The sequence below is a fragment of the Paenibacillus sp. OAE614 genome (assembly GCF_040546645.1).
In the GTDB taxonomy this organism is placed as follows: domain Bacteria; phylum Bacillota; class Bacilli; order Paenibacillales; family Paenibacillaceae; genus Paenibacillus_AQ; species Paenibacillus_AQ favisporus.
The window spans coordinates 6,381,984-6,497,326 of record NZ_JBEPOD010000001.1 but is presented as its reverse complement, the minus strand read 5'-3'; the positions used below and the strand labels follow the sequence as shown (position 1 = coordinate 6,497,326).

At 55.6% G+C, this 115,343-nt stretch carries 97 protein-coding genes, 1 pseudogene and 2 riboswitches (1 of these 100 only partly in view); of the genes and pseudogenes, 63 read left to right on the top strand and 35 right to left on the bottom strand.

What is annotated here, in order from left to right; all coding sequences use genetic code 11:
• On the top strand, positions 1-2,356 hold the 3' portion of the coding sequence (locus ABIE48_RS29825) for a GAP1-N2 domain-containing protein (protein WP_192716076.1). The gene continues 908 nt to the left of window position 1, outside the view; 2,356 of the gene's 3,264 nt are visible here — the last part of the coding sequence; its start codon lies beyond the left edge, outside the window; it ends in the stop codon at positions 2,354-2,356.
• A 104-nt stretch (positions 2,357-2,460) separates the two neighbouring features.
• Here the strand turns inward: ABIE48_RS29825 and ABIE48_RS29820 are convergent, their stop codons facing one another.
• On the bottom strand, positions 2,461-2,868 hold the full coding sequence (locus ABIE48_RS29820) for a VOC family protein (RefSeq protein WP_192716075.1): 408 nt from the start codon (positions 2,866-2,868) through the stop codon (positions 2,461-2,463).
• Between the two features lie 253 nt (positions 2,869-3,121).
• Positions 3,122-3,221: riboswitch (purine riboswitch) on the top strand.
• Between the two features lie 55 nt (positions 3,222-3,276).
• Here ABIE48_RS29820 and ABIE48_RS29815 point away from each other — a divergent pair.
• The 20 genes from ABIE48_RS29815 to nagA all read left to right on the top strand — a co-directional run bounded on the left by ABIE48_RS29815 (position 3,277) and on the right by nagA (position 31,319).
• Complete coding sequence (locus ABIE48_RS29815; protein ID WP_192716074.1) at positions 3,277-4,713, top strand: NAD(P)/FAD-dependent oxidoreductase; 1,437 nt, start codon at positions 3,277-3,279, stop codon at positions 4,711-4,713.
• Positions 4,714-4,917: 204 nt separating this feature from the next.
• Positions 4,918-6,441 carry a stalk domain-containing protein gene (locus tag ABIE48_RS29810; RefSeq protein ID WP_192716073.1) on the top strand — a complete coding sequence of 508 codons (1,524 nt, stop codon included), beginning with the start codon at positions 4,918-4,920 and terminating at the stop codon, positions 6,439-6,441.
• A gap of 207 nt (positions 6,442-6,648) precedes the next feature.
• Positions 6,649-8,826, top strand: coding sequence for a FecR domain-containing protein (locus tag ABIE48_RS29805; protein ID WP_192716072.1), 2,178 nt, complete (start codon positions 6,649-6,651; stop codon positions 8,824-8,826).
• A gap of 258 nt (positions 8,827-9,084) precedes the next feature.
• Positions 9,085-10,770: a response regulator gene (locus ABIE48_RS29800; protein WP_354520739.1), complete on the top strand. Its 1,686-nt coding sequence runs from the start codon at positions 9,085-9,087 to the stop codon at positions 10,768-10,770.
• A complete protein-coding gene (locus tag ABIE48_RS29795) occupies positions 10,767-12,563 on the top strand; it encodes a sensor histidine kinase (RefSeq protein WP_192716070.1) in 1,797 nt (598 codons plus the stop codon). The genes ABIE48_RS29800 and ABIE48_RS29795 overlap by 4 nt, the downstream gene beginning before the upstream one ends.
• Before the next feature lie 95 nt (positions 12,564-12,658).
• Positions 12,659-14,074, top strand: a complete 1,416-nt coding sequence (locus ABIE48_RS29790) for an ABC transporter substrate-binding protein (RefSeq protein WP_192716069.1) — start codon at positions 12,659-12,661, stop codon at positions 14,072-14,074.
• A gap of 16 nt (positions 14,075-14,090) precedes the next feature.
• Positions 14,091-15,038, top strand: coding sequence for a carbohydrate ABC transporter permease (locus ABIE48_RS29785; RefSeq protein WP_373309604.1), 948 nt, complete (start codon positions 14,091-14,093; stop codon positions 15,036-15,038).
• The gene (locus ABIE48_RS29780) at positions 15,035-15,865 is read left to right on the top strand and encodes a carbohydrate ABC transporter permease (RefSeq protein WP_192716068.1); all 831 of its coding nucleotides are present in this window, start codon (positions 15,035-15,037) and stop codon (positions 15,863-15,865) included. Before ABIE48_RS29785 ends, ABIE48_RS29780 begins: the two co-directional genes overlap by 4 nt.
• 37 nt (positions 15,866-15,902) lie before the next feature.
• Positions 15,903-17,735 carry a glycoside hydrolase family 127 protein gene (locus ABIE48_RS29775; RefSeq protein WP_192716067.1) on the top strand — a complete coding sequence of 611 codons (1,833 nt, stop codon included), beginning with the start codon at positions 15,903-15,905 and terminating at the stop codon, positions 17,733-17,735.
• Between the two features lie 356 nt (positions 17,736-18,091).
• The gene (locus ABIE48_RS29770; protein WP_192716066.1) at positions 18,092-18,715 is read left to right on the top strand and encodes a flavin reductase family protein; all 624 of its coding nucleotides are present in this window, start codon (positions 18,092-18,094) and stop codon (positions 18,713-18,715) included.
• Between the two features lie 439 nt (positions 18,716-19,154).
• Entirely contained in the window at positions 19,155-20,513 is a 1,359-nt protein-coding gene (locus ABIE48_RS29765) for an FAD-dependent oxidoreductase (protein WP_234489547.1), read from the top strand.
• 45 nt (positions 20,514-20,558) lie between these two features.
• On the top strand, positions 20,559-21,872 hold the full coding sequence (locus tag ABIE48_RS29760; protein ID WP_258875354.1) for a citrate transporter: 1,314 nt from the start codon (positions 20,559-20,561) through the stop codon (positions 21,870-21,872).
• A 90-nt stretch (positions 21,873-21,962) separates the two neighbouring features.
• Positions 21,963-24,110: a hydantoinase/oxoprolinase family protein gene (locus tag ABIE48_RS29755; protein WP_192716065.1), complete on the top strand. Its 2,148-nt coding sequence runs from the start codon at positions 21,963-21,965 to the stop codon at positions 24,108-24,110.
• 59 nt (positions 24,111-24,169) lie between these two features.
• Complete coding sequence (locus ABIE48_RS29750; protein WP_192716064.1) at positions 24,170-24,961, top strand: hypothetical protein; 792 nt, start codon at positions 24,170-24,172, stop codon at positions 24,959-24,961.
• A gap of 101 nt (positions 24,962-25,062) precedes the next feature.
• Positions 25,063-25,923, top strand: coding sequence for a MurR/RpiR family transcriptional regulator (locus ABIE48_RS29745; protein WP_076172985.1), 861 nt, complete (start codon positions 25,063-25,065; stop codon positions 25,921-25,923).
• Between the two features lie 222 nt (positions 25,924-26,145).
• Positions 26,146-27,171 (top strand): Gfo/Idh/MocA family protein, encoded by a 1,026-nt coding sequence (locus ABIE48_RS29740; protein ID WP_192716063.1) that lies wholly within the window; start codon positions 26,146-26,148, stop codon positions 27,169-27,171.
• A 19-nt stretch (positions 27,172-27,190) separates the two neighbouring features.
• Positions 27,191-28,129 (top strand): Gfo/Idh/MocA family protein, encoded by a 939-nt coding sequence (locus ABIE48_RS29735; RefSeq protein ID WP_192716062.1) that lies wholly within the window; start codon positions 27,191-27,193, stop codon positions 28,127-28,129.
• Positions 28,130-28,340: 211 nt separating this feature from the next.
• A complete protein-coding gene (locus tag ABIE48_RS29730) occupies positions 28,341-29,231 on the top strand; it encodes a sugar phosphate isomerase/epimerase family protein (protein ID WP_192716061.1) in 891 nt (296 codons plus the stop codon).
• Positions 29,232-29,269: 38 nt separating this feature from the next.
• Entirely contained in the window at positions 29,270-30,043 is a 774-nt protein-coding gene (locus tag ABIE48_RS29725; protein ID WP_192716060.1) for a glucosamine-6-phosphate deaminase, read from the top strand.
• 10 nt (positions 30,044-30,053) lie between these two features.
• Positions 30,054-31,319 (top strand): N-acetylglucosamine-6-phosphate deacetylase, encoded by a 1,266-nt coding sequence (gene nagA / locus ABIE48_RS29720; RefSeq protein ID WP_192716059.1) that lies wholly within the window; start codon positions 30,054-30,056, stop codon positions 31,317-31,319.
• A gap of 1,362 nt (positions 31,320-32,681) precedes the next feature.
• Here the strand turns inward: nagA and ABIE48_RS29715 are convergent.
• A complete protein-coding gene (locus ABIE48_RS29715) occupies positions 32,682-34,955 on the bottom strand; it encodes a helix-turn-helix domain-containing protein (RefSeq protein ID WP_192716058.1) in 2,274 nt (757 codons plus the stop codon).
• Positions 34,956-35,258: 303 nt separating this feature from the next.
• On the opposite strand from ABIE48_RS29715, the gene ABIE48_RS29710 reads away from it, so the two are divergent.
• From ABIE48_RS29710 to ABIE48_RS29655, 12 genes are all read left to right on the top strand, one after another.
• On the top strand, positions 35,259-36,173 hold the full coding sequence (locus ABIE48_RS29710) for an ABC transporter permease (RefSeq protein WP_192716197.1): 915 nt from the start codon (positions 35,259-35,261) through the stop codon (positions 36,171-36,173).
• Positions 36,167-37,057: a carbohydrate ABC transporter permease gene (locus ABIE48_RS29705; RefSeq protein ID WP_076172615.1), complete on the top strand. Its 891-nt coding sequence runs from the start codon at positions 36,167-36,169 to the stop codon at positions 37,055-37,057. Before ABIE48_RS29710 ends, ABIE48_RS29705 begins: the two co-directional genes overlap by 7 nt.
• Before the next feature lie 37 nt (positions 37,058-37,094).
• Positions 37,095-38,645 (top strand): extracellular solute-binding protein, encoded by a 1,551-nt coding sequence (locus ABIE48_RS29700; RefSeq protein ID WP_192716057.1) that lies wholly within the window; start codon positions 37,095-37,097, stop codon positions 38,643-38,645.
• A 233-nt stretch (positions 38,646-38,878) separates the two neighbouring features.
• Complete coding sequence (locus tag ABIE48_RS29695; protein WP_186326085.1) at positions 38,879-39,223, top strand: GIY-YIG nuclease family protein; 345 nt, start codon at positions 38,879-38,881, stop codon at positions 39,221-39,223.
• Positions 39,224-39,225: 2 nt separating this feature from the next.
• Entirely contained in the window at positions 39,226-39,705 is a 480-nt protein-coding gene (locus ABIE48_RS29690) for a DUF6530 family protein (RefSeq protein ID WP_145027090.1), read from the top strand.
• Positions 39,706-39,859: 154 nt separating this feature from the next.
• A complete protein-coding gene (locus ABIE48_RS29685) occupies positions 39,860-41,188 on the top strand; it encodes an MATE family efflux transporter (RefSeq protein ID WP_354520736.1) in 1,329 nt (442 codons plus the stop codon).
• A gap of 52 nt (positions 41,189-41,240) precedes the next feature.
• The gene (locus ABIE48_RS29680) at positions 41,241-41,624 is read left to right on the top strand and encodes a hypothetical protein (protein WP_192716055.1); all 384 of its coding nucleotides are present in this window, start codon (positions 41,241-41,243) and stop codon (positions 41,622-41,624) included.
• A 186-nt stretch (positions 41,625-41,810) separates the two neighbouring features.
• Positions 41,811-42,206: a VOC family protein gene (locus tag ABIE48_RS29675; protein WP_192716054.1), complete on the top strand. Its 396-nt coding sequence runs from the start codon at positions 41,811-41,813 to the stop codon at positions 42,204-42,206.
• Positions 42,207-42,552: 346 nt separating this feature from the next.
• Positions 42,553-43,929, top strand: coding sequence for an FAD-dependent oxidoreductase (locus ABIE48_RS29670; protein ID WP_192716196.1), 1,377 nt, complete (start codon positions 42,553-42,555; stop codon positions 43,927-43,929).
• 91 nt (positions 43,930-44,020) lie between these two features.
• Positions 44,021-45,058, top strand: a complete 1,038-nt coding sequence (locus tag ABIE48_RS29665; protein WP_145027079.1) for a zinc-binding alcohol dehydrogenase family protein — start codon at positions 44,021-44,023, stop codon at positions 45,056-45,058.
• A gap of 105 nt (positions 45,059-45,163) precedes the next feature.
• A complete protein-coding gene (locus tag ABIE48_RS29660) occupies positions 45,164-45,607 on the top strand; it encodes a winged helix-turn-helix transcriptional regulator (RefSeq protein ID WP_076172945.1) in 444 nt (147 codons plus the stop codon).
• Between the two features lie 81 nt (positions 45,608-45,688).
• Entirely contained in the window at positions 45,689-46,135 is a 447-nt protein-coding gene (locus ABIE48_RS29655) for a Dps family protein (protein ID WP_145027077.1), read from the top strand.
• An 18-nt stretch (positions 46,136-46,153) separates the two neighbouring features.
• Here the strand turns inward: ABIE48_RS29655 and ABIE48_RS29650 are convergent, their stop codons facing one another.
• Positions 46,154-48,223 (bottom strand): HelD family protein, encoded by a 2,070-nt coding sequence (locus tag ABIE48_RS29650; RefSeq protein ID WP_192716053.1) that lies wholly within the window; start codon positions 48,221-48,223, stop codon positions 46,154-46,156.
• A gap of 202 nt (positions 48,224-48,425) precedes the next feature.
• The gene (locus tag ABIE48_RS29645) at positions 48,426-49,400 is read right to left on the bottom strand and encodes a helix-turn-helix transcriptional regulator (protein WP_192716052.1); all 975 of its coding nucleotides are present in this window, start codon (positions 49,398-49,400) and stop codon (positions 48,426-48,428) included.
• A gap of 131 nt (positions 49,401-49,531) precedes the next feature.
• Here ABIE48_RS29645 and ABIE48_RS29640 point away from each other — a divergent pair, with 131 nt between their 5' ends.
• Positions 49,532-49,939 (top strand): nuclear transport factor 2 family protein, encoded by a 408-nt coding sequence (locus ABIE48_RS29640; protein WP_354520222.1) that lies wholly within the window; start codon positions 49,532-49,534, stop codon positions 49,937-49,939.
• An 82-nt stretch (positions 49,940-50,021) separates the two neighbouring features.
• Here the strand turns inward: ABIE48_RS29640 and ABIE48_RS29635 are convergent, their stop codons facing one another.
• Positions 50,022-50,621 carry a TetR/AcrR family transcriptional regulator gene (locus ABIE48_RS29635; protein WP_192716051.1) on the bottom strand — a complete coding sequence of 200 codons (600 nt, stop codon included), beginning with the start codon at positions 50,619-50,621 and terminating at the stop codon, positions 50,022-50,024.
• Positions 50,622-50,784: 163 nt separating this feature from the next.
• Here ABIE48_RS29635 and ABIE48_RS29630 point away from each other — a divergent pair, with 163 nt between their 5' ends.
• Complete coding sequence (locus ABIE48_RS29630) at positions 50,785-52,449, top strand: MFS transporter (protein ID WP_192716050.1); 1,665 nt, start codon at positions 50,785-50,787, stop codon at positions 52,447-52,449.
• A gap of 194 nt (positions 52,450-52,643) precedes the next feature.
• On the opposite strand, the gene ABIE48_RS29625 is transcribed toward ABIE48_RS29630, so the two are convergent.
• Positions 52,644-53,897 carry a peptidase gene (locus tag ABIE48_RS29625; RefSeq protein ID WP_192716049.1) on the bottom strand — a complete coding sequence of 418 codons (1,254 nt, stop codon included), beginning with the start codon at positions 53,895-53,897 and terminating at the stop codon, positions 52,644-52,646.
• Between the two features lie 226 nt (positions 53,898-54,123).
• Between ABIE48_RS29625 and ABIE48_RS29620 the strand changes: the two genes are divergently transcribed.
• On the top strand, positions 54,124-54,585 hold the full coding sequence (locus ABIE48_RS29620; RefSeq protein WP_483312672.1) for a GlcG/HbpS family heme-binding protein: 462 nt from the start codon (positions 54,124-54,126) through the stop codon (positions 54,583-54,585).
• Positions 54,586-54,686: 101 nt separating this feature from the next.
• Here the strand turns inward: ABIE48_RS29620 and ABIE48_RS29615 are convergent, their stop codons facing one another.
• Positions 54,687-55,916, bottom strand: a complete 1,230-nt coding sequence (locus ABIE48_RS29615) for an aminopeptidase (protein WP_192716048.1) — start codon at positions 55,914-55,916, stop codon at positions 54,687-54,689.
• Positions 55,917-56,122: 206 nt separating this feature from the next.
• Here ABIE48_RS29615 and ABIE48_RS29610 point away from each other — a divergent pair, with 206 nt between their 5' ends.
• From ABIE48_RS29610 to ABIE48_RS29590, 5 genes are all read left to right on the top strand, one after another.
• Positions 56,123-57,043, top strand: coding sequence for a DoxX-like family protein (locus ABIE48_RS29610; protein ID WP_192716047.1), 921 nt, complete (start codon positions 56,123-56,125; stop codon positions 57,041-57,043).
• A complete protein-coding gene (locus tag ABIE48_RS29605) occupies positions 57,040-57,684 on the top strand; it encodes a DUF4166 domain-containing protein (protein ID WP_192716046.1) in 645 nt (214 codons plus the stop codon). The genes ABIE48_RS29610 and ABIE48_RS29605 overlap by 4 nt, the downstream gene beginning before the upstream one ends.
• Positions 57,674-59,302, top strand: coding sequence for a YndJ family protein (locus ABIE48_RS29600; protein ID WP_192716045.1), 1,629 nt, complete (start codon positions 57,674-57,676; stop codon positions 59,300-59,302). Before ABIE48_RS29605 ends, ABIE48_RS29600 begins: the two co-directional genes overlap by 11 nt.
• Positions 59,303-59,398: 96 nt before the next feature.
• Positions 59,399-60,523: a GntR family transcriptional regulator gene (locus tag ABIE48_RS29595; protein WP_145027060.1), complete on the top strand. Its 1,125-nt coding sequence runs from the start codon at positions 59,399-59,401 to the stop codon at positions 60,521-60,523.
• A gap of 215 nt (positions 60,524-60,738) precedes the next feature.
• Positions 60,739-63,963, top strand: a complete 3,225-nt coding sequence (locus ABIE48_RS29590) for an alpha-mannosidase (protein WP_145027058.1) — start codon at positions 60,739-60,741, stop codon at positions 63,961-63,963.
• Between the two features lie 109 nt (positions 63,964-64,072).
• Here the strand turns inward: ABIE48_RS29590 and ABIE48_RS29585 are convergent, their stop codons facing one another.
• From ABIE48_RS29585 to ABIE48_RS29570, 4 genes are all read right to left on the bottom strand, one after another.
• Entirely contained in the window at positions 64,073-64,723 is a 651-nt protein-coding gene (locus ABIE48_RS29585) for an amino acid ABC transporter permease (RefSeq protein WP_076172665.1), read from the bottom strand.
• A 36-nt stretch (positions 64,724-64,759) separates the two neighbouring features.
• Complete coding sequence (locus tag ABIE48_RS29580; RefSeq protein WP_145027054.1) at positions 64,760-65,425, bottom strand: amino acid ABC transporter permease; 666 nt, start codon at positions 65,423-65,425, stop codon at positions 64,760-64,762.
• Between the two features lie 71 nt (positions 65,426-65,496).
• Positions 65,497-66,378 (bottom strand): ABC transporter substrate-binding protein, encoded by an 882-nt coding sequence (locus ABIE48_RS29575; protein WP_076172670.1) that lies wholly within the window; start codon positions 66,376-66,378, stop codon positions 65,497-65,499.
• 37 nt (positions 66,379-66,415) lie between these two features.
• Positions 66,416-67,144: an amino acid ABC transporter ATP-binding protein gene (locus ABIE48_RS29570; RefSeq protein WP_076172673.1), complete on the bottom strand. Its 729-nt coding sequence runs from the start codon at positions 67,142-67,144 to the stop codon at positions 66,416-66,418.
• A 515-nt stretch (positions 67,145-67,659) separates the two neighbouring features.
• Between ABIE48_RS29570 and ABIE48_RS29565 the strand changes: the two genes are divergently transcribed.
• Positions 67,660-67,860: a cold-shock protein gene (locus ABIE48_RS29565; protein WP_076172675.1), complete on the top strand. Its 201-nt coding sequence runs from the start codon at positions 67,660-67,662 to the stop codon at positions 67,858-67,860.
• A 156-nt stretch (positions 67,861-68,016) separates the two neighbouring features.
• On the top strand, positions 68,017-68,250 hold the full coding sequence (locus ABIE48_RS29560; RefSeq protein ID WP_076172678.1) for a cold-shock protein: 234 nt from the start codon (positions 68,017-68,019) through the stop codon (positions 68,248-68,250).
• 191 nt (positions 68,251-68,441) lie between these two features.
• Here ABIE48_RS29560 and ABIE48_RS29555 read toward each other — a convergent pair whose 3' ends face one another.
• The 3 genes from ABIE48_RS29555 to ABIE48_RS29545 all read right to left on the bottom strand — a co-directional run bounded on the left by ABIE48_RS29555 (position 68,442) and on the right by ABIE48_RS29545 (position 71,648).
• The gene (locus tag ABIE48_RS29555; protein WP_076172681.1) at positions 68,442-69,485 is read right to left on the bottom strand and encodes an NAD(P)/FAD-dependent oxidoreductase; all 1,044 of its coding nucleotides are present in this window, start codon (positions 69,483-69,485) and stop codon (positions 68,442-68,444) included.
• A 76-nt stretch (positions 69,486-69,561) separates the two neighbouring features.
• Positions 69,562-70,599 (bottom strand): FecCD family ABC transporter permease, encoded by a 1,038-nt coding sequence (locus ABIE48_RS29550; RefSeq protein ID WP_192716044.1) that lies wholly within the window; start codon positions 70,597-70,599, stop codon positions 69,562-69,564.
• Positions 70,599-71,648 (bottom strand): FecCD family ABC transporter permease, encoded by a 1,050-nt coding sequence (locus ABIE48_RS29545; protein WP_076172685.1) that lies wholly within the window; start codon positions 71,646-71,648, stop codon positions 70,599-70,601. The genes ABIE48_RS29550 and ABIE48_RS29545 overlap by 1 nt, the downstream gene beginning before the upstream one ends.
• 329 nt (positions 71,649-71,977) lie before the next feature.
• Here ABIE48_RS29545 and ABIE48_RS29540 point away from each other — a divergent pair, with 329 nt between their 5' ends.
• Positions 71,978-72,994 (top strand): ABC transporter substrate-binding protein, encoded by a 1,017-nt coding sequence (locus tag ABIE48_RS29540; RefSeq protein WP_192716043.1) that lies wholly within the window; start codon positions 71,978-71,980, stop codon positions 72,992-72,994.
• Between the two features lie 164 nt (positions 72,995-73,158).
• Here ABIE48_RS29540 and ABIE48_RS29535 read toward each other — a convergent pair whose 3' ends face one another.
• Complete coding sequence (locus tag ABIE48_RS29535) at positions 73,159-73,860, bottom strand: YcnI family copper-binding membrane protein (protein WP_192716042.1); 702 nt, start codon at positions 73,858-73,860, stop codon at positions 73,159-73,161.
• Between the two features lie 60 nt (positions 73,861-73,920).
• A complete protein-coding gene (locus tag ABIE48_RS29530; RefSeq protein WP_192716041.1) occupies positions 73,921-75,588 on the bottom strand; it encodes a copper resistance CopC/CopD family protein in 1,668 nt (555 codons plus the stop codon).
• A gap of 415 nt (positions 75,589-76,003) precedes the next feature.
• On the opposite strand from ABIE48_RS29530, the gene ABIE48_RS29525 reads away from it, so the two are divergent.
• The gene (locus ABIE48_RS29525) at positions 76,004-76,174 is read left to right on the top strand and encodes a hypothetical protein (protein ID WP_163880247.1); all 171 of its coding nucleotides are present in this window, start codon (positions 76,004-76,006) and stop codon (positions 76,172-76,174) included.
• 153 nt (positions 76,175-76,327) lie between these two features.
• Here ABIE48_RS29525 and ABIE48_RS29520 read toward each other — a convergent pair whose 3' ends face one another.
• On the bottom strand, positions 76,328-78,211 hold the full coding sequence (locus tag ABIE48_RS29520) for a bifunctional diguanylate cyclase/phosphohydrolase (RefSeq protein ID WP_192716040.1): 1,884 nt from the start codon (positions 78,209-78,211) through the stop codon (positions 76,328-76,330).
• A gap of 218 nt (positions 78,212-78,429) precedes the next feature.
• Here ABIE48_RS29520 and ABIE48_RS29515 point away from each other — a divergent pair, with 218 nt between their 5' ends.
• From ABIE48_RS29515 to ABIE48_RS29505, 3 genes are all read left to right on the top strand, one after another.
• The gene (locus ABIE48_RS29515) at positions 78,430-78,771 is read left to right on the top strand and encodes a metal-sensitive transcriptional regulator (RefSeq protein ID WP_192716193.1); all 342 of its coding nucleotides are present in this window, start codon (positions 78,430-78,432) and stop codon (positions 78,769-78,771) included.
• A 47-nt stretch (positions 78,772-78,818) separates the two neighbouring features.
• On the top strand, positions 78,819-79,019 hold the full coding sequence (locus tag ABIE48_RS29510; RefSeq protein WP_076172696.1) for a copper ion binding protein: 201 nt from the start codon (positions 78,819-78,821) through the stop codon (positions 79,017-79,019).
• Between the two features lie 186 nt (positions 79,020-79,205).
• A complete protein-coding gene (locus ABIE48_RS29505; RefSeq protein WP_192716039.1) occupies positions 79,206-81,644 on the top strand; it encodes a heavy metal translocating P-type ATPase in 2,439 nt (812 codons plus the stop codon).
• Positions 81,645-81,834: 190 nt separating this feature from the next.
• Here the strand turns inward: ABIE48_RS29505 and ABIE48_RS29500 are convergent, their stop codons facing one another.
• The gene (locus tag ABIE48_RS29500) at positions 81,835-82,218 is read right to left on the bottom strand and encodes a MerR family transcriptional regulator (RefSeq protein ID WP_145027036.1); all 384 of its coding nucleotides are present in this window, start codon (positions 82,216-82,218) and stop codon (positions 81,835-81,837) included.
• 325 nt (positions 82,219-82,543) lie between these two features.
• On the opposite strand from ABIE48_RS29500, the gene ABIE48_RS29495 reads away from it, so the two are divergent.
• Complete coding sequence (locus tag ABIE48_RS29495; RefSeq protein WP_192716038.1) at positions 82,544-83,584, top strand: NAD(P)-dependent alcohol dehydrogenase; 1,041 nt, start codon at positions 82,544-82,546, stop codon at positions 83,582-83,584.
• 127 nt (positions 83,585-83,711) lie between these two features.
• Here the strand turns inward: ABIE48_RS29495 and ABIE48_RS29490 are convergent, their stop codons facing one another.
• Entirely contained in the window at positions 83,712-84,374 is a 663-nt protein-coding gene (locus tag ABIE48_RS29490) for a histidine phosphatase family protein (protein ID WP_354520214.1), read from the bottom strand.
• 249 nt (positions 84,375-84,623) lie between these two features.
• On the opposite strand from ABIE48_RS29490, the gene nfsA reads away from it, so the two are divergent.
• Entirely contained in the window at positions 84,624-85,367 is a 744-nt protein-coding gene (gene nfsA, locus ABIE48_RS29485; RefSeq protein ID WP_192716037.1) for an oxygen-insensitive NADPH nitroreductase, read from the top strand.
• 258 nt (positions 85,368-85,625) lie between these two features.
• Positions 85,626-86,441: a hypothetical protein gene (locus ABIE48_RS29480; RefSeq protein ID WP_192716036.1), complete on the top strand. Its 816-nt coding sequence runs from the start codon at positions 85,626-85,628 to the stop codon at positions 86,439-86,441.
• Between the two features lie 103 nt (positions 86,442-86,544).
• Here the strand turns inward: ABIE48_RS29480 and ABIE48_RS29475 are convergent, their stop codons facing one another.
• Entirely contained in the window at positions 86,545-86,994 is a 450-nt protein-coding gene (locus tag ABIE48_RS29475) for a nuclear transport factor 2 family protein (RefSeq protein ID WP_192716035.1), read from the bottom strand.
• A gap of 55 nt (positions 86,995-87,049) precedes the next feature.
• The gene (locus ABIE48_RS29470; protein ID WP_354520211.1) at positions 87,050-87,754 is read right to left on the bottom strand and encodes a VOC family protein; all 705 of its coding nucleotides are present in this window, start codon (positions 87,752-87,754) and stop codon (positions 87,050-87,052) included.
• A gap of 94 nt (positions 87,755-87,848) precedes the next feature.
• On the opposite strand from ABIE48_RS29470, the gene ABIE48_RS29465 reads away from it, so the two are divergent.
• Positions 87,849-88,304, top strand: coding sequence for an SRPBCC domain-containing protein (locus ABIE48_RS29465; protein WP_354520209.1), 456 nt, complete (start codon positions 87,849-87,851; stop codon positions 88,302-88,304).
• Between the two features lie 78 nt (positions 88,305-88,382).
• On the opposite strand, the gene ABIE48_RS29460 is transcribed toward ABIE48_RS29465, so the two are convergent.
• The 9 genes from ABIE48_RS29460 to ABIE48_RS29420 all read right to left on the bottom strand — a co-directional run bounded on the left by ABIE48_RS29460 (position 88,383) and on the right by ABIE48_RS29420 (position 96,418).
• Positions 88,383-89,237 (bottom strand): TatD family hydrolase, encoded by an 855-nt coding sequence (locus tag ABIE48_RS29460; protein WP_192716190.1) that lies wholly within the window; start codon positions 89,235-89,237, stop codon positions 88,383-88,385.
• 41 nt (positions 89,238-89,278) lie between these two features.
• Entirely contained in the window at positions 89,279-90,091 is an 813-nt protein-coding gene (locus ABIE48_RS29455) for an ABC transporter ATP-binding protein (protein ID WP_192716033.1), read from the bottom strand.
• A 30-nt stretch (positions 90,092-90,121) separates the two neighbouring features.
• Positions 90,122-90,880 (bottom strand): ABC transporter permease, encoded by a 759-nt coding sequence (locus ABIE48_RS29450; RefSeq protein ID WP_145027022.1) that lies wholly within the window; start codon positions 90,878-90,880, stop codon positions 90,122-90,124.
• On the bottom strand, positions 90,877-91,170 hold the full coding sequence (locus tag ABIE48_RS29445; protein ID WP_076172706.1) for a thiamine-binding protein: 294 nt from the start codon (positions 91,168-91,170) through the stop codon (positions 90,877-90,879). The genes ABIE48_RS29450 and ABIE48_RS29445 overlap by 4 nt, the downstream gene beginning before the upstream one ends.
• Positions 91,171-91,224: 54 nt before the next feature.
• Positions 91,225-92,277 (bottom strand): ABC transporter substrate-binding protein, encoded by a 1,053-nt coding sequence (locus tag ABIE48_RS29440; RefSeq protein WP_192716032.1) that lies wholly within the window; start codon positions 92,275-92,277, stop codon positions 91,225-91,227.
• Positions 92,278-92,494: 217 nt separating this feature from the next.
• A riboswitch (TPP riboswitch) is annotated at positions 92,495-92,607 on the bottom strand.
• 74 nt (positions 92,608-92,681) lie between these two features.
• Complete coding sequence (locus ABIE48_RS29435) at positions 92,682-93,068, bottom strand: VOC family protein (protein ID WP_089549216.1); 387 nt, start codon at positions 93,066-93,068, stop codon at positions 92,682-92,684.
• Positions 93,069-93,603: 535 nt separating this feature from the next.
• Complete coding sequence (locus ABIE48_RS29430; RefSeq protein WP_192716031.1) at positions 93,604-94,206, bottom strand: CGNR zinc finger domain-containing protein; 603 nt, start codon at positions 94,204-94,206, stop codon at positions 93,604-93,606.
• A gap of 13 nt (positions 94,207-94,219) precedes the next feature.
• Positions 94,220-94,960, bottom strand: coding sequence for an MBL fold metallo-hydrolase (locus ABIE48_RS29425; RefSeq protein ID WP_192716030.1), 741 nt, complete (start codon positions 94,958-94,960; stop codon positions 94,220-94,222).
• A gap of 150 nt (positions 94,961-95,110) precedes the next feature.
• Positions 95,111-96,418: an MFS transporter gene (locus ABIE48_RS29420; RefSeq protein ID WP_354520733.1), complete on the bottom strand. Its 1,308-nt coding sequence runs from the start codon at positions 96,416-96,418 to the stop codon at positions 95,111-95,113.
• Positions 96,419-96,558: 140 nt separating this feature from the next.
• On the opposite strand from ABIE48_RS29420, the gene ABIE48_RS29415 reads away from it, so the two are divergent.
• Together ABIE48_RS29415 and ABIE48_RS29410 are read left to right on the top strand one after the other, a co-directional pair.
• A complete protein-coding gene (locus tag ABIE48_RS29415; RefSeq protein WP_076172713.1) occupies positions 96,559-96,978 on the top strand; it encodes a pyridoxamine 5'-phosphate oxidase family protein in 420 nt (139 codons plus the stop codon).
• 241 nt (positions 96,979-97,219) lie between these two features.
• Positions 97,220-99,484, top strand: a complete 2,265-nt coding sequence (locus ABIE48_RS29410; RefSeq protein WP_192716028.1) for a bifunctional 2',3'-cyclic-nucleotide 2'-phosphodiesterase/3'-nucleotidase — start codon at positions 97,220-97,222, stop codon at positions 99,482-99,484.
• A 177-nt stretch (positions 99,485-99,661) separates the two neighbouring features.
• On the opposite strand, the gene ABIE48_RS29405 is transcribed toward ABIE48_RS29410, so the two are convergent.
• The 5 genes from ABIE48_RS29405 to ABIE48_RS29385 all read right to left on the bottom strand — a co-directional run bounded on the left by ABIE48_RS29405 (position 99,662) and on the right by ABIE48_RS29385 (position 106,427).
• Positions 99,662-101,053 carry an MFS transporter gene (locus ABIE48_RS29405; protein WP_192716027.1) on the bottom strand — a complete coding sequence of 464 codons (1,392 nt, stop codon included), beginning with the start codon at positions 101,051-101,053 and terminating at the stop codon, positions 99,662-99,664.
• Between the two features lie 252 nt (positions 101,054-101,305).
• Entirely contained in the window at positions 101,306-101,896 is a 591-nt protein-coding gene (locus tag ABIE48_RS29400) for a TetR/AcrR family transcriptional regulator (RefSeq protein ID WP_076172716.1), read from the bottom strand.
• Between the two features lie 254 nt (positions 101,897-102,150).
• A complete protein-coding gene (locus ABIE48_RS29395; protein WP_192716026.1) occupies positions 102,151-104,484 on the bottom strand; it encodes a glycoside hydrolase family 65 protein in 2,334 nt (777 codons plus the stop codon).
• 141 nt (positions 104,485-104,625) lie between these two features.
• Complete coding sequence (pgmB, locus tag ABIE48_RS29390; RefSeq protein ID WP_145027003.1) at positions 104,626-105,297, bottom strand: beta-phosphoglucomutase; 672 nt, start codon at positions 105,295-105,297, stop codon at positions 104,626-104,628.
• 92 nt (positions 105,298-105,389) lie between these two features.
• Positions 105,390-106,427 (bottom strand): LacI family DNA-binding transcriptional regulator, encoded by a 1,038-nt coding sequence (locus ABIE48_RS29385; RefSeq protein WP_354520202.1) that lies wholly within the window; start codon positions 106,425-106,427, stop codon positions 105,390-105,392.
• A 459-nt stretch (positions 106,428-106,886) separates the two neighbouring features.
• Between ABIE48_RS29385 and ABIE48_RS29380 the strand changes: the two genes are divergently transcribed.
• The 9 genes and pseudogenes from ABIE48_RS29380 (at position 106,887) to ABIE48_RS29340 (ending at position 115,292) form a co-directional block, all read left to right on the top strand.
• Positions 106,887-108,644: an alpha-amylase family glycosyl hydrolase gene (locus tag ABIE48_RS29380; RefSeq protein WP_354520200.1), complete on the top strand. Its 1,758-nt coding sequence runs from the start codon at positions 106,887-106,889 to the stop codon at positions 108,642-108,644.
• Positions 108,645-109,165: 521 nt separating this feature from the next.
• Positions 109,166-110,479: a sugar ABC transporter substrate-binding protein gene (locus tag ABIE48_RS29375; RefSeq protein WP_483312700.1), complete on the top strand. Its 1,314-nt coding sequence runs from the start codon at positions 109,166-109,168 to the stop codon at positions 110,477-110,479.
• Positions 110,480-110,707: 228 nt separating this feature from the next.
• Positions 110,708-112,010 (top strand): annotated as a pseudogene (locus tag ABIE48_RS29370) (carbohydrate ABC transporter permease).
• Positions 112,007-112,852, top strand: coding sequence for a sugar ABC transporter permease (locus ABIE48_RS29365; protein ID WP_076172723.1), 846 nt, complete (start codon positions 112,007-112,009; stop codon positions 112,850-112,852). The pseudogene ABIE48_RS29370 and the gene ABIE48_RS29365 overlap by 4 nt, the downstream one beginning before the upstream one ends.
• A 279-nt stretch (positions 112,853-113,131) precedes the next feature.
• Positions 113,132-113,338 carry a hypothetical protein gene (locus ABIE48_RS29360; RefSeq protein ID WP_145026996.1) on the top strand — a complete coding sequence of 69 codons (207 nt, stop codon included), beginning with the start codon at positions 113,132-113,134 and terminating at the stop codon, positions 113,336-113,338.
• A gap of 271 nt (positions 113,339-113,609) precedes the next feature.
• Entirely contained in the window at positions 113,610-114,239 is a 630-nt protein-coding gene (locus ABIE48_RS29355; protein WP_145026995.1) for a hypothetical protein, read from the top strand.
• Positions 114,229-114,777, top strand: coding sequence for an accessory gene regulator ArgB-like protein (locus ABIE48_RS29350; protein WP_354520197.1), 549 nt, complete (start codon positions 114,229-114,231; stop codon positions 114,775-114,777). The genes ABIE48_RS29355 and ABIE48_RS29350 overlap by 11 nt, the downstream gene beginning before the upstream one ends.
• Positions 114,755-114,895, top strand: a complete 141-nt coding sequence (locus ABIE48_RS29345; protein WP_089549203.1) for an AgrD family cyclic lactone autoinducer peptide — start codon at positions 114,755-114,757, stop codon at positions 114,893-114,895. The genes ABIE48_RS29350 and ABIE48_RS29345 overlap by 23 nt, the downstream gene beginning before the upstream one ends.
• 19 nt (positions 114,896-114,914) lie before the next feature.
• Positions 114,915-115,292, top strand: coding sequence for a LytTR family transcriptional regulator (locus ABIE48_RS29340; protein WP_163880297.1), 378 nt, complete (start codon positions 114,915-114,917; stop codon positions 115,290-115,292).
• The last annotated feature ends 51 nt before the right edge of the window (positions 115,293-115,343 follow it).

Sequence of the window (115,343 nt, the reverse complement as noted above, 5' to 3'; positions counted from 1 at the left end):
TGCCGACCAAATGATGGAGGGCATGGAGCCGATCCGGCGGATCTCGGTTGCGGGCTACCATGAGCTCTGCGTGCTGTACCAAATCGATCAGGGGCGGGAAGAGCTGTATACGGCGCAACCCGGCACGGTGCTGCGCTGCATCCTTGATTATCTGTCCACACCTGGGGCAATTCATGCCAAAGCCCGGCTGAATCAGCTATTCTTGACGCGTTTTGACAAGGAGTTGGATCGGGTGAAACTGGGCGAGGTGCCAGGTACGGACATCATCGAAAGCATCAAGGATTACTATGCCGTCGACGGCAAAAATTTTGGCCTGCGCATCGTGGAGTATTTCATCCGTACGATCAACAATGCGCTGTCGCAGCAGCGTGAGGATATTGCGCAAGCCGCGTACGGCATGCTGGAGAGCACACCGGCCTTGAGCCGCACTTTCTTCGCCCGTGTGCTGAGCAGCCCGGGGCTGCCCGCCCTTCTGTTCGAGCCTTACATAGAAAACAGGCTGAAACAGGCAGCGACAGCCAGCGATCTGGTCGAGCTCGCCGGCGCCTGGGTGCAGAATCACCCGATCGTGCTGGAGAACGCCGTGTTCACCAAGCTTGCGGAAACGCAGCTGATGGACAAGCTGGGCCGGGAGTCCGATCCGGTCCGCGCCGTGAATGCGGTGATGGACCAGTTGGACGATCTCGAGCGGGATCCGGGCCGCGGCCTGGGCCAAATCGAAGGCGGGTCACGGTTTGTCGACCGGCTGGTGTATGCGGCCAATCTCTTTTTGCTGAAGGATCTGGATTTGGAACGTCTTTCGAGAGAGCAGCTGCTGGATATTGGATTTCTGCGGGAGCCGAAGGAATTAAGATCGTGGGTATCCCGATTCGATGCCCGCATCCGCTCCAAAGCGAATGTTATGCTTGCGCTCTATCAATGGTTCGGTACCGACCATCCGAAAAGGGAGGACGTGCTGGACGGATTGTCCTTTGCGGAGAGGGATCAGGTGCAGTATATCGGCCGTGGCTGGCTGCAGCGGGAAGTGAAGCCGGAGGTGTTCGAGTGGATTACTCTGGCCTTCTGTCAGGACGTGGAGACCGGCGCGGTGGATTACGGATCCCTGCTGGATTTCGTGTATAAATACGGAGACAGCCCGGAGACGGTGTATGAGTACATCCAGTGGTCGGCGGACCAGCCGCTGTTTGTGCGTCCGCGAGGCCTGGTGCCCGCGTATGCCGCGGCGATCGTGTCGTTTATGAAAAGAAATGACCCGGGCGCGTTCCGGAACAAAGACAAGGTGAAAAGATACTTTGACTCCGCTCCGCAGGCGCTTCAGCCGGCTTACGCCCGGGCGCGGTCGGAACTTGCGCCATCGTGGATGAAATTTTTCAGAAACAACCGCAAGCCGATCATGCTCAGCTCGGTGCTGCTGGTCATTGTCATCGCAGCAGGCGTCACGATGCTGACGCTGCAGGCGAACGGCGCCTTTGATCGGAAGGCGGACCCGGTAGACGTTACGAAACCGCCGGTCGCTTCCCAGCCTCCGGCGACGGAGACGGCAACGGAAATTCCGCTGCTTACGGCGGAGCAGGTCAAGGATGGGGAGCAAGGGGAATTGACGGAGCTCACCTTCCACTTCAAGCAGCCGGAAGCCTGCCGGGACTTCAAAGCCGGTGAAGTGACCGTCCTGGACAAGGACGGTAACATCCTGTTTGAGGCGATTGATCCGCAGACGGTCAGTCAGTGCGCAGCGGATCCGGCCGGGGGAACGGATTCCACGTCCGGAGATACGACAGGTGGCAAGGCAACCGACGGGCAGACCTCCGATTCGGCAGGAACGTCGGGCACGGATGCGGCGGGAGGCGGCCAGACCGGCGAAACGCCTGGCGGGACCGATACGGATACGACGAAGGACGGACAGGCGGATACCGGCGGGTCTTCCGGAAAGACGAACGTTACGGATGGAACGGCGGGAACGGACTCGAACGGTGGGGGAGCGGACGCCGGTCAGTCGTCCGACAAGGCTGCCGATCAATCGGATGCATCGACCGGCACTGCCGGCGGTAAAGACGGTACAGCTTCAGGCAGCGGAGACACCAGTAACGGTGGCACCGGGGGAGCGGCGGACAGTTCAGGAACTACGGGAACTACAGGTGCACCCGGTTCCGGTAATACGTTGACGGACGAATACACGAGCACCGTAACCGTGAAGCTGCGCAAAAAGCTGGACATTAGCCAGATTGATAAAGTCAACGCGGCCGGCGGATCGTTTGTCTTGACCGTAAATTCTGGGCAAGGAAACACGGATCAGGAAACTGGCGATACGACCGACGAAAAGGCATCCGGCGATCAGCCGTCGACGGATGGGAAATAAGGATGAATTTCAGAGGCAGGATAGATTGGCCCCATTAATAGAAATTCATAAATGGATAAAAGGAAACCCCTTAATCGCACCATTCATGCGATTAAGGGGTTTTTTTAAGCCTTCATTTGCGGGGAATCCGGGTTAAGCTGCATAAATTCAATGCGGTTTCCGTCCGGATCCTTCACCCAGCACTGCCAATTGGTGTCTTTTCCCTGTTGGGGCTCCACGTCCAACGGAACACCATGCCGTTTCAGATGGGCGGCGATTTCTTCGATGCTGTCCACTTCCAGGCACAAATGCGAGAATCCGATGGGGCGTTTCACCGCTTCGGGTTTATTTTCAGCCCCATAAAACAGCTCGATAAACTGGCCTTCACGCACCTTGATATACTCGATCCAGGGGTTGCCATGATCATCCTCAATCGAAAAGGCTTTTTTAAATCCGAGAATGCCGCAGTAAAAATCGATCGATTTGTTCATATCGGCTACATCAAAGGCCAAATGCCCAATCCCTCTAATCATTCGGTCTACCTCCCGTAGATTGATTTAGAATTCCGATTCGGTATGATTCGTCGTCCGAAGGTAACGCTTTCATCTTATCTAACCAAAGCGCTATTGGCAATTTGTATTTTCGAGTATCCATAATGTTCGTCTTTTATGGTATTGTGTTATGTAAAATGCATTTGATTTAATTATTTTTCGATAAAATACGAACGATTGTCATATTCATTGTTGACACATTCGTGTTTATCCATTACACTAACTCCTGTAAACGATAAATAACAGATACATTGTTCGTATAACCTCAATGATATGGTTTGAGGGTTTCTACTAGGGGCCGTAAATCCCTGGCTACGAATAGGCTGCTTCGCATACCTATTCTATGCCGGGGATTTTTTTGTTGACCTAACCCATTTCAGGAGGAACATGATGAGTAAATATGATGTTATTGTCGTTGGAGCCGGTCCGGCCGGTGTTTTTGCCTGTTATGAATTTGCGTTAAAGGCGCCTCATCTGAAGGTGCTTCTGGTGGATAAAGGGCATGATATTTACCGCCGCAGCTGTCCGATTCTGGAGGACAAAATCAAGTTATGTCCGCCTGCCGGCGGCCGTAAGGAGTTTGCGGGCTGCGTGCCCGCCTGCTCCATCACAGCGGGCTTTGGCGGGGCCGGAGCTTACAGCGACGGAAAATTTAACATTACGACCGAATTTGGTGGCTGGATGACGGACTATCTGCCACCATCCAAAGTGCTTGAGCTCATCCGTTACGTTGACGAGCTGAACCTGCATCATGGCGCTACGACGAATATTACCGATCCGACGACGGATGTCATCCGGGGCATTGAGCAGCGCGGTTATGCGGCGGGTCTGAAGCTGCTGCGGGCACAGGTACGGCATCTCGGCACGGAGCAGAACCTGGAAATTTTAAAATCGATCTACGAGTTTCTGAACACGCGCATCGACATGATGTTCAAGGCCGAGGTGGAAGACATCCTCACCGTCAAGGAAGACGGCGTCCACACGGTGCAGGGCATCGTCCTGAAGAACGGGGACAGTTACGAGGCGGACCGCGTCATCATTGCTCCCGGCCGGGACGGATCAGCCTGGCTGACAAGCATTCTGAAAAAGCGCCGGCTCAAAATGTACAACAACCAGGTCGACGTCGGCGTTCGCGTCGAAACCTCCGATGTGGTGATGTCGGAAATCAATCAGCATCTGTACGAGGGGAAATTCGTCTTTAACACCTCCGTAGGCACTCGGGTCCGCACGTTCTGCAGCAACCCTTCCGGCCATGTCGTGGTCGAGAATCACAGCGGAGCCATGGCGGCCAACGGCCATTCTTTCAAGGATCCGGCGCTGGGCTCGTCCAATACGAACTTTGCGCTGCTCGTCTCACATAAATTTACGGAACCGTTTGATAAGCCGAACGAGTATGCGCGTGAAATATGCAAACGGGCCAACGATTTGTCCAATGGCGGGATCATTGTCCAGAAGTACGGCGATATTTTGCGCGGACGGCGCTCGACCGAAGGGCGGATCCGGGAAGGATTTCTGGAGCCTACCCTGAAGGAGGCTGTACCGGGGGACCTGGGTCTCGTTCTGCCCTACAACACGATGAAAAGCCTGATCGAAATGGTCGAGGCGCTGAACCATGTCACGCCGGGTATCGCTTCGGAGCATACGCTTTTCTATGGCGTCGAAGCCAAGTTCTACTCCGCCCGTCCCAAGTTGTCGGAGACGCTGGAGACGGAAATCCGCGGGCTGTACTGCGGCGGCGACGGAGCGGGGATCACGCGCGGTCTGGCCCAAGCCGGGGCGGCCGGCGTTTGGATTGCCCGCGGGATTGTGGAGTCGCTGTCCCGGTAAACAATAGCATATAGAAATTGGTGAGATTCCTGCCTGAATGTTAGGCGGGAATCTTTTTTTCACTCAAAAGGAAGATACCCTGCCTGTCCGCCCTAAAATAGAAAAATTTTACTAGTCGGATGTCTTTAATCAGGATAAGATCGATGCAGAACAATTCAGCGTTGTGGCTTGCATCCATTCATAAATACGTAGGAGGAATGAAATTTGCAAGGGTACGGTAAAAGGTGGGTTACCGCCGCGTTGACGCTGTGCATGGCACTTGGTGTGCCTTCACTGGCTTTGGGCGCAGGGGTCAGAGAGGACTCGGCATGGCTCAGCGTCAGCACTTGGCAGCCGGATGCTACCGCCAGCACGAAGGGGGATTTGCTCACCGCGGGATGGGTTGGAAACGGCAGGGTGCTGGCCGCAAAGGACGGCAGCGTGCTGGTGTCCGACACGGTGAACCACGTAATATGGAAGGTCAGCGGCACGCAGCGGACCGTTTTTGCGGGAATGCGGTTTGCGGGCTATAACAAGAGCAGCGAGCCGCTGGGCGGATTGCTGGACGGGGCTGCGAATACCGCGCTGTTTAATCAGCCGATGGGCATGGATACGGATGCCGCCGGCAATTTGTACGTCGCCGACTCGGGGAACCATGCGATCCGCAAAGTTACCCCTATAGGGCAGGTCAGTACGCTGGCAGGAAACGGAGTGCAGGGGTTCAAGGATGGCACCGGTTCGGCAGCCGCGTTGAATACGCCAGAGGATGTGGCGGTGGCGAAGGACGGATCCGTGTACGTTGCCGACACGCTGAATCATGTGATTCGGAAAATCACCGCAGACGGTACGGTCAGCACGCTAACCGGCTCTTCCGACCGTGTAGTAGAGGTCTACTCGGGAGTGGCGGCATTCGCTGGCGACTACAAGGACGGGGCGCTGAAGGATGCACGGTTTAACGAGCCGTCGGGGCTGGTGCTGGACGATGAGGGGAACCTCTACGTCAGTGACTCCGGCAACCAGGTCATTCGCTATATTAATCTGAAAACCGGCATGGTCACGACGGTCGCCGGATCGGTAGCGGGAGATGGCCAAGGGGCGACATCCACGAAACTCTACCGGGACGGGGGTTACCAAGACGGCGCGGCAGCTTCGGCGAAATTTAATCATCCCGTTGATGTGGCTTGGTCCTCCTCTCAGCATGAGCTGGTCATTGCCGATTCGCTCAATCAGGTCGTGCGAACGTTGAAAGACGGCCAGGTCCATACGCTTGTGGGCTCTTTGCAGGGAGAAGAAGGGAAGGCAGAAGGTATCGAGAGCACCTCTTTGCTTTCTTATCCGCAGGGCGTTGCTGTAAGCCAGGATGGGAGTGTCGGCTGGATTGCCGGAAACGGCTTGCGCCAGTGGAGCTTGTATCGGCAGCCGGATCATAAACCGATGAAACCGGCTGGTACCGTTTACGTGGCCTACAACGCCAAATGGCTGCAGATCGATACGCGGGTGACCAAGGACGGCCAGACGCTCATCCCGCTGCGATCTATCGCTTCCGAGCTTGGACTGAAGCTGGTATCGGCCTCGGCCAAGTCTGCTCTGGTTCAATCGGGAGACCGCATGATTCAGCTGGAGGCCGGCAGCACGGCCCAGTCCATCGACGGAAAATTGTATGTGCCGATCCGGACGCTGACGGACCTGCTGGACAAGGACGTGAAATGGCTGGCTTCGGAGAAAACCGTGGTTATCCGTGATAAATAAAGGAAAGGAGTTGAAAACAACGTGAGACGAGGAAAATTATCTTGGAAAATGGTCAGCTCGACGCTGATTCTGCTTCTTGCAGGCTCGGCGGCTTGGACGACGCAGGCTTCCGCCGACAGCACACGCAGCATGACCATCAGCCGCATTGACGGACCGGCTTATATCCAGCAGAGCGGGGGAGCGCTGCGCATTCAGGCGTATCCGGGAATGCTTTTGCATGAGGGTGACACACTTGTTACCGAATCCGGCGGTGCGGTGCTGTCCATTCAGGACGAAGGGGACGAAATCACGCTGGCTCCGAACAGCGAAATTCGGATCAAGGTGCTGACGGGTGGAGCAGTACAGTCGACGACCAAGCTGGAGCTGATGTCAGGCCAGGCGTATACGAGCGTCCATGATCTGCGTGAGTCCCGGGACGTGTTCGAGATGGATGTCCCCGGGCAGAAGCTGGAGGTCAAAGGAACGCAGTTTTTTGTCATTATCAATCCATTGACAGGTATCCCTGATGTTGCCGCGGGAGCAGGTGTGGTCAAGGTTTCGGGTACGAACCCTCAAAGCTTTGCCGGGAAGGCCGGGTCACCCGTCACTTTATATCCAGCCCAGCAAATCAGCTTAACGCCCGGCGTGGATCCATCCCTTCAAACGCCGACCGGCGTCGATATTTCGGATCTTGTTCATCAGGCTTCACCGGACATCATTAAAGCCATCATCCAAAACAAGGCGCAGATTGACCGGGAGAACCAGGAGTTGATTGAGCAGCAGAAGAAGCAATTGGAACAAGGTCAGTCCAAACCTTCCGGTTCTTCGGCATCAAACGGGTCAAACGACCCCTTTTTGGTAAGCCAACTGGAAGACCTTCAAAAAATCCAGCAAAATTTGAATGTCTTGGTCGGCAATGTAGCCAAGGAGGCGAGTAGTCAGGGTAAGATCGAAAAAAGTAAATTGGATCAGTTGATAGAACAGGTGAACCGCGGGATTGACGACCCGAACGGAAAAATTGACCTTGGAAATGTGCGTCCGTTTGATCCGACCGTAGGATTGGACCCGCAGTTGGAGGCTAAACGCAAAGAGCTGGAGAAAGCTCAGCAGGAGCAGCTGAAGAAGCTTCAGGAACAGGTTAAGGAGCAGCAGCTGCAGGAAGAGTTGCTGCAACAACAAATGCAACAGCAAATGCAGCAGCAAATGCAACAGCAGATGCAGCAGCAAATACAGGCTATACTTGATAAGATCCTGAAAATGATCACTGAAATGCAGCAGGCCAACCAGAGGGTAAAGGAAGAAATCACGAAGAAGGCCGAGGGGCAGTACACGCAGCAGCTGAGCGCTGAAGAAAAGAAGCGTTTTGCTGAAGAAGCGAAACGGCGCGAACAGGAGCGGATCCAAATGGGAGGCCAGCAGCCTGCCGCTCCTACACAGCCGACTGCCCCTACGCAGCCAAATTCGCCGGGTGGGTCGATGACACCTCCGGTGAAACCGCCAGTGGATCCTCCGGTCGATCCTCCGGTCGATCCGGAACCGGAACCTTCGGATATCAAGGCGGTATTTGATCCGAGTATTCCGGAACAGGTACTTATGAACGCCCCTCATCAATTCTCGTTTGGCTTCCGTGGCAGTGAGTCAGAGAAGGATATGAAGGTGAAGGTGAGGCTGACGTATAGTTCCAAGTCAGGTGCCAGCTTGGATAACATCGAATACAAATATCAGTTTGATCATAGTGATATCATTCCTGGTCAGCTCGAGAATGGGGGCGTAACCCTAGCAAAGCCAAACGGGGATGCTTTTACCATTGAAGAGCTGGACGGAGCACCAATTTCCTTCGAAACAAGCTGGCCTCATGTTGGCGACTATCACTTGAAGATTGAGCTCTTAAAGGATGAAGGAGGTGCGGATGATCCGCTCGTAACGGTCGATAAGGATTTCCATGTCCATTTTATAACAACCGATCCTTCTCCTATTGAGGACAGTCCTTTGGAGTATAATCTCTTTGTACAGGGTGATTGGATTAAGCCTGACACTAAATTGGCGCTTCGGATTAATCTGAATATAGCGGATGGAAAGCCAGTATCAGGAGCAATGTTTAAACTGTTACATGGGGAAGATGTTATAGCTGAAGGTACAACGGAATACGGTTACGCTAATCTTTTGCTAGACCAAGAAAAAACCGCACTTACGTTAGGTCTCGTCGACGAAAACGGACGTTCTGCGGAAGGGGCAAATTTAACCCTTCAGTGGATAGATGTAGAAGGCCATGTGCCGGATAACGGACAGTATACAGCAGAGCTCCAATGGATGGGGCAATCAGGTGAGAGCGAAGAGCCCTTTTCATTAGGAAAACCGTTCCCCATCCCTTTCACGGTCGATTTCCCACAGGAAGATACGCTTTAAGCGAATAACTTAGACGCATTCATAAACAACCCGGACAGGATCCCTCCTGCCGGGTTGTTTTTTTAAGAGATCAGAAAGTATAAGATTCGGAGCCTCCGCTTCCGGATCTCGCAAGAAAAACTTCCTTTAAACGCGGTCTGTCTTCTTTGAAGGTACGTCGATAGACGTTTTTTTTATATACCTACCTCTTCTCCCATCTGATACGATGTTGTTGAATTTAATGCTATGAATATTCTGGGGGTGAACCGCTTGAAATTCATGATTGTAGACGATGAGCCGCGGCACCGCCGGGGCATGGCCGGGATGCTGTTGGCGAGCCGGCCCGGCTGCGAAGTGTTTACGGCCGGGGACGGAGCCAAGGCGCTTGAAATGGCCGGCATCGACCGGCCCGAGGTCATATTTACGGATATCCGGATGCCGCAAATGGACGGGCTTACGTTTCTGCGGCGGGCGAACGAAGCCTTGCCTTACAAGCCGCGGATCGTGATGCTGTCCGCGTACAACCTTTTCGAATATGCCCAGGAGGCATTGCGGCAGGGGGCTTTTGATTATTTGTTAAAGCCGGTTGATGTCGACAAGCTGGAGGAGGTGCTGGAGCGGCTGGAACACATCTACCGTGAAGAAAGTGAGGCACGGGCTCGAACCATAGCACTGGAGCAGCAAATGACTGCAGCTTCCTTGGCGCATCAAGGGCGTTTGATGCAGCAGTGGCTGTCCGGCAGCCTGAGCTTGGAGGAGGAACAGAGCTGGCTTTCGGCCGGAGTCGTGGATGGTCCTGGAGCGGTCATCGTTTCTGAGCTGGAGCCGGCCAGCGGGGATGGGAGCGGCTCTGCCACGGAACATTCGGATCGCGGGATGTCATCTGGGTTCCACGCCCCATCACCTGACACTTACACCGAACCCCGCTCCACCTCTCTGACGGCCGATAGGCTGCACCAAGCGCTGAAGCGCGCCTGCTCTGCCTTCGGTAAGGCCTTGACGATCGCCTGGGATGCGGCGGATTGGACTCGGCCGAGGTGGGTCACGATCCTCCAAACGGGTACAAGCTTTGGTGAAAAGCGGGAAGACATTCGCAGGGGGCTTATGAGCCTACAGGCAGAACTCACCGCTGTGGGGTATTCCGGCAGATGGGTACATGCGATCGGAGAAGAATGCGTTGAACTAGCGGAGGGGGGCCCTCAGTCTTACCGGACGGCTCTGGCTGCGCTGCCGTATCTGTTTTACGACCAGCAGGGGGCCGTGTTGTTTCATGGCGAGCTTCTGCCGGTACAACCGGTTTTAATGTGCTCTGCCGCAGAACTGCTGGATCTCCTGAATGCCGGCGATACGGAAGGTGCAAAGGAATTGTGCCGTACAGCCGTGACCGCCATGTCGGCTGACGGCATGGCCGAGCCGCAGTCCGTCAAGGACCAAACCTGCCTGCTCCTGCTGAAGCTGGCGGACAGCAAATCAGGGTGGGGGATGAACCCGCTGACGGAAGAAGCCGTACGGCAGATCCGCACCAGCCGGCGGTTTGCGGAGCTGCTGGAGATTTTGGATTCGGTGCTCGAGCAAATGGGCGTCACCCTGAAGGAGCAGAAAAAAAGCAAACGCGAGCTCGTGATCGACAGCTGCCTGGAGCTGATGCGCGAGCGGTACATGGAGGATTTATCGCTGGAATCGGTGGCGGAATCGTTCCGCTTCAACCCGTCTTATTTCAGCACCTTGTTCAAAGAGGCGACAGGCCGTTCTTTCTCGGATGTTCTCATTGAGATCCGGATGCGTAAAGCCGAAGAGCTGCTGCGGGACGGGAGCGGATTAAAGGTGTACGAGATCGCCGAAAGGTGCGGTTTCCGCGATACGAAATACTTTTCCCGGAGCTTCAAAAAGCATGTCGGTGTTACGCCGGAGGCGTACCGTCATTGGGCCGGGCAGCAAAAATCAGGGGAGGGAAGGTCCAGATGAAATTCCGCTCCAGGCTTCTGGCCAGCTATGTCGTCCTCATTGCGCTGCCCCTGCTGCTCCTGAGCTTCATCTACTACCGGAACAGCTTGAGCTCGATGCGGGATCAGGCGCAAAACAACGTGCTCGAAATCGTCAAGAAGAGCAATGAAGTCATGGATACGAAGCTGAGGAAGGTAGACCAGGGCAGCTTGGCCTTGTTCGTGGACCGGGACCTTTTTCGGATCTTCAACCAGCTGGATCCTTCCGTCCCGTCGGAGCTGCTGAATGCGGACAGGCAGGTGTCGGCCATCCTGAGCAAGTATTTTACGCAAAATGAGGATGTGTATACGTACCAGCTGTGGACCTCCTACTACAGTTTCGGCTCACAGCGCAATCTTCCGCAGGGGGATCCGACTCGCACGGCGCTGTATCAGGAGGCGGAGAGGGCACATGGCAAAATGGTCTGGTACCCGACCTACGATTTCGTCCAAATGTTCGATCAGCCCTGGCTGCAAAACAGCGATATCGAATACCGGTACATGTTCTCCGCCACCCGCCTGATGGAGTTTTCCTATGTCGACAATTCCACACTGGCAAGGCTGGAGCCGAACGTGGAGCGGCCGGTGCTGACGATCGGCTTCAAGGCTGACTTTTTCAACTCCCAATTCGAGCAGAGCATTCCGACAGGATCGAGCTACTTGGTGATTGATCCGGATAACAAGGTCGTGGCCAGCTCGAACGCCTCCCAGGTAACCAAAGTGTTCAATGAACAATGGGTGAACGCCATTCGAAAGGCTGGAAGCGGAACGCAGCGATTGGTCCTGGGCGGCCAAAAGACGATCTTGTGCTTCGACCGCTCCGCCGTAACTGGGTGGCTGTCGGTGGTCATGATTCCGGAATCCACGCTCGTCCGCGGCTTTATTCCGACCATCCGCACGTCGACGATCCTGCTGGCTGCTCTCCTGGCATTGATTGCATACTTGTTTGCTTATTTTATCGTCCGCAAAATGACAGGCCCGATCCGGCAGCTCTTCACCGCCATGCGCTCGGTCGGCGAAGGGGACTTTCAGACCCGGGTAGAGGTCAAAACCCATGACGAGTTCGGGGTGCTGCTGCAGCGGTTCAACCGGATGAATTCGCGCATCGAAACGCTGGTGAAGGAAAATTACGAAATCCGGATCAAAGAGAAAGAGGCGGAAATCATGGCGCTCAATATGCAGATGAACCCGCATTTTCTCTACAATACACTGAACATCATGAACTGGATGGCCATCGAATCGGGACAGAGGGAGCTGAACCGGATGCTCGTCCGCCTGTCCAATATGCTGCATTACACCTCGCGCAAGGACTGGGGAGCCGTAACGGTTGCCGAGGAGCTCGAGTGGATGAAGGACTATTTTTACATTATGGAGGCCCGCTTTGAATCGAAGTTCACGGTTCATTTTGGCATCGCTCCCGAGCTGCTGGACACCCCGGTGCCGAGGCTGCTGTTCCAGCCGTTCGTCGAAAATGCCATTCTCCACGGATTCGAGCAAATGGAGGAAGGGGGACGCATCGAAGTTACCGGAGAGATCAAGGGCGGGACTCGTGTGCTGGTTGTTTCGGATAACGGGCGCGGCATGAGCCGGGAAACGGTTCAGCGGATTTTGTATGCAGAGTCCGCTTCGATCGGCATCAAAAACACGATTTCCCGCATTCGTCTTGCGTATGGGGACGAGTACGGCATCGATATCGAATCCGCAGTAGGCCAGGGAACACGCGTGATCATCACACTGCCCCACTTTTCTAATCAAAGTCCACCATTCCAAAAATAATCCGGTTTTGAAAGCGCTGCCTAAAATCTATAATCAAAGGCAACATAAGCTGCAGCTATGAAATCATTCGTAAAGCAGGAGAGGGGTTAAAGTTCATGATGAAAATACACCGAAAGCCGCTGACGGCAGCGATTGCATTTCTGCTCACGGCAGGATTGCTGCTGAGCGCCTGCACCCGGTCGGAGGAAAGCGGCGGGCCTGCAGCCGGAAGCGCGGACAAGGGGGGAACCCAGGCGGCGGCCGGCGAACAGATCAAGCTCCGGCTCACCTTATGGGGAGCGCCTAATGAAATTGCCGTAAACAAAAAGGTCATCGCCCGGTTCGAAGCAGAGCATCCCAACGTGAAGGTCGAATTGCAGCAGATTCCTACCGATTACGACACCAAGCTGACGACCATGGTTGCCGGCAACGATGAACCGGACGTGGCGATGATGGAATCGGCGACGATCGCCTTTCCGCTTGCGGAACAGGGGAAATTCCTGAATCTTCAGGAATTCCTGGACAAGGACCCCGAAATTAAGGCCGATTCTCTGGTTCCGAATATCACCTATTCCTCGGAGCCCGGCAATATTATCGGTATAGCCCCCGGCCCGGAATCGTTTACGCTTTTTTATAATGAGGATGCCTTCAAGGAGGCTGGGTTGACGCCGCCGCCTTCCAAGGTATCGGAAGCGTGGACCTGGGAACAGTTCGTGGATACCGCCAAGAAGCTGACTTTGGATAATAAAGGGCGGAATGCGGATGATCCGAATTTTGATCCGAAAAACATTAAGCAATACGGAGTGAACCCCGGCAACTGGTGGGGAGCGTACAGCAGCTTTATTTTTTCAAACGGCGGCGACTTTGTCTCCCCGGATGGCAAGACGTTTGCTTTAAACCAGCCGGAAGCCGTCGAGGCGCTGCAGAATATCGCCGATCTGATCAATAAGTACCACGTTGCTCCGTCGCCGCTGCAGGCCAAGAACATTCCGGCAACCAATGTGGCTCTGCAGACGAGAAAAGTGGCGATGGTGATTGACGGACAATGGAATACCAGCACGCTTGCGGAATCGAAGGTTCACTTTAACGTCGGGGTGCTTCCTGTCATGAAAAAGCCGGCGACCACGGTAGTCTGCGCGATGTTTTCCATCTTTAAATCGACCAAGCATCCCCAAGAGTCCTGGGAGCTGCTCAAGGCGCTTATTGACCCAGATGCGTCAATCGAGATGCTGACTTATGGCACCTGGATGCCTTCGCTGAAGGACTGGTATACGGATGATGCCCTGCTGTCGAAATGGGCGGTGAATCAGCCTTCCCGGCCATCAGGCTACAAAGATGCGGTTATTGACGTAGTGCTCAATCATAGCCATGCTACGCCTACCGGTTACGTTAAGAACTTCAACAAGATCATGGATATCGTCAATCCTGCCATGGATAACGTATGGCTGGGCAAAACAACGGCCAAGGAGGCGATGGACAGCATTGCGGCTAAGGCTCAGGCACAGGTACAGGGACGGCGAGACGTAAAATAGGGGGCTTAAAGTACACATGCAGACAAACATTCCGATGAACGCTCCGGTTCCTGTGCGCCGCAAGGCGGGCGTACGGGAACGCAAAGCTCTGTTCTACGGGCTGCTGTTTACGGCTCCGGCGGTACTCGGGTTTATTCTGTTTACCGCCGGTCCCATGATCGCGAGCTTTGTGCTGAGCTTGACCGATTACAACGTATTCAAGGAGTCGGTGTCCTTTATCGGCTTCGGCAATTATGCCCGGCTCTTCTCCGGCCAGGACGAGAGCTTCTACCGCTCGCTTGGCGTCACGTTTTATTTCGTCGTGCTGCGGGTGCCGGCCTGCATCATCATTTCCTTCATTATCGCCCTGCTGTTGAATATGAACATTAAGGCGCGCGCTTTGTTCCGGACGATTATCTATCTGCCGAGCATTGTGCCGGCGGTGGCCTCGGCGATGATTTGGATGTGGCTGCTCAACCCGGACCTGGGGCTGATCAACATGATGCTGAAATGGCTTCATCTGCCGACGAGCGACTGGATTTTTTCCGAAAAGAGCGTTATCCCCTCCATCGTGCTGACGACGCTGTGGGGCATCGGGGGGACCGTCATCATTTTTCTGGCGGGCTTGTCCGGCATTCCCAAGCAGTACTACGAGGCGGTTGATGTGGACGGGGGCGGGTGGTACCACAAGCTGCGTCATATTACGATTCCGATGGTGACGCCGACGATCTTTTTCAATGCGGTGATGACCATCATCAGCTCCTTCCAGGTGTTTAATGAGGCGTATATTTTGACCCAGGGTGGACCGAACGACAAAAGTTTGTTCTTCGTGTTCTACCTGTGGCGGACCGCGTTCCGGGATACGGAAATGGGTTATGCCTCGGCGCTGGCCTGGGTGCTGTTCGTCATCATTCTGGCGTTTACGTTCCTCGTGTTCCGATCGTCGAAATCCTGGGTTCATTACGAAGGAGGCGGTCCGTCATGAGGGAGTCCAGACTGAAGCTGGGCGCGGGCTATGTGGCGCTTGGATTGATCTCACTGCTATTTATCATCCCGTTTATTTGGCTGATCCGAAGCTCGCTGATGGATTTATCGCAAATCTTCGTGATGCCGCCGGAATGGATTCCGCATCCCTTCCACTGGGAAAATTATAAAAGGGCGCTTACGTCCCTCCCGTTTGGCACGTATTTCGTCAATACGCTGGTCATTGTGGCGAGCGTGCTGATCGGAACGGTGCTGACGAGTACGATCTCGGCGTTCGGGTTTTCACGGATCCGCTGGAAAGGGCGGGATGCCGTGTTCGCCGTCCTTCTGTCGAGTATGATGCTGCCGGGAGCGGTGACGCTTATCCCGAGCTTTCTCGGCTGGAAGGAGCTCGGATTCTACGATACGTATTATCCGCTCATCGTGCCTTCCTTTTTTGGAGGCGGGATCTTCAACATCTTTTTGCTGCGGCAGTTCTATATGTCAATTCCGAAAGACTTTGACGAAGCGGCATTTGTCGACGGGGCGGGTTACTTTCAAATCTATTGGCGCATCATCCTGCCGCTCAGCCGTTCCGCAGTGATCGTCGTCGCTTTGTTCACCTTCCTGGGCACCTGGAACGACTTTATGGGACCGCTCATTTATTTGAAGAGCGACAGCCGCTTCACGCTGGCGCTTGGCCTGCAGATGTTCCAGGGCAGCTACTCGGCCCAGTGGGATTTGCTCATGGCCGCCTCTGCGGTCGTCATCCTCCCGTGCGTGGTCATTTTTTTGCTGGGACAGCGTTACTTTCTGGAAGGAATTACCCTGACAGGGTTGAAAGGATAAGCATCGCAAGATATTGCATGAAGGGAGAGGGTGCAGGATGACAACGACTCATTCGCAGCAGGGCTGGCATGGCGTGCCTTTTACTCAAGTGAAGATCCAAGATGAACTGTGGAAGCAGAGGCTGGAGGTATGCAAGCAGGTGACGCTCCGGACCTGCCTGGACAAATGCGAATCGACCGGGCGGATCAGCAATTTCGCCAAAGCGGCCGGCCTTATGGAAGGGGAATTCGAGGGGATTTATTTTAACGATTCCGATGTGTACAAGGTGCTTGAAGGCGCGGCATATCTGCTGATGGCGGACCGGGACCCCGAGCTGGAAGCGGAGATCGACCGGATCATCGGCTTGATTGCAGCGGCGCAGGAGCCGGACGGATACCTGACGACGTATTACACGCTCGAAGCCCCGGACCAGAAGTGGACGGATATGGAAAAGCACGAAATGTATAACGGCGGCCACCTGATCGAAGCGGCGGTTGCGTACCACGCGGCTACCGGCAAGCGCACGCTGCTGGACGTAGCCTGCAAGCTGGCTGACCATTACGACAGCCTGTTTGGGCCGGGCAAGCGGCACTGGGTGGAAGGCCATGAGGAGATCGAGCTGGCGCTGATCAAGCTGTATCACGCGACCGGTGAGGAGCGTTATTGGAAGCTCGCCCTGTGGCTGCTCGAGGAGCGGGGGCACGGGCATGGTCGTGGTGCAATATGGGACCGCGAGGAGTGGGGACCAGCGTACTGCCAGGACGACGTGCCTGTCCGCGACATCGAGAAGGTGACCGGGCACGCCGTCCGTGCGATGTATTTGTACACCGCCATGGCGGATGTGGTGCTGGCCTCCGGAGACCGGACCTACGAGGAAGCCCTGCGCAAAGTGTGGGCGCACACGGTCGAGCGGAACATGTACATTACCGGAGGCATCGGGCCGTCCCGGCATAACGAAGGGTTCACGCACGACTATGACCTCCCGAACGAGAGCGCTTACTGCGAAACCTGCGCCTCGATCGCGATGGTGTTCTGGAACCATCGGATGAGCCTGCTGTTTGGCGAGGCGAAGTACGCCGACGTCGTGGAACGCGCCATGTACAACGGGGCTTTGGCGGGGATTTCGCTGTCCGGCGACCGCTTTTTCTACGTCAATCCGTTGGCGTCGCAGGGCGATCATCACCGGACCGAATGGTTCGACACGTCCTGCTGCCCGACGAATTTGGTGCGGTTTCTGCCTTCGATCGGCGGATACAATTACGCCGTGAACGAGGAAGGCCCCGTCATGCTGCAGTTCGTCGCCGGTACGGCCGACCTGACGCTGAAGGACGGCAGCCGGGTCGTGATGAAGACCGTAACCCGCTATCCTTGGGACGGGCATGTGCATATCGAGGTGGAGCCGGCCCGGGAGGCCAAATTCGCGGTGCGGCTGCGCCTGCCGGGATGGTGCCGCGGGGCGAAGCTGTCCGTTAACGGGGAGAACGTGGCTCCTACGGATTGGACCATAGACCGGGGATTCCTCGTGCTCAGCCGCCGCTGGCAGCCAGGCGACACGATGGACTACGTGATGGAGATGCCGGTTCAGCAGGTGCACGCTCGGCCGGAGGTCGAGGCCGACCGGGGACGTGTCGCGGTTCAGCGCGGACCGCTGGTGTACTGCCTGGAGCAGGCGGATAACCCGGAACTCGTTTATGACGAGTTTGCGGTCCGGCCGGGCATTTCCTTTGGCCTGGAGCCGCGGGACGAGCTGGGCGGCATGGTGGCCCTCACCGGGATTGACGGGCAGCGGCAGTACCGCTTTGTCCCGTACCATTTGTGGGACAACCGGGAGCCGGGATTCATGCAGGTCTGGCTGAAGGAAGAGGAAGGCGGGCGGCTGTATTCGGTATAGGGTAAACCGTGTGTATAAGGGCAGTCAGGTGAGCGCAGGTTCACTGTGGCGGCGCGTGTCAAAGGTTCGCCACCATATGCCGGGAGCCAGATAGGATCCGCTTTGCTGTAGCTTTATATGATAGATTGAGGCACCGGGAGAGATCCCGGTGCTTTTTGGCTTGTGTCTTCAGATAGACCCTGAGCACCTGTGCCTGTTTGTGCGGTTTTGTTATCTTGCGCTTATACTTGGGAAGCCTTCCAAGCCCTCGCCGGCGGCAGTATACTTAAGCCGAGATATTTCTTGAGGTGGCTGCAGCCCTGCAGGATATCCCTTGGTCAACGATTTTTTACAATTGGATAGGGGGAAGTAAGAGGATGCTTACAACGATTGAACCTAATATTCTCTACTTTGGTACGCCTGTAGTTCTGATCAGCACTTTGAATGAGGACGGTTCGGCCAATTTAGCCCCGATGTCTTCGGCCTGGTGGCTGAATCAGTCCTGCATGCTCGGCATGAGCGGCAAATCGAAGACTGTCCAGAACATCAAGCGTGAGCGCGAATGCGTGCTGAATCTGCCGTCGGCCGATCTGGTCAGTCAGGTGGATCGTCTGGCGCTGACGACAGGGGCGAGCCCCGTCCCTGATTACAAGGCGGAGATGGGTTACCGGTACGAACCCGATAAATTCGGTCTTTCCGGGTTTACACAAATCCCTTCGGACCTGGTAAAAGCGCCGCGGGCCGGGGAGTGCCCAGTTCAATTGGAGGCGGAGCTGGTGCAGATCCACTCCTTCGAAGAGCCAAGCTCCATCGCGGCGATGGAGATGAAGATCAAGCGGATCCACATCGACGAGGAGCTGCTGATGGGGGAGAAAAACTACATCAACCCCGATCGGTGGAACCCGCTGATCATGAGCTTTTGCGAGTTTTTCGGCCTCGGCCGCAAGCTGCACCCGTCGAGACTGGCGGAGCCGTTTATGGCGAAAAACTATGAGAAGTAACCTAATAAAACAAACAGTGTTAGCAGGTCTATTGAAGGAAGCATCGGATGGATTCCGGTGCTTTTTTGTTTCGGGTGCGCCTTTGAAGGGCGGCAATTCGTGGGCAGGTGAGACTGACTTCCCCAAGCTACCTACTTTCTTCCCCACTACTATCCACTGCCACTGTGTCTGTAATCTTCCCTATTACTCTATCCCCTATCACTTTCCCCTGACCACTTTCCCGTTCCGACAATGTCCGCAAACTCCTCCACTCATTCCCACTCCAAACTCATTGTTATATGCCGTGCAACCGCACAATAGAACTGTCGGAAAATAATTTACTAAAAATCCGGATATATAGAAAAATATTTTCCTAAAAGCGTTTACATAAACTGAAGGTTTTGATAGTCTATGAATCAAGAAGCAATCATACATCATTTACCGGAGGAGTGAGGACGAATTGGAGAACAAGCTGAAGTATGATGTGGTGGTTATGGGCGGCGGTATTTCCGGCTCGATGGCTGCGGTGGCGGCCGCAAGCTCGGGGGCCAAGACGCTGATCGTGGAGTCGCACGGGTTTCTCGGCGGTACGCTGACGGCGAACGGCGTCGGACCGATGATGACCTTCCATGCGGGGGATAAGCTGGCGATCCGGGGCTTTACCGACCAGCTGATCGAACGGCTGAAGCGGCAGGGGAAGTCGCCGGGGCATATTTTTGACACGGTCGGCTTTACGTATTCGGTAACCCCGTTCGACGCCGAGGCGATGAAGCATGAACTGGAGCTGATGGTGACCGAGAGCGGCGGGGAGATTTTGTACCACACGATGCTCGCCGGCGTGAAGGCGGAAGACGGACGCATCGTCAGCATCAAGGTGTGCAACAAGTCGGGCCTGACCGACATCGAGGCGTCGGTGTTTATTGACGGAACCGGGGACGGGGACCTTTCCGTAGGTGCCGGAGCGGAGTTTACGAAGGGCCGGGAGTCCGACGGGGCAATGCAGCCAATGACGCTGAAAATGAAAATGTACAACGTGAACATCCCCAAAGTGAAGGAGTACATCCATGCGCATCCGGAGGACTTTCCGCTATACAACGGCGACACCTCCATCATCGAGAAGGCGCCGCGCCTGTCGGTCGGCGGCTTTGACAGCTTGTTCCGGAAGGCGAAGGAGCGCGGCGAAATTTCGATCCAGCGCGAGAACGTGCTGTTCTTCGAAACGAACAATCCGGGCGAGGTCATTCTGAATACGACCCGGATTCTGGGCCACGATCCGACCGATGCATTCAGCCTCAGCCTGGCCGAGATGGAAGGACGGAAGCAGTGCCGCGAGCTGGAGCTGTTTGTCCGCAAATACATTCCGGGCTTCGAGAACGCAGTCGTGGAGTCCACCGGTCCGAACATCGGGGTCCGCAGCTCCCGCCAGATCAAAGGGGTGTACACGCTGACCGCCGAGGACCTGCTGGAACAGAAGCTTTTTGACGATACCATTGCCCATTCCGGCTATCCGATCGACATTCACAGCCCGGACGGAGAAGGGACGAAGCATCAGAAGCTGGAGTGGGGCGGCATGTACAGCATTCCGTACTCCTGTATGATCACGAATTCCGTGAAAAACCTCATCGTCATCGGCCGCTGCATCTCGGCGACGTTTGAAGCGCAGGCGGCCATGCGAACGACCCCGACGACAGGGGCGATCGGCCATGCGGGGGGCGTGGCTGCGGCGTACGCGGCCAAACATGGTGTTAACGTGCAGGATGTGGACATCAAAGCGGTGCAGGCTCAGCTCAAAGCGCAAGGGGCACATTTGGAAATATAGCCCATGAATTATTAAGCATATGAAGGAACCACGTGAAGGAATCTCATGACGAGAGGGGTAACCAAAGTGACTGGTGTAATGTGGGTGCAAGCTATCGGTATTTTGATTGTGTTTTTGGTGTTCGTCGGGCTGATGATGACGCGCAAAATCCCGGCAATTCTGGCGCTTCCGCTGATGGCGATCCTGTTTGCGATCATCGCCGGGGTACCATGGAACTCGAATAATCCCGATACGACAAGCATTGCCAAAACGATCCTGGCGTCCGGCTCGATGCGGCTGTCCGGGGCGATTGCCGGCCTCGTGTTCGGCGCCTGGTTCGGACAAATCCTGAACAAGGTCGGTATTACCAAATCGATTATCCGCAAAGCCGCTGAGCTGGCCGGGGATAAGCCGATGCTGATCGCGATTTTGTTTTTCGTGACCGCGTCCATTATTTTCTCCGCCGCAGGCGGGCTGGGCATGGTGATCCTGGTCGGTACGATCGTCATTCCGATCATGCTGACCGCCGGCATTTCGCAGTTCGTTGCGTCGATCGTTGTGCTGTCCGCGGTCGGGGTGGGCGCACTTTTCAACGTATCCAACTGGGCCGTGTATGTTGATGTGCTCGGGCTCTCGGTCGACCAAATCGCCGACTACACGATGGTGGCCGCGCTGCCGCTGATCGTGCTTTCCCTGGCCATGATCGTGTTCTATATCCGCAAGGACGGCAAGGGCCGCAGAGCGTGGGCGATGCCCGCAGCTACCGGCGGTGACGGCAAGAAAGTGCCGACCTATGCGCTGATCAGCCCGCTGGTGCCGGTTATTCTGGTGTTCGCTTTTAAAATCGATATCGTTCCCGCCGTTATCATCGGCGCGCTCGTCACGATCCTGCTGGCCTGGCCGAAGCGCCCGATCCACGTGCTCTCCAGCGCGCTGATCGAGGGCATTCAGGACGTCGCCGGCGCCATGGCGCTCATGATCGGCATCGGCATCCTGCTCAATTCGGTTATGGCACCGCAGGTTTCGGCGCTGATTTCCCCGCTCATTGAGGCAGTGCTTCCGGGCAATCCGATCATGTACATTCTCTTCTTCACCATCCTGTCGCCGCTGGCGATTTACCGCGGTCCGCTCAACGTGTGGGGTCTTGGCAGCGGCATCGCCGCCCTGTTCGTGACGGCAGGCATGACGCCGGTCGCCGCCATGCTGGCGCTGCGGGTAGTCAGCAACGTTCAGGCCGTATCCGACCCGACGAACTCGCATAACGTATGGGTTTCGGATTTTACGAAGACCGATATCAACGAAATCTTGAAGAAGACGCTGCCTTGGATGATGGTCGCCGTCCTGATCTCGATGGTCATCGGCGCATTCATGGTATTTTGATAAAGACGGCTTTTACGGATGATTCCGGACGGGGAACGGACTGCGCGGCTTGATGCGGGCCTTCCCCTGTCCTGACTTCAGGAGGGTAACATGGAGAGAAAAAAAGTAAGGGTAGGCATCGACGTCGGCGGAACGTTTACGGACGCGGCCGTCATCGACAACGAAACGTTTGAAGTCATTGGCAAAATGAAAATCCCGACGACGCACCATGATGAGGACGGTGTGGCAAAGGGGATTGTGCAGATTTTGAACCGGATTCTGGAGAGCCAGGGCATTCTCCCGGAGGATGTCACGTTTATCGCCCATGGGACAACCCAGGCGACCAACGCCCTGCTCGAAGGGGATGTGGCCAGAGTCGGCATCATCGGTATGGGCACGGGACTCGACGGCATGAGCGCAAGGTCCGAGTCCAATCCGGGGGATATCGAGCTGGCGCCCGGCAAGTTTTTGAAAACATATCATACGTTTCTCGATTCCAAAAATCTCACCGACACGGACATTGAGACCGCCATCGACGCCCTGGTGCAGCAGGGGGCCGAAGTCATCGTCGCCTCCGAGGCGTACAGCGTCGACGATCCGACCAATGAGCTGCGGGTCATCGAACTGGCGAACCGTAAGGGCATCTATGCCACCGGCGGCCACGAAATTTCCCAGCTGTACGGGCTGAAGACGCGGACGCGGACGGCGGTCGTGAACGCATCCCTTATTCCGAAAATGATGGAAACGGCCAACATGACCGAGAAGTCCGTCAAAAACGCCAATATCCAGTCCCAGCTGATGATCATGCGCTGCGACGGCGGCGTGATGAACATCGACGAGGTGCGGAAGCGTCCGATCCTGACGATGCTGTCGGGCCTAGCGGCCGGGGTGGCGGGCGCTTTGATGTATGAGAAAATTTCGGACGGCATTTTCTTCGAGGTCGGCGGAACGAGCGTGGACATTTCCGTCATTAAAAACGGCAAGGTCATGATCCAGAACGCCCAGGTCGGCGGCCACCGCACGTACCTGCAGTCGCTGGACGTCCGCACGCTCGGCATTGCCGGTGGCAGTATGATCAAGGTTTCCGGCGGCAAAATTACCGACGTCGGCCCGCGGAGCGCGCACATCGCCGGCAAGGAGTACGAGGCGTTTGCACCGGCGGACGAAATCGTCAGTCCGAAGGTGAAATTCGTCAGCCCCCGGGAAGGCGATCCGGCCGAATACGCCATCTGCGAGTGCGGAAATGGACGGGAGTTCTCGTATACGCTGGCGGGTGCAGCCAACATCCTCGGCTACGTGCCGGAGGGCGACTATGCACATGGTAATAAGGAAGCGGCGGTAAAAGCGTGGGAAGCCCTTGCCACACATGTTGGTCTGAGCGTGGAGGAAGCCGCGCGCAAGGTGATGGACATTGCGATCGATAAAACGATGAAAACCGTAAATGAAATGATTCAGGATTATGAGCTGGACCGGGCCTTTGTTACGCTCGTTGGCGGCGGTGGCAGCGGGGCGGTGCTGGTGCCGGCGATGGCCGAACGGGAAGGCTTCAAGAGTCAGATCGCCAGCAACGCGCCTTATGTCTCCACGATCGGGGTGGCGCTGGCCATGGTCAAGGAGCAGCTGGAGCGGACCGTCGTCAATCCGACGGAAGAGGATATCAAGCGGATCCGGGCCGACATCGTGGAGCGGATCGTCCAGTCGGGAGCCAGCGAGGAGACGGTGGAGGTCACGATTGAAATCGACAGCCAGAAGAACATTCTGCGGGCCATCGCAACCGGCTCGACCGAGCTGCGCTCCAAAGACCTCGGCCAGCAGGCGATGCCGCTGGAAGAAATGACGGCGGTCGCGGCCAGCTCGGTCGACCAATCGCCGGAGAACACCCGGCTGGCGGCGCAGAGCGGACGCTGGAGCCTGTTCGAAGCGGAGCAGACGAAAAAATCCCTGTTCGGCCTGATGAAGAAGAAGGTCAACTACGTCGCCGTACTGGACCGCGAAGGGGTTGTCCGCTTCAAGAAGAGCGGCGTCCAATTTACGAAAGTGACGAAAGCTGCGGCTGATGACCGACTTAACGAATTTCTGGACGACAATACGATTTACTCCGACGCCAACGCGACAATCCCGAAGGTGTTTGCCTTTTATAAGGAGAAAATGCTGGATCTGACCGGCATGCAGACGAAGGAGCAGCTGCTGTCGATTCTCACGCTTGAAACGGAGATGCTGAAGTCCGAGGACGAAATGATCGTCATTGCGTACCAATAGAACAGCTAAAGAGATGAAGAGATAGATCAAGGTTAGAACATGAAGAGGGGGTGACAGGCATGCCGGAGTTCCAGGAATTCGGTTGGAATGTTCAACATCTTGGACTGACCGATGAAGTGCTCGCCCATGCGGAGCTCACCAAGGACCCGCTGTACCGCAAAATTCCCAAGGACCGCTTAGCCTATTATGTGGACAGGTCGCTTCATAGGGGTAGGGAAGCGGCACAGGCCTGCCGGGGCATGTCCATCCGCGATCTGTACCGCAGGGAAGGCCTCCGCTACGAAATCACCGACCGCTCCGGTACGTTTCATCAGCTCTCTCTGCGGGCGCAGATCGATTTCAACCAAACGCCGCCGGAGGTAGTCATTTACGCCGCATCCCTCCGCGGTATGGCTGATGCATACCGGGCGGTCATGAGCCCGGGAGAACAGGCAAATCATTCAGCGGACGCGAAATCAGGCCCAGGCGATGCGCTGCAGCCGTCAGGGCGCACGCCAGATCCACATTCGGAGCGCCCACCCGCCTCTCAGGACGATGAGCTGGAGCGGCTGGTCGATATCCACCTGGCGCATGAATTTTTTCACTATGTGGAGTACCGGGCCGGGCAGTTTACCAACGACCTGCTGGAGCCGGTCGAGGTGTTCCGGCTGGGCAGGCGGCTGGTGAAGCGCTCGAGCGTCGTTCAGTGCAGCGAAATCGCTGCCCACGCCTTTTGTAAGGAGATGATGGGTCTGCCTTTCCTGCCGAATGTACTGGATTACGTCTTCCTGATCCAAACCGGTTCTTTTAGCGAAGAGGACTTTTACCGGGAAGTCGAGGCTTGGAAGAGCGGCCATGCGGCGGCGTTGTGACATCGTTTTCTAAATACCTTCCCTTGTATGATATAATGGGGTGTGCTAGCGGGGGTTACCGGATTAGCTATTTTCCCACAGGTAGGTCAGGAGGAGGTCACATGTCTTCACAGGTTCCGGCCGTCATCGCCAAAATCGTATCGCAAACCCAAAAGTTAACCTACGGCGAAAATCAAATCGCCAACTTTGTCATTCATAATCCGGAGTTTATTACCCGCAATACCATCACGGCGATTGCGAATGAGATCGGCGTGTCCGAGACGAGCATTAACCGCTTCTGCAAAAAGGTCGGCTACAAAGGCTTCAACGACTTCAAGATTGCCTTTGCCCAGGACGCGTTCTACCGGGATATGCAAGCGAAGAAGAAAGAAAGACGCGAGATCAATCCCATTGATGCGCTCGCTTTGGATTATAACGAGCTGATCGTGAACACATCCGCGCTCGTGACGGAGGAGCAGCTGAACCAGGTCGTGGATCTGCTGAAGAATGCCCGCCGGATCGTGGTCATCGGATTGTTCGATTCGTTTTTGGCGGCAATGGCGCTTCGCAACCGGCTGGCGATTATCGGCATGATGGCGGAAGCCATCAACGACAGCAGGGAAATGAAGATCGCCGCCTCCCAGTGCGGTCCGGACGATGTGGTCATTGCTTTCTCCCGTTCGGGTTCAACGAGGGAAATTATCGATGCGGTGTCCATCGCGCGGGTCAATCAGGCGAAGGTGATTGCCATCACCTGCTACGACGCTTCGCCGATTACGGAGAACGCGGCCGTCGATATTATTGTCCCGGATAAAATATCCGTCAATAACAGCGCCTTTATGTCCAATCATATTACGTTCCTGTTCGTGGTCGATCTGATCATGAGCGTGTTCATTTCCTCGGATAAAAAGTATTTGAAAAAGAAGCTGGACAGCGAGGGCCTTCTGGCCAGCGACCAGTCGATCACGAATTATTTTTTGTAAGAAGAGCGTTTCCTGCCGGAGGGCAGGGGGCGCTTTTTTTGTTGGCTTACGGTCAAGTCCCGGAGAGCGCTGTCATATACATCTTTACGGATTCATCTTCGATCCTGCGGATGACGCCAAAGTTGTGCGCAAAGCCGCAGAATGGGCGATTGGCCGTGGAGACGGGTCCCACTAGAATGGGGTTGTAAACTTACAGGTGGTTCCCACCGGGAGGAGATTGGTATGAGCAAAAAAATGCGTTTTGCCATTATTGGAGCCGGCGTGATCGCCCCTCTGCACGCGAGAGCCATCGTGAGCCATCCGGAAGCGGAGCTGGCGGCGGTCGTAGACGCCGTTCCGGAAAAAGCGGCAAAAATAGCAGAGGAATTCGGAGCGGCCCACGTATATACGGATACCCGGCAAATGCTTCAGGAGTGTGACGTGGACGCCGTCTGCATCTGCGTTCCCAGCGGAGGCCACCGGGATGCAACCGTCGCGGCGGCGGAGGCGGGCAAGCATGTGCTGTGCGAAAAGCCCCTCGGCATTACCAAGGCGGACATGGACGAGATGATCGAAGCCTGCCGGAGCCATGGCGTCAAGCTGGCCACCGTATTCCAGAAACGCACCACACCGCATGCACTGCTGACCAAAAAGGCCATTAACGAAGGCAAGCTGGGCAAGTTAGTGCTGGGAGACGCCTACTTGAAGTACTACCGTAGCCCGGAATATTACAAAAGCGCCGGATGGCGCGGAACATGGGCCATTGATGGAGGCGGCGCCCTCATGAATCAGGGGGTGCACGGCATCGACATCATCCGCTGGATGATGGGGGAAGTAGACAGCGTCTTTGCCTATACTGCTCCGTTAATTCATGACATTGAGGTGGAGGATACGGCGGTTGCGGTTTTGAAATATAAGAATGGGGCGTTTGGGGTCATCCAGGGAACGACGTCGGTCAATCCCGGCCAGGAGCCGCGTTTTGAAATTCACGGCGAGCACGGGACGATCATTTACGGAGACAGCGGTTTTAAAGTATGGAAAACGGTTGACAGTGATGCAGCCCCGCTCGTGTCGGAAGGCTCCGCCGAAGGTGCGGATGACCCGAATGCCATTTCTTCCGACGGGCACTACATTCTGATCGACGACCTGATTCAGGCGGTGCGGGAGGATCGTGAGCCGCTCATTTCGGGAGAGGAAGCGAGGAAATCGGTAGACCTGATCCTGGCCATTTACGAGTCCTCGCGTACGGGCAAGGAAATCAAACTGTAGGAAGAGGCGATGAACGGAAATGAGTACAGAAGAGCTGAAGATCGCAATCATTGGGCTGGACACGTCGCATGCGCCGCTCTTTGCCGAGCTGCTGAACAACCCGGATCACCCGCACCACGTGCGCGGCGGGAAAGTGACGGCCGCCTATCCGGGCGGATCGCCGGATTTTGAACTGAGTATCGGGCGGGTGGACAAATTCACCGCTGAAGTCAGGGACAACAGCGGCGTCCCCATCGTCCAGAGTATCCAGGAGGCAGCCGAAAACGCCGATGCCATCCTGCTGCTCTCAGTCGACGGGCGGGTGCACCTGGAGCAGTTCCGGCAGATCGTTCCTTATGGAAAGCCGGTTTTTATCGACAAGCCGTTTGCCGTCACGACCCGTGACGCCAAGGCGATTTACCGGCTGGCACAGGAGCACGGAATTCCGCTCATGAGCTGCTCCTCCGTCCGCTGGTCGGAAGGCCTGGGCCGGGCGCTGGACTCAGCCGATCAGGGGAACATCATCGGGGTGGATACCTACGGCCCCATGGAGCTGCAGTCTACGCAGCCGGGCTTTTACTGGTACGGCATTCATGCCGCCGATATGCTGTACCGCAGCATGGGCAAAGGGTGTAAAGAGGTCACGGTCACCACGAATACCGACCATGATTTGGCCGTAGGTGTATGGGAGGACGGCCGGGTCGGAACGCTGCGCGGCAACCGGAAGGGCAACCGCCGTTTCGGAGCGTTGATTCATCGCGAGCAGGGGACTGAACATGTCGACGTGTATGCGGACAGCAAGCCGTATTATGCCAGCATGTTGGAGGAAGTGATCCGCATGTTCCAAACGGGCGCCGCTCCGATCGACATGACGGAGACGCTGGAAGTCATCGCGTTTCTGGAGGCCGCCAACGAAAGCCGGGAGACCGGCAGAACCGTGAAGCTGGATACGGGCATCAGCCCGGTTGCCAGCTCCTGATTTTGCCGCTTGCTTTGTGCGGTGCGGTGAAAGCCATCCAGGTTCGCTCCCGGCTCGGTGTCTTAGATGCTGCCGCATCCCAACTATGACGGTTGGACGAAGCGCACCCTGGGAGTCTATAACGGGTTATCTGAAACATGCAAGAAGATGTGCAATGATCTGATTTTGCATAGACGATGAATGATGGTGATGAAAGGAGGGGAAGGGCGACATGAATGCGGCTTTTCAACTGGGCGTCATTACCGACGAAATCTCCCAGGACATCGCCGATGCGATCCGCATTGCCCGCAGGTACGGGCTGGCCGCGCTGGAGCTGCGCTCCGTGGACGGAGAGCAGCTGTATCGGCTGAGCGATTCGCGCATAGAGGAGATCGGTGCGGCGATCCGGGCGGCTGGCCTGAAGGTCAGCGGCTTATCTGCCCCGGTGTTTAAATGCAACCTCCGGAATGCGGAAGAAGTAGCCGAACACCGGGGAATTTTGACCCGTTATGCGGAGTTGGCGCAGCGGCTTGGCACCCGGTATGTCCGCGGCTTCAGCTTCTGGGCCGAAGGCCCGCTGGAGGAGGCGTATGGCGACATCGTCCGGGAATTAAAGAGCGTGGTGCCGATCCTGGAGCAGCATGGCGTCATTTACGCGCTGGAAGCGGATCCGGCGGTCTACGCCTCCAATGCGGCCAAAGCCGCAGCCCTGATCCGGGCGGTGGATTCTCCCTATGTTCAAGGGTTGTATGACCCGGGTAACGACCTGTGGGACCCGGACCAGGAGGTCCCTTACCCTGACGGCTACGATGCTTTGCGGGGGCGGATCTGTCACATCCACCTGAAGGATGCGGTGAAGCAGGGAGATCATACCGAAGCGGTGGCGATCGGAAAAGGTCAGGTGGATTACGCCGGCCTGCTGCGTCGCTTGGTGCAAGAGGAGTATGACGGCTATTTGGTGGTCGAAACCCACTACAGGCTTCAATCGAGCCTGACGGAAGAGCAGCTCAAGCGCCCGGCCGGATATGCTTTTTCCGAGGGAGGGGTAGAGGCAACGATCGACTGCCTGAATTCCTTGTTTGAGCTGCTGGAGCGGAGCTCCATTTCAATAAGCAAGCAATAAGTAAGAGCGATTCGTAATTCAATGGAGGAGGAATGATCATGCCTAGTCCCCGTTTGGCGGAGAAAAAGTGGTGGAAGGACCGTCTTCAGGTCCGGCAGTACGCGTCGAGAGACGAGATGGGAAGAGCGGCGGCAGCCGATGTCTCCCAAGCAATGAAGGCGATCCTGGCGGACCGGGGCAGCCTGCGGATCGTGTTTGCCGCGGCTCCGTCGCAGAACGAGCTGCTGGACTACCTCGCAGCGGATAAAGATATCGAGTGGAGCCGGGTGACCGCGTTTCACATGGATGAATATATCGGACTGGACGAAGATGCTCCCCAGCGGTTCAGCACTTTTCTGGATAACCGGCTGTTCTCCCGAGTCCGCCCGGGAACCGTCCACCTGATCGACGGCTCCGCCAATCCCGCCGCGGAGTGCGAACGGTATGCGGCACTGCTGCAGGAGGCCCCGATCGATATCATCTGCCTCGGCATCGGGGAGAACGGCCATTTAGCTTTTAACGATCCGCCGGTGGCCGATTTCAACGACCCGAAGACGGTAAAAATCGTCGAGCTCGACGATATATGCCGGGAACAGCAGGTTCGGGACGGCTGCTTTGACCGGTTCCGGGAGGTGCCCGAAACCGCGATGACGCTGACGATCCCTACGCTGTTCTCCGGCGGCCGCCTGTTCTGCATCGTGCCGGGCCCGACGAAGCGGAGCGCGGTGACGCAGACGCTGGAGGGACCGATCACGACCGCCTGCCCGGCCTCCATTTTGCGGGAGCACCCGAACTGTACGTTATACCTGGACCGGGATTCGTATGGAGGCTGACCGCCGCGGCATGGAACCTACGGCAGCAGGCTGCCATGACGCCCTGACCCGGCTGGAGGGCATTCATGCCCTGACCGGGGAGCATATCCGGCTCACCCTGGCAGGCGGGGTGATTGCCGGGTATGAGGTGCTCGGGACACCGGAGGAGGTGGAGATCCGGCAGGTTGCCGGGGCACAGGCGGGCGGGCAGGAGCTGCCCCTCATCGGACCAGGACTGGTGGATCTGCAGATTAACGGGTACGCAGGGCTGGACCTCAACACCCATCCGCTGCAGGCGGACACCGTCCGGCAGTTAAATGAGAGGCTGTGGGCGGAGGGCGTCACCTCGTATTTGCCCACGCTGATTACGAACAGCGATGAAGCGCTGCGCAGCGGACTCGGCACGATTGCCGAAGTGTGCGAAACGGACTCCAATCACAATATGGCGGGAATTCACCTGGAGGGGCCGTTTATCTCCCCGGAGGACGGACCGAGAGGCGCCCATGACGCCCAGTATGTCAGGGCGCCGGACTGGGAACTGTTCCAGTCCTGGCAGGAGGCTGCCGGAGGGCGGATTCGGATCGTCACGGTATCGCCGGAGTGGCCGGAGGCCGTGGATTTTATCGAGCGGTGCACGGGCAGCGGCGTGCTGGTCTCGATCGGCCACACCTCGGCCAACTCGGCCCAGATCCAGGCGGCCGTTCAAGCCGGGGCGCGCATGTCCACGCATCTGGGCAACGGCGCCCACCCGGTGCTGCCCCGCCACCCGAATTACATATGGGATCAGCTGGCGGAGGAGCCCTTGTGGGCGAGCGTGATTGCGGACGGCTTTCACCTGCCGGACGCTTTTCTCCGCGTCGCCGCCAAGGTGAAGGGCGAGCGGCTGATCCTGGTCAGCGATGCCGTCAGCTTCGGCGGGATGCCGCCCGGCACGTACGACACGCATATCGGCGGCCGCGTCACACTCACGCCGGCAGGGCGGCTGCACCTGGCCGGGCAGCCCGCGCTGCTTGCGGGCTCGGCGCTGCCCATGACCGCCGGCATCGCGCACCTCGCGGGGCGGGGCATCGCCAGCCTTGGCGAGGCATGGGCGATGGCCTCGGTGCGGCCCGCGGGCCTGCTCGGCCTGCCCGCGGCCCAGGGCCTTGCGCCCGGCGCGCCCGCGGACTTGGCGCTCTTCACCAAGGAAGCGGCGGGCATCCGCATCCTTCGCACCTACAAGCGCGGGCAGCTGAAGTACGACGCCTGCAACGTGAGCGCTGACCGCGATCCGCACGATACCGGCTTTACCCGGTAACACCTGCACGGTGCAAGCTCTTCATCGCCACACGATAACACCAGCACCACGCGCCGTAGCCTCTACACGATAACGCCCGCGCGATACGCGATGCACTGCTACACGATGCTGCCCGCAGGATGCGCGCTGCACTACTCCACAAGATGATGCCTACACCACACACCGTGGCCCCTCCACCCGATGACGTTCGCACCATGAGCCATGGCCATCTCCACATGATGATGTACTCACCTCGCACCATACCCCTAGTCACGCACTAAGCACGCATCGCAGGCCAATACTCAGCCCAAAGCTTAGCGCGGGCTGACCAAAACAAAACCCCCACCCGGATACGCAGACCGGGTGGGGGTTTTTACTTACCCACATGTGATGGCGGCAGGCCCTGCTGAGGTTCGACGGCCTTTCATGCCATTAATTTATAAGCACCGTAACTCCAACCTCGACCCAGCGGAGTGGACCGAATCGATCTGGAGAAGCGAAGCGGCCGCCTTTGTCTTATCCAGCCCCAAGCTTGGCGCGGGCTGACCAAAACATAACCCCCACCCGGATACGCAGTCCGGGTGGGGGTTTTTACTTTACCCACATGTGATGGCAGCAGGACCGGCTTAGGTTCGCCGGCCGTTCATGCCATTAATCATTATGCACTCAACCTCGACACAGCGGAGTGGGCGGAATCGATCTGGAGAAGCGAAGCGGCCGCCTTTGTCTTCTCCAGCCCCAAGCTTGGCGCGGGCTGACCAAAACATAACCCCCACCCGGATACGCAGACCGGGTGGGGGTTTTTACTTTACCCACATGTGATGGCGGCAGGCCCTGCTGGGGTTCGACGACTGTTAATGCCATTAATCATTATGCAACGTAACTCCAACCTCGACCCAGCGGAGTGGGCGGAATCGATCTGGAGAAGCGAAGCGGCCGCCTTTGTCTTCTCCGGCCCCAAGCTTAGCGCGGGCTGCCCAAAACATTAACCCCCACCCGGATACGCAGACCGGGTGGGGGTTTTTACTTTACCCACATGTGATGGCGGCAGGCCACTGCTGAGGTTCGACGGCTGTTCATGCCATTAATCATTATGCAACGTAACTCCAACCTCGACCCAGCGGAGTGGGCGGAATCGATCTGGAGAAGCGAAGCGGTCGCCTTTGTCTTTGGATTTCACCCTTGGTATGTTTCCGGTCAAGAAATCTAAAGACAACAGCGATCGGAAGAACGATCCGTACACGGAGCGTCCACTCGAGCGTCGAAGTATCATGAAGCATCAGCTAGTATCAATGCCAACGGAGCGTCCACTCGAGCGCCCAAGTACCGCGACGCCTGCCTGCACCACGCTGCTCACGCCCAGCCTGCCCGCCATCACTCCCCCTACGACGCATATTTGCGCCGATACTCCCCGGGCGTAATGCCCGCATGCCGCTTGAACATGCGGATGAACGAGTTTACGTTGCGGTAGCCGACCCGGGCCGCCACGTCCTGAATACGCAGATCCAGGTTCTGCAGCAGCTCCTTGGCGGTGCGGATGCGGAGGTCGTTCAGATAATCGCTGAAATTGACGCCCGTCTTCTCCTTGAAGTACGTCGACAGATAGCCAGACGTAATGTTCAGCTTGTCGGCCATCATGTCGAGGTTGATGTCCTCGTCCAGATGCGTGCACATATACTCCGTCACGAACGACGTGATCGGATCATGCTCCTCCGTCTTGCGCCGGATTCTCTGCAGCACGGGGTGCAGCAGGTCCGCGAACCAGCGCTCGTACTGCGCCCGGCAGTAGAAGCGCCGGGTCTCCTCGAGCGGCGGGCGGCCGCCGACATCGGCCGATGCGGCTGCGGGAAGCTGGCGCAGCGCTTTATCCAGCTCGCCCGCCACATCTTTGGCGAACTGCCGGTAGTCGCTGGCCACCGCCTGCTTCTTCTCGAGCTGGTCCAGGCTGCGCCGGACCCACTCCTGCATGCCTTCCTCACTGCCGCTCATCAGGCGGGTCTGGAACTCCTGCTCCCACATCGCTTTGAGGTAGCGCTCGCCTCGCGCTCCGCCGTCAGGGGCGTCCGGTCGAATCCACTGCGTTTCATCCACCAGGCGGCGCAGCTTCAGCCGCTCCTGGACCTGCTCATACGCAGCCGTAAAGTCCGCCCCCGCCGGCTGAACGGCTCCATGGGCCATCGTGACGAGATAGCTGTCGCGGTCCACGGAGAACACCTGCAGCAGCCGCTGCATGTACGGGGTGAGATCCGCTTCCGGATCGGGCAGGAACAGCAGCGTCAGGATCTGGTGGGGCTCGGTCTGGATCGTGACGGCATCGGGAAAAGCCTGACGCCATACATTGTCGACGTACACGCGGAGGTAATAAGAGCCTTTACCCGTTTTCTGCTGATAATGCTCGAAGGCATCCTTAAACAGCACCTGGTAGACCACCACCACATAAGGCAGGCTCGTATCGGTCAGCTCCTGGATCTCCTTCAGGTTCATATGGATGTTCTTCAGCTTGTTGGTGTAGGCGTAATGCCGGAGCATGGAGTTTTTGCGTGCCAGATCGCGCGAAATGCTTTGGTGGGAGATGCGCATGTGGTGCATTTTTCGCGTGATCAGCTCGATTTCGCGAACGGGTTCGTTATCCGTGCCGCTGCCTGCGTCGGTCTCGTAGCCCTTCAGTTCGTCGACAATGAGCCGAATCGGCTGGTGCATGCGCCGGCTGAACAGGAAGGTGAGCACGATCAGGACGCCGACGATGGCGAGCAGCGACAGCAGGATCAGGTTCAGATTGAGGAGCTGGCCGGAAATGCTCTGGACCGGAACCCGGCTGACATAGGTGAAGCCCGTACCGGCCCCCTTTTTATAAAAATAATAGTAATCCTTCGTTTGTATATAGGAGCGGCCCGGGTCAAACGAAGTGACCAGACCCGAATTGATGTCGGCCGACGTCTGGTAGAGCGGCTGCCCGTCAGCATTCAAAATATAAAACTGGTCGCTGATTGACACGTGCAGGTCCTGCGTCAGCTTTTGGGCATCGATCATGACGATGAAGTACATGTCGCGGTAAGGCATCATTTTAATGATCATGGGCATCAGCACGCCTTTGGACACCGTATGGCCCGCCGTGTTCTCGGTAAAGGCGGCAGCCGGGAACACGCGGTAGGCGTACGATTCGTTAAATTGGCGGTCCCAAAACTCCGGCGGGTAGGAAGGGCTAATGTAATACGTGCCAAACATCGCTTTTGCGCTGCTTGTCCCGTCCTTCTCGATGACGTAGGCGTCGCTGCGGAAGTCAATGATGAGGTTGTCAATATAAAGGAAGGGATTCGTGTACAGCTGCTTCATCTCGGCAATGACGTCGTTGACGTAGCCGTAAGCCTTGTTGACTCTGGCATGCCGGAGCAAATTGATGTGGGTCGCCCAGAGGCTGTTCTGGTTCAGACCGAGCACCATTTCGCGGGTCAGCCGAAAATGATCCTCATAGCCCTCCACCGCGTGATTAATGCTCAGCTCGTTGTACTTGACGATCTCCTGGTGGATCTGGCGTTTTAAATAGAAGAAGGAAACCAGGTTGAAGGCGGCAAGAAGCAAGATGACAGCCAGAAATCCAAGCAGCAATTTCGTGAAAAGCGTCGTATACCCCAGTTTTTTCGTCAGGATGAGTGACATCTCTTGAACACCTCCGGCAATGTGCGCTCTGTTACCTATATCATAAGATTTATTTTCGCGTTCAAACAATATTCACCTTTTCGGGTATCTCTACAATCTTCCGGCTGACCCCGGAAAAAGGGGATATCCTCACAAACGTGCAGATTTATTTATGGAGAAGCGTTCAAGTATGATTCGGGTACAGGGTTTCACGGCCCATGACCAAAGAGGGAGGTGCGCATGTGGGTGAAACAAGCACAATCGGAAGTGTCGGGAATCGTTGAAGCAGGCCTGCCGGGCCTGAACGTTAAGCGCCGCAGCAGCATGACCATGCAGAGCAGGCTGAAGCGGGCCTGGAGACGAAGCAAATACTTATGGCTGCTGTTTCTCCCGTGCCTGCTGTATTACGCGATTTTCAAGTATGCACCGATGTTCGGCCTCGTGATTACATTCAAAAACTACAACGTGTTCAAGGGCATTTGGGCGAGCGAGTGGGTGGGCTTCAAGTATTACCGGATGTTTTTCGAGAACCCGGATTTCTGGGTGCTGATGAAAAACACGGTGCTGCTCGGCGTTTACAAGCTGGTCTTCGGCTTCCCGGCGCCCATCATTCTGGCCCTGCTGCTGAACGAAGTCCGGAATGCCGTGTTCAAAAAATGGGTGCAGACCGTCAGCTACCTGCCGCATTTCATTTCCAACGTCATCGTGGCCAGCATGGTGATCATGTTCCTGTCCCCGAATGGCGGAATCATCAATGAGCTGATTACCGGGCTCGGCGGCAAGCCGGTCAACTTCATGATGGAGCCGGGATGGTTCCGGCCGGTCTATGTCCTGTCGGAAATCTGGCAGCACATCGGATGGGAGACGATCATCTTCCTGGCGGCGCTGACCGCGGTCGATCCGCAGCTATATGAAGCGGCCAGCATCGACGGGGCAAACCGGTGGCGGAAGCTGTGGCATGTGACGCTGCCCGGCATTGCCCCGACCATCATGATCATCCTGATCCTCGATATCGGGAAGGTGCTCGAGATCGGCTTCGAGAAAGTATTTCTGATGTATAACCCGGCCATTTACGATACGGCGGACATCATCAGCACCTATGTGTACCGGGTCGGGATGGAGCAGGGGAACTTCAGCTATGCCTCTTCCATCGATCTGTTCATGGGGGTCATCAGCTTCATCTTTATTTTTTCGGCCAACTTTATTAGCCGCAGACTGGGGGGGACCAGCCTATGGTAAGTGCAGGGGAGGTGCGCGGCCGCCGCAGGATCAGCCTGTTTACCATTGTCAATACGCTGATTCTGCTCGGTGTCGCCGCCGTGACACTGTATCCGTTCGTTTACATGCTTGCGGTTTCGCTCAGCGGGGACGTGTACGTCATGAAGGGAGAAGTCACGCTGTGGCCAAAAGGTTTTAATCTCCGGATGTACGATCTGGTGCTGGGAGACCCGAAAATTTGGTCGGCCTACCGGAACACGATCATCTACACCGTGCTGGGCACGGCGATTGCGATGATCATTACGTCCATGGGCGCTTATGCGCTGTCCCGGAGCGACATGACGTTTCATAAAGGCTTTACGCTATTGATCGTGTTTACGATGTTTTTCAGCGGGGGCATGATCCCGACGTTTCTGGTGGTCCGCTCGCTCGGGCTGGTTGATACGATCTGGGGCATGGTGCTGCCGGGAGCGGTCAGCACGTGGAATCTCATTCTGATGCGGACGTTCTTCAGCGGCATTCCGAAGGAGCTGGAGGAATCAGGACGGATCGACGGGCTGAACGACATCGGCATCTTCTTCCGCATCATCGTTCCGCTATCCAAGCCGGTGTTCGCTACGATCTCATTGTTCTATGCGGTAGGCATCTGGAACAACTTCATGAATCCGCTGCTGTATTTACGCAATCCCGACCTGTTCCCGCTTCAGGTCATCCTCCGCAATCTGGTGCTTGCCGGAAGCGTCAGCTCCGGGCAGGTGACGCAGATCGGCGGAGACAACATGGTGGTCGAGGATTCGCTGAAGTTTGCAACGATCATGGTATCCACCATTCCGATCCTGATCATATATCCGTTCGTCCAGAAATATTTTGTGAAAGGATCGATGATCGGCGCGGTGAAGGGATAACTGTGATGTTCCAATTTTGATCAAAGGGGCGAAACGAATGAAGAAAAGAAAGATCGCTTCAGCGCTGCTGGCCGCACTGCTGATCGTCATTGCCGCAGCCGGATGCACCAGCGGGAAGAAGGAAGAGACGAATTCGGCACCAAATGCCGGAACCGGGGGACAGAAGGAGACGGTCACCTTAACGGCTCTCCTCGACAACAATGCGACCTTCCCGTACAGCAAGGATTGGCCGATCTGGAAGTGGATTCAGGAGAAAACCGGGGTCACGCTGAACGTACAGACGCCTTCGGGCAAGCTGAGCGACACGTTGAACCTCGTCATGGCCTCGGCCAATCTCCCGGACCTCATGTATATGTCGAGCCGCAGGGACTCCAACAAATACGGGGACCAGGGCGCGCTGGAAAATATTTTGGACCATGTAGACCAAATGCCGAACCTGAAAAAGTGGATGGAGCAGTATCCGGAGGAGGCCAAGGCCGCGCTGTCCGCGGACGGCAAAATGTATATGTTCCCGAACCAGGGCTTTGGGGAGACGAACCGGATGATCTGGCTGTACCGTGAGGATGTGTTCAAGAAAAACGGACTGCAGCCGCCTAAGACTTATGAGGAGCTGCACCAGGTGCTGAAAAAGCTGAAGCAGCTGTACCCGGACAGCTATCCGCTGTCGATGCGCTTCGGGCAAATTCCGGATGAGATGTACGCCAACCTGACGACCAACTTCGATACGGGCACGGACGTGTATTACGATTTTGACGACAACAAGTGGAAGTTCGGACCGACCGAGGACAACTACAAGAAAATGGTGGAGATGTGGCATACCTTCTACGAGGAAGGGTTGATTCCGCCGGATTTCCTGTCGATCCAGACGAAGCAGTGGCAGGACGTCATGTCCACGGGCCAATCCTTTGTGACGATCGATTACATCAGCCGCGTCGACTTCTTCAACAACGCGATGCGCAAGGATAATCCGGAGTACAGCCTGCAGTTCATGGCGCCGCCGGCAGGACTGCCGGGCATGAAACAGCTGAACCCGTATTTCCACTATCTTGAGGGCGGTCTGACCGTAGCCTCGAGCTCCAAGCATAAAGACGAAATTATGAAGTACATGGACTTTTTCTACAGTGAAGATGGGCGAAACTTAAGCAGCTGGGGCAAGGAAGGCGAGACTTATACGGTGGAAAATGGGGAGAAGAAATTTAAACCGGAGTATACCGACGTGACAGAAATGCGGAAGCAGACCGGCCTGCAGACGAGCGGCACGTACACGTGGATCGACTTTAACGCGCACCTGTCGCTGTTCTCGGACGATTTGAAGAAGGCCTACGAGGAAGCGGCCAAATACGATCCGCCGGCGATGCAGCCGAAGCCGGCCTTTACCGACGCGGAGAACGAGGTGCTGTCGGTGACCGGGCAGGCTGTGAAAAAATACCGCGAAGAAAACTTCTCCAAGTTCGTCCTGGGCACGCGGAAATTAAGCGAGTGGGATAAATATGTGGAGGAAATCAATGGCCTCGGCGTCCAAAAGCTGATCGACACCTATACGGCGGCGCAGCAGCGGGTGGAGCAGGCGAAGCTGGAAAATAAATAGGAAGGCGCGAGGCTGCGCCGATTTCCTGAGGCACCTGGCTAACGGCCGGGTGCTTTTTTTTCTTTTGAATACAGTTTCCTCATTACAAAAGGGCTGATACCGATATTCCATCCCAAAGGTTTTCCAAATTCCTTGACAGGATACAATATCTGTAATATAAATGATCTAGTTATTTAGTAAATTACTGATTTAGTAAATTACTAAATATCAATCGGGAAAGTGAGATGAATCGGATGGATAAAAGCCGCAGGGCGGAGCTGATCGCCCAGTACAAAGAAATGAAACCCCAAATGGGCGTATATATGCTCAAGTGTGTCCCTTCCGGACGCATCTATCTGGGTTTTACGCAGGATATGAAGAGCATGCTGAACCGGCACCAGTTTACGTTAAGATCCGGGTTGCACAAATGCAAGGAGCTGCAGCGGGAATGGAACGAATACGGGGAGAGCCAGTTTGAAGTGAAGGTTGTGGACACGCTCGCCTACGACAAGGATGAGTCCAAAACCGACTATACGGAGGACCTGGAGCTCCTGCGCGACATCTGGAAAGATAAATTAGAAAATGTGGAGATGATCTAACCATGAGGATCCCAACAACGTTAAAACATAAACCGGTCATCGTTTCCGAGAATTACGAAAACATCGACGGCAGAAAGGCGTACAGCACGGATGCCAAGGGATTGTCCCTGGGCCTTGCCCAGTGGAACGAGCGCGGGAAGGTGGACATTTCCGCCAAGGTATGGCGTTATACCGGCGAGAAATGGTCGCGCCAATCCGAAGAGCTTCCGATGCACCGGGTGCTGGATCTGGCGATTCTGATCCTGCGCAGCAGCGCTTACTTCAGTGAGGCGTACCGCTATCCCAAGCTGTATGACCCGGACGAGGCGACCATCGACCGTGTAGGGGTGCAGGGGGACGCTATGGAAGTGGCGGTATGCACGGACAATCCGATGATCGACGAGGATATCAAGCTGTTTGCCCAAGCGCTGAACGAAGACGGCGAGCTGCTGGGCGAGCGGTTCCGCATTTTGTCCCGTCTGCTTAAGGACATGGGATATTGATGAGCATGCGGAAACCTTTCAAATGGATGATCATTAAAGGAGATGGTTTTACATGAGTTCTACCGAGCAAGGTTTAAAAGGCGCCTCCGGTGCCGTGCCATCCGAGAGGCCGGGGCCGGGTGCTCCCGACAAGAAGGATACGGTACTGCGGGCCATGATCGCTTTCCTCATCCCCCTTATTCTAAGCAACGCCCTGCAGTCCGTCGGCCAGCTGGTCGGCAGCATCGTCGTGGGGCGCTGGATCGGAGTTGAGGCGCTGGCGGCGATATCCGCGTTTTTTCCGTTATTTTTTCTGGTCATATCCTTCGTGATCGGGATTGGCTCCGGCAGTGCCATTCTGATCGGTCAGGCCTACGGGGCCCGCAACGAGGAGAAGCTCAAGGCGGTCGTCGGTACGACGCTGACCTTTACGCTCATTCTGGGCATCGTCCTGGCGGTACTGGGAGGCATCTTTACCCAGGATATTTTGCTTCTGATCGGTACCCCGTCCAACATCATTGACATTTCCGTACAGTATGCCCGCATTATGTTCTGGAGCCTTCCGTTTTTGTTCCTGTATGCGGTCTATACGACATTTATGCGCGGAACGGGCGATTCCAAAACGCCGTTTTATTTTCTGATCGTCAGTACGGCGCTGAACCTGATTCTGTTGCCCGTGCTGATCTTCGGCTGGATCGGGCTGCCCAAGCTCGGCCTGTACGGTGCGGCTTACGCGAATCTCGTCTCCACGATCGCGACCTTTATCGCGATGCTCTGGTATCTCCGCTGGAAGAAGCACCCGCTGCAGTTCGACGCTTCGGTGCGCAGGCACCTGGGGATGGACCGGGAAATGCTGAAGCTGCTGCTTCGTCTCGGCATTCCGTCCAGCATCAGCATGATCCTGGTGTCGCTGTCCGAGATTGCGGTCATCATATTCGTCAACCGGTTCGGGTCCGACGCCACCGCGGCCTATGGCGCGGGAAACCAGGTGGCGAGCTACGTCCAGATGCCGGCGATCAGCCTGGGCATGACCGTATCGGTGCTGGGAGCGCAGTCGATCGGGGCAGGTCAGCTGGACCGGCTAAAACAGGTCATCCGCGTGGGCATTATGCTCAACTATATCATTGGGGCCATCATCATTATCCCGGTGTACCTGTTCTCGGAGCATATTTTGTCCTGGTTCATTACGAGCGGAGATACGCTGGACATCGCCCACCGGCTGCTCATGATCACGCTGTGGAGCTACCTCATCTTCGGCCATACGCAAATTTACGGGGCGACGATGCGGTCCAGCGGCACGGTGCTGTGGCCGACGGTGTTCAACATCGTGTCGATCTGGTGCGTAGAGGTCCCTGTGGCCTATGTGCTCTCGTACCACACAAGCCTTGGCATCGAAGGCATTTGGATCGGGTATCCGGCAGCGTTCATTGCCAGCTTCATTCTGGTGTACAGCTACTACCGCTTCTCATGGAAAAAGAAGCAGATTACGCGGCTCGTTCACTAACAGGGAGTACTTCAGAACTGCGGAACCTGGAATAACCAAGGGGGGGACCGGCATGAAGGGGAAAAGGCTAGCGTTATCGCTGATCATCGCTTTCGTGGCTGCGTACATCGGATTTGGGGCTTGGATCGCCCATGATACGAAACGGATATTGGTGGCAGCCATGGGCGGGGACCCGGGCTATACGGAATACATGGATGAGGCTGTCTATCATGACATCCATCCGGTTCAGCGAGGCATGACGAACAATGACTATGCATATGATCCCGCCGTTCACGACATCGGCTTCGTATTTCCGCTGCATTTCTTCGGCGTATCTCTGGCTTATGTGACCCAGCAGTACTCCGGTGAGCATTTCGGGTTCAGGGAGCCGGTCCGGCTGACACTCCAACTCAAATCCGGCAAATGGGTTGCGACCGGTGCATCCATTCAACCTTAAAAACAAATCAGATTGATAACTATAATTGAAGGGCTGCTCGAACGGGGGGAAAATGACCGTGGAAGCAGCTCTTTTTTGTATTAAAAAACTTTTTAAAAATTTTTTTGCTTCCGTGTCGATTTCGCCGACATGCATTCGTCGTATTGATATAAAGACAAAAAACAGGTGAAAGGTTGTTGAACTATTATGGGAGCACAAATGAACGCTTATCTGATGTCGGTGGATGCAAGAAGCCAGGCGAATTACTATATCGAGGCCCTCGGCGGGGAAATCCAGTTTGTCAGTACATACGGAGACGCGCCCGGAGCGCCTGAGGCGATGAAGGATAAAGTGATGCACTTGGCAGTAACGGTGGCGGGAGCGAATCCGCTGATGCTGTCCGACGCGTTTGAACCGGTTTCGTATAACCGCAGCGTCAGCCTTTCTTTAACATATATCGATGAGGAGGAAGCCAGAGCGGCCTATGCCAGGCTGAGTGAGGGCGGAGAAAGCAAGTATCCTTTTGCCCTTCAGCCATGGGGCGCTTATTATGGTGAGGTCATTGACCGGTTCGGTGTGACGTGGATGATCACGAAAATGTAATTGCGGGAACGAAACCTGGCAAATGTAACGATGGGAAGCAGCAGATAAAGCAGCTCAAGGAAGGCAGCCGCCATGAGGATCGGCTGTCTTTTTTTGCTGCAGTGAACATCGGGGAACCGTTGATCAACCGGCGTCAAACTTACCTTTTTCCCCTTCGTTAAGGGAACAAATGGGTTCCAAAAAGCCAAAAAGAAAGTTTTTTTAAATTAGTAGGTTGTAAAAACTAACTAAGTATTGTATTATGACTTACATAGAAACGAGCACAACAGGTGAGCGCTCAGCAAAGCAGATCATGACGAGAAAAAAATCAAGTAAGAGCTTCATTCGAGAAGGGATGGATCATCCGATGATCAAGGAAACGTTCGATGCGTTAATTATCGGCTTTGGCAAAGGCGGAAAAACGTTGGCCCCCTTTCTGGCCGAGCAGGGATTGAAAGTCGCCGTCGTGGAAAAGTCACCTCAGATGTATGGCGGAACCTGCATCAATATCGGCTGCATTCCCACAAAGGCGCTGGCCTATCAGTCGCATATCGTTTCGCAGGAGGAAGGGAACGGTCCGGAGTCCCGGCAGGCAAAGTATGCGCACGCCCTTCAAGAGAAAGATGAACTGGTTACCCTGCTGCGCGGCAAGAACTTCAATAACCTGAACAGCCATCGGGGGATCACGGTATTGACCGGGACGGCTTCGTTCCAATCCCCGCACGAGGTTCGGGTGGAAACGGAAGCTGGGGCCATCCTCGCCGAGGCCGAGCGGATTTTCATCAATACGGGGGCGAAGCCGATCCTTCCTGACATTCCCGGGATTGACGGAGCTCACGTCTATACGAGCACGGAAATGCTGGACTTGGCGAAGCTGCCTTCCCGGTTGGCCATCATCGGCGGCGGCTATATCGGCCTGGAATTCGCCTCCATCTATGCAGGGTTCGGCTCAGAGGTGACCATTCTTGAGAATGGCGGCGTATTTATGCCGAGAGAGGACCGGGAGATTGCCGAAGAGGTCAAAAAGGTGCTGGAGGCCAAGGGCATCCGCTTCCGGCTGCAGACCAAGGTGTCCCGGATTACGGAACAAGGGGAATCCGTTCAGCTGCTGCTGTCCACACCTGACGGTGAGGACACACTCCAAGCGGATGCCGTACTGGTCGCCACCGGAAGACAGGCCAATACGGACGGGCTGAATCTTGAAGCCGCAGGCGTTGAAGTGACGGAGCGAGGTTTCGTCCGGGTCGACGAGACGCTTCAGACCAATGTGCCGCATATCTGGGCGATCGGCGACGTGAACGGCGGCCCGCAGTTTACGTACATTTCGCTGGACGACTACCGGGTTCTCAAGAATCAATTGTTCGGCGACCGGACGCGTACGACCGGCGACCGGCGATTCGTTCCTTACTCCGTGTTTATCGATCCTCCGCTGGCCCAAGTCGGGTATACGGAACAGGAGGCGCAGAAGCGGGGGTACACCGTAAAAACGGCGAAATTACCCGTTACCGCATCGACGAGGGCACGCCAGCTGAAACAGACGGAAGGTCTGCTGAAGGCGGTCGTCGACGCCGAAACTGACCGTCTGCTCGGGTTCACCATGTTCGGTGCGGAGTCCAGCGAGGTTGTGAACATCGTGTCCGTGTTCATGCAGTCCGGGCAGCCGTACTCCGTACTCCGCGATACCATTTTTACGCATCCGTCGATGGCGGAGACGATCAACGACTTGCTCGGCGCGGTCAAGTGAGCTCTTCTACGAGCTCATCGCTTACATATTGACGGACACAATGCCATTCAGCTTAACACGATAAATCACATTTATAAGGGAGAGAAAAACCATGACGAAAGTAAAAGAGACGATGAAAGCCGTAGGCCTGTATAAGTATCTACCGATTGATCATCCGGAAAGCCTGATTGATGTTGAGCTGGATAAACCGGTGCCAACAGGCAAGGATTTATTGGTGAAAGTCCATGCCATCTCAGTGAATCCTGTCGATTATAAAGTCCGTTCGCCTAAAGACCGCGTGGAGAGCGTGCCAAAAGTGCTGGGATGGGACGTCGCGGGTGTGGTCGAGCAGGTAGGTCCGGATGTGACGTTGTTTAAGCCGGGCGATGAAGTGTACTATGCCGGCAGCATTACGCGTCCTGGCGGCAATAGCGAATTTCATCTCGTGGACGAACGGATCGTGGGTAAGAAGCCATCCACGCTGGATTTTGCACAGGCGGCGGCGCTGCCGTTAACGACCATTACAGCTTGGGAAAGCTTGTACGACCGGCTTGGTGTTTCCAAGAGCAAGGCGGACAACACCGGCAAAACCATCCTGATTATCGGAGCAGCCGGCGGGGTCGGATCTATTGCGATACAGCTATCCAAATATTCCGGCCTTACGGTCATCGGCACGGCTTCCCGGCCGGAATCGGCCGATTGGGTGAAAGGGCTGGGGGCGGACTACGTCATCAACCATTTTGAAGCGTTCCTGCCGCAGCTTAAGGCGGTCGGCATCGAGCAGGTCGATTACGTCCTCTGCTTGAACAGCACGGAGAAGCACTGGGCGAACATGGCGGAAGCGATCGCGCCGCAAGGCAAGATTTGCTCGATCGTGGAGACGGATGAACTGCTCAACCTGACCCTGCTCAAGAATAAAAGCGTCACGTTCGTATGGGAGCTCATGTTTACCCGTTCTACGTACCAAACGCCGGATATGATCGAGCAGCACAAGCTGCTGGACGAAGTCGCGCGCCTCGTGGACGAGGGCGTCATCCGGACCACCACAAGCGAGACGCTGACACCGATCAATGCAGCCAATCTTCGCAAGGCCCATGCTCTGCTGGAGACCGGCCGTACGGTGGGCAAGGTCGTATTGGAAGGATTCTGACGGGAGCCGCGCGGGGGCTGATTTGCGTGAAGCGGTCATTTGTGGCACTGTAGGATTAGAAGGCAGAACCACATTTGAGGCAAAGATACACGGGGGGTCATGGATATGCCGAAGAATATTTACAACCTGGATTGCAACATTGCGCAGACATTGAACATCGTTGGCGATCGATGGTCTTTGATGATCATACATGAAATTTTGGTCGGTAAAAAAACGTTCAACGAGATCAAGCAGGGGCTGGCGACGATCTCTGCGAATGTGTTATCCGAGCGGCTCAGACAGCTGGAGGAGGACGGGCTGATCGTATCCAACCTGTACTCCGCGCATCCTCCGCGGTATGAGTATGAATTGACGGAAAGCGGACGGGATATGGAAATGATCTTTCATGCTTTTATCCTATGGGGAGAGAAGCACCTGGATAAATGCTATAAAAGCCTGAAGCATACCGCCTGCGGCCACGAAGTCGAACTCCGCCATTATTGCCCGCACTGCGAATCGAACGTGGATGACATTACCGTTGTCCCCGTAGAAGATGCCAAGCAGCCGTAACGAACGGCCGCCGCAAAAGCTTCTTAGTCAGCCGGATCGCCTAGGGCGGTCCATTACACATAAAGAAGGGATGGATGACAAATGGCAAACACGACAATCACGCTGGAACAGGTATTGAATCAGCAGGTGGCGAACTTCAGCATTCTTTACGTTAAAATCCATAACTACCATTGGTACGTAAAAGGGGAACAGTTCTTCACGCTCCATGCGAAGTTCGAAGAGCTGTACAACGACATTACGCAAAAAGCGGACGACATCGCCGAACGCCTCCTGACGATTAAGGGAAGACCGGCCGCGACGATCAAAGAATATCTTAAAATCGGCACGGTAGCGGAAGCCACGGGAAAAGAGGACGCGCGCGGTATGGTGCAGTCGCTTATCCATGACTTCTCTGTAGTCAGCAAGGAGCTGCAGGACGGGATCCGTTTGGCGGAAGACGCCGGCGACCATCCGACGGCAGATATGCTGATCGGGATGCAGGCGGACCTCGACAAGCACGTCTGGATGCTGGAATCTTATCTTGGATAAAAAGGAAGAGCCCGGGGGCTAAAGCTCCCCGGGCTCTTTTAATAACGTCGTCCGTTCCCCGCTGTGCGTCAGCGTCAGCTTATGCATCGCCCTGGTGCAGGCGATATAGAGCAGCGATCGGTCCATCTCGTTCCGGTAGACTTCGCTATTCACGAAAGGAACGATCACCTCATCGAACTCCAGGCCTTTCGCCAAATGGGCGGATGTGACGATGATGCCCTCGCGGAACTCCTCGCTGTCGAAATCCAGCAGATACAGGTTGTCAAACGCGTCCCTCAAGCTTTGATAGACCTCGTCTGCCTGGGCCTTTGTTTTGCAGACGATCCCCATGGAACGCGACCCGGAATGCACAAATTCCCGGAGGACAGACCGGATCCGCTCGATTTCCTCCTCCTTGTCTTCGCAGGCAACCATCCGCGGCAGCTCGCCGTGCCGCTCAATGGGTACGACGCTGCTGTTGTCTTTGAGCTGCTGGGCAAAGGTCGTAATTTCATAGGTGGACCGGTAGCTCTTCAGCAGCTCGACCGTATCCGCGTTCGGGAACACTTTTTTGATCTCGGCAAGCGAAGAGGAGGAGTAGGGATTGACGGATTGGCCGGCATCGCCGAGGATCGTCTTGCGGCAGTTGAACAGCCTGGAAAGGACAGCGTACTGGATGGGCGTGTAATCCTGCATTTCGTCGACGATCAGATGCTTGACGAAATCAAACGGCGCCGTTCCTTCCCAGTACATTTTCAGGTAGATGAGGGGAAAAACATCCGAATATTCCAGCTTCTTCGGCCCTGCCATGCGAAGCAGTTCTGGTCTGCCCAGCCAGTCGTAAAAATCCTTGTACAGCGCCAGCAGGGTGGATGCACGAAACATTTTTTTAACGGCCGCCTTGATTTTGCGAATCCGGGGTGCGGACAGCCTCTGTCCATCCTCGTCCCTGAGGTTTGCCGCCGCCTGGTTTGCGGTCCGCTCGAGCCTGGACAGTACGGGCATCCGGCGGGTGCCGTCATAGATGGCTCGCAGCTCCGCGGCAGAAATCCGCAGTCCGTCGACCTGCACATCCTCCGGCGCAAAATAATGCTGCTCTGCATAAGCGACAAACTCTACCAGCTTCCGGATGAAGTCGGCAGTCGCCTTAAACCGGATGCGTTCGACCATGCCCGGGTCTTCTTGGTCCATCAATACGGTGACCTGCTCGTAGAACGTCTGGAAGCCGGCAATCCCCTTGAGCTCCGCTACCGCCAGCTCCTCGAGGCGCATTTCCATCATATTTTCTTCACCAAGCTCAGGCAGAACGCTCGAAATATAATCGGAGAACACGGTGTTCGGCGAGATGATCAGCACGTTTCTTGACGTCAGTGTCTCCTTGTAGCGGTACAGCAGGAAGGCGATACGGTGCAGGGCGACCGACGTTTTTCCGGAACCGGCCACGCCCTGAATGATGAGCTCATCGGAGGTTTCATTGCGGATGATGACGTTCTGCTCCTTTTGAATCGTGGCGACGATGTTTTTCATCTTTTCGTCCGAGGTGCTGCTGAGCTCCTTCTGAAGGACGTGGTCGTCGATGTTGATCGAGCTTTCGATCATATATTCCATGCGGCCGTCCCTAATTTTGTACTGCCGTTTCACCGTCAGCTCGCCCTCGATCCGCCCCAGCGGAGCTATGAAATAGGCGGGCCCGACGCCGAAATCGTAAAACATGCTGGCGACCGGCGAGCGCCAGTCGTAAATCAGATTCGTATGCCCGTCCGTCCCGGCAAAGGAATGAATCCCGATATAATAGGCATCGGCTTCTTTTAGGCCATTTTCCCGAAAGTCTACCCTGCCGAAATAAGGAGACTGGTACAGCTTATGCAGCTTCCGCTCCTTGTCGATCGCTTTCTCACCCGAGTCGATCTGAAGCGAGATGTCGACCTTGTTCGCGGCTCGCTCCGCGGGATCCAGCTGGGAAATGTTTTCCCACATATATTTTTTCGCCTCGATGACGTCGCGGTAGGAAGCGGATATTTTCCCGCGGATGTCTTCCAGCGCCCGTCCCAGCTTGTCTGTCATCGCTTCGGCATAACGCCTTTCATCGGCTTCGCTTTGGTTCAACATCTTAGACCCTCCCTGTGAAAGAATAAGTCTAAGTATAGAAAAAATCCGCCAAAAATATAGACTTATACTTCCGGCTGTAGTATTATAACTTGCACGTGGGTCCAGAAACACTTATACGGCACCACTTTACAGCATCAAAGTAATTAATGGGATAAACTACAGCCAGGTCCTTAAGGGGCCTGGCTTTTTGGTATGTACGTAACTACCTGGATTCAGATTCCGGAATGCGCTCCGCGTACTGCCGCTGCATGGCGGCCAGCCGGCCGTTAACCCATTCCCGGGCTTCGGGAGGCTCCATAATTACCGCCTCGGGCCCCAACATCCAGACCATATCGGCAAAGAACGCCACGTCCTTCCGGGGAATGGATATATCGATCCTGCCGCTGCCATCGGGCTCGCCCTCGATATAAGGCTGGAGCCTGCCGTTCCCTTCCAGCATTCGGACGCCTTCTGGAGTCAATCGAACGATGAAGTCGGTCTTTGGCGCCATCTTCAGCTCCTCCTCATTCCAGTTAAACACCGTTTTCTCATCAACCTCGTCAAGGCAGCGGACATCTTCATTCAGCACGGCCGAGCGGATGCGGTCGGCCCGGAACAGGCGATAAGCTTTACGGGTAAAGCAGTAGGCAGGGCAGTACCAGTATCCTTGGTCCGAGTAGAGGCCGATCGGCTGAATGACTCTTTCGTCCGCGGATGTGCCGGATTGATAGACAATGGTTGCGGCGCTGCGAATCATAACCGCCTGCAGCAGCACCTCCAGACACTCGGCCGGCATGCTGCGCCGGGGGCTCCAAATCGCCATTTTACCGGTTAAGCGGCTGATTCTCTCTTTCAGGTCCGGCGGGAGATAGTGATAGAACTTGTCGAGGGCGGAAGCGGCCGCTTTGCCGAACGGGACGGAGCCAAAGTAAGCCAGCGATTGGGAGGCGAAGAACAAGGCGGTCGCTTCGCTTTCGGTAAAAGCGATCGCGGGCAGCAGCCGCTCGTTTAACAGGCGGAAACCGCCGCCCCGTCCTTGGACGGAGTACACAGGGATGCCCAGCTCGCCAAGCTCGATGAGGTCCCTGGATATGGTCCGCTGGGACACGCCCAGCTCATCCGCAAGCTCGCGGAGGGTAAAGTTTTTCTTGGCATTGACGAGCATGATAAGCCGGATCAACCGCTGGGATTTATACATCGGCGTCCCGTCCTTTCATTTTTTTCTCAAGTGTATCACAAAAACAAGACAGCACCTGTCGTGTTTAAACGATATGATGAGTTCATAAGATTTGGAAAGGCATAATCAACCCCAATAGAGGAGGATGCTGTATGGAACCAATGGAAAAGGGAAACGAGCGTAGTCTGCAAGCATTTCATGCATTTCGCCGAGCGATTGAGGAAGGGGACACGGGGGCGTTTGAAGCGCTGGTGACCTCTGATTTTGGTTTTATCGTCCCGATCCCTTTTGAGGAATGGCAGGGAGAGCAGAGGGGAACCGGGAGGTTCCGGGAATTGGTCGAGCTTGAACGGGCAAGCATGAGTGCCAAACTAACGCCGGTCATCTGCGTAGAGCAGGAGGATACCGGGATCGTTATCTTTCAAGCGGAGGGGATCTTTAACGAAATGCCGTACAAGAATGAACTGGTAATCGTGTTCCGTTTCGAGCAGGAACGGATCCGCTCCTTCCGGGAGTATGTAGGCGTCACTTCCCACCTGCTTGCGATAGCGAAGTCGTAAGGCATGAAAACGGGCAAGGCCGGGAATAAGCACGAAGGGTGCCCTCGGTCTTGCCCGCATGTTTGCTGCCCGCTGCGCCATGTTATTCGGTTGTCCGGCGGGACGGAGTAGGCTCATCAAACTGCCGGTCGATCAGCACTTGGCAGGCGTTCAGAAAATATTCGGCATGGTAGTACCCCTTATCCATGTAGGCACTCATCATGGCGCCATCCTTCAGCAGCTGAAGCTGGTAAGTGAGCTGAACCGGGTCGCGGGCGCCGGCCTGGCGGGCAATATCCTCAATATTTTTCCAAAGGGTGGAGCGGTATGTTATGGCTGCCTGGTGTCCGGGATGGTCCTCATCCGGAAATTCGACGATGGCGTTCATAAAAGGACAGCCGCGGAATCGGGAGCTCTTCATCCGTTCAACCAATTCATCCAGGAGGGCATAGAGTTGCTCTTTGGGCGAATCGGGGAACTGCCGCCTCACTTCTTCAACGGCTTCCATTCTAGTCTTGGAGCGCAGTTCCAAATAGGCCACGACCAGATGGTCCTTGGTCGGAAAGTTGCGGTAAAAGCTCGCCTTGGCGACCCCCGACTCTTCAATGATCCGGTCGATCCCTACAGCGCGCACGCCTTCGCTATAAAATAAATCGGACGCCACCTTCAGTATCCGTTCTTTGGCGGATTCCTTCTTAGTCATTCTAATCACCTGTTCCTGAATAAGGTAAATTCGCTGTTGACATGAGACAGATCTGTCTGTATCATACGATTATCAAACGAGACAGATCTGTCTCATTTATTTTAATGGCTGATTCCGGCTGCTGTCAAATATCCGGATTCGCCAGAGGAGGATGAAGCAAGCGATGAACCAACCGGTCAATTCCATTCCCGCGCCTCTTGCGCAGGCGGCGGCTGAGCCGCGCCAGAGGCCGCGTTTAATGCTGGCGGTGATGCTGCTGTCCGTATTTATGGCCGTAGCGAACATTTTTATCATCAATGTGGCGACCCCTTCGATTCAGCGGGGGCTTCACGCCGATTTCTACGGCGTACAGTTCGTCGTTTCGGCCTACACCTTGTCCTATGCCGTGGCCTTGATTATCGGCGGGCGGCTGGGCGACCGGTACGGACGGCGGAAGATGCTCCTGATCGGCGTGGCCGGCTTTACATTAACATCCTTGTTATGCGGCATTTCGGGCAGTGTCGGTGTGCTTACGGCCATCCGCGTGCTTCAAGGCTTTAGTGCGGCGCTGATATCGCCGCAGGTGCTGTCCCTCATTCAGGCGCAGTACCCGCCGGAGAAGAGGGGAATGATCTTCGGGCTGTATGGCGCAGCCCAGGGATTGGCCGCTTCGACCGGCCAGCTGATCGGCGGTTTGCTGCTCGGCTGGAATCCGTGGGATCTCGACTGGCGGCTGGTCTTTTTCTTCAGCGTCCCGATCGGATTGATCATCCTGGCGATGGCTCCGTTCGTTCCGGAATCGAGGGATTCGGACCGCTCGCGGATGGACTGGTTCGGTGCGGCCGTGGCGGCGGCAGGACTGCTCCTCCTCGTGTATCCGCTGGTCCAGGGGCAGAAGGAGGGGTGGCCGGCGCTGCTCGTCATCAGCCTGATTCTGTCCGGCCCTGTCCTCGCCGTATTCGTATGGACGCAGCGTAGGCTGCTTGCCAAAGGACGCCGGCCGTTTATGAACGTAAGGCTGTTCGGTCAGAAAGCATTCAGCTTGGGCCTGGCCGTGATCTTTCTCATGATGACCGCTCAAGCCGCCTTCTTTCTGATCACTGCCTATTTGCTGCAGATGGGGCATGGATTCAGTGCCCTGAAATCCGGATTGATCATCCTGCCCATGGGCATCGGGTATTTTCTGGCCTCGCTGTTGTCCCCGAAGCTGGCGGGCAAAATTGGAGCCCATGTCCTTACAGTCGGTTCGGTGCTGACCTCCGTCGGCTATTTCGCGGTCGCGCTGACGATCTGGGCCACCGGGTGGTCGCCGAACGTATGGTTCTGGCTGCCGGCTCTGGTCCTGCTGGGCATAGGCCAAGGCTTTATCGCCGCGCCGCTGACCAATGTGGTGCTGTCCAAGGTAGAAAAGCAGGATATCGGGTCGGGCTCCGGCATTTTGACGACCGGGATGCAGCTCGCCTCTGCCATCGGTATCGGCCTCATCGGAATTGTCTGGATGAGCTCATTAAGCCATTATGCCAATCAGGCGGAGGCGCGGACCGAGCTTGAACTGCGGCAGCATCTGACATCCTACGCCTTGTCGGAGGAGCAGGGGCAGACGGCGCTGGCCAGGCTGCGCGATTGCTTCCCGGCAGCGGCCGGTCAGGCACAGGCGGCTCCCGGCGCATGCAAGGTTACCGCTTCCGCTGCCGGGGGTGCCGACAGGCTGGTGGCGGACGGCGTATCGCAGTCGAATGCGCGCAGCTACACGAGCGCCTTTATCCTCAGCATGACGGTGCTTGGATTCTACACGATGCTGATCATTCCGATGACGGTCGCTCTCGCCAGGAGAAAACGGAAGAGCTGATGGAACGCTGGACAAACCGGCAAGGGATTTAAGATCGTCCGAGGCTTCCCAATTATCGGATCGGATGATCGTGTCCCGCTCGTTAATCCGGCAGCCCTAAGCTATACGTTCTTATCTTCAAAAAAACCCTGCCGATTCTTCAGGAGAATCGGCAGGGTTTTGGCGCTTTTAAGCAAGTTGCGTATACGTTGATATTACTTAGGCTGTACCGTATCGGCGTCCGACGTCACAATGATCGCTTCGGCACTCGTGATGCCGGGAATCGATTTGGTCATGATTGGAGAATGATAGGCGATAATTTTGGTGCCAGGGCGAAGCTTGGTATCGCCGCCCATCGTAGGGATGACCGGCGTATCTTTCGAGATGTTCAGAATGACGTCGTTGTCGGTGGAATCATCGGACCCTACGTTTACATAGACCTGATCGGCTGAAGCGCGGTCCGATGCTTTAACGGTACCTTCGATTTTAACCGTTTCCGCTTTCTTCACCACGATTTTTCCGGCATGCGTCTGGGCCGGATAAATCATCGTCATGATATCGCTGTAGTATGCGTCCACGCGGGTATCCGCCTTCAGGGCATCCTTGGTCAGCGCCTTGCCGTCTTCGTCGACGATTTGGGTTTTGTCATCGACGGAGAGGATGACGTAGTTGACGCCGCCCTTGTCATGCGCCTTGCCGACGACCGTCACTTTGCCGTCCGCCGTATTGGTGACGATGCCATCTGTGCCGGCTTTGAGTTCCTGATCTGTATTTCCGGTTTCACCACTTCCGGTGTCTTCCGTGTTCACGATCACATAATTGGTTCCGGCTTGAGGCGGCAGGCTCATGGCCACTTCAGGACCATAGAAAGCTCGGATGCTCGTGCCCTCTTTAATATCGCCGCTGGTCAGCGCCTTGCCGTCCTGGCTGAGGATGGTGGCTTTATCGGCCAGGTGCAGAAGAATCGTGTCCTCATTAGAGGTGTAAATATCGGTTCCTTTGACCAGGATGCCGTTCTCTCTCACTTCGGATACAGTACCGTCAATGGCGGTAAAGCTCTTATCCTGAACGACAAGCGTTAGCGCCGTGCCGCGGGCCGGAAGGCTTTTCGTAATATTCGGTCCATAGAACGCCTTCACGACTTTTTTCTCATCGATCACGGTTTTCAGGGGAACGCTTTTCCCGCGGGCATCGATGATCTTGGTCTCCGGCGTGATGGCCAGGACGATTTGGCTTTGATCGCTTGGAGCCAGCCCCCGTCCCGTAACCGTAACGGATTTGCCGGTCTTGTCGTTCACGAAGTTCGTGATTTGTCCCCAGGTGGCAGGAACCACTTTGGCCTCATTTTGAACCTGGCCTTGTCCGCTTTGAGCGGCTGCGGGCGGCACCTCCTGGGCGCTGGCTGCAACCGGAACGGCTGCCAGAGCGAAAATTGATGCGGTTGCCAATACTTTGTAAATTTTGTTCATCTGTCATTTTCCTCCTCTATATGGCGTTCTTGCGAGTGCGGATCGGAATGTTTCACCGTGCATGCAATTGGTAAATGATGCTTGCTCTTCATAGTTCCTGACGAGGCGGTCATGCCAAATGTTGCACATTGCAGGCAAATTCACAGCGTTCTCCGTCCAATAACACGCATATGGGCTGGCGGCCATACAATGGGGAAAGAACATTGAAGCTGGAGGTAGCCTGATCATGAGAATGACGCTGGATCTTGCCAAAATGCTGCTCGAAGCAGCCGAGAAAAAAGCCAAGGAAATGGGGCTGGCGGAGGACATCGCCATCGTGGACGACGGTGCGAACCTGGTCGCCTTTCACCGGATGGATCACGCCCGGATCGGGAGCATCGATATCGCCCAGAACAAAGCCTGGACCAGTGTGGCCCTGCAGATGCCGACCTCGAATCTGACCAGAACGGCTCAGCCCGGGCAGCCATCCTTCGGGATCAATACGACGAATCAGGGCAGGGTGGTCATCCTGGGGGGAGGAATCCCGTTAAAAGCAGGCGATGTCATCATTGGGGGCATCGGGGTCAGCGGAGGGACGAGCGAGCAGGATATTCAGGTGGCGGAGGCTGCCGTGCAGGCTTTTGAGCGCTGGATGCAGCGGTCGGACCTTCGGAGCATCTCGTTTCGGATTGGATCGAATCAGTCGTAAAGGTTGCTCTCGCGGTACGGCTGGAACCGGTGACGAGAAAAAACCTCCATCCGGCCTGCATGTGAGGCGGGTGGAGGGCTTTGCTTAACTAGTATGGTGGATCAGAACGCCCAGTTGCCCTTACGGAATACAGGTTCCCTTTGGCCGTCCGCCGTGATGCCGTCGATGTCCATGTCCGCAGAGCCGATCATGAAATCCACGTGGATCATGCTGTGATTCAGCCCGGCACGGTCGAGCTCTTCCCGGGTGAGCGAGGTTCCGTTCTCGATGCAGGTCGGGAAGGCTTCGCCCAGGGCCAGATGGTTCGAAGCATTTTCGTCAAATAGCGTATTGAAGAAAATGAGCCCGGTCTCCGAGATCGGCGAGTGATGCGGCACAAGCGCGGCTTCGCCCAAATAGCGGGCCGACGCGTCCATGTCGAGCATGCCCTTTAAAAATTCGTATCCTTTCTCTGCCGTAAAATCGACGACCTTTCCGTCCTCAAACGTCAGGCTGAAGTTCTCGATCAAGTTTCCCTGGTAGCTGAGCGGCTTGGTGCTGCGGACGGTTCCCCGGGTCCCTTCCCTGCGGGGCGAAGTAAACACTTCTTCCGTCGGAACGTTCGGGTTGAACTCATTGCCCGCTTCGTTTCGGGCGGTACCGCCGTTCCAGACATGATGCTCCGGAAGCTCGATCAGCAGGTCGGTGCCCGGAGCTTTATAATGAAGCTGCTTGTACTGCTTGCGGTTCAAATATTCGCGTTTGCTGCGCAAATTCGCATTATGCTCGTTCCAAGCCTGGATGGGATCGCCGCTGCTCACACGGGCAGTTTGGAAGATCGCCTCCCACAGCGCCTCGACCGCGGCTTCCGGTGCCAGGTCCGGGAAAACCAGCTTCGCCCAGGCTTCGGACGGAACGCCTATAATGGACCAGGTCATTTTGCTTGCGGACATATACTCCCGCCACTTGGAGAGTGCGACGCTGGCCGCTTTGGAGTGGGCTGAGATCCGCTTGGGGTCCACGCCCTTCAGCAGCTCGGGATTGGCCGATTCAATAAAAAGAAATGCCCCGTCATTCTCGGCGAATTCCTGAACCCACTTTGCTCTCCATACCGGATACTCCTGAAAAGCCTCGTCAGGAGCGAGATGGTATTTCAGCTGTGTGCTGATTTCGTCCTGCCACTCAATATGAACCAGCTTCGCCCCGGCTTGATACGCTTGCTTGGCGATCATGCGCACGAATTCCGGCACATGGATCGGAGCGCTGATCCACAAGGACTGCCCCGGCTGAATATGAACCGCAACATGGACGGCGAGCTCGGCGTATTTTTCCAAACGGTCTAAAAAACTCATAGACTTTTTCCTCCCCAACATCGGCAGATTATAACAATCTATTAAGGATTCGCCCTTTCTTCGCCAGTTCCTTCCAGCTTTCGCGCCGCCGGAGGCCTCCAAACAAATGCCATCGGTGTATGATCTTGTCTAAACAGGAAGGAATTTAGAAGGACATCGGGCTTTTTCCGCGAATTAGGAAGGGAGCAAAGCAAGGGGGAGACGCCATGAAAAAGCAACGGCCCATCTATGTGCAAATCGATATCGACACAACGATGGATAAGCTATGGGAATATACCCAGAACCCGGATTTGCATACCGCATGGGATGCTCGGTTTACGGAGATTTCGTATTTGCCGCGGGCACAGGATGAGCCTCAATGTTTTCGGTACCGAACCCGGATCGGCATGGGCATCGATATTGCAGGCGAAGGAGAATCGGCGGGACAAGTGGAGAAGGAATCCGGGGACCGGGTCTCCTCGCTGAAGTTTTGGACGCATGACCGGCTGTCGCTCATCCGAAAGGGCAGCGGGTATTGGAAGTATACGAAGAAAGACGGCGGTATCGGCTTCGAGACGCTGTACCAATATGAACCGGCTTTCGGCGCGGCGGGGCGTCTTGCCGATGCCTACCTGTTCAGGCCGCTGCTCGGATGGGCGACGGCCTGGAGCTTTGACGCGTTAAAAATGTGGCTGGAGCAGGGATTTCATCCGAAGCTGCTGCTCCAGCGCTTTCTCACGTACTGGACCGTGTGCGGGGTGATCGCCTTTGTATGGCTGTACCACGGCCTCGTTCCCAAGCTAATCATGGCCCATCCGGACGAAATTCGCATGATGGAAGCCGTAACCGGGAGCATGGGCAGCGGTGTGGCGATGATCCGGATGGTCGGCATTCTGGAAATGCTCTTTGGACTCGTGTGGCTGCTGCCGCTGTATAAGCTGAAGCGCCCGCTGTTTATACTCCAGATCGTCGCCATCTGCGGTCTGACCGTCTCTGCGGGGATCGGGGACATCGGCAGTTTTGTTGCCCCGTTTAATCCCGTGACGCTAAACGGTATGCTGATCGTCCTGTCGCTGATCGGCTACGGGAACAGCCGACATCTGCCCAGCGCCGCCCGCTGCCGCCGAAAGAAGGCGGGTGACCTATGAAATCGATCTATGAACAGGCGCTCGGCGATACCTATCAGCTGCTTCATCCCAAGCTGCAGGAGCGTTACCGGCTGACGGGAAATGCCGTGTTTACCGGGGCCGGCCGGATGGAGGAAATCAGCGGCGGTTCGTTTGCCGTACGGGCCATGATGGTGCTGGGCATTCGGGCCCGTCTGTTCTTTCCCGAGCGGGGCCGGAACATCCCTTTTGTTATCCACAACAAAGTATCCCGGGATGCAAAGGGCCAGGAGACGGTACATTGGGATCGGACGTTTGATTTCCGGGGCAAAAAGCGCCATTTCGATGCCATGATGAAATGGGACAGTGAGGAGGAGCAGATCCTGGACTTGTTCGGCAAGCCGGCGCTGCTCGGCTCCTCCCTGTCCCTCCACGTGGACGACAAAGGAGCCATTCACATCTCCTCCAGAAGCCAGTGGCTGCCCCTGTTCGGCATGCGGATCCCGCTTCCCCGGGTTTTTCACGGGGCGGCCCAGATCGTGGAGTCCTACGACGAGGAGCGGCAGTGCTTCCGGATTCGGGTGCATGTGCGCAATCCGCTGTTCGGCACCCTTTTCGCCTATAAGGGGAGCTTTACGGGAACAAGGAAAGACGGGAGCGGAGGAAGCCGGGATGAAGCGTAACGCGTGGTTCGGATTGCTGCTGTATGTGATGTTTCTCGGCGTCAGCGGTCGGCAGCTTCAAGTGCTTGAAGCGGTGCTGATGCTGGCGGTGCTGGTGCTGGTACCGGGTTTTCTGATGCTCGTGGATGCCCGCCTGCGAAACGGGAAGACGATGGCTTTGTACAAAATCATGACGATCCTTTACCCCCCGGCTGCCGTCTGTGCGGCACTCTCCTTCATGGGAGATATCCCGCTGTTATGCCTTCCCTGGGTGGCCTTTACGGTGATTACGGCGCTGTATGGGCTGAGACGGCTGCTGGAGAGGGGGCTGCATCCACTTGCTGAAACCGCGGTGGATTTCGGACTGATGTACTTGGCCGGGGGCGGTTTCTGGTTCCTGGCTGCGTCGCTGCATTGGCGTATAATGGATTTTTCGGACGTGCTCATCATGCTGACAGCCGTTCATTTTCATTACTCTTCGTTTATGATCCCGATCCTGGCCGGGCTGCTGGGGCGAAAAATAACGGTTGGACGGAAATTGTACTTAACCTCGACCGTCATCATCATGCTGGCCCCGGCCGGCATTGCGCTGGGCATTGCTTTTTCCACCGCCCTTGAGTTCATTCTGGTGGCGGCGTACCTGGCTGCCCTGTACAGCTACGGACTGCTTGTTTTCAAAGCTTCCTTTACCCGGCGGGAGGCCAAATACCTCATATCTTTTTCGGCGCTCGTATTGATGGTGACGATTCTGTTCTCCCTGATTTACGCAGCCGGAAGGGCGATGGGGTTCGGGAGTCTCTCGATCAACCGGATGATCTGGATTCATGGCTTGATGAACGCGGTAGGCGTAGCTCTTCCGTCGCTTGCGGGCTGGCTGCTGGAGGGAAACTTCCCGAAGGAGAGCTATTATGGCAAACCGGTAAGCTCCATCACCGGCGGAAGGCATATCGGGCGCCACTTCTTAAGCAGGGAAGGACTCCTTGACGAAACGGCATCCTACTCAGGGCTGGTCGACCGGATCGACGGGTTTGACTCTGCCTCGTTCCGCGCCCGGAGGCTGTCGCCCGTCATTCGGGATTTCTACGAGCATACCGATCAGTACGCGATGCGGGCCGAGATCCGCTGGGCCGGGTGGTTTAGGCCGCTGGCTGTGGTCTATCAAGTCATCAGCCGCCGGATCGGGCAGATCCATCTTGGCACATTCAAAGGGTGGCAGGGGATGTACGGCCGGGTTCTTCCGGTGGCGTCGGGAAGGGACGGCAGGCAGCGGGTTCGCGCCTGGCAGCGTTTGAACGGGAAGGGGGAGGCGATTTTCATTGCGCTCTATTCCCTGCATTGGTTCGGAGACGAGCCCTACATGAATATCGCCCTGCCGCTGCCGGGCACCAATATGACCGGGATGCTGCGCCTGTATAATGAAGGCTCCGGGCTCGTCTTGACCAGCGCCCACAGCCCGGCTCACCGGGGCGATGAGGGCATTTACCTGCATGCCTCATGGTTCACGATGCGCCTGCCCCTGAAGGAAACCTTCTGGATCCGGGAGGGGGAGTCCGGACAGCGGCTGACGGCCCGCCACCGGATGTGGATTTTCGGACTCCGTTTCCTGGATATCCGGTACGATATTCAGCGGTCCGGATGAGACCGCGGCTGGGCAGCGGCGTTGACATGTATGTCCCATGGGATATAATGCTAAAAGGAAGATGACCGAAAGATCAGGTATTGGAGGATTATTGTCATGAGCCAGGACAGGGAGCCGCTGTACATTCAAATACAAAACCATTTCAAGCAGTTGATTGCTTCCAGGCAGCTGAAGGAAGACGACCGGATTCCGACCGAGAAGGAGCTGATCGACCAGTTTCAGGTGAGCCGGATCACCGTGGCCAATGCGCTGGCCGAGCTGGCGGGCGAAGGCTGGATCTACCGGATTCCGGGCCGGGGAAGTTACGTCAAGGGCGTGCCTGAGAAGTACATATCGGGTAATCCGGTCTCCCTCGTCTCTGAGGCCAAATCGTCGTCGGCTCCCAAGATCGGGCTCGTGTTTCCTTCCATTGAAGATTATTTTGCCATCCAAATGGTACGGGGGATCCGTAGCGCGCTGTCGGGGAGTAAATACTCGCTGGTCGTCATGTTCACTTACAATTCCAAGGAACTGGAGAAGGAAGCGATCCGCGAGCTCCGCAGCACGACGGACGGGTTGATTATTTTTCCGGTGGATGCCGAGGTGTACAGTGAAGAAATTATCGCGCTGAAGATGCAGAATTACCCGTTCGTGCTCCTGGATCGGCATCTGCCCGGCGTAGAGACGAACGTGGTCCTGTCCGATCCGGCTCTGGGTTCCATTCTGGCGGTGGATCATCTGTGGGATCTGGGACACCGGAACATTGCGATATGCTCGGATTCTCCAATACCGACGGTAACGGTCGATGAACGGATTCAAGGATATAACGAAGCGCTGAAGAACAAGGGCGCGATGATCAATCCTGCTTTGATTCTTACCGACTTCAGCATCCCAACGGGGCGTTCCCGTACGGATCACCCGCTGTACCGCTTCCTCAAGAGCCGGATGGCGACGGCGTTTATCGCGCTGAACTGCAAGCTTGGGGTCAACCTGTGGTCCATGGCCAAGGAATTGGGGCTGGATGTCCCGGGTGACCTGTCCATCGTTACCTTCGATAACCCGAGTCCCATGCTCGAGGAGCTCAGCGTATTTACGTATATCGATCAAAGCGAGGAAGAAATGGGGCGCGAGGCGGCTAGCCTGCTGCTGGATATTTTGGAAGGGAACATTAAGGACGTCAAGTACACGAAGCGGATTTTTAAACCCCGTCTCGTCATTCACCATACGACAGGCCCGGTATAACCAGGGGAATCGGAAACGGCATTTCTTGATCAAACAAGAGATGCTGTTTTTTTTGTTTTATATTAAACATAAATGCTATATTATATATATTAATACGAGCAAAACTTATTGCCGATGTGCTGTAAGCGACGAAGCAGCAATTTATTACTCCGGAAATTCCGGGAGCATGCATGGCCGGAGACGGAAGGATGCAGAAGGGGAAAAGGTGATCATCCATGAGATTTATGATTGAAAAGCTGGAGCGGCGTATTCAGGAGCTGGCCGGGCTGAGATACCGGGACCGCAAGCCGCTGGAGAACATGCATATCGTACCGGATGTGGACGGTTTGGCGGAAGCGAAGGCCGCCGCAGGCAGCCAGCCGGTCGTGAAGGTAGGGGACCGCTGGGGAGGAAGGGACCGCTACGCCTGGTTCATCGCCGACGTGACGTTTCCCGCATCGTGGCGGGCGCAGGACGTCGTAGGACTGATCAAGCTTGGGGAAACCGGCGGGGGCAACTGCAGCGGTTATGAAGGCCAGGTGTATCTGAACGGGGAGCCGGCGCAGGCCGTGGACCGCAACCATGCCGAGCTGTTCTTCCCGGCGCAGGCTGTGGACGAAGGCCGCGTTGAGCTGGCCATCCGCGCATGGAGCGGGCTGACGCCCCCGAACGGCAGCCATATGCCGTTTGATCATCGGGTTGATGTGCTGGAACTTGCAGTGCTGGATGCGGCGACCGACGATCTGTACTACACGGCGCTGCACATGCTGCAGACGGTGAAGCTGCTGGACGAACGCGCCTTGGAGAAGCAGGCGATGACGTCTGCGCTGGAGGAGGCGTTCCGGCTGCTGGACTGGAGCGCGCCGGGAGCGGACCGCTTCTACGCCTCCACCGAGCAGGCGCTGTACGTGCTGAAGGAGCGGCTTGAGGCGATTCCGCGCGGCCCGCGGCCGCAGATCACCGCGGTCGGCCACTGCCATATCGACGTCGCCTGGCTGTGGCGGCTGAAGCATACCCGTGAGAAGTCCGGGCGCTCGTTCTCAACGGTGCTGACGCTTATGGACCGCTTTCCGGAGTATGTCTTCCTTCAGTCCCAGCCGCAGTTGTACGCATATTTGAAGAAGGATTTTCCGACGCTGTACGAGAAAATCAAGGCTCGCGTGAAGGAAGGCAACTGGGAAGCGACCGGGGCGATGTGGCTGGAGTCGGACTGCAACATTCCTTCCGGGGAGTCGCTGGTCCGGCAGCTGCTGACGGGCAAGCGCTTCTTCAAGAGGGAGTTCGGCGTCGACAACCGCGTGTTATGGCTGCCGGACGTGTTCGGATACAGCTGGGCGCTGCCGCAAATTTTGAAGAAGAGCGGCATCGACTACTTCATGACGACCAAAATCAGCTGGAGCCAGTACAACCGCTTCCCGTACGACACGTTCATGTGGCGGGGCATCGACGGAACCGAAATGCTGACGCATTACATCACGACCCCGGACAACGACGGCAGCTGGTTTTATACGTACAACGGCAACATCACCGGCTCCTCGATTCAGGGACTGTGGGATAACTACCGGCAGAAGGACATCAACGAGAACCTGCTGCTCGCCTACGGCTGGGGCGACGGCGGCGGCGGTCCGACCCGGGATATGCTTGAAGCGGCCCGCCGTTACGAAGACATGCCGGCAGCGCCGCAGGTGAAGCAGGGCGGAGCGGAAGCGTTCTTCGAACAGCTGGAGGAGCGGGTAAAGGATGATCCGCAGCTTCACTTGTGGGACGGGGAGCTGTATCTGGAATACCATCGCGGCACCTATACGTCCCAGGCTTATAACAAGCGGATGAACCGCCGGATGGAGCAGCTGCTTCACAACGCGGAATTCGTGAACGCGCTGGCGCTGATGCTGAATCCGGGCTATGCCTATCCGGCTGCAGGCCTCGCGGACAGCTGGGAGATCGTGCTGCGCAACCAGTTCCACGACATCATCCCGGGCTCGTCCATCCACGAAGTGTATGAGGACAGCCGGATCGAGTACGCTGAGGCCGAGCAGCTGGCCGTGCAGGTGCTGGAACAGGGGCTGTCGCAGTTTACCGCCGAGGGCCGTGGAGAAGCGGGCGGACAGCCGAACTCCGCCAAGGAGGAAGGAAAGGGCCTCGCTGTCCGGATTTTCAATCCGCTCGGCTGGGAACGCTCTTTCGTCAGCGAAGTTTCCGTGGAAGGGGCCGTGGAAATGACGTGGTATTCCGCAGCCGGAGAAGAGCTGCCGACCCAGGTCATTCCTGCGCAGGAGGATGGATCATCCCGCGTGCTGGTTACCGTGAAGGATGTGCCGGCCTACGGCTACACGACTATTTACGGCCGCAGCGGGGGATCGGGCACCAAAGGTTCGGCTTCCGCTGCAGCGGGTGAGACGGATTGGCAGATCACGGGAGACGTCGTGGAAACGCCGTTCTACAGCATCCGCCTGAATGAAGCCGGTCAGCTTGTATCGCTGTACGACAAGCAGGCGGACCGCGAAGTGCTGAAGCCGGGCGAGCCGGCGAACGTGCTGCAGGTGTTCGAGGATAAGCCGATGGCGCACGACGCCTGGGACATCGATATTTTCTACCAGGAAAAAATGCGGACGGTCGAGGACCTGAAGGAACTGACAGTCCTGGAGGAAGGACCGCTGCGCGGCGTGATCAAGCTGGTGTATGCGTATCACAACTCCACCATCGAACAGAGGTTCACGGTGTACCGGGACGACCCGCGGATCGATTTTGTGACCAAGGTAGACTGGCACGAGCACCAGCAGCTGCTCAAGACAGCATTTCCGGTCGACATCCGCTCCACCAAGGCCACTTACGAAATCCAGTTCGGCAACGTGGAGCGTCCGACCCACTGGAACACGAGTTGGGATTACGCCCGGTTCGAATCCGTGGCGCAGCGCTGGGTGGACCTCTCCGAGGGCGGATACGGCGTCAGCCTGCTGAACGACTGCAAATACGGGCATGACATCCGCAACCACGTCATCCGCCTCAGCCTGATCAAATCAGCCGTCTACCCGGACGGATCCGCCGATCAGGGTGAGCATGAATTTACGTATTCGCTGTATCCGCACCGCGGCGGCTGGTATGAAGGCGGAACCCACCAGGCGGCCTGCGGCCTGAACACGCCGCTGCTGGCCGTGCCGGTACAGGAAGGCATTCTGCCGGAGGCGCTTGGCCTGGTGAAGGTGAATCAGCCGAATATTATGATCGACACGGTCAAAAAGGCTGAGGACAGCGACGATATCGTCATCCGCATGTACGAATACGGCGGCATCCGCACCCGCGCCCGGGTCGAGCTGGACCCGCAGGCCGGTGCGGTCAGCGCGACGGCCGAGACGAATTTAATGGAAGAAGGCGGCGAGCCGTTGAGCGTATCGGGCAACGGTACGGAGCTGCGCTTCAAGCCGTACGAAATCAAAACGCTGGTGGTATCGCTGGCGCGCTAACAGCCCGCACCATATTTGATGCGATACGCACCAAGCACAAGCAAGCCCAGCCTCACCCATGAAGGGGGAGAGCTGGGCTTGTTTTCTTTGTCCGGGCCGAGCAGCCGTGTCAGAGCGTCTTGGCCTCCAGCCGCCGGGCGATAATCGAGAGAATGTAGTTCACGATGAAGTACAGGGCGGCGGCGAAGATGAGGGCCGGGATGACGTAGTTCGGGCTGTGTCCCTGCAGGATCTGCACGTTGTGCATGAGCTCGGGAAGCGAAATGATAACCGCGAGCGACGTATCCTTGAGCAGCGAGATGAACTGGCTAACCAAGGGCGGAACCATGCGGCGAAGCGCCTGCGGCAGAATGATATGCCGGAGCGTCTGCATATAGCTCAGCCCCGAAGAGCGGGCCGCCTCGATTTGTCCCCGGTCAACGGAATTGAGTCCGCCGCGGACGATCTCCGAAATCATGGCCCCCTCAAACAAGGTCAGGCCGACGACCGTCGCCCAGAAGGGGGACATTTTGATGCCGAGCTGAGGGAGCACGATGTACATGAAGAAGATGATCAGCAGCAGCGGCAGGTTCCGGATAATATCGACGATGGCTGCGACAATCCGGGACAACACGGGGATTTTGGCGTAACGCAGCGTCCCGAGAACGGTTCCAAGCACGAAGCTGAACACAATGGACAACACCGCGACCTCGATCGTAACGAGAAACCCCTCAAGCAGAAACTTGACGTTGGGTAGGGAATAGGCACCTATAAAATCCATGGCGGCATCTTCTCCTCTTGCCAGAATAAAGCCCCTTTATCGGTCAGCCGAGCGGAACCGGCGTTCCATGTAATGGACCGCAAAGCTGAGCGGAAGCGTAAGCACCAGGTAAAAGACGGCGACGATCGTATACACCGTCAGGGGCAGGAAGGTGTCGGAGTTGATCAGGTCGGCGTAATACATCAGGTCCATCCCGGTCACGACGGCCAGAATGGACGAATTTTTAACGAGATTAATAAACTGGTTGCCGATAGCCGGCAGCACAATCTTGATCGCCTGGGGCAGCACGATATGAAGCATCGTCTGGATGTACGACAGTCCCGTCGCGCGGGCGGCCTCGGTCTGGCCGGCCGGTACGGACTGGATGCCGGCACGGATGGCTTCCGCGATGAAAGAGGCGGTGTAGACCATCAGCCCGAGCGTCCCCGAGGTAAAGCCGTCCAGCGGCAGTCCGAGCGACGGGATTCCCAGGAAAAAGAAAAACACGACGAGCAGGAGCGGGATGTTGCGGATAAACTCAACATACACCGTTCCGATCACATTCAGGACCCGGATCGGGGAGATCCGCATCACGGCGATGATAACGCCGAGCACGAAGCTCCCGATCAAGGCGAGGACGCTGGCTTCAATCGTGTGGATAAAGCCTTCGGCAAAGCGGTCCCAGTGGTTAAACAAGACGTGAATGTCAAATTTGCCCGGCATGGCCTTCGTCCTTTCTTAAAGGTTTTCAGGGCTCCCCGCAGCGTGCCGGGAAAGGCATCGAAGCCAAGGCCCTACTCGGGTTTGACACCCATCCACTGCTCATACAGCTTGTCGTATTCGCCGCTGTCCTTCATTTCCTTGAGCAGATCGTTGACGGTTTTCACAAACTCGGCGTCGCCTTTTTTGATGGCGATTCCGTAAGGTTCGTCGGTGAAGGTGCCGCCGACCAGCACGTAGTTCGGATCCTGCTTTTGCATGCCGAGCAGGATGGCGTTGTCGGTCGTCAGGGCTTCCCCTTGGCCGGCTTTCAGCGCGGTAAATGCGTCCTGATAGTTTTCAAACTCCAGCACGGTGGCGTCCGGCGCCTTTTCGCGGATGTTTTTAGCCGAGGTGGAGCCTTTGACGGTCAGCACCTTCACGCCTTTCTTCAAGTCCTCCAGGCCTTGAATGGCGCTGCCTTTCTTCACGAGCAGGGATTGACCCGCTTTAAAATAGACGTCGCTGAAATCGACCTGCTGCTTGCGCTCCTCGGTGATGGTCATCGTGGCGACGATGAGGTCGATGTCCCCGTTCTGCAGCAGCGGAATGCGGGTTTTGGACGTTACTTCCTTCAGCTCGATTTTGGTTTCATCGCCGAGTATTTTTTTGGCCAGCGCCTTGGCGATGTCGATGTCAAAGCCTTCCACCTTGCCGGAAGTCGGGTCCTTCAGCCCGAACAGCTTGGTGTCGTATTTCACGCCGGCGATAAGCTTGCCGCGGGCCTTGATCGCTTCCAGCGTACCGCCCTTGGCGGCCGTGTCCCCGCCGTCGTCCTTGTTCCCGCTTGCGGTCGTGTCGGTCGACCCGCCGCCGGTTGCGGCCGTGGGCTCGCTCTTCGAGCCTCCGCAGGCCGTGAACACCAGGCACATCGCCAACAGGACAAACGCAACACTCCACCTCAAAGGTTTTTTCATGAATTCAATAACCCCTTTCCATATGCTTTCACTGAATTTAATGATGAATCAGCCGGCTGAGAAACGTCCGCGCGCGCTCTTCCCGCGGATGGTCAAAGAAGCTTGCCGCCGGGCCTTCCTCGATGATCTGACCGTTGTCCATAAAAACGACACGGTCGGCAACCTCGCGGGCGAATCCCATCTCATGCGTAACGATGACCATCGTCATCCCGTCGTAGGCGAGAGAGCGCATTACGTCCAGCACTTCGCCGATCATTTCGGGATCGAGAGCTGATGTGGGCTCGTCGAACAGCATGATCTTCGGATGCATGGCCAGGCCCCGGGCGATCGCGACCCGCTGCTGCTGTCCCCCCGAGAGCTGGGAAGGGTAGCTGGATGCCTTATCCGCAATGCCGACGCGGGACAGATAAGAGGTCGCACGCTCGGCCGCTTCTTCTTTGGAGAGGCCAAGCACCTTGACCGGTGCAAGCACAATGTTGTCGATCACCGTTTTATGGGGATACAGATTAAAATGCTGAAAGACGATGCCGATCTCGCGGCGGAACCGGTTAATGTCGATCTTTTTGTCATGCAGCGCCGTTCCGTTTACGTAGAGCTCGCCCGACGAGATTTTTTCCAGCCGATTGATACAGCGGAGCAGAGTGCTCTTGCCGGAACCGGACGGTCCGATGATCACGACCACTTCGCCCTCTTCGATCCGAAGGTCGATATTCTGGAGGACATGGAAGCTGCCGTAAAATTTACTGACGTTCTTGAATTCGATCAGAAATATACCTCCCTTCCTATGTAACCTTTAAGTGCGTGTTCAAAAAGTTCGGTTTTCAGCACCGAGAAGATTGAATAAAGCAAGGGACTGAGGAGCAGAGCGTACGTAGTGGGTACGTGAGCACCGGAAGGCCCGGCTGAATTCAAGATTCGATGCCGAATCAGCTTCCCGATTTACTTCGTGATCAAAAGCGGACTTTTTGAACAACCTCTTTAAGGAGCATGTCGGCCCGACGTGCTCGTAACACTATATTGCTGTAAGCCGGATAAAATGATTAACCTGCCCAAATGCCGTCAGCTCGAAGTCATATCTTGGCATGGCATATCAACATTTCCCAAATCCTTGCATTTTGGTGATTTCCGTGGTACACTGTATTCAGTTCTAAAATTTGAAACCAATTCACATATTGAAAAGGGTATCATGTTTACGATGGAACTTTTTTCAATGTGTGAATTTTTTTTAGCTTTATTTAAAAGAAGGATCATATTAAATTTCAATTTTGGAGGTACAGCCCCATGCAAACAGGTACAGTTAAATGGTTTAACGCCGATAAAGGCTTCGGATTCATCGAAGTTGAAGGCGGAAACGATGTTTTCGTACACTACAGTGCAATCACTGGTGATGGTTTCAAAACGTTGGACGAAGGACAACGCGTCCAATTCAACGTGGTTGAAGGCAACCGTGGACCACAAGCTGAGAACGTAGTGAAACTGTAACATCAACAAGCGGCTGCCCTTAACAGATTCGTTAAGGGCAGTTTTTTCATATAGACCAAGCAGGCTTGTCCAAGATCCGTTCTTGGCGGAGGTTGACTGCTGCAGGGCGTCCGTTTATACAGTTTGGTTTTATACTTCATAAAAGGGGGACTGAGCATGAACTACCGCAAAAAGTCGATGGAGGAAATACCTGAGGAAAATACAGCGATCTGGTCCTGTACGAAGGAAGGGTGCAAAGGGTGGATGCGCGATAATTTCGCCTTTGAGCATGAGCCGACCTGCAGGTTGTGTAATTCCCCGATGGTGCGGGATACGAAAATGCTTCCTGTTCTGAACAATTCGAGTGCCGATCAGAAATCGGCCAAGAAGGGCGTCAAGATCGACTCCTAAGCAATGAACCCGTGTGAAATCATAGAATAATCCGATATAAACGGCAAAAAGGTCTGCACGATCATGCAGGCCTTTTTTCTATGGGATGCGGATCGAAGTTATCCCCATTGAAGGTTCTGGTTCGGTTAATTTATCCTGTTAATGGTTCATGGCCTGAATCCTAGACGGTCGTTCCTGGCCGGTACCCGGTGTTAATGATCTTCATCGATGACGCCAAGGGCCCGGTTTTTCTCCTTGAACCGTTCATTGTGCGAAGAAACATAAGCAACCTTGGGCGCTTCGGGATCCATGTAGAGCTTGGCGCTGTTCGTGGCAAGCACAGCATCGGTGAATGTGCCTGCGATCAGTCTCACTTTGCTGCTGTAGTCCACAAAGTCTCCTGCGGCAAAAATTCCCGGCACATTCGTTTCCAGCTTGTCGCTGACGTTCGCCGTCCATTCGCCCATATCGATACCCCAGTCGCGGATCGCCCCAAAGTTATACCGCATGCCGTGGTTGACGATGACCGCATCAACGTCCACGCGAAGGGTATCGCCGCTCTCTTCATGGCAGATCGAAACCTGGTTGATCGCGCACCCGTCGCTGCTGTGCAGCTGGCGGACGGTATAGGGAACATGGATCTGAACGGAGGACTGCTTCATGCGAACCACGTTGCGCTCGTGGCCGCCAAACTGCTCGCGCCGATGTACTACACAGACGCTGGCTGCGATCGGCTCGAGCTCATTGGCCCAGTCCACGGCGGAATCGCCGCCGCCGGATATGAGCACGCGCTTGCCGCGGAAGGGCTCGAGCTCCTGCACCGTATAGTGAAGGTTGCTCACTTCGAACCTGTCGGCACCTTCGATGTCGAGCTTCGCCATCTCCAGGATGCCGTAACCGATCGCCATGATGACCGTGCGGGTCCAGTGCTTTTCTCCGGTTGAGGAAGTAAGCAGAATAGTGCCGTCTTCCAGGCGCTCCTGGCCGACGATCTGCTGACCCAGTACGACGGTCGGATCAAAAGTCAGCGCCTGCTGCTTCAACTGCTCGATCAGGTTGCGGCATAGGATCGGTCCCGTACCGCCGACGTCCCAGATCATCTTCTCCGGATAAATCAGCATCCGTCCGCCCAGTTCGTCCTTCGCTTCGATCAGCTTGGTCTTCAGGTCGCGCATCCCGCTGTAAAAAGCCGCATACATGCCGGCAGGGCCACCCCCGATGATGGTTACGTCGTACAGCTCCAATGATTCACTCATGGTTTTCCCTCCAAGTCCATTCAGGTATGATCCGATTCAAAAGTCGGAAAATATGATCTATATCAAGCACTGGCATTTAACTTTTCGCTTTGGCGAGCAGATACAGAAAATAAGGTGCGCCGATGACGGCGACTACAATTCCTGTCGGTACGCCGGAAGGCTGCAGAATCCAGCGGCCGATCGTGTCGGCCGCGATAACGAGCAGCGCCCCGATGAGCGCCGAGACCGGCAGCAGCATCTGATGCTTCGGACCGACGAGGCGTCTGGCCAAATGCGGACCGACGAGCCCGACGAAGGCGATCCCGCCGCTGACGGCTACGCTTGCCGCAGCAAGGGCGACGGCAGCGGCGAGTAGGCGGAACTGCTCTTTGCGTACATTTTCGCCAAGGCTGGTCGCCATCTGCTCTCCCATCTGCAGCACGTTCATCACACGTGCCCGATAAATAATGTACGGCACCAGGACGACGATCCAGGGGAGGAGGGAGAGGACAAACTTCCAGTTCGTTCCCCAGATGCTCCCCGCGAGCCATGTCGCAACGAATTGATACTGCTCGGGCTTCAGCCGGAGCGTCAGCACGATCATGGCCGCCTGAATGCCGGCGGCGACGGCGATGCCTGTCAGCATCAGCCGGATCGGGCGGATTCCCTTGTTCCGCGTGTAGGACAGGGAGTAAATCAGTGCAGCCGTCAATCCCGCGCCCACAAAGGCTAAGAGAGGGAGCAGGAATACCGGCATTGCCTGCGTCGTCGGATAGAACGAGACGAGCAGCATGACCATCAGCCCCGCCCCCGAGTTGATGCCGAGGATGCCGGGGTCGGCCAGCGGATTGCGGAAAATCCCCTGCATGACCGCTCCGGACACCGCCAGTCCCGCGCCGATCAGCACCGAAATGACGATCCGCGGGAGCCGGAATTCGAAGAGAATCAGGTTCTCCTGATCCGATCCCTGCCCGAACAGCGTCCGAATCAGGTCGAGCGGGCTTAACCGTATGTAGCCGGTGTTCATGCTGATAATAAAGACTGCAATAATGAGCAGCGCGAGAATTAGCATGACGGTCATGCCGCGAAGCTTTCTCCGCTGTTCGTAAGTAGAAACCGCTTGTCGTTCGGACATTACAGATCCCCTACCTCTCTTCGTGCAAGATAGAGGAAGAACGGAACGCCGATCAGCGAGATGATCGCTCCGATCGGGGTTTCATGCGGCGGATTGATCATTCTTGCCGCCAAGTCGGCGAGGACCGCCAGCAGGCTGCCCAGTACCGCCGAGCAAGGGACGATCCAGCGGTAATCAACACCGACGAGATAGCGGGTGACATGCGGGATAATGAGCCCGATGAAGCCCACCGATCCAACCACCGCTACCGAGGAACCCGCCAGGACGAGCACGATGAGCACGGCGGCCAGCTTGATTAGGGCGGTGCGCTGCCCGAGCCCCTTGGCGACTTCATCGCCGAGACTCAGCATCGTGATCGACCGCGAAATGAGCAGCGAGCCGATCAGGGCGCCGGCGATCCATGGGAACATGATCTTGAGCTGCACCCACTTCGTGCCGGCTACGCCGCCGGCATACCAGAAGGCCAGGTCCTGGCCGATGTGAAAGTACAGCGCCACGCCTTCGCTGAGCGCGGTCAGCAGCAAGCTGAGCGCCGCACCTGCCAGAACGAGGCGTACCGGGGTAAGCCCTCCCGGGGCGAGCGATCCGACGCCGTAGACGAGTCCGGCACCGACCCCCGCGCCGAGAAAGGCGTACAGGATCAGGTACATAAAGGACAGACCGGGGAAGAAGGCAAAGCATAGCGCAAGGGCGAAGCCTGCACCCGCATTAATGCCAAGGAGTCCCGAGTCAGCGAGCGGATTGCGGGTCATCCCCTGCATCAATGCGCCGGCTACCGCAAAGCTTGCACCAATCATCGCGCTGGCAAGGACCCGCGGCAGGCGCAAATCCCGAATAATTTGATGATTGACCACATCCGCATGGAAATTGAATACGGCCGACCATACTTCAGACAGCCGGATATTGGCCGCTCCGAAGGAGATCGATAATCCCATGCTCAGAACGAGCGCGGCAAGGCCGCCGATAAGGATCAGGCTGGCGGTCTTCGGACGGGAACGGAGGCGTTCCTTGGAGTCCGGGGTCATATTCGCTGCTGCCTGCTGATTCATATATTGTCACCTATTTCCATGAAATTGATTCTCATTCTCACTTCATTATCAATTACTCATTTTATATGAACAGCAGGCCTCTTGGCAATGAGAAATATGAAATCGGCATAAATCTGGCACAATTGAGCGTTGGTTCTGCAATGCACTGGAAGAAGGCCATTCTCAATTAGGAAGTGCCTGGGTGAAACCTTACAGATATCGGGTAAATCTGCGGGCGGTCCTAATTCCCGGCAAGAAAATAAAGATTGACAAGGGACCGGCGAGCTGATAAGTTTTCAATTGATAATGATTATCATTACTGACGTATTACATACCTATGGGGGGTTATTATGTTTACAAGGTCCAAATCATCGTTTACGGTCATGATCCTGGTGGTCATGCTCTCCATGCTGGTGACGGCCTGCGGCGGCAATAACGGCGGCAGCGGGTCAGCGGCATCCGGCGGGACGGCAGCCGAAACTTCAGGCAAGGAGACAGCCGCATCGGATTCGAAGAAAACGGCGTCGGACGGAGGAACGCGTACGTACAAGACAGAAAAAGGCGACGTGGAGATTCCCGTAAAGCCGCAGCGCATCGTAACCGATTATTATGGCGGCGAGCTGCTGTCCGTTGGCGCCCCTGTGGTGGGCGCGGAACCGAGCATTTTCCAAAACCCGTTCCTGAAGGATAAGCTGAACGGAGTAGAGGATGTAGGCTATCCAATCAATACCGAGAAGGCGCTCTCGCTCAAGCCCGACCTGATCGTCGTCATGTATGACGACAATTATGAGGCGTTGTCCAAAATCGCACCGACCATCTACATTCCTTACGGCACAGCAACTAACGTTGACGATACGGTGCGCCTGTTCGGCGACATTGCCGGCGAAAAGGAAAAGGCGGAGGAATTCATCAAAGCGTTCGACGAAAAAGCAGCAGCTGCCCGTGAGAAGCTCAAAGGCGTTGTGGACGAGAACGCCACCTTCGGCATCTACGAGTTGACGGACAAGGGCGAGCTGTGGACGTTCGGCGACAATGCCGGCCGCGGCGGCCAGGTGCTGTACAATGCACTTCAGCTGAAACGTCCTGCGAAGAACAGCAAGGAAAACCAGACGCTGCAGCTGTCCATGGAACTCCTGCCCGAGTATGCGGCGGATTACATGTTCCTGACGACCTACGATCCGGAGAAGAAAGGCGACAAGCTGAAGGAACTAAAGGCTTCCCCGGTATGGAACAGCCTGGCGGCCGCGAAGAACAACCGCATCTTCTATAACGACTTTGACACGTTCTACCGCTATGATCCGATTGCTATTATGGGCCAAATCGATTTGTTCGTGGATATGATCCTCGAACACAGTGGTAAGAAATAGGAATTAGCATATAGGGTGCCCAGGCGGCAACGCTTGATACCCGCCTGCCGGTAACGAAAAAGAAGCTGCTCCGCTTTGATGCGGGGCAGCTTCTTTTTGTTTTTAACATCACTTTGTCGAGCTGTCATGGACAGCTCCTCTGATCAACCGTTTTTACTGGTCATTTATTGCCGTCTTTTTGTAAACGAAGTGATCAAGGACACGATGGACAGCAGCAGGGCGGCAATCGAAGCGACCAGTGTCGCGGTCTGAACGCCGTTGCTTCCGGAATCCGCTGCGGTCGGGGCAGAAGTCGATGCGGCAGCCTGGTCCTGAGCGGACGTGTCGGTCTCGGCTCCGTTATCCGTGGAGGCTGTGTCGTCATGGCCGTGATCGGCAGGCTCCGTGGATTCCGTGGCAGTGATTTTGGTGATGGAGTGCGGTGAATCCGCGCCTTCGTCACCCGTCCATTCCACGATGCTGCCGTCTTTGTAATATTGGTAGGCGTCCCAGGCGACATCGGCATCCTGGTCCGGGTTCTGCGCAACGAAGTTAAACTGCTGGAATTCTCCGGCATTAATGCCGGCCCCGGTAGCGCTCCACGTAATGGTTTTGATTTTACCCGAGGCATCCTTTTCGGTCGTGACTTTCCACTCCGGCACCGGCTGGTACTGTTTAAGGTCCACGTTCTCCGGCACTTTTAACGTTACCTTGGTAGTGGCGACTTCTTTCTCAGACGGAATCTTGATCGTGTACGTTTCCCAGGCTCCCGGAGCCGATGTGGCCGGCTTGACCGTCACATGGGCGCTGGCGATGCCGGAAAACAGAAGCAGGCCGGCGGCTGCCGTGATCAAGAACGGGATGCGTTTGCCCAACAATTTTTTCATGCTCAATACCCCTTTATATTGTATTTGGTGATGAGGCCGATATCATTTGCCCCGCATGCTTCAACTGCTTCCTACGGTAATCTGGAAGTCGGTATCCCAAGCGTCGAGGGACTTGGTCAAAATATGGACATGGACGTTCCAGCGGCCTGCCATGCTGATCAGGTCCTGGGCTTTATACGTCTTGTCGGCGCCGGGAATTTCGATTTCGTATTTGCCCATATCCATGTCCAGCGAGGTCAGCGTCAGCTTGATCTGCTGAATGCCCTGCACTGGCTTGCCGCTGGCATCCTTCACGCCTACCTCGAAGGTATTCTCGCCCGCGATATTCGGGCTGATCTGCAGCGTGACGACGGTGCGGTTATCCAGCGTCTGCTGCACATTCACCGGCCCCGGATTGGAGGATGCCGGGGGCAGGTTCGAGAGGGCGGCGGCGAGCACCAAGGCCGCAATGCCGGCCGCGAACTCGATCCATACGCCGGCGCCAAGCGGTTTGCTGCGGCGCTGCCCGCGGATGAGGTGCACGGCGGCGAAGCCGAGCATCACCAGCAGCAGCACGCATTTCAGCAGCAGGATGCGTCCGTAGGCGGTGTGAAGGAGCGAATACCAGGTCGGTACATACGTCAGCGAGGCGTACACGCCGCTGATCAGCACAGCCGCCACCAAGGTGGTGCCCCATAGAGAGAAGCGCTCGATGACCGCGAAGTAACTCTTTTTACGAAGATCCGGTTCTTCCGGCAGCGATGCCTCCCTAGGCAGAATCAAGCCGAGTGCGAGCAGGCAGCCGAGCCAGATGGAAACTGACACGAGATGAAGGAAATCCATAAATACCGGCATCCATATCGATTCGGCCGAAGCGGCGTGCCCAATGAATGCCTTGGACAGCAGCAGCCCCACGCCGGTGAGCAGCGTGCCCGCATACAACGCACGGAGCCCTTTTTGCTCGGTGCTCTGGGTTGCGGCGTAGAGCAGCGCGCCCAGGAGCAGTACAAGGATCACCTGCACCAGCCAAATGTGGCCGAAGCTCGTAATGCGCAGCATTTTGCCGAGGAGCTCCGCGTTCCACACCTCGCCCCAGCCGACTCCGGCTTCGATCGCCGTTTGCATCGGCAGGCTCAGGAGCACACCGAGGATCAGAGCGGCATAGGATATGCCCAGAAGCTTACGGCTCCGAGGAGATAACACCGGATGCCGGGATCCTCCGCCCGCAGGCAGCAAATATAGATAAAAGCATAAAACGCCAAGCAGAAAAGCCAAGCTTACATAAAAGACCCAGCGGATCAGGATTAGATCGGGGCCCGGCGTATAACCAGCGTACACAATGTGGCTGGCCGTACCCTGGCTGCTTGTGCCGATTTGGAACGGAAACGTTCCGTTCACCGGATGGCCGTCGCCGGACACGGCTTTCCACTGAACTGTATAAATACCGTCCGGAAGACCGGTCTTCAGGTCGACTTCCAGGACAGCCGGCTGTCCGGCCGGAACTCTGCTGTTGCCCTGGTTAACCTCTGCTCCGGACGAATTCATCACGATGATGGAGTGAAAGGCCGGCTGCAGCGCCTCGTTGAACTGAAGCGTCACTTTGGCTGGCGCCTGCGTCATCACTTCATTATCGGACGGGCTGGACTTGGTCAGATAGGCATGGGCCGAACTGGAGGCAGGATGAATGAGCACTCCGATGAAGATCACCAGCATCCACACCCATAGCGGTTTCATATTACGTTTGAACATATCAAGGATTCACCTACTTTGAATTCGGTGCCGTTACCGCCGCTTGCGGCCGACACATTGGTAATTGTATAGCCATCGTCCCGAGATGAAAATGACCCTAATGGGCTATAGCCTACCACAGGATTCATCGATTTCGTGAACTTTCGCCATGAAGCTGGATGGATCTAGGCGATTCTTCTCTTTCGGAAGCTAAATTTTTCCATGAAATGGGATATTTGGCGGCTGACTTGCCGGATACCGGAGGATACGGCAGGATTTCTCCGGCTGGGGGCTCTGAGCCCCGGTCATCGCGGTTCAGCCCGCGAGGGCCGGGATCAGCCATTTTCAGCACATTTTCAATAAGTTTCAGGTCTCGATATAATAAAAAGGGAGTTCCCAATGAACGAAAAAATTGAAATCAGGAGTGATGTTATTCATGAGTTTGGCTGTATTGGAACGTCGGAGTGAGCTGCTGAAGAAACGGATTCAACAATTGATCATCAAAGATAACCAGTACGGAATCAGCCGTCAACAGAACATGTTCCTGCAGCACATGATTAAGGAATTACACCAAACATCATACGAGTTAAACACTGAGCGCGGGTAAGCCGGCTTGGCTTATCCGGACGGACAGAAAAAGGGTACCCGCAAGGGTATCTTTTTAGATTAAGAAAGCAATTAAATCAAGTTGAAGAAACCCGGATCATGCTCGCAGACATGCGCCGGGTTTTTCGTTCATATAAATAGAATACGTGTGAAATCAAGACGTTGTTGGCGAACCCGCATAGAGAAGGTTCACATCCGCAGCAGGGAGGGCTTTGCCCTTCTGTCTGGCTTCGATATACCGGATGAACAGCTCGATCAGGTCCGGGTCAAACTGGGTTCCGGCACAGGCGCGCAGCTCGCGGATTGCATCTTCGACCGATTTGGTGTTCTGGTATGGGCGCTCCGAGGTCATGGCGTCAAAGGAATCGATCACGGTGAGCATCCGGCACAGCAGGGGGATTTCCTCCCTCTGATACCCATGCGGATATCCCTTGCCGTCGTACCGTTCATGATGCAGCTCGATATAGGGCACCAGCGCTTTGAACTGCTCCTGAATGAGCGCGATTTCCTTGCCCCAAACGACATGCTTTTTCACCGTTTCCCATTCCGAAGGGCTCAGCTTGCCCTGCTTCCGGATAATGTCGCGCGGTATTTCGAGCTTGCCGATATCGTGGATGAGTGCCCCGAGCACGAACTGCTTCCGGCTGACCGGGTCCAGCCCGAGTACTTTGCTCATATCCATGGCGTAGCGAAACACCCGCTTGGAATGCTTGAACGTATCGATATCCTTGTACAGAAACAGGCTGAGCAGCTGCTCGATGTTTTTGACGTCCTGGGCGATGTCCTGCTCATCCTGAACAGGCTGGGATTCCCCAAAGATTTGTACGGTGTTTTTACCCTGTTTTTTGGCACCGTAGAGGGCCTGGTCCGCCTGATCCACCAATAGCGATTTGTCGTGAATGTCGGGCTTGTATCCGGAAATGCCGGCTGAGAAGGACAAGCATCCATGCGGAAAAATTTCTACGCCTTCGTAAGGGGTATCGTTGATCCGTTTGCGCAGACGGTTGATAAACTCGAGGGCTTGCTGCGTATCGTAACCGGGCATCAGCAGGGAAAACTCCTCACCGCCGTACCGGGAGGCGGAAATGCCGGCCGTTTCCGATTCTTCTTTTAAAATTTGGCCCATGAGGCCCAGCAGCCGGTCGCCCTTCAGATGACCGAAGTGGTCGTTGTACTTTTTGAAATCGTCGATATCGACCATGGCCAGGGACAGCGGCTTGCCGGTATTTCTCGCCTGCTGCAGCTGCACGTCGAGAATTTGCTCGAAGTAGGTGTGATTGTACAATCCCGTCCGCTGATCCGTATTGGCGCGCTCCTGCACCTGCTGATACATGCCGAACTGCATCCGGAACAGGTGGGACAGCAGCAGGCTGATGCCGAGAAACAGCCCTAGTCCCGTCACGCCGTTATGAACGACCATGATCGTGAGCACGAGAGAGAGGATCAGGATGCATAAGTAGACAAGCATGGATTCCCGCAGCAACCCCTTCAGCAGGGCGTACAGGTTGTCCCGGTTGCGGTACATCAAGCAGTAGTACAAGCTGATACTTATCAGGTTCAGTATAAAATAAGCAACGAGGGCGCCGACGTATGCCGGCAAATGAACGTTCTGAAGGTAGCCCAGACGGCCGCCCATCAGATGAAACATGCCGCCTGCACCGGAAATCATGATGGAATAGATGGAGAAGTTGAGAAGGTGCTTCCACCATGCCAATTTCCGTTCGATGAAGGCGAAGATGACCGCGCTGACCAGCAGCATGACCAGAGAAGCCGCGCTCCCATAAGTAAAGATGCACGCCAGATACACGACCGAGTCCATCGACTGCTTGCTCCCGTCCGGGGGAACCTGGAAGGTATACATATACAGGACCAGCGACGCGGCAAGCATGGAGCCGAGAAGAAACCAGTCCGCCGAAGTATATGCGAGGGACAGGCTGCGCATGTGGAGCAGGAACAGAAGGGTGCCAAGCAGGCAAAACACCATCGTGCCGACCAACCCGGGAATTTGCTGCTGCGTAATAAGACGTTTTTTGAACATAAGATTTATCTCCCTGCAGCAAAAAAATGGATATTCGAATCAGATGTTTATTTCGCCTTATTAAATCTTAATTCCTTTAATTTTCAAGGCGGAATGGAAAACGAATCATCATATGAAGGTTCTGTGCTTGCATACTATTGGGGGGTATCGTATAATGATGGTATCAAAGCGGCATAGGAGGTGTCCTTATGGCGAAGGTCGAAATGAAGGTCGAAGGAATGACGGGCGATGCCCTGTTCTCCGCTGCCGGTCCTGACAGCTCCTGCGAAGGGGGATGCAGCGAGCGGCACAGCCACCATTCGGAACAAACCAAGAACAATTTGACTACCCGTTTGAACCGTATTGAAGGACAGATCCGCGGCGTGAAAGGCCTGATTGAGAAGGATACCTATTGCGATGATGTGCTGAACCAGATCGCGGCGATCCAATCGGCCCTGAACGGCGTAGGCAAGCTGCTCCTGGAGGGTCATATGAAGAGCTGCGTGGTCGAGCGGATCGAAGCCGGGGACCATGAAGTGATTGACGAACTGCTGGTTACGGTGAAGAAATTAATGAAATAATACCTGCATGAGAAGCAGGGATTATCCAACTTAAGGAGGAATATATGATGAAACAAGTTACGCTTAACGTACAGGGCATGTCGTGCAACCACTGCGTCAATGCGGTAGAAGGCGCGGTGAAGAATGCCGGCGCAGCAGGCAAGGTTGACTTGCCGTCCAATACGGTGACTGTAGACTACGACGAGAACAAAGTAAGCCTGGACACCATTAAGGCGGCGATTGAGGATCAAGGCTACGATGTTGTCTAAACATTAGATCAGGCGGATGTTACGCCTCGAATACGAGTTTCAGAAGATGGCGGAGGCGAGGATGTCCTCCGCTTTATACCAGGCAGCGATGCGAATTTACGTGATTTGCGGGCGCTGCCTTTTTTGACTCTAGTTTATACCCCGCTGGGGTATGCCATAGACTTGGGGAAAGGAGAGGACGCGGCTATGGAACAGCATACGCCGGATCAATCGGAGAAGCATACGACCCTGCCCATTACGGGAATGACCTGTGCGGCCTGCGCAGCCCGGATCGAGAAGGGGTTAGGCCGGATGGAGGGCGTCAGCCGGGCGAACGTGAACCTGGCATTGGAGAAGGCCTCCGTCACCTATGATCCGAAGCAGACAAATCTGAAGCAGCTGGAAGACAAAATCGTATCGCTCGGTTATGGCACGATGAAGGAAACGATGGATTTTGACATTACGGGAATGACCTGCGCGGCCTGCGCGACCCGGATCGAGAAGGGGCTCGGCCGGTTGTCCGGCGTGACGGAGGCGAATGTCAATCTGGCGCTGGAAACGGCCCGGGTGGAATATATGCCGGGGACGGTGACCGTGCAGGACATGATGCATAAGGTGGAGCAGCTCGGGTACAAGGCGATTCCGAAGCAGGAAGCCAAGGATACCGCCGAGCTCCGCCGTCGAGAGATCCAGCACAAGCGGTGGAAGTGGATGATGTCGGCCATTCTCTCCCTGCCGCTTCTATGGGCGATGGTTGGCCACTTTTCCTTTACGGCATGGATCCCGGTGCCCTCGCTGTTCATGAACCCTTGGTTCCAGCTGATTGTGGCTACGCCGGTACAGTTCATCATCGGCGGGCAGTTCTATGTCGGAGCCTATAAAGCGCTGCGCAATTGGAGCGCCAACATGGACGTGCTGGTCGCTCTGGGTACATCGGCCGCTTATTTTTACAGCCTGTATCTGACGATTGCCTCCGCGGTGATGGGGATGAACCATTCGGTGGAGATGTATTATGAGACGAGCAGCATTCTGATTACGCTGATTCTGGTGGGCAAATGGTTTGAGGCGCTGGCCAAAGGCCGGTCCTCGGAGGCGATCAAAAGCTTGATGGGGCTGCAGGCCAAAACGGCGCTCGTTCTGAGGGACGGGAAGGAGGTCAGCATCCCGGTAGCGGACGTGGCCGCCGGCGATACCGTGATCGTCCGTCCCGGGGAGAAGATCCCGGTGGACGGGCGGGTACTCGAAGGATCGTCCTCTGTAGATGAGTCGATGCTGACCGGCGAAAGCCTCCCGGTCGAGAAACGGGCCGGGGACAACGTAGTGGGCGCCACGCTGAACAAGAACGGCGTGCTGCGCATCCGGGCGACGAAGGTCGGCAGCGAGACGGCGCTGGCCCAGATCATCAAGGTGGTGGAGGAGGCGCAGGGCTCCAAGGCACCGATCCAGCGGATCGCCGACGTCATTTCTGGCATCTTCGTACCGATCGTGGTTGGCATAGCGATTGTAACCGGGCTGGCCTGGTATTTCCTTGTGGACCCGGGCCACTTTGCCCCTGCCTTGGAGAAGGCCATCGCGGTGCTCGTCATCGCCTGCCCGTGCGCGCTCGGGCTGGCGACGCCGACCTCCATCATGGCCGGCTCCGGCCGGGCCGCGGAGTTCGGCATCCTGTTTAAGGGCGGGGAGCATCTGGAGTCGGCGCAGGACGTCCAGGTGGTGGTGCTGGACAAAACCGGCACCGTGACGAGCGGCAAGCCGCAGCTGACGGACGTGGTGCCCGCGCTGCTCATGACCGAGCAGTCGCTGCTGCGGATGACTGCCGCGGTTGAGAAGCATTCCGAGCATCCGCTGGCGGAAGCCATCGTGGCGGGCGCGCAGGAGCGGAGTAAAGGGCTGCCGCTGCCGGAAGCGAAGGATTTTGCCAATCTGCCGGGCTACGGCGTCTCCGCCCGGGTCGACGGCCGCTTCGTGCTGATCGGCACCCGGAAGCTGATGGCCGAACGAGGAGTAGCGCTGGACAGCGCCATTCCTGTCATGAATCGGCTGGAGGAGGCTGGGAAGACGGCGATGCTGGTGGCGGTGGACGGCAGATATGCCGGGCTCGTAGCCGTCGCCGATACGATCAAGGAGACGTCGCGTGAGGCGGTGTCCCGCCTGCAGGAGATGGGCATCGAGGTCGTCATGATCACAGGCGACAACGAGCGGACGGCGCAGGCGATTGCGGCCCAAGCCGGTATCCGCCGCGTGCTGGCGGAGGTGCTGCCGGAAGGCAAGGCCGAGGAAGTGAAGAAGCTGCAGCAGGCCGGCCACAAGGTCGCGATGGTCGGGGACGGCATCAACGACGCCCCGGCCCTGGCCACAGCCGATATCGGCATGGCGATCGGTACAGGGACGGACGTGGCGATGGAGGCCGCCGACGTCACCTTGATGCGGGGCGACCTGAACGCCATAGCCGACGCGATTCTGATGAGCCGCCGGACGATGGGCAACATCAAGCAGAACCTGTTCTGGGCGCTCGCCTATAACACGGTCGGCATCCCGATCGCCGCAGCGGGCTTCCTGGCGCCATGGCTGGCCGGCGCCGCGATGGCGTTCAGCTCCGTGTCGGTCGTGCTGAACGCGCTGCGCCTGCAGCGGGTGAAGCTGTGACTCTGCCGCCGATTAGACTTAAACGGCGGTGGCAAGGGTTATGCCGGTCGCTAGTTTAACTGCATATGCTGCACATCAAATACGCCCAAGGGAACCGGATAAACGCCGGCCCCTTGGGCTTTTTGCGTGTAAATTATCTCCCCCGGCTGCCCTGAACAGGACGGATGCCTGGCAATATGGCCCGGTTCGGTTAAATTTTAATGTCCGCATGATTCCTTTGAGCTTCGAGCACGTCGTACAGCGCCAATTTATAATTGATTTTATCCAAATTATGGTAGAGATCGGCTATTTTGTTTTCAATATCTTTTTTATGCTGGAGCATCATCGCTTTACGTTCCGAAATGGTGAAATCGCCCGCTTGATACAACTGGACATATCTCTGTATCTGCACGATTGGCATGCCCGTTGCCCGAAGTGCGGTAATGAAATGGACCCATTCCAGGTCCTCATCATCGTATTGGCGTTTTCCGTTCTCATCGCGTTTGACATGAGGGAGCAAGCCTTCATTTTCATAGTACCGGAGCGTGGAAGCCGATATTCCAGTCATCTGCGTGACCTCTTTTATACTGTTCATGGATACACCCCTCTGTATTTGTTGTTAAAGTTAACTTTAGCATAAGTGGTGTTCAGAAGTAACTGAAATGAGCGGCTGGATGGATCGAAGGCCGATGGGGCAGGTAGCAGGTTGTGGGAGAAAACGGAACACAATATGAAAAACAGAGGATGCTGAGCGAAATCTGCGTAAAGAACTCAGGAATAGTAAGTGTTTATGTCAAAGGATCGTGGTCTCTTAAGTGATGGAAAAACACCCTTGACTTAAAGTGAACTTTAAGATTTATGCTAAACATGCAATCCAATAAAGCAATCCAATTCCATGAGTAAAGGAGTAGTGATAAGACATGTGTAAAACACGCGTGCTCAGCGCCCCAGGCGCAAAAAAGCCTTTTGAAAAAACAACGATTGAGCGGAGAGAGCTGCGGCCGGACGACGTTTTAATCGATATTCGTTACAGCGGTATTTGCCATTCGGATATACATAGTGCCTACGATGAGTGGGGCGGAGGGATATTCCCGATGGTTCCCGGTCATGAAATCGCCGGCATCGTAGCGGCCGTAGGTTCGGAAGTAACCCAATTTGCGGTGGGTGACCGCGTTGGCGTGGGCTGCTTTGTCGACTCGTGCGGGGCGTGCGAATACTGCCTCATGGGGGAAGAACAGTATTGCACGAAGGGCGTCGTTCAGACCTATAATTCGCTGGACTATGACGGCAATCCGACCTATGGAGGGTACAGCCAAAAGATCGTCGTTACGGAAAGATTCGTAGTCCGGATCCCGGAAGGTCTGGAGTTAAGCGAGGCAAGCCCGCTGCTCTGCGCCGGCATCACCACGTATTCCCCATTGAAGCATTGGAACGCTGGTCCCGGCAAAAAAGTAGCCATTTTGGGGATGGGCGGACTCGGCCACCTGGCGATCCAATATGCGCATGCCCTGGGTGCGGAAGTCACGGTTTTGAGCCGCTCCATGGGTAAAAAAGACGAAGCCCGGAGCTTCGGCGCAGACCATTACTTTTCCACCAGAGATCCGGATACGTTCAAAACGCTCGCCGGCCGTTTCGATCTCATCCTGAACACCGTATCCGCGAATCTTGACGTTGATGCGTATCTATCGCTCCTTCGCGTCGACGGTACGCTTGTTAATGTCGGTGCACCGGGCAAGCCGGATCAGTACAACGTGTTCTCCTTAATTATGGGCCGCCGCAGCATTGCCGGATCGCTCGTAGGCGGCATTCGGGAAACGCAGGAGATGCTTGAATTCTCAGCGGAGCACGGCATTGCTCCTAAAATTGAGGTGATCCGCGCCGGCCAAGTCGACGAGGCTTATGAACGCGTCCTTCGCAGCGACGTGCGGTACCGGTTCGTCATTGATATGGCTACACTGTAATGAAGCCATGTTTCGATGTGGAACTCGCTCAACAGATAACGGATCGCCATGCGCTTCATGGACGGATCCCTCTGAGCCCTGGCAGGGGCTTTGCCACAATCCCCCTGCCGGGGCTTTGTGCTGCCGGTTACTTCTGAAGATGCTGGATGGAGGCGAACCCGGCCAGAACGAACCCGCCTTGCCCGCCGGACAGGACGGTCGTGATCGAGCACTCCGGCACCAGCTCGCTCTGCCTGGAGACAAAGGAGGGATGCCATCGGTTCAGCTCGCTCTCGGGAAAGGCATTGAGCAGAAAATCCGTGATCAGTCCGCCGTGGGTGACCAAGGCGAGATGTTGGCCCGGATGCTGCAAAGCCTGCTCCAACAGCAGCGATGACAGCCGGTCGCCGGCCTGCCGCGCGGAGTCGCCAACGGGTGGGACGTAATCCCGGTCGTTCGTGCATCGTTCCCACATGCGCACAAACGCTTCGAAGGTTTGGCCGGGAAGGTCGCCCCAGTTGGCGCGCTCCCTCAGGCGCACATCGGTGTGCACGGGAAGGCCGGACGCTTCAGCGATATATCCGGCCGTGTCCGCCGCCCGCCGGAGCGGGCTGGACACAATCGCGGCCAGGGGCAGCCGGCCTAAATGCCGGGCGGTCTGACGGGCTTCCAGTACTCCCTCGGGGGAAAGCGGGACATCGCCTATGGCGCGGACCTTGGCGCCGTGCCGGACGAGATAAAAGGTGGTGCTGGTGGCAATCGGATTCATGAAGGGACCTCCTTGGCATAGACAGTTAGTGTTGCGGTTCAAATCGTTAACGTGATTAACAAACAATAATTGATTTAGCATAAGTGAAATTAGATATTTATCTAAATACACTCTAATGGATTTCTATGAAAAATAGAACAGGGGAAGCCACAGCGCATCAATTTTTTGAAAGGACGAGGATTGGTTTATAATAAAAGGGTCCATGTCTGCCTGTATTCACGCGATTGCAGGTGCGGTACAAGTCATGAGGCGGCTAGACAATAACCACTCGCGTTAGGAGATGTATGACTGATGAACGAGGTTATATCCTTAATAAAAAACCACCGCTCCATCCGCAAGTTCAAGAATGAACCGGTCACGGAGGAGCAGCTGAACGAGATCATTTCTGCGGCACAGTGCGCTTCCACTTCCAGCAATGTTCAGGCCTACAGCGTTATCGCGGCCACGGACCCGGTCCTGAAGAAGCAGCTGGCCGAATTAGCCGGCAATCAGGCCTATATCGAGGAATGCCCGGTGTTTCTGATCTGGTGCGCGGATTTGCACCGTTTGGATCAGGTCACCGCCGGGCACATGGCCGGCCGGGAGTCGTACGTGGATTCGACGGAGAATTTTATCGTGGCCACGGTCGATGCGGCCTTGGCGGCCCAGACGGCGGCGGTCGCCGCGGAATCGCTCGGGCTTGGCATCGTCTATATCGGCGGCATCCGTAACCGGATCGCCGAATTGTCCGAGCTGCTGAACCTGCCGGAGCTTGTCTACCCGGTATTCGGCATGTGCCTGGGTGTGCCGGATCAGGAGCCGGGCATTCGTCCGCGTCTGCCGGTGGAGGCGGTTCTGCACCGCAACGGTTACCAGGAGGAGCGGATTCAGGAGCCGGTGCAGGCATATGACCAAACGATGCAGCGCTACCTGTCCGAGCGGACCGGCGGCAAGCGGGATACGCCATGGTCACAGATTATGGCCGATCGTTTGGCCGAGCCAATCCGGCTGCATATGCGGGAGTTTTTGAGCGGCAAAGGCTTTATGAAAAAATAAACCGGCAGCCGCCGTAACTCGATTATGATAAAAAAGAGGCTTGCGTTTAAAAAGCGCAGGTTTCTTTTTTTTATTGCGTCTGTTGTGCCAATTTTCCTTTTCCTGGGTAAATAACTTAGGAATGGTGACAAAACCTTCATCCAAAAGTAACGGAGCCACTCTTTTATAGACAAGCAGGGGTCTCTATAATGCTTATAATCGCTTATCCCAGATTGAAAGATTATAGAAATGATTATTATGGAAAAGGAGCAGCCATACATGCGGACAAGATTCAAAATGGTACTGCCGGGATGCTGTATGCTTCTGGCATTGGCGGGTTGCACGGAACCGGGCGGCTTGAATGACGGCCTTGGAAGGACTCCCGCTCCCATCAGCGCCGGTGAGGAGGCAGGTAAGCCTGACAATGCGGAGAATGGTCATTCATCAGGTGGGGCAGCTGGACCAGCGGAGCAGGGGGTTCAGGGGAGTAACGCCTCTTTTGCCGATCAGATGAAGGCCCTGACGAACACGGGGACGGTGAAAAGCTTGAGCTATTCCCGGCTCACCCAAAAATACGTATATATCAAATCGACGGCCAGCAGCAGCTTCGAGGTTTATTTCGGAGACTATCAGGCGAAAACGGAAAAGCTCGTCATCAAGCATACATACAGCGCCAAGGAGTCAAGCGTATCCCTAAGCCCTACCGGGCCTTACTTTATCGTCACCCGGGTAACGAGCCGCAATCCCGACCGCTATAAATCGGAGCTTTACTATACCGGAGATTTGAAGCCCTACGCTGTGCTGAACACCTTTGGCGAGCCCAGATGGGACGAGGATGGCAGGCTGATTCGGTCTACGGAGTATTTCGATAAGCATCCGAATACGTACCGAAGCCAGATCAGTGTAGATTCCTTGAAAGCCGTGCCGGATCCGGACGAGGTGTTCGCTGAGACCGTCACAGTGGTGAAGGGTCCCGAAACGTCCCGGAAGACCGGCGTTATCTTCAACGTGACCAAGGTGGACAAGAACATGATCTATTATCAGGAACTGAATCTGGATACCAAGCGGATTGAAAACAAGCAGAAGCTGTATTAAGACGAGGCATCACCTTCAACCCTTGATCAGCCAATCCGCCCCGAATGGATACTTGCACTTTAAAAGCTGGCGCCCCGCAGCGGGGCGCCGGGAACATCGATTTCTACTCATGTGATTCGATTTGCGCCGATCCCGAAAGCGGTGTGGTGTCGAGGTATCTGACCTCGTAGACGCGCTCGGCGAACTTCCAGCCGTCCTCTGTGCGCTGGTAGCGGTCATGGTACACGGCGTAGTTCAGTCCGCTCCTGCCGTCTTGCAGGCGGGCGAGCTCAGAGATGTAGGCACGGCCGGCCGCGGCATCGCCATCGATCTGGATCGTGCCCGGGTGTGTGGTTTGCACGAAAAAGTCCCACTGGCTTTGCAGCCGCTTGCTTCCGTCGCGAATCTGCTCCCGGCCGGTAAGTTCAACGCCCGCACCCGGAATCCGCCACACGCCATCCTCTGTGAACAAGGACGCTAGACGGTCGGGGTCGCGCATCATCACCGAGTCGGTGAACTCGCCGCGCAGCGCTTCGATCTCGAAGCGATCAACAATACTCTGAATGCTGCTCATTGCTTTTATCCTCCTCTGTGTTTACAGTGCACTTTTTTCTCCGACAACTCAGCCTTTATATTGGGATCGAAGGTGTACCTTCGGCAAATTCGCCCGCGTAGGAACGTTCGTGTAACTCCGTGAGTGTTGCTCCCTCCTGCCAGGCTTTCAAAAAGGTTTCCGGATTCACCATGACTCCGAGTGCTTCGACGGGATTGGAACATTGCTGAAGCGCGCGCATGGCTTCCAGACCCTTGAGCAAGTCAGGTCCGTAGTTGTCGACTTGGAGTTCCAGGGCATTGTTGTCAGGATCGCGGTAATAGAATGACGTATTTGGACCATGGTTCATCGCCATGTACGGCAGCAGCCCCTTGTGTTTCAGACGTTGGTACGTCCGCATGAGATCGTCAATGCTGTAGATGAATGCTACATGATGCATGCCCGCGCTTGCGGGTACCTGTTCGATACATGCGGGATCATGAAAGAGGACCAGGCGATGGTGAGCCAGATCGAAGGTGTAAAAACCACCGATACCCTCCACTTCCAGGGACGGTGTGACCCCGAGGAAGGTGCGATAGAACGCCCGCATCTCCAGAAACCTTGCCGTTTTAAACCCAATGTGATGCAGCTGCATAGGCGGAATCCCTGCCTCATCAAGGCGGTCTACCTCATGTTGTGGAGTGTTCATCATCTGTTCAGTCATATAGAAGATCAGCTCCCATTCATTTTTTATGCGATTTGCATGCCGCCGGCTGACAAACAAATCCATTTGCGCTATCATGTGACTATAAAGTCACTTATGATACCCTCATCATATGTTACCAAAAAGTAACGTGTCAAGCGAAACAAAACATTTTTTTGAACTGGAGCGTGAAATGAAAATGGAAAACTACCCCCGTCATGTAAGTCGGATCGCGATTAAGGCAACCCCCGAGCAGGTTTGGCAAGCGATTACGGATCCGGTCAAGACGTCAAAATTTTGGCACCATTGCGCCTTCCGTTCCGATTGGCAAATCGAGTCCCCATTCGAACTATGGAACGGGGAAGAGAAGAGGGCGGAAGGAATCATTCTCGACATTGATCCTCCGAGTAAACTCGTGATGAGTTGGCGGTATGTTGCGTTTCCGGGGGCGAAACACGAGCCCCCGATACGCATTACGTGGGAGATCGGTTCACATGAAGACCTTATGGGCGTAACCCTCGTCACCGTTGTGCATGATGAACTGGACCAAGCCGCTGAAACCGCAAAAATTGTTGAAAGGGGATTTCCGATCGTGCTTTCAGGCTTAAAGACGCTGCTTGAAACCGGAGAGGCACTCGTTGGCGGATAACACCCGAAGATAGGTGAAATTGAATTTGGAGAGGGAAAAGAAAAAGGCCTGTCCGTAGCGGGCAGACCCTTTTTTGATTTAGCGCGGAAGGCCGTAAAAACGGCAGGCATTGGCATGCAGCAGCGCCCTGGCTTCCGGCAGGGGGACGCCACAAATGCTGCTCCATACCGAGGCCACCTCTGCGGTCATGTTGGGATGGGTCATCTGACCGGCGAACGGCCCTTCGAACGGCCAAGGCCCGTCGGTCTCGGTCATCACCTGGGAGGCGGGATACCGTCGCGCGAGCTCCTGGATTTCCGCCTCATAGGCGATATCCGGCGTAAACGAGACGTAATATCCGCTATCCGCCATGCGCCGCACGGTGTCCGCCGATCCTTTGAACCAGTGGAAATGGGCGCGGGAGACGCCGTGCTTTTCCAGCAGATCGCAGGCGATATCCGCATCCTCGTACACGGCATGCAGCACGATCGGCTTGTTATGGTCCCGGGCAAAACGGACGAAGCGCTCAAGCAGCGCCTCGTACGGCCCGTTATCCCATGGAAGTCCGGCTTCGGCAGCCTCCAGCCGCGAGTAGTACGGCAGGCCGACTTCGCCGACGGCGACCATGTCATCCACATGCTCCGCCATCCAGCCGAAGAGCGCGTCGATCTCGCGGTCAGCAGGGAGCGGCTGCTCGGGATGGAAGCCGAAGGCGGGATAGACCTGCCCGGGCCAAGCCTGGGCAAGCCTCAGATTGGCTTGGCTCGATACCCAATCCATGGACACGCCGATGACGGCTGCGACGCCTGCATCTTTCAGACTCCCGAGCAGCGCCTGCGTCTCGTGCTCCTTATAAGTATCGAGATGAATATGGGCATCGATCAAGGGCGCGAGCGGCGGCAGGTTCGCCTCCGACGGCGATGCGGATGCCGCTGCTGCCCGGTCGAGGACCATCTCTTGGCCTATTGCGGGGTTTACTTCGCTGTGGTTGCTACTCATTGGCGTGAACCTCCTTGCTGTGCAGCCTGCATTTTTCGCTGCTCCTCGCGCATCCATTCGCTCAGCTGACGCTTCAGCTGCAGAAACTCGGGAGCCTCCGTCACTTCCTCGCGCCGCGGGCGCGGAAACGGCACGTCGATGGCGTGCAGCACCGCGGCCGGCCGGCTCGAGAAGACGTAAATGCGGCTCGAGAGCAGCAGCGCCTCCTCAATGTTGTGCGTAATGAAGAGAACCGAGCGGCGGTTCTCTTCCCAAATGTCGAGCAGCCAGCGCTGCATGTCGCTGCGGGTCAGCGCATCGAGCGCGCTGAACGGCTCGTCCAGGCACATCAGCTCCTGCGGGCTGAGCAGCGCGCGGAGAAAGGCCACCCGCTGCTGCATGCCGCCCGACAGCGTATGCGGATGCGCCTTCTCAAAGCCGGCCAGGCCGACTTTGGCGAGCCAGCGCCGCGCGTCCTCACGGGCCTCACGGCTGACGGGGCCGTGCACCTCCTGGGCCAGCAGCACATTGTCCTCGATCGTCCGCCAAGGAAACAGGGCGGGCTGCTGCGGCATGTAGCTGATATGCCCCTGCTGCCCAGTCACCTCGGCGCCGTTCATCCGGACGGTGCCGGCATCCGGGCGGGTCAGCCCGCCGATCACGTGCAGCAGCGTACTCTTGCCGCTTCCCGACGGTCCGATGATGGACACGAATTCGCCTTGGCCCACGGTCAGCGAGATGTCGCTGAGTACCGGCAGCGTCCGGCGCTTCTCTTTGAAGCTTTTGCTGACGGAGACGATCTCCAGCGCGGGCGCGGTTTTTTTATTCATCACGGTATTTCTCCTTTCCGGCCAGGCCCGCTAGCCCTGCTTCGGCTTCCAGCGGACGAACCATTTTTCGAGCAGCGCAATCAGCCCGAACATCAGCAGGCTCAGCACGACGATGATCATGATCGCCACGAACATGCGGTCGGTGCGGTAGCCCGATTTTTGCAGCATCATATAATAGCCGATGCCCTTGTCGGCCCCCAGCCACTCGGCGATAATCGCACCCATGACACTGTAGGTGGCGGCGATTTTAATGCCGGAGAAGATGGAAGGGAGCGCGTGGGGCAGCTCCAGCTTGGCGAAGATTTGGCCTTTGCCCGCCCCGACCATGCGCATGTAGTTCATCATGACGGGATCGGTCTGCTTCAAGCCGCCCAGGGCGGCGACCGCCACCGGGAAAAAGCAGACGAGCGTGATGACGATCAGCTTGGGCAGGAGGCCGAAGCCGAACCAGATCATCAGCAGGGGGGCGAGGGCGATGGTCGGGATATTTTGGCTTAGAATGAGCAGCGGATACAGCGCCTGCTTCAAAAACGGAATCAAATGCAGAATCAGTGCGATGACCAACCCGATGGCGGTTCCGATGGCGAAGCCGAATACGGTCAGCTTCAGCGTGGCCCACACATGCTCCCACAAGCCGCCGGAAGCGGCCGCGGCTTCCCGGGCGATGTCGCTCGGCGCAGGCAAAATCCATTGTTCAATATGGAACAGGGAGGTCAGCAGCTGCCACACGAGCAAAAAGAAGATGACCGCCACGAGGGGCGGCCATACGTTTTTCCACCAGCTTCTCATGGACGGTACTTCTCCGTCAGTTTGTCCATGCTGATTCCGCCGGGATTATGGGCGATTTTGACCTGGGAGATGATACTTGGGCTGCCTGCGGCAACCAGAGCTTCATGCATTTTGCGCACGACGTCCAGCAGCTCCTCCAGCTCGCCCTCCATCGTCGTTTCCAGCGGATGAACCTCATGTTTCACGCCGGACTGCTGAATGACCTCAATGGCGCGGTCGACGTAGGCGTAAGAATCTTCGTTGCCCGGCGTCTTCGGGATTACCTGAATGCTTAACAGCGTATTGGCCATGCGAATCTACTTCCTCTCTTGATAAGATTACATGTATTTTAGGTTAGATGCGGCTTACTGTTCCGGCAAAAAGTCGTTCGTGTACGCGCTCTTTACGTCCAGAGGCTTGTCCAGCAGCTTGTGCTCGTACATCCAGTCGGAATAGCCCTTCCAGATTTGTTCCTTCTGCTCGCCCCAGCGGGCTGCGTCGTCCTGATATTTAGGACTTAACCATTTCTGGCTTTCGATCACCAGCTGCTTATCGAGGTCCGGCACGTCCTTCAGCAGCAGGTTAGCGGCTGCTTCCGGCTTGTCGATCGCGTATTGGTAGCCTTTGGCGGTCGCGCGCATAAACGCTTTAACCAGCTCAGGGTCGTCCTTGATCTGCTTCTCGTTCGTTACGAGAACCGGCGTGTAGTAGTCCAGCTTCTCGGAATAATCTTTGACATACAGCATGTCCAGCGGCTCGCCGCGCAGCTTCGCCTCGATACCGGTCCAGCCGTAGAAGATCCAGGCGAAATCGATGTCCCGCTTCACGGCGGTAAAATAATCGGCGTCGCCGATGTTGACGATTTTCACCTTCTTCACGTCCGCCTTGTCGATCTCCATGATGGAGCCCATAACGGCTTCTTCCACAGGGGAGCCCCAGCCGCCGTAGGTTTTACCTTCAAAATTTTTCGGCGTCTTGATTCCCCGGTCGACCGGCGCGGCAAAGCCCGACGTGTTGTGCTGGATGACCGCCGCAATCGAGACGAGCGGCACGCCCTGCGTGCGGGCCTGGGTCACGCTCTCCTGATAGCTTACGCCGAAAGGCACTTTGCCGGAAGCGACCATGGCGTCGGCGCCCGTGGAGCCCGGCTGCGCGATTTCGACATTCAATCCTTCCTCTTTATAGTAGCCCAGATCTTTGGCGACGTAGAGTCCGGTATGATTCGTGTTGGGCGTCCAGTCGAGGACGACTTTGACGTCCTTCAGCGGCTTCGCTGCGGTGTTGTCCTGGCCTGCCGTGGTGTCGGAAGCGGATGTTCCTTCTCCGCCGCCCGTATTGTTCTGGCTGCCGCCGCATCCGGCAAGCGCCAGTACGAGCATGCAGACCAGCAGCAGCAAGCCGATCGATTTGTTCTTCATGGCTTTTCTCTCTCCTTCGATATCCGGCCGTTCTATATTCTCTCTGTAGAAGCATCGACCGGTGATCCCCTCTCCCCGTTATATTTAGAATCGTAAGCCGATCTGAGTGACTGAATCATAAGCATTCGCAAGGCGTAATCCCGTTTTTCACTAGTATGAATGAAAAAAGCGCCCCGTAAACGGGACGCTTCATATGCGCAAGATCAGCACGGCTTGTATGCCGTGGCAAACGGTTTCCTACGCTGGCATTACCCAGATCAGGTTAAAAGGGTCAGTATCTTAAAGGGATACAATCTCAGCCGGCCAATTCCAGCACCCCGGATTCTATAAGGTTTTCGGGTTGTTTTCCTCCCATATTATAGTCCATCCCCATGGGGGTGTCCAGACATTCGCCCGATTCCAGATTATCTCTGGAAAAATTCGATCCATTCTTTTTCCGGACCATAGATAAAGAAATATTGGTATCCGTTCGGCAGGGTCACGATTTCCTGATCGATCAGCTCCACGCCGTCGAGCGCCTGAATCCGCTCGAATTCCTTCTGAATATCGTCGACATGGATCGCAAAATGGTGCACCGTGCCTTCGGCCGGCAGGTCGTAGCTGTAGCCTTGAATGAGCTCGATTTCCGTCTCGTTACTGCCCCCGAAGCCGAGAAACGCCAGCTGGAACACGCCGTTGGTGTGCGTCAGCCGGCCTTTCAGCTCCAGGCCCACGATCTCGGTATAAAATCGGATGGTTGACTCCAAATCCCGTACGACGATGCCGACATGATCCAAACGTTTATTAGCCATATGTATGAGCTCCTTTTCATAGTACTTATAAGTAATGGGTTTGCCCTAAATTAAGGCCATTATAGCATTTAAATCCGAGTTGTAAGGCAACTTTATGTAAATATCATTGTTTATAAATTATAGACTGTTTGGTGGCATCGTTAGGTATTGAAATAGTCAGGAACGGGGGAGAGGGTCCTGAAAAAAATAATTGCAGCATGGCTTTTCATGTGTATGTTGACAGCATGTACCGGGCCAACGTATGGCGGAGGGGACATAACGATACTCGATAAGCAGCTCATTGGTTCGACATATTGGATTGTCGCCGAGAAAACCCATAGTAAAGAAGAAGGACCAGTTAAAATTAAAGTCGATAATGAAAACACATGGAACTTGTTAGAGGTCGGAAGAACGTACCTATCGACATACTCATACAAGTCGTTGGACAAAGGAGCTAAACTGCTGAGTGTCCGCCATATAAATGAAGGGCAGTCAGCAAAGAAATAGAACCACTAAAAAAAGCCCGGGATGTCCATCAGACGATCCCAGGCTTTTTTTAGTTCCTGCGCTGCTGCTTCTTCTTCGCATAAAATTCGGCCGCCTTATGGCGGTTGCCGCAAGTGTCCATGCTGCACCAGCGCCGCTTGCCGCTCTTGGAGGTGTCCACAAAGTGCAGGATGCAGTCGTCATGCTCGCAGATCCGGATGCGGTCCGAAGATACGCTTGCCAGCGTCTCGAACAGGGAGCGGACGATGGGGTACAGCACGCCTTGGACGGCGGTTTGCCCGTAGGTGATGAGAAGGGGGGTGCCCTGCGCATCCCGCTCAGCCCGAAGCGCCACGTCTAACCGCGAAGCTTCGGCCTCCATGGCGGCGAATGCCTCATCCGACAAGGTGCCACCATGGTCCAGGTCTTCTAGGACGAGCCGGCACACGCCGCGCAGACGGAGCAGTTCGGGCAGCAGGTCTTCCCGCGTCACAGCTGAAGCTGCCCCTGCGGTATTGTTCAAGCCGTGCAATTCATTATCGTGGAGCCATTCGTCTAAATAACCTGGCTCCTCCAGCATATCCGTGACCCGGTGCTCCCGCATACGCACCGTATTGGCGAGATTGATCCACAGGGCGCCTCCCAGCACATTGCGGGAAGGGGATTTATCCATGATGCGTCATCCTTTATAGAGTAATCGTTTCCTTTGTGTTCAGGAATGCTATGTCCATTGTATCACCAACTGCAGCCCGCAGGCGATTTTGCCAATCGGGAGTCTGCAGGTATACAGGCGGATGGTGGATGGCGGTATGGTGGATCGGCACCAGCCGTTTGGTCCCGAGAACGCGTGCGGCCGCCGCCGCTTGTTCCGGAAGCAGCGTAATCGGCATGCCGCTGGGCGGCTGACGATCAGGACGTTCCAGAACGGCACCGTTCACCGGCAGGCATACCGCATCGAATGGGCCGTGGGCCGCGGCAATCTTCCACCAGTAGCCGTGCCACAGCGTATCTCCGCAGTGGAGCAGGCGGTGCTCGCCGTCGCTCAGCGCCCAGGCGATCTGCACGTCTCCGACCCCGTCGACGGAGTACGTGGCGGCTGCGCTCAGCGCACCGATTTGGAAGGCATCGCCGACGGAAGCACCGATTACGCGGTTGAGGCCGCTATTTTCGGCAAGGAGGACGCTCTCCTGCGGGAGGTACACGGGAATGTCAGCCCCGTAGGCATCGATGATGGCCTGGGGATCAAAGTGATCCGTATGCTCATGGGTGATCAGCACCGCATCTGCCGGGCCGTATTCGTTAAGCGGGAAGAGCGGTTCGTGAGACTGGCCGTATCTTTCCGGAAAATGATAAAGCGGGTCAATGACCACCGATGTGGCTCCTGCCGTCACTCGAATGCCTGCCCAGGGAAGCTTTTGAAGTTCCATGTCATCCATCTCCTTTGTATAACCTCTAAAATTTGTATTACAAGTTATAATTGGAGTATAACCGCATTTTTATAACCTGTAAATATATTTTTAAAGGTTATACGAAAATAAAAAAAGCGGACCGGCTGGCCCGCTTTTAATTTGAATGGCTTATTTTCCTGCACCTGACGACCCTTGCAGTCCGCTCTGGTGAACAAGCTTCCGCCGCTGCAGCTGGAAGGCCGCAAAGCTGAGCACGACCATGCCGGCGGTGAACACCGCGAGCATCCAAGCCGACTGGTTCACTTCCAGATGGTCCAGGCTCCAGCCCATGATAAGCGGCAGGATGGCTCCGCCGACGCCGCCGGAGGCGATCAAAATGCTGGGTGTCGATTCTTCGCTGCCCTGCAGCAGCTTGCTCGCAAATACGAGCGCAATCGAAAAGATCCCCGACATGAACAGCCCGAGCAGCAGGATGATCGCGAAAGCCGACCATACCTGGCCCATCAGCGGGAACACGATCAGCAGCACCAGGGTGATGAGGCAGCTGAACAGCACGTAGACCCGGTAATGAATCTTTTCGGCGACGACGCCGGCAAAGATCCGGCCGACGGACATCGCGATCCAGAAGCAGGTGACGCAGAGCGCCGCGGCGGCTTCCTTCATGCCCATTTTCTCAATCAGGATGGCGGGCATAAAGTTGGCCAGGCTCATCTCGGTTCCGACGTACAGAAAGAAGAATACGATAAAGAGGACGAGAATGCCGAAGGCTCCGCCTTGATAAGGGAAGCGTTTGGCCGCGGATTGCTCTTGACCGGATACGGAAGCGGCAGATCCTTTGGCGCTCAGCACGGCATCGATTTCACCGAAGGAGGCCTTCGACCAGAACAGCAGCGTGACGAGGGCGATCAGCGAAATCACGAGGAACGAAAACCTCCACCATCCTTCCGTAATGAATCCGCTTGCGATTAGCGGCATGACCATGGCCCCGACCCCGAAAAAGACCTCCAGGCGGCTCATCGCCACAGCGGTTTTATCAGTAATCGCCGCAATAATAATGGTCCCGATCACCGCTTCAATCATGCCGAAACCAAAGCCTGCGCACACGGCAATGGCGTACAGCCATTCCCAAGGCGGCAGCAGGGTATAGACCAGCTCGGCGGCCGTAAGCAGGCCGATGGCGATCAGCAGCCCGCCCCTTTTACCAAAACGGCGGTTCAGCCACGGGGATACGAGCACACCGGCCAGAAAACCGGCGAACTGGGTAAAGATCAGCGTCCCGCCTTCGCTGTATTCGCGGTGATAATGCTCCAGCAGCACGGGAAGGACCGATCCCAGCACGACATGAGCCAGGCCGATCAGAAAATAGGATAGACATCCTATCCAAATGAGTCGTTTCATGAGGAACTCCTTTACAGTATTAAATTCTTGGTGCGGACAAGCCGGATGACGGCCGGTATCTCCATCATAACAAGGTATTCAGGGCACGTCATGCCTATTCTTGGATAAAAGTTGACGTGTTCCAAGGTTCATCCTATACCGGTCAGGGTACACTATGGGTACGGGCCGCGCCGCGGCCCATGGACAACATGAAGCTGAAAGGAGCGGATCATCTAGAGATGGAAGCAAAAATCATTCTGGAACAAAATCTGGCCAAAATACTGGATCACAATCAGTTTTGCTCATTTGCCACGGTGGAAGGTAACCGGCCGAAGCAGCGGTATATGGCTTTATATAATCAGGGCCTCAGCATCCATCTGGTCACCGACCGCAAGACACATAAAGTCGAGGAACTGGAGGAAAACCCTCACGTTTCCCTGCTGCTGGGCTATGAAATCGGGGGATCGCGGGAGGTTGTGGAGATTGAAGGAACCTGCAAAGTAACGGCAGAAGATTCCCTGCGTAAGCAGATCTGGAAGGAAGAATTCAAGAAGCGATTTACCGGTCCCGATGATCCGGATTACGTCCTGCTTGAAATTACGCCTGTCCGTGTAGAATATACGGGAAAAGACGGGGAAAAGCACGAATGGATCGAATAGATTTACTGTGTCCATAAGCAATTGGAACCATTTTCATAGATCCGTGATACGCCCTGATGCTCGAGACCTTGTTCTCGGGCATTATTTTTTGGGAATTGGATGTATTTGTCTTTATTTCATAGGTTATATCGATATAAACTACTCTTGTAGACAGAACTTAATTTAACAATGGTTAGTTAAATAAAGGGGTTAAATTTGTTCTGCCCACCGTACTCGATGTACATCTATTAGGAGGGGTAACATGTCGAAGTCCCGTAAAAAAGTCCTCAAAGGCATCACCGCCGCAGCCGTTGCGATCAACGTGCTCGCCGTTCCAATGGTGCCGGTATTTGCGGACAGCAGCAGCAACGGATCCAAGGTGAAGCTGCGGATCATGGAAACATCCGATTTGCACGTGAACATGGTCAACTATGACTACTATGCGGACAAGCCCACTGACGAATACGGGTTTGCCAAGACGGCCAGCCTGATTAAGGCAGCCAGAAACGAAGCGAAGAACAGCCTGCTGTTCGATAACGGGGACTTGATCCAAGGGAATCCGCTTGGCGACTACGTGGCCAAAGTGAAACCGCTTAAAGAGGGCGAAGTGCACCCGGTTTACAAAGCGATGGACCTGATGGATTACGATGCTGGCGGTGTCGGCAACCATGAATTCAACTATGGCCTGGACTTCCTTAAACTGTCGGAAGAAGGAGCCAACTTCCCGATTGTCAACGCCAACGTCTACAAGGACGACGGGGACAAGGATGACAGCAACGACGTGAACTATTTTACCCCTTATACGATTTTGGACAAAAAGGTTACGGACGAGAACGGTAAGGAGCAGACGATCAAGGTCGGTGTGATCGCATTCGTTCCTCCGCAAATTTCCCAATGGGATAAAGCCAACCTGGAAGGCAAAGTCATCGTGAAGGACATGGTTGAGACCGCCAAAAAGTTCATTCCGCAGATGAAGAAGGAAGGAGCCGACGTCATCGTCGCCATTCCTCACTCCGGCTTTGAGGATATTCCGGAGACGCCTCTGATGGAGAATACCGTTCTGTATCTGAGCAAGGTGGAAGGTATTGACGCCATCCTGTTCGGACATGCCCATAAAACGTTCCCGAGCGCAGAATTTAAAGGCAAAACCGGCGTCGACCTGGAGAAAGGCACGATTAACGGCGTTCCTGCGGTTGAACCTGGATTCTGGGGCGATCACCTCGGCATCATCGACCTGAACCTGGAGAACGTAGACGGCAAGTGGAAAGTAGTTGACTCGAAAACCGAAGCGCGCCCGATCTACGATACGGCAAACAAAAAGGCGCTCGTTGACGCCGATCAAGAAATCGTGAACGCTGTTAAAACGGAGCATGATGCAACAATCGATTATGTACGCGGACCGGTAGGCAAAACCAGTGCGCCGATCAACAGCTATTTTGCACTCGTACAGGACGATCCGTCCATTCAAATCGTCACCAATTCCCAGAAATGGTACGTCGAGAAAAACCTGAAGGGGACCGAATACGAAAACCTTCCGGTGCTGTCGGCAGGGGCTCCTTTCAAGGCAGGCGGACGTAACGGCGCATCATATTATACGAACATTCCGGCCGGAACGATCGCGATCAAGAACGTCTCCGACCTCTATGTGTACCCGAACACCGTGCATGCCGTTGTCGTTACGGGAGCCGAGGTGAAGGAATGGCTGGAGTGGTCCGCAGGCCAGTTCAACCAGATCGATCCTTCCAAGACGACCGAGCAGCCGCTCGTGAACATGGACTTCCCGACATACAATTACGATGTCATCGACGGCGTAACGTATCAAATCGATGTGACCCAGCCGAACAAATACGATGCAAAGGGCACGGTAGTGAATCCTTCGGCAAACCGTATCAAGAATTTGCAGTTCGACGGCAAGCCGATCGACCTGAAGCAGAAGTTTGTCGTAGCGACCAACAACTACCGCGCTTCGTCTTCGAAGCTCGCCAACCCGGACGGCAAGCGGATCATCATGGCCGCTCCGGACGAAAACCGTCAGGTCATCATCGACTACATCCGCGACAACGGAACCATCAACCCGTCCGCTGACGGCAACTGGACCTTTGCGCCGGTGGATGCCAAGCTGAACGTGACCTTTACCTCTTCTCCGGATGCGAAGGACCTTGCGGCCAGCAGCAAAAACATGAAATACATCGGCGCGGCCGAGGACGGCTTTGCCAAGTACGGACTCGATTTGTCGGTCAGCACGGCAGGTACGGCACCAGTGACGCCTCCGGCTACCACACCGGAGAAGCCTTCGAAGCCGTCCGAGCCATCGACTCCGGCGCAGCCTTCGAAACCGTCCACGCCGTCCAAACCGGCTCCGGCACCGGAAACGAAGCCTTCCGGCAAAGTATATGTCATCAAGAAGGGCGACAATCTGTACCGCATCGGCATCAAGTTCGGTGTGGACTGGAAGACCATCGCCCATGTCAACGGCATTACGAACGTGCATGGATTGAAGGTCGGACAGCAAATTATGATTCCGTAAGCTTCATTCCATAGGCACGATTCGGGATTTACCGCGAAAGGACGAAAGAGCAGAGAAGTTTCTGCTTTTCGTCCTTTTTTTGTTCAATAGAAAATTTATGAATGTCCAGCGAATCCCGCAAGGTTCCGGAATCGGCAAGGGGGTTTGCGGCGGAGCCAAGTGCATGAGCGGGACGAATTATGAGCCGACACCGGCGCGGGTGTTCTGCTGCGGTGCCGCGCTGCGTCCAAAGCGGAGCAGGTAGACGACAGCGACGATGATCATCATGACGGCCAGCACCAGGAAAATGCTGCTGTACAGATAGCTGCCCGGATACGTGTTCAGCGGGTTCCAATGGGCAGAGGAGCCGGTGTCGAGAATGCTGCTGTACACGGACGTGGCAACCGCTGCGCCGATGAAGTTCAGCATGCTGAGCAGTCCCATCCCGACGCCGGTCTCTTCCTTGGCCAGTGTGCGGGAGACGGTGTTCGAGAGCGCGACCTGCATGAAGGTCTGGCCGACATTGCTGAAGATCAGCACGATGGCGATGATCCAGGCATTGATGCCGGCAAAGGCGGAGAGGAGAAAGAAGCCGATCATTTGAAGAAGGGCTGCGATGCAGACGACGAAGAGGTTGCCCTTCAGGTCGGCGAACTTTCCTCCCGCGAAGCCGAGCAGCGCGGAAGCCGCGGCACCCGGAATCATGATCAAGCCGATGACACTGGCGTCCAAATGATTGGACCCTGCCAGCAGCTGCGGGATCAGGAACGGGATCGAGAAAGCGATACAGGAAATGACAAAGGCAATGCCGATGCCAAAGGTATAGTTTAGATTCCGGAACAGCCGGGGTTGCACGAACGGATCGACTGCTTTGCGGATACGGATGACGAACAGGATAAGCAGCAGCACTCCGGCGGCTGCCGGAATCCATCCTCCACCGGTCAAGGCGAATAGGATCAGACCGGTCGCGGCGGCGAGCAGTCCGCCGCCCAGAACGTCCATGCGCCCACTGCTTTCCTTGGCATCGTCAAGGTATTTCCGGTAAAAGGGCAGGGTGAGCAGGACGAGGACCGAGAAGCAGAAGAGCCAGCGCCATCCGGCGTAGCCCATAATGAGCCCGGAGACCACGGGGGCCAGCGTATTGCCGACGGCGAGGCCGATCGCCGACTTGCCGAGGGCGCGGCCCCGGGTCTCCGGCGAGAAATAGCGGACGGGGATGATCATGGCGGCCGCCGGGATCACCGACGATCCGGCCGCCTGAAATACCCGGCCGATGACGATCATCCAGTAGGCGCCGGCGGCGAGCCCGAAGACGGAACCGAGCACGAACACGATCAGCCCGATAGTGATCAGTTTTTTCAGGGCGTATTTGTCCGCCAACTTTCCGTAGGTCACTGAGCCGACCGCATAGACGAGCATGTAGGCGGAGGACACCCAGCTGACCTGGGCGGCGCTCAGGTGAAATTCAGCCCGGATGCCGGGCAGCGCGATATTGAACATGGAAACGTTCATGACTGAAATAACCAGCGTGAACATAAGAATCTGGATCAGTTTGTTGCCTTGATTGACGGACTCGGCCGTAGATTTCATCGTTATTCCCTTCTTTCGGATAAGTGATTAGCTGAGGAGCCATTCGGCGGCGGACAAAATGTCTGTCAGCACTTACTGACATATAGTGCGGAAAAGCGCTGCAATATGCGCTTTTTTTAAGCTCAAAGCCTTTTATTGACTGCAAATGGGCACTAATTTCCAAGGTATAGGTCCGATTTGAAGAAATAGATGCACTTATTGGCGGTCGAGCAGCAGGTTCAACGCCACGCTGGGGTACTCTTGCGATAAAAGCTAAGGCGTTAACGCCCGGGTGAACAACCGGACGCTTTCCTCAATAAAGGCGTCTATCTCGATATCCGTAAACGTTTGGACAACATGGGTCGTATTGAGGAATGCTCCGAGATTCATCCACATAAAGGAAACCGCCGTCAGTGACGGATCCTTCGTGAACAGCTTGCCTTGATCGGACATGTGCTTGAAGTAATTCGTCAAAATTTCATGAAGCTGTCGGGGGTGGTTCTGGGTGTTATTCCTAAAGCCTGGCAAATGATCTCCGACCTGCATGCTGATCATAACCAGCTTCCGGTTACGGTTCATAATTTTATGATAGGTCCGGCTAATCATAAGCAGGTCTTCGTGTAAATTTCCCGTGAGATTTTCCTTGAAGATTTTCTGCATCTCGGCTGCGTACAAATAGCGGTCATACGCCTTCTCCAGCAGGTTCTGTTTGCTGCCGAAATGACGGAAGAGCGTCTTCTCGCTCAGCCCGGCTTCAGCTGCGATTTCACGTGTGGACACCCCGTCATAGCCTTTGGCGGAAATGAGATCGATTGCCGCCTGCATCAGCTTATCCTGGGTGCATAACTGGTTGTTCTCGTTCATGTGACTCTGCCCACTTTCCATGTTCTGACTGTCAGTACTTACTGTCATCATAGTCTTCGGGTTTGTTCTTGTCAAGGGCAAAACGCCCGCTCTATGCATAGGGAAAAGCAGCCCGGCTTCATAAAGCCAGGCCGCTTTTCGGCAGTGGAGTTGATGTTAGTCCAAGACAGTATTCTCAATTTAGATTACATCTGCACTGTTCCATGTCAGTTACGCTGTACTGCTTAATGTCACCTACGCTGCGCTGCCCAATATCAGCCTTCAATCGCGCTGCTGCTCGGATTGCTGATGCCTGCCTGGACATGACCCAGCCCGCCGAGCTGATAGCTGCGCCCGTAAACGCTGATGCTGACCGGAGTTTCGGTCTCATTGGTCACGGTCACATCCTGCTCGCCGACCGTCACTTGGAGACGCGCGCCGCGGAACATCACTTTGAAGGAGAAGGCGCTCCAATGTCCCGGATTGAACGGATTCAGGTGCAGCACTTCATCTTTGACGCGCAGCCCGCCGAACCCGTGTACGACGGACATCCAGGTGCCGGCCATGCTGGTGATGTGGCAGCCGTCCTCGGTGTCGTTGTTGTAATTGTCCAGATCGAGGCGCGATGTGCGCAGGTACATTTCGTACGCCTTCTCCCGGTAGCCCAGCTCACAGGCGATGATCGAGTGAACGCAAGGGGAGAGGGAGGACTCGTGCACGGTCAGCGGTTCGTAAAAGTCGAAGTTCCGCTTTTTCGTATCGAGGTCATATCGGTCCCCCAGGAAAAACAGCCCCTGCAGCACGTCGGCCTGCTTGATGTACGCCGAGCGCAGGATCCGGTCCCAGGACCAGTTCTGGTTCAACGGCAGGTTCGACGGGGCCAGGTCCTTGACCGGCGTCAGATCCTTGTCGAGGAAGCCGTCCTGCTGAAGGAAAATGCCGCGCTCCGCATCGACCGGATAATACATTTTCGCAAGGATGTCGCCCCATTTGGCCGTTTCCTCGGGCGCCAACGCCAGCTTGGCCACCAGCTCCTCATAGTGCGCCGGGTCGCTTGCCTGAAGGTCGGACAGCACCTGCAGCGTATACTCCATCGTCCAGCAGGCGATCCGGTTGGTATACCAGTTGTTGTTGACGTTGTTTTCGTATTCGTTCGGCCCGGTCACGCCCAGAATCATGTACTGGTCCTTGGCTGGGACGTAGTTGACCCGTTCTTCCCAGAAGCGGGAAATTTCAACGAGCACCTCCACGCCGTATTGGGCGAGGTAACTGTCATCGCCGGTGTAGTTGACGTAGTTGTAAATGGCGTAGGCGATCGCTCCGTTACGGTGGATTTCCTCAAACGTAATCTCCCACTCGTTATGGCACTCTTCGCCGTTCATCGTCACCATCGGGTAGAGTGCGCCTTTGGCAAAGCCGAGTTTACGGGCGTTTTCGCGCGCCTTCTCGAGGTGCTTATAGCGGTAGATCAGCAGGTTGCGGGCGATCGTGGCATCCGCCGTGCTCAGATAGAAGGGCAGGCAGTAGGCTTCGGTGTCCCAGTATGTGCTGCCGCCGTATTTTTCCCCGGTAAAGCCTTTGGGCCCGATGTTCAGCCGGTCGTCCTCGCCAGTGTACGTCTGGTTCAGCTGAAAAATGTTAAACCGGATCGCCTGCTGCGCCGCCACGTCCCCTTCGATCACGATGTCGCTCTCGCGCCATTTGGCCGCCCAAGCCTGCACCTGCTCCTCATAGAGCTGCCCGAAACCGGCAGCAGCAGATTCCTGAAGCGCCGATCGTCCGGCGTCCAGCAGCTGGGCGTACCCGTAGTCGCGCGAGGTCACGTTCGCTACGTATTTGTAGATGACGGTCTCCTCATCCTGCTTGGCTTCCACCTGTACGCGGTAGCCGGCGTACTTCTCCTGCTCGATCTGCTCCGGTTCCAGCGCCAGCTTGGCGCCGTTCTGATGGATTTCAAACGTCATGACCGAGGTGACGTGAAAATCGAGCTTTTTGGTCCGGACCGTTAATGCGGCGTTGTCCGCGGTCACTTCCTTGTGCACTTCGACCCAGAACTTCTCGTCATAGTTCGAATCTTTGTTCTGCACATCGCCGTCCAAGTACGGCGTGACGGTCAGCGTTCCGCTAAAGTTCAGCGGCGTCACCGCATAGCGGATCGCTCCGATCTCATGCCGGGCCAGGCTGACGAAACGGACCGCCTCGACGCGAATTTCCTTCCCGTCCGGCAGGACGGCAGTAAAGCTGCGCGACAGCGTACCTTCCTTCATGTTCAGCACGCGTCTGAAAGCCTTGACCTGACAGGCTGCGAGATCAAGCTCGGTGCCATCAACCGAGATGCCGATGCCGATCCAGTTGGTGCTGTTAAGCACCTTGGCAAAATACTCGGGGTATCCATTTTTCCACCAGCCCACCCGTGTTTTGTCGGGATAGTAGACACCGGCCATGTAGCTTCCCTGCAGAGACGGACCGCTGTAAGCCTCCTCAAAGTTGGCGCGCTGGCCCATATATCCGTTGCCGATGCTGAAGACGCTCTCGGATATTTCCTGCTGCTGGGGATCGTACTGCTCCTCGATAATATTCCATGGGTCCAACGTTAGATATTGCTTCATAATGAATTGGCTCCTTCGAAAAAAATATTATTAATACCTTGTTATGCGACGTATAACCATTGTGCTGCGGAAGACAGGGGGGGCCTGATTTTGGTCTTTGCAGGCCCCCTTGCTTCACGAACGCCGCCTGGTTCGGGGAACCTAGCGGTGAGAAACGAGCTCAAGCAGGCGGACTGTCGTCATGTCCTGCAGCGAAGGCACCACGGCATCCGCCGCGCCCAGTACTTCCGGCGAGCCGATGCCGATGCTGCGCATCCCGGCCCGCTTGGCGGCTTCGATGCCGGCCTCGGCATCCTCGAACACGACGCATTCCTGCGGCTGTGCGCCAAGCTCCCGGGCACCCAGCAGGAAAACCTCCGGATCGGGTTTGGCACTGGCCGTTTTGGTTCCGTCGATAATCGCGTCGAAATACGGAACAAGGCCGGTGTTGTTCAGGATGGTCATCGCATTTTTGCTGGCCGATCCCAGGGCAATGCGGATTCCGTTCTCCCGCAGCTCACGCAGGAAGGCGAGCGCCCCCGGAAGGATCTCCTGTTCATCCATATGCGAAATATACTCGACATACCAGCGGTTTTTCTTGTCGGCCAGCGCGGATTTGGTCGCATCGTCCAGTTCAAGCCCGCCGACTTCAAGCAAAATGTCTAGCGACGCCATTCGGCTGACACCCTTGAGGCGCTCGTTATCCTCCGGCGTAAATACAAAGCCGAGCTCTTCGGCCAGGCGTTTCCATGCAAGATAGTGGTATTTGGCTGTGTCGACCAGGACCCCGTCCAGATCGAACAGGCAAGCTTTAATGGGAGCTGCAGCTGTCATTTGTCATTCCTCCTTATGTAGTTGTGCAAACGTTTGAACAAACAGGTGAAAAGAAATGAAGCACCGGGATGCTCCATATGGTTTTGATACGTTTACGATGATTTAGGCGGCGTAAAAATGGACGACTCCCGAATCACCAGCCGGTGGGGAATAATGTGGCGCTTCTGAAACTGCCGGTCCCCGTCGTGCTGAATAGACTGAATCAGCGCCTGGGCTGCGGTGTAGCCCAAGTTATAGATGCCGATATCCATGCTGCTGATGGGCGGTGTGGACAGTTCGGCGATGGAAATGTTGTTGAAGCTGACGATGCACAGGTCGTCCGGAACACGGTAACCGAGCTCGTGAAGTCCACGCAGGACGCCAAGCGAGACGAGATCGTCCATGACCACGAGTGCAGTGGGACGCTCCGGCAGATTCATGAAAAACGACATCGCCCGGTAGCCGCTCTCCTGGAGAAACTCGCCTTCGAAGATCCAGTCCTTGCGCATCTCGAGACCCGCCTCTTTCAGAGCGTTCGTGTAACCTTTCAGCCGGTCGCGCGAGACGATGTGATTCGGAGGCCCGCTGACAAAACCAATCCGCTGGTGGCCGAGGGATATCAGATGTTTGGTCGCATCGTAAGCGGCCTGAATGTTGTCATTGTCCACGGACAGAATGCCCGGGTACTTCTCGCTGCGTCCGATCAGCACGAAGGGATGGCCGTTCTGCTGCAGAAAATCGACCACCGGATCCTCTTTGCGCGAATAGAGCAGGATCGCCCCGTCAACACGCTTGCCGTTCAGCAGCCGGGAGACGGCCTCGATCTCCTCCTTCTCACTGCCTCCGGAACTGATCAGCACATCGTATCCCGAGCGGTTGGCCTGGGTGACGATACCGCGGATCAATTCCATGAAGAACAGATTCAGGAACAGCTCTTCGGCAGGCTTGGGCAAAATGACGCAAATGCTGCTCGTCGTCTTGGAAACCAGACTTTTGGCCGTCATGTTGGGGTGGTATCCGAGCTCCTCCATGACATCCCGTACCTTCTGCGACGTTTCACGGCTGATTCTGGAGTTATTCGACAGCACTCGGGAGACGGTGGAGGGGGAAACGCCCGCTCGTTTGGCTACATCTTTAATCGTTACAGACATTTGTTACCTCCTGTGGAACCGTTTGCACTTTATCGTAAATGAGAAACGGCCGTCTCATAGACGCTGGCTATTTTACAATTGCTATCTTAGCCGAAAGCCCCAAGCTTGTAAATATCCAACCTGTGGCGGCGAAAGAAGCCGGTGGGATCTGGCTTGAGGCACTTTTTACAAGCAGGAATAGGCGGCGATATTATAAAAAACCATGATATAGATAGAATAGTCAAGAAAATAAAAGATAATACAGTATGTATCGCTATATATTGCGAAAAATCGGGTATAAATCCAGCTTTTCATAGAAATTAAGCCGTCGTATTCTCCTTACAGACCGGTGTCGTCCGAAAGCTGCCCAGTGTCAGTCCAGTTCGCCAGCAATTGTATCCGCTTTCTTTCCAGGTGATTGACGGGGCTGATCGGCAGTATTCTGCTCAAAGGATGCCGGATCAAGCAAAGGAGGATGTCATGAAAACAAACAAATGGGGCATGCCGGCAGGACAACAACTGCGAAGGCTGGCAGCAAGCGTAACGGCGGTATTCATGGCGGTTGCCCTGCTGTCGGGATGCAGCAGCGCGGGAAACCATGCTGCGAATGACAACGGGGCTCAAGGCCGGCCCGATGCAGGAGCTGGCAGCCAGACGGCAGAACAACAGGGGCAGCCGGGAACGGGAACCACAGCAGGGGAAAAGAGTGGAGGAACTGCCGCCACGGCCGTCGACGAGCAGCCATCGACCGTGTTCTATGAGGTGTTTGTCCGCTCATTCTATGATTCGAACGGGGACGGCATCGGCGATTTGAAGGGGCTGACACAGAAGCTGGATTACCTGAACGACGGCAATCCGGATACGACGGATGATCTCGGTGTCGGCGGCATCTGGCTGATGCCGATCCAACCGTCGCCCAGCTACCATGGGTATGACATTATCGACTACGAGGGCATTAATCCCGATTACGGGACGCTGGAAGATCTGCAGGAGCTGATCGCCGAGGCGCACAAGCGCGGGATCAAGGTCATCATGGATTTGGTGTTGAACCACACCAGCACGCAGCACCCCTGGTTTGTCAGCGCTTCGAAGGATCCGGGCAGCAAATATAGGGACTGGTACGTGTGGACGGAGGACCAGAAGCTCAGTCCCACCGGGGTCAGTGCGGCCGGCAGCGGCAGTCCGTGGCATGCCTTGAACGGAAGCCACTATCTGGCCACGTTCTGGGAAGGGATGCCGGATCTGAATTACGACAATCCCGAGGTGCGGACGGAAGCCGTCCGGATCGGGCAGTATTGGCTGAAGCTCGGCATGGATGGATTCCGGGTGGACGGCGCCAAACACATTTACGAGAACCTGCAGAGTGACCGGGGCCAGGCGGCCACAGCCAAAAACACGGCGTGGTGGCAGGAATTCCGGATCGGCATGAATCCGGTGAACAAGGATGCCTATATCGTGGGTGAGGTATGGGAGAATTCGGCCGCCGCCATCGCGCCGTATCTGGATCAGGCCTTTGATTCGGGGTTTAATTTCAGCCTGGCGGAGAGCATCCTGAGCGCGGTGAAGGACGAGAAGGACAACAACCTTGCCTTTACGCTGCAGCGGACACAGCAGTTCTACGGAAAACAATCGCAGGGGCGGTTCACCGACGCCATTTTTCTGTCGAATCACGACCAGGACCGCGTAATGAGCCAGCTGGACGGAAATCCGGACCATGCGCGGATGGCCGCGGCGCTGCTGCTGACGCTACCGGGCAACCCGTTTATTTATTACGGCGAGGAAATCGGCATGCGCGGCGTGAAGCCCGACGAGCGGATCCGGGAACCGATGGTGTGGAGCGATCTGTCCCGTCAGCCCGGCCAGACGTCGTGGGAACAGCCGCTTCTCGCCGGAGAGGCAGCGAAAGGAATCAGCGTCCAGTCGGAATCGGCCGACCCGAACTCGCTGCTGTCCACCTATCGGGACCTGATCCGTTGGAGAGAGGACGTTCCCGCATTGCGGGATGGCGACATCCAGAGCTATGACTCCGGCAATCCGGCCGTGGTGTCCTTTTTGCGCTGTAGTGCACAACAAACTGTGCTAGTGTTGCACAACTTGTCAGGCAAGGAGCAGCAAGTCCAGCTCGAAGCAGGGCAGGGAAGGGGAATCGAAAAGATACTCAAAAGCAGCAATAAATCCATGGTTTTAGAGCAAAATTTGCTTCGACTCCCTCCATATTCCAGTGTGGTTCTGGAATGAAATCGATGTAATTTAAAGATATAATGCGATATGGAAAGAATTATAAAGAAAAATGCTGTTTATATTCTATAAATGGGCTAAAACACATTGTGCAAACGTTTTTACAAAAATATAGACGTTGTGTATGATAAACGCATGTTTAAAGCGCTTACTTGGTAACTTCCGCAAAAGGAAATACCGACGATTCTTGAAAAAACTGCGGATTCACGCTGATCTTGCCATGTGATTGCGTAGTCGATCATTGTCCGGGAAGGGCTTCATAACATGCATCCAATCATGCAGTGCCGAGAAAGGCGCTTGCAAATGGGAAGTTAGACATGTTTATGAAATCGTTTGCGCAAATATGCAGATCCTCAAAGAGAGTCGGCAGGGCATCAGTAGGCAGGTATCAGGTATTCATTGGAATCGACGAGGTATCAGGCATGAATGGGAGTCAGCAAGGCAGCAGGTATTACAGGGAGTCAGCAAGGCAGTAGTGTCACGAAGTAAATGATCAGAGAGGGGTTCGTTTTGGAATGAAGATGAAAAAGGTTATGGCGCTGGTTGCAACGTTGACCATGGCATTCTCAATTACAGCGTGCGGCAGCTCCGGCAGCAAGGCGGAGGAGCAAACTCCATCCACGACAACAACCGAAACGGCTGCAGACGGCCAGTCGGATAACACTGCGGCTTCGGGTGACAGCCTTCAGCCGGAAGAAGGGGCTTCCCTCGTCGTATGGGAGTCCAAAGAAGAGCGCTCTTTTACGGATGAAATCGCCAAGCAGTTTACCGAAAAGTACAACGTACCGGTCAAGATTGAAGAGGTAGCAGCAACAGATCAGGTAACGAAGCTGTCCCAGGACGGTCCGTCTGGGCTTGCAGCCGACATCGTGATGTTCCCTCACGATAACCTGGGCAGAGCCGCGGCAGCGGGACTGCTGCTCGCCAACGATGCGTTCAAGGACGAAACGGTGAAAAACAACACGGAAGCCTCGATTCAAGGCGTTACCTATGACGGCGTGCTGTACGGGTACCCGAGAGCGGCCGAAACGTACGCCCTGTACTACAACAAGAGCCTTGTGAAGGAAGCGCCAAAGACGTTCGATGACGTCATTGCGTTCGGCAAAACCTTCACCGACAAAGCCAAGAAAAAATACGGCATCATGTGGGAAACAGGCAACATGTACTTCAACTATCCGTTTATCGCAACGACCGGCGGATACATTTTCGGTAAAGACGGTACGGATAAAGACGATATCGGCCTCAACAGCGAAGGCGCGGTCGAAGGCTTGAAAACCTATGTGCAGCTGAAGGAAATCCTTCCGGTGAAGAGCGGCGACATTTCGCCGGACATCAAGCGCAGCTTGTTCAACGCGGGTGACGTGGCGATGGACATTAACGGTCCGTGGGAGCTTGCCGGCTACAAGCAGGCGCTGGGCGATAACCTTGGCGTAGCTCCGATCCCTACGATCGGCGGCAAAGCGGCAATCTCGTTCTCCGGCATCAAAGCTTGGTACGTCAACTCCTTTACGCAGTATCCGAATGCAGCCCAACTGTTCGCGAACTTCGCCTCCAGCAAGGACGCCCAGCTGCTGCTGAACACGAAGGTTGGTTCCATCCCGACGAACAAAGAGGCGTTGGAATCCGATCAAATCAAAAACGATCCGTACATTTCGGCGTTTGCTGAGCAGACGAAAAACTCCCAGCCGATGCCTTCCATCCCGGAAATGGGCAACGTATGGAGTCCGGTGAATGCGGCGCTGCCTGAAATTTGGGACAACAACGCGGATCCGAAGGCGGCGATGGATAAAGCGGCACAGCAAATCAAAGATCTGAACAACGGCGCAACCAAGTAAGGCATCGACGCACCGCTGTCAGGTAAGGCAAACGTTATGAATGGAAGTATGACCCGCCGCCATCAACCGCGGCGGGTCATTCCCTGACATACCGGTACCGCTGAAAGCGCGGACGCTTCGGCTGCCGGTATCGCCAAGGAACAGGGCCGGGAAAGCGCGGCCTGTCTTCTTGGAAGCAGTACCCTCCGGGGTGCTTCCGTTGACCCGGGGAGAGGAGAAGAGGATACGATGAACAGGCTCCGCGGCAAAGCCGCTTTACTGTCGATTATCAGCATGGGATTGGGACAAATCTATAACCGCCAATGGATCAAAGGCATCTTGTTCCTGCTGATCGAGGCTTTTGGTATTTACTACTTCATCAATAATTTGGGAAGAGCGATTTGGGGGATTACGTCGCTCGGGGATACGCCGCGTCTGCTCGTGAAAGGCAAGTGGATCGATGGCGACCACTCCATCTTTATCATGATTCAAAGCTTGATCACGCTGCTGTTTCTGCTGATCTTTATCGTCGTATATGTCATGAACGTCAGAGACGCGTACCATACGGCGATCAAACGCGAAAACGGGCAAGTCCCGAACAGTTTCGCCAAATCCGTCAAATTCGTGATGGATTATAAATTCGCCCAAGCCTTTTTGACGCTGCCGGCGCTCGGCATCTTGTTCTTTACGATCATGCCGATCCTGTTTATGATCATGCTGGCTTTTACGAACTATTCCGCACCGAACCATATCCCTCCGGCGAAGCTGGTGGACTGGGTCGGATTCCAGACCTTCAAAGATCTGGTGTCGCTGAAAACCTGGAGCCATACGTTTTTCGGCGTATTAACTTGGACCATTATCTGGGCTGTTCTGTCCACGGCGACCACGTATTTGGGCGGCCTGCTCGTTGCGCTTTTGGTCAACCAGCAGGGCATCAAATTTAAGGGCATGTGGCGGACGATCCTGGTTATCCCTTATGCCATTCCGCAGCTGATTTCGCTGCTCGTCATGAGGAATATGTTTAACGGCCAGTTCGGGCCGATCAACCAGTACCTCGGCTACTTCGGGCTCGGCGGCCTTCCTTGGCTGACCGATCCGTTCTGGGCCAAGGTGACGGTTATTCTCGTCAACATGTGGGTGGGCATTCCGGTCTCGATGATTCTGATCATGGGCGTGCTCACGACCATTCCGAAGGACATGTACGAAGCGGCTGAAGTCGACGGGGCAAGCGCGTATCAGAAGTTTCGCATCGTTACGCTGCCGATGATCCTCTTCTCGACGGCACCGACACTGATCATGCAGTTTGCCGGAAACATCAACAACTTTCAACATGATTTTCCTGCTGACAAACGGGAACCCGGTGGTCGGAGACTATCAGTACGCGGGAGCGACGGACCTTCTCGTGACCTGGCTGTACAAACTGACGCTGGATCAGAACAAATACAATATGGCGTCGGCCGTCGGCATCATTATCTTCCTGATCATCGCCATATTCTCCATCTACAACTACCGGCGGACCAAATCATTTAAAGAGGAGGATATGATCCAATGAGCGGACGTCAAGGCAGAAAAGCAGTTCGGCTAACGGTCAGCTACATCATTCTCATCATCATGGCCATCGGCTCGATCTATCCGGCCCTCTGGGTCATTCTCGGCTCCTTCCGCCCGGGGAAATCGCTCTACAGCAAGACGCTTCTTCCGGAAGCGTTCACGCTGGACCATTACCGGGAACTGTTTACGTCCAGCAGCATTTTGTTCGGCCAGTGGTACATGAACACCCTGAAAATCGCCGTGTGCTCGATGATCATCGGCGTCTTCCTGACCCTGCTCACGAGCTATGCGGTGTCGCGTTTTCGCTTCAAGTGGCGCAAGACGGCTTTGTCGACCGTGCTCATCCTCGGCATGTTCCCGGGATTCATGAGCATGATCGCGATTTACCTGCTGCTGAAGGAGTGGCATTTGCTGGATACGCATCTTGCCCTAATTATCGTGTATGCGGCGGGAGCCCCGCTAGGCGGCACCTTTATCGCCAAGGGCTTTCTTGACACGATCCCGCGGACGCTGGACGAGGCGGCAAAGATCGACGGAGCGAGCAACTGGACGATTTTCAGCCGCATTATTCTGCCACTGTCCCGGCCGATGCTGACCTATATGGCGCTGACGCAGTTCGTCGGCCCATGGGTGGACTACATCTTTGCTCGCCTCGTGCTGCGGACGAAAGAAAATTGGACGCTGGCGGTCGGATTGTTCGACATGGTCAGCACAAATCAGAATACGAACTTTACCACCTTCGCCGCCGGGGCGGTTCTGATCGCGGTGCCGATCACGATCCTCTTTATTTTCCTGCAGCGCCTGCTGGTAGACGGTTTAACATCGGGAGCGAGCAAAGGGTAAGCAGGGTGTGGAGGCTTCTCTCCACGGGCGCTCTGCCCTGACGGGTTGGTTTTTTTGAACAAAAGAAAAACAGAAAGGCACAGCTTTCGCATCATGCATGCAGGCTGTGCCTTTTTATTTGGAGGCTGGCTGTAACTCCAGAGTGTACCGGGCCCAATTCACGTATAGTCAGGAAAGGTTTCCCTTGGATAAAAAGTACCGGATGGGGAGGGATTCGCATTCATATGAAGTATATGTTATAGAGGTGAAAAGAAATAGATCGAAGGGAGTTTACCTAATATGAATCAATCATGTTTCGAAGACCGGATTTACTGTATGGGATGCGGCAAGCTCGTGAAGGAACACCGGGCCAGACAGGTGCTGAAGACCGGATACTATATGCACACTCACCGGCTGGCGGCGGGATGCGATGAGTGCGGAGCGCATTACGTGGATTTGCTGCCGGATGATACAGCCTCAAGAGCTGTGAGCTACCACCTTTTTTGAAAGCGTATTCAAATATATAGGGTTTGTGTCGATTTAACCGGGAACATGTCGTAAAAAAATTCGCTAAAACATAAAATTCCATCTTTCGTTTTTATCGACAACGTCGTATGTTTATAGTAAGTAAAAAATTCCAAATTATAAAATATATTAGGGAAGCGAAATGCACCGGGGAAGTCCCTCGGCGTATGGATGCTGGCCGCCGCCTGTGAACCGTGAGAATAACGGAAGAAAAGTCAAACATAGGAATGGTACGGTAGTAGGAGGAAGTTAGGTGGAAGCTCTCGGCTTCATGTTTTTTTCAACGCTGGAGACATTTGCGATCTATTCGCTGACGATGTCGCTGTTTAGGTTCAAAACCTCGGATTACTTGTGGCAGACTCTGTGTATCACGCTGCTGGCGAATGTGCAGAGCTATGTTATGCGGGACGAGCTGTCGCTGGCATTTGCGGCACCGTTAATCACGATTCTGATTTACATTCTGCTGTATACGACCGTGATGAAGATTCCTCTGGCCTGGTCGGCCATCTGCACGATTCTGGGTTATGCGCTGTATGCGCTCATCCAGACCGTCTATGTGCTCTGGTTGTTCGGATCGGTTCAGGAAGCCAGCGCCACGGACGTTAACTCTTACAGCTTACAGGTTGTCTCGGCGTTAACGGGACTTGGGGTATCGTGGCTCATGTACAAGTTTGGCATCGGGTTCGCCTTTGACTTTGAAAGGCTGCGCTTCAAGAAAGAGCACATCGTGCTGGTGCTGCTGATTATGGTCACGCTCGTCTTGGTGGAATTTATTTTCTATTACAACAAGGTATGGATCAACGTTCTGTTTTTCGCCTGCACGTTCGGCCTCTTTTTGTATTACACCATCCGCAAGGAGGAGGAGGATATCCATGCTGATTGAAACGGCCGCCGTACGGATCGCTGAAGGGATCAAGCGGCAGGTTCCGGATCATAAATCCTCGGTGAACATCCTCAAACATGCGATTGCCGTCATTCTGAACGTGGTGTTGATTATCGCCCTCACGCTGCTGATCGCGTTCTTCACAGGGCATATGGACCGCGCGGCGACAGCGCTGATCGGATTTGCGTTGCTGCGCCAATTCACGGGCGGTATTCATCTGAAAACCGGGGAATGGTGCGTGCTTGTCACCACCGCCTTGTTCACCCTGGTGTCGTTCATCGAGCTGTCCGCCTTCTATGTTCAGGTACTGAACGTTCTCAGCATGGTGCTTGTGGCTGTATTTGCTCCGTGCAAAATCGAAAAGCAATCCAGAATACCGGGCAGGCATTATCCCAAGCTGCGGGTGATCGGAGTCCTCATTGTACTGGCCAACGTCCTGATCCAGTCGCAGACGCTTGCTGTCGTCTTCTTCGTCCAAGCCCTCAGCCTGATCCACCGAAAGGAGGTGAAACGCCATGTCACTGATCAGCAAAGTTAAGCACAGCACATTCACAGCCATTGCTTCGGCATTAACGCTGGTAGCTGTGTATCTCGTAAGTGTTGCCAGTCCTGTGTATATTTACAGCGGTGAGACGCCAGAGGAGCTGCTGAAGTGAAATGGAGGAGCTGATTCAGATGCAATATCTTACGGTTTCACGAGATATTGAAGGGGAATCAGGCATCGTCAATCTTCGGGTACACGATATTTTGTTCATGGAATTCAGCATTCCGGCAGACCGGGTTGTCGTTCATACGATGGAAGAGCAGTTTTATATGAACGGCACGCTCAAATACTGGTCCGGCATGCTGAGCGCGAGCGGGTATACGTTCCGCAATGTGGACCGGAACCTCGTCAACGTGGACAGGATTATGCTGATCGACAGCGTGTACAAGAAGGCGTATTTTGAGCCAGAAATCCATAAAGGCTCCAAATGCTGCACCATGGCGTTTAAAAGGTACAACAAGATTAAAGAGGAGCTATTAGCCTATAACCCGGGAATATTGATCGTCTGAAAGGAGCTGCGCTAAGCAGCTCTTTTTTTTGCTTCTTCAACGCTTCTCAAA

Bases quoted from the DNA above. Each gene is read 5' to 3' on its own strand.
- ABIE48_RS29725 (WP_192716060.1), top strand. From the start codon at position 29,270: ATGCCTAGTCCCCGTTTGGCGGAGAAAAAGTGGTGGAAGGACCGTCTT.
- ABIE48_RS29435 (WP_089549216.1), bottom strand. From the start codon at position 93,068: ATGGCTAATAAACGTTTGGATCATGTCGGCATCGTCGTACGGGATTTG.
- ABIE48_RS29630 (WP_192716050.1), top strand. From the start codon at position 50,785: ATGAACCAACCGGTCAATTCCATTCCCGCGCCTCTTGCGCAGGCGGCG.
- ABIE48_RS29660 (WP_076172945.1), top strand. From the start codon at position 45,164: ATGCCGAAGAATATTTACAACCTGGATTGCAACATTGCGCAGACATTG.
- ABIE48_RS29735 (WP_192716062.1), top strand. From the start codon at position 27,191: ATGAGTACAGAAGAGCTGAAGATCGCAATCATTGGGCTGGACACGTCG.
- ABIE48_RS29820 (WP_192716075.1), bottom strand. From the start codon at position 2,868: ATGATTAGAGGGATTGGGCATTTGGCCTTTGATGTAGCCGATATGAAC.
- ABIE48_RS29690 (WP_145027090.1), top strand. From the start codon at position 39,226: ATGAGGATCCCAACAACGTTAAAACATAAACCGGTCATCGTTTCCGAG.
- ABIE48_RS29730 (WP_192716061.1), top strand. From the start codon at position 28,341: ATGAATGCGGCTTTTCAACTGGGCGTCATTACCGACGAAATCTCCCAG.
- ABIE48_RS29480 (WP_192716036.1), top strand. From the start codon at position 85,626: ATGCGGACAAGATTCAAAATGGTACTGCCGGGATGCTGTATGCTTCTG.
- ABIE48_RS29470 (WP_354520211.1), bottom strand. From the start codon at position 87,754: ATGATAGCGCAAATGGATTTGTTTGTCAGCCGGCGGCATGCAAATCGC.
- ABIE48_RS29665 (WP_145027079.1), top strand. From the start codon at position 44,021: ATGACGAAAGTAAAAGAGACGATGAAAGCCGTAGGCCTGTATAAGTAT.
- ABIE48_RS29460 (WP_192716190.1), bottom strand. From the start codon at position 89,237: ATGGTCCTCGACCGGGCAGCAGCGGCATCCGCATCGCCGTCGGAGGCG.
- ABIE48_RS29405 (WP_192716027.1), bottom strand. From the start codon at position 101,053: ATGAAATCTACGGCCGAGTCCGTCAATCAAGGCAACAAACTGATCCAG.
- ABIE48_RS29540 (WP_192716043.1), top strand. From the start codon at position 71,978: ATGTTTACAAGGTCCAAATCATCGTTTACGGTCATGATCCTGGTGGTC.
- ABIE48_RS29760 (WP_258875354.1), top strand. From the start codon at position 20,559: ATGACGAGAGGGGTAACCAAAGTGACTGGTGTAATGTGGGTGCAAGCT.
- ABIE48_RS29695 (WP_186326085.1), top strand. From the start codon at position 38,879: ATGGATAAAAGCCGCAGGGCGGAGCTGATCGCCCAGTACAAAGAAATG.
- ABIE48_RS29410 (WP_192716028.1), top strand. From the start codon at position 97,220: ATGTCGAAGTCCCGTAAAAAAGTCCTCAAAGGCATCACCGCCGCAGCC.
- ABIE48_RS29590 (WP_145027058.1), top strand. From the start codon at position 60,739: ATGAGATTTATGATTGAAAAGCTGGAGCGGCGTATTCAGGAGCTGGCC.
- ABIE48_RS29585 (WP_076172665.1), bottom strand. From the start codon at position 64,723: ATGGATTTTATAGGTGCCTATTCCCTACCCAACGTCAAGTTTCTGCTT.
- ABIE48_RS29800 (WP_354520739.1), top strand. From the start codon at position 9,085: ATGATTGTAGACGATGAGCCGCGGCACCGCCGGGGCATGGCCGGGATG.
- ABIE48_RS29750 (WP_192716064.1), top strand. From the start codon at position 24,170: ATGCCGGAGTTCCAGGAATTCGGTTGGAATGTTCAACATCTTGGACTG.
- ABIE48_RS29620 (WP_483312672.1), top strand. From the start codon at position 54,124: ATGAGAATGACGCTGGATCTTGCCAAAATGCTGCTCGAAGCAGCCGAG.
- ABIE48_RS29450 (WP_145027022.1), bottom strand. From the start codon at position 90,880: ATGAGAAGCTGGTGGAAAAACGTATGGCCGCCCCTCGTGGCGGTCATC.
- ABIE48_RS29350 (WP_354520197.1), top strand. From the start codon at position 114,229: ATGCTGATTGAAACGGCCGCCGTACGGATCGCTGAAGGGATCAAGCGG.
- nagA (WP_192716059.1), top strand. From the start codon at position 30,054: ATGGAACCTACGGCAGCAGGCTGCCATGACGCCCTGACCCGGCTGGAG.
- ABIE48_RS29520 (WP_192716040.1), bottom strand. From the start codon at position 78,211: ATGTTCAAAAAACGTCTTATTACGCAGCAGCAAATTCCCGGGTTGGTC.
- ABIE48_RS29510 (WP_076172696.1), top strand. From the start codon at position 78,819: ATGAAACAAGTTACGCTTAACGTACAGGGCATGTCGTGCAACCACTGC.
- ABIE48_RS29795 (WP_192716070.1), top strand. From the start codon at position 10,767: ATGAAATTCCGCTCCAGGCTTCTGGCCAGCTATGTCGTCCTCATTGCG.
- ABIE48_RS29345 (WP_089549203.1), top strand. From the start codon at position 114,755: ATGTCACTGATCAGCAAAGTTAAGCACAGCACATTCACAGCCATTGCT.
- ABIE48_RS29670 (WP_192716196.1), top strand. From the start codon at position 42,553: ATGATCAAGGAAACGTTCGATGCGTTAATTATCGGCTTTGGCAAAGGC.
- ABIE48_RS29790 (WP_192716069.1), top strand. From the start codon at position 12,659: ATGATGAAAATACACCGAAAGCCGCTGACGGCAGCGATTGCATTTCTG.
- ABIE48_RS29745 (WP_076172985.1), top strand. From the start codon at position 25,063: ATGTCTTCACAGGTTCCGGCCGTCATCGCCAAAATCGTATCGCAAACC.
- ABIE48_RS29650 (WP_192716053.1), bottom strand. From the start codon at position 48,223: ATGTTGAACCAAAGCGAAGCCGATGAAAGGCGTTATGCCGAAGCGATG.
- ABIE48_RS29655 (WP_145027077.1), top strand. From the start codon at position 45,689: ATGGCAAACACGACAATCACGCTGGAACAGGTATTGAATCAGCAGGTG.
- ABIE48_RS29715 (WP_192716058.1), bottom strand. From the start codon at position 34,955: ATGTCACTCATCCTGACGAAAAAACTGGGGTATACGACGCTTTTCACG.
- ABIE48_RS29565 (WP_076172675.1), top strand. From the start codon at position 67,660: ATGCAAACAGGTACAGTTAAATGGTTTAACGCCGATAAAGGCTTCGGA.
- ABIE48_RS29340 (WP_163880297.1), top strand. From the start codon at position 114,915: ATGCAATATCTTACGGTTTCACGAGATATTGAAGGGGAATCAGGCATC.
- ABIE48_RS29780 (WP_192716068.1), top strand. From the start codon at position 15,035: ATGAGGGAGTCCAGACTGAAGCTGGGCGCGGGCTATGTGGCGCTTGGA.
- ABIE48_RS29440 (WP_192716032.1), bottom strand. From the start codon at position 92,277: ATGAAGAACAAATCGATCGGCTTGCTGCTGCTGGTCTGCATGCTCGTA.
- ABIE48_RS29525 (WP_163880247.1), top strand. From the start codon at position 76,004: ATGAGTTTGGCTGTATTGGAACGTCGGAGTGAGCTGCTGAAGAAACGG.
- ABIE48_RS29365 (WP_076172723.1), top strand. From the start codon at position 112,007: ATGAGCGGACGTCAAGGCAGAAAAGCAGTTCGGCTAACGGTCAGCTAC.
- ABIE48_RS29530 (WP_192716041.1), bottom strand. From the start codon at position 75,588: ATGTTCAAACGTAATATGAAACCGCTATGGGTGTGGATGCTGGTGATC.
- pgmB (WP_145027003.1), bottom strand. From the start codon at position 105,297: ATGACAGCTGCAGCTCCCATTAAAGCTTGCCTGTTCGATCTGGACGGG.
- ABIE48_RS29515 (WP_192716193.1), top strand. From the start codon at position 78,430: ATGACGGGCGATGCCCTGTTCTCCGCTGCCGGTCCTGACAGCTCCTGC.
- ABIE48_RS29770 (WP_192716066.1), top strand. From the start codon at position 18,092: ATGCTTACAACGATTGAACCTAATATTCTCTACTTTGGTACGCCTGTA.
- ABIE48_RS29755 (WP_192716065.1), top strand. From the start codon at position 21,963: ATGGAGAGAAAAAAAGTAAGGGTAGGCATCGACGTCGGCGGAACGTTT.
- ABIE48_RS29635 (WP_192716051.1), bottom strand. From the start codon at position 50,621: ATGACTAAGAAGGAATCCGCCAAAGAACGGATACTGAAGGTGGCGTCC.
- ABIE48_RS29445 (WP_076172706.1), bottom strand. From the start codon at position 91,170: ATGGCCAATACGCTGTTAAGCATTCAGGTAATCCCGAAGACGCCGGGC.
- ABIE48_RS29680 (WP_192716055.1), top strand. From the start codon at position 41,241: ATGAAGGGGAAAAGGCTAGCGTTATCGCTGATCATCGCTTTCGTGGCT.
- ABIE48_RS29740 (WP_192716063.1), top strand. From the start codon at position 26,146: ATGAGCAAAAAAATGCGTTTTGCCATTATTGGAGCCGGCGTGATCGCC.
- ABIE48_RS29475 (WP_192716035.1), bottom strand. From the start codon at position 86,994: ATGAGCAGCATTCAGAGTATTGTTGATCGCTTCGAGATCGAAGCGCTG.
- ABIE48_RS29700 (WP_192716057.1), top strand. From the start codon at position 37,095: ATGAAGAAAAGAAAGATCGCTTCAGCGCTGCTGGCCGCACTGCTGATC.
- ABIE48_RS29395 (WP_192716026.1), bottom strand. From the start codon at position 104,484: ATGAAGCAATATCTAACGTTGGACCCATGGAATATTATCGAGGAGCAG.
- ABIE48_RS29505 (WP_192716039.1), top strand. From the start codon at position 79,206: ATGGAACAGCATACGCCGGATCAATCGGAGAAGCATACGACCCTGCCC.
- ABIE48_RS29640 (WP_354520222.1), top strand. From the start codon at position 49,532: ATGGAACCAATGGAAAAGGGAAACGAGCGTAGTCTGCAAGCATTTCAT.
- ABIE48_RS29775 (WP_192716067.1), top strand. From the start codon at position 15,903: ATGACAACGACTCATTCGCAGCAGGGCTGGCATGGCGTGCCTTTTACT.
- ABIE48_RS29615 (WP_192716048.1), bottom strand. From the start codon at position 55,916: ATGAGTTTTTTAGACCGTTTGGAAAAATACGCCGAGCTCGCCGTCCAT.
- ABIE48_RS29595 (WP_145027060.1), top strand. From the start codon at position 59,399: ATGAGCCAGGACAGGGAGCCGCTGTACATTCAAATACAAAACCATTTC.
- ABIE48_RS29425 (WP_192716030.1), bottom strand. From the start codon at position 94,960: ATGGAACTTCAAAAGCTTCCCTGGGCAGGCATTCGAGTGACGGCAGGA.
- ABIE48_RS29545 (WP_076172685.1), bottom strand. From the start codon at position 71,648: ATGAATCAGCAGGCAGCAGCGAATATGACCCCGGACTCCAAGGAACGC.
- ABIE48_RS29385 (WP_354520202.1), bottom strand. From the start codon at position 106,427: ATGTCTGTAACGATTAAAGATGTAGCCAAACGAGCGGGCGTTTCCCCC.
- ABIE48_RS29815 (WP_192716074.1), top strand. From the start codon at position 3,277: ATGAGTAAATATGATGTTATTGTCGTTGGAGCCGGTCCGGCCGGTGTT.
- ABIE48_RS29610 (WP_192716047.1), top strand. From the start codon at position 56,123: ATGAAAAAGCAACGGCCCATCTATGTGCAAATCGATATCGACACAACG.
- ABIE48_RS29705 (WP_076172615.1), top strand. From the start codon at position 36,167: ATGGTAAGTGCAGGGGAGGTGCGCGGCCGCCGCAGGATCAGCCTGTTT.
- ABIE48_RS29645 (WP_192716052.1), bottom strand. From the start codon at position 49,400: ATGTATAAATCCCAGCGGTTGATCCGGCTTATCATGCTCGTCAATGCC.
- ABIE48_RS29375 (WP_483312700.1), top strand. From the start codon at position 109,166: ATGAAAAAGGTTATGGCGCTGGTTGCAACGTTGACCATGGCATTCTCA.
- ABIE48_RS29600 (WP_192716045.1), top strand. From the start codon at position 57,674: ATGAAGCGTAACGCGTGGTTCGGATTGCTGCTGTATGTGATGTTTCTC.
- ABIE48_RS29785 (WP_373309604.1), top strand. From the start codon at position 14,091: ATGCAGACAAACATTCCGATGAACGCTCCGGTTCCTGTGCGCCGCAAG.
- nfsA (WP_192716037.1), top strand. From the start codon at position 84,624: ATGAACGAGGTTATATCCTTAATAAAAAACCACCGCTCCATCCGCAAG.
- ABIE48_RS29380 (WP_354520200.1), top strand. From the start codon at position 106,887: ATGAAAACAAACAAATGGGGCATGCCGGCAGGACAACAACTGCGAAGG.
- ABIE48_RS29685 (WP_354520736.1), top strand. From the start codon at position 39,860: ATGATCGCTTTCCTCATCCCCCTTATTCTAAGCAACGCCCTGCAGTCC.
- ABIE48_RS29400 (WP_076172716.1), bottom strand. From the start codon at position 101,896: ATGAACGAGAACAACCAGTTATGCACCCAGGATAAGCTGATGCAGGCG.
- ABIE48_RS29360 (WP_145026996.1), top strand. From the start codon at position 113,132: ATGAATCAATCATGTTTCGAAGACCGGATTTACTGTATGGGATGCGGC.
- ABIE48_RS29430 (WP_192716031.1), bottom strand. From the start codon at position 94,206: ATGGATAAATCCCCTTCCCGCAATGTGCTGGGAGGCGCCCTGTGGATC.
- ABIE48_RS29455 (WP_192716033.1), bottom strand. From the start codon at position 90,091: ATGAATAAAAAAACCGCGCCCGCGCTGGAGATCGTCTCCGTCAGCAAA.
- ABIE48_RS29675 (WP_192716054.1), top strand. From the start codon at position 41,811: ATGGGAGCACAAATGAACGCTTATCTGATGTCGGTGGATGCAAGAAGC.
- ABIE48_RS29560 (WP_076172678.1), top strand. From the start codon at position 68,017: ATGAACTACCGCAAAAAGTCGATGGAGGAAATACCTGAGGAAAATACA.
- ABIE48_RS29415 (WP_076172713.1), top strand. From the start codon at position 96,559: ATGGAAGCAAAAATCATTCTGGAACAAAATCTGGCCAAAATACTGGAT.
- ABIE48_RS29550 (WP_192716044.1), bottom strand. From the start codon at position 70,599: ATGTCCGAACGACAAGCGGTTTCTACTTACGAACAGCGGAGAAAGCTT.
- ABIE48_RS29465 (WP_354520209.1), top strand. From the start codon at position 87,849: ATGAAAATGGAAAACTACCCCCGTCATGTAAGTCGGATCGCGATTAAG.
- ABIE48_RS29625 (WP_192716049.1), bottom strand. From the start codon at position 53,897: ATGAACAAAATTTACAAAGTATTGGCAACCGCATCAATTTTCGCTCTG.
- ABIE48_RS29495 (WP_192716038.1), top strand. From the start codon at position 82,544: ATGTGTAAAACACGCGTGCTCAGCGCCCCAGGCGCAAAAAAGCCTTTT.
- ABIE48_RS29605 (WP_192716046.1), top strand. From the start codon at position 57,040: ATGAAATCGATCTATGAACAGGCGCTCGGCGATACCTATCAGCTGCTT.
- ABIE48_RS29535 (WP_192716042.1), bottom strand. From the start codon at position 73,860: ATGAAAAAATTGTTGGGCAAACGCATCCCGTTCTTGATCACGGCAGCC.
- ABIE48_RS29555 (WP_076172681.1), bottom strand. From the start codon at position 69,485: ATGAGTGAATCATTGGAGCTGTACGACGTAACCATCATCGGGGGTGGC.
- ABIE48_RS29500 (WP_145027036.1), bottom strand. From the start codon at position 82,218: ATGAACAGTATAAAAGAGGTCACGCAGATGACTGGAATATCGGCTTCC.
- ABIE48_RS29710 (WP_192716197.1), top strand. From the start codon at position 35,259: ATGACCATGCAGAGCAGGCTGAAGCGGGCCTGGAGACGAAGCAAATAC.
- ABIE48_RS29805 (WP_192716072.1), top strand. From the start codon at position 6,649: ATGCTTTTGCATGAGGGTGACACACTTGTTACCGAATCCGGCGGTGCG.
- ABIE48_RS29580 (WP_145027054.1), bottom strand. From the start codon at position 65,425: ATGCCGGGCAAATTTGACATTCACGTCTTGTTTAACCACTGGGACCGC.
- ABIE48_RS29575 (WP_076172670.1), bottom strand. From the start codon at position 66,378: ATGAAAAAACCTTTGAGGTGGAGTGTTGCGTTTGTCCTGTTGGCGATG.